The organism is Pseudomonas sputi (genome assembly GCF_021603585.1).
GTDB lineage: Bacteria > Pseudomonadota > Gammaproteobacteria > Pseudomonadales > Pseudomonadaceae > Aquipseudomonas > Aquipseudomonas sputi.
Genome location: NZ_BQHI01000003.1, coordinates 283434 through 395844 on the forward strand (window position 1 = coordinate 283434; position 112411 = coordinate 395844).

A 112411-nucleotide genomic window follows, 5' to 3' on the forward strand; every position below is an offset into this window, starting at 1 on the left:
CCCCGGCCTTGCTGGAAGCGGCGTTGGCCCTGGCCACGCACCGGGTGGTGGTCAAGCGCCCGCGCAAGGCGCCGTGCATCGAAGGACCGAAGCCTAGCCATGCGCTGGATGGCAAATCCAGCCGTTACGACATCTACCCGAAGAAAGCGCTCAAGGCCTGAGCCGTCGCATAAGAAAATCCCACGCATGGCGTGGGATTTTTGTTTTCAGGGTCGATAGGCCCGCATGAACAACTCGACCACTTCCTGCACATGACTTTCCGCCGCCTCGCCGGTCAGCGGCTCGCCGCAGCCATACAGCAGGCGGAAATTCCCCGCGCCCTTGATCAGGCAGAAAAAATGCTCGGCAGCGTTGCGCGGCTTGTCGATGTTCAGCGCGCCGTTCTCGTGGATCCGCGTCAGCAACCGTTCCATTCCCTGCACCATGCGCTGCGGGCCGGCCTCGAAGAAGATCAGTGACAGGTTGGGATCCTGACTGCCCAGCGCCATGATCAGGCGATGCAGATTCACCGATTCATCGCTGTTGATCAGGTGGTGAAAGCCTCGAGCAATGTTCAGCAACACATTTTCCACCGCGATGCCGTCCGGCAATTCAAAGAACAGCGGCGGCAATTGCTCCTCGCATTTGGCCACCACGGCGGCGGAGAACAGCGTCTCCTTGTCGTTGAAATGGCTGTAGACCGTCAGCTTCGACACCCCGGCCTCGGCGGCCACCGCGTCCATGCTGGTGTTGGCATAGCCATGACTCAGAAACAGGATTTTCGCCGCCTCGAGAATTGCCTGGCGCTTGGCCGGATCCTTCGGTCGACCCGGGCCGTTTGGAGTGGACAGATTGTTCGACATTCTTCGCTTTTAATACTGGACTGGTGAGTTTGCTATTAATAACATACCGGCCAGTATAATTATTCCAAGCCTCCTTAGCGAAAGGTCCTTCACCATGTTCCGCCATGCGTTGTCTTTTGCGGTGCCAGTCAGTCTGGCGTTTCTGTTGTCGGCGTGTGGCAAGGAAGAGGTGACACAAGTCAGCGTGCGACCGGCCATGGTGGTTCAGCCAGAGCCTTCGGCGCAGGCGATGGAAAGTTATCCGGGTGAGGTTCGCGCCCGCTACGAACCCGACCTGGCGTTCCGTATCGGCGGCAAAGTCAGCCGACGGCTGGTCGACGAAGGTCAGCGCGTGAAGGCCGATCAACCGCTCGCCGAACTCGATCCGCAGGATGTACGCCTGCAACTGGAAGCGACCCGGGCCCAGGTCGCGGCGGCCGAAGCCAACCTTAATCTGGTGCGCGCCGAGCGTGACCGTTACAAGACCCTGATGGAACGGCAGATGGTCAGCCGCTCGGCCTACGACAATGCCGAGAACCTCTACCGCTCCGGCGAAGCCCGCCTCAAACAGATCAAAGCCGAATTCAACGTCTCGACCAATCAGGCCAGTTACGCCGTGCTGCGCGCGCCTCAGGATGGCGTGGTGGCCAAGCGTTCGGTGGAAGTCGGGCAAGTGGTCGCCGCCGGGCAAACCGTGTTCACCCTCGCCACTGACGGCGAACGGGAAGTGCTGATCAGCCTGCCGGAGCAGAGTTTCGGCCGCTTCAAGGTCGGCCAGCCGGTGTCGGTGGAGTTGTGGACGCAACCGAACCAGCGCTTCGCCGGGCAGATCCGCGAGCTGTCGCCGGCCGCCGATCCGAAATCCCGTACCTTCGCCGCACGCATTTCATTCACCGCCGGCAAGGTCCCGGCAGAACTGGGCCAGAGCGCCCGGGTCTTCGTGCAGACCGCCGACGTCATCCCGCTGTCGGTGCCGCTCTCGGCACTGACGGCCGAAAACGGCGCGACCTACGTCTGGGTCGTCAGCGCCAACAACACCCTGAAAAAGACTCCGGTACGCGTCGGCCCGTTCGGTGAGAAAACCGTGCCGGTGCTCGAAGGCCTGAACGCCAGCGACTGGGTGGTCGCCGCCGGCGTGCATGTTCTGCTGGAAGGGCAACAGGTGCGTCCGGTGGATCGTTCCAACCGCGTGGTCAATCTGGCGGACAAGGAGTAATCCCCGATGGGTTTCAATCTTTCCGCCTGGGCGCTGCGCAATCGCCAGATCGTACTGTTCCTGATGCTTTTGCTGGCGATCGTCGGCGCCTTGTCCTACACCAAGCTCGGCCAGAGCGAAGATCCGCCGTTCACGTTCAAGGCCATGGTCATCCAGACCCGCTGGCCCGGTGCCACGGCGCAGGAAGTCTCGCGCCAGGTTACCGAGCGCATCGAAAAGAAACTGATGGAAACCGGCGAGTACGAGCGGATTGTCTCGTTCTCGCGCCCTGGTGAATCCCAGGTCACGTTCATTGCCCGCGACTCCATGCATTCGGTGGAGATTCCGGATCTCTGGTATCAGGTGCGCAAGAAGGTCGGTGACATTCGCCAGACCCTGCCGCCGGGGATTCAGGGTCCGTTTTTCAACGATGAGTTCGGCACCACCTTCGGCAATATCTATGCGCTGACCGGCGACGGTTTCGACTACGCGGTGCTCAAGGATTATGCCGACCGTGTCCAGATCCAGCTGCAGCGGGTCAAGGATGTGGGCAAGGTCGATCTGCTCGGTCTGCAGGACGAGAAGGTCTGGGTCGAACTGTCCAACGTCAAACTCGCCACCCTCGGTCTGCCTTTGGCTGCGGTGCAGCAGGCATTGGAAGAGCAGAACGCGGTATCCACCGCCGGCTTCTTCGAAACCGGCAGCGAGCGATTGCAGCTACGGGTCTCGGGGAATTTTCAGACAGTCGACGAGATCAAGAACTTCCCGATCCGGGTCGGTGATCGTACGTTCCGCATCTCCGATGTCGCCGACGTGCGGCGCGGTTTCAACGATCCTCCGGCACCGCGCATGCGCTTCATGGGCGAGGACGCCATTGGTCTGGCGGTGGCAATGAAGGACGGCGGCGACATTCTGGTGCTGGGCAAAGCCCTGGAAATCGAGTTCGCCCGCATCCAGAAAAACTTGCCGGCCGGCATGCAGTTGCGCAAGGTCTCCGACCAGCCCGCCGCCGTGAAAACCGGCGTGGGTGAATTCGTTCAGGTGCTGGTCGAAGCGTTGGCCATCGTGTTGCTGGTGAGCTTTTTCTCCCTCGGTGTACGTACCGGCATGGTAGTGGCGCTGGCCATTCCGCTGGTGCTGGCGATGACCTTCGCCTGCATGTATTACTTGGGCATCGGCCTGCACAAGATCTCCCTTGGCGCGCTGGTGCTGGCGCTGGGTTTGCTGGTGGACGACGCGATCATCGCCGTGGAAATGATGGCGATCAAAATGGAGCAGGGCTTCGACCGGATCAAGGCTGCCAGTTATGCCTGGACCAGCACGGCGTTCCCGATGCTCACCGGTACGCTGATCACCGCCGCTGGCTTCCTGCCGATTGCCACTGCGCAGTCCGGTACTGGCGAATACACCCGCTCGATCTTCCAGGTGGTGACCATTGCCTTGCTCGCATCGTGGGTGGCGGCCGTGGTGTTCGTGCCGTATCTGGGGGAAAAACTCCTGCCGGATCTGGCGAAAATTCACGCAGCCAAACACGGTACGGCTGACGGCCGGACCGATCCTTACGGAACGCCGTTCTACCAACGGGTGCGGCGTCTGGTGGAGTGGTGCGTGCGCCGGCGAAAAACCGTGATCGTGCTCACCGTGTTGCTGTTTGTGGCTTCGGTGGCGTTGTTCCGGTTCGTGCCGCAGCAGTTCTTCCCGGCGTCCGGGCGACTGGAATTGATGGTCGATCTGAAGCTTGCCGAGGGCGCCTCGCTGGCCAATACCACGGGCGAGGTCAAGCGCCTGGAAGCGATGCTCAAGGATCACGCCGGCATCGACAACTATGTCGCTTACGTCGGCACCGGTTCGCCGCGTTTCTACCTGCCGCTGGATCAACAACTGCCGGCGGCGAGCTTCGCCCAGTTCGTCGTCCTGGCGAAAACCATCGAGGAGCGCGAAGCGCTGCGTACGTGGCTGATCGACACCTTGAACGAGCAGTTCCCGGCCTTGCGCTCGCGGGTCACGCGCCTGGAAAACGGCCCGCCGGTCGGTTACCCGGTGCAGTTCCGCGTCACCGGCGAACACATCGAAGAAGTCCGCGCCCTGGCGCGCAAGGTCGCGGCCAAGGTGCGTGAGAATCCGCATGTGGTGAACGTGCATCTGGACTGGGAAGAGCCGAGCAAGGTCGTGTACCTGAACATCGATCAGGACCGCGCCCGGGCCTTGGGTGTGAGCACGGCGAGCCTGGCGAAATTCCTTCAGAGTTCGCTGACCGGCTCCAGTGTCAGCCAGTACCGCGAAGACAACGAACTGATCGAAATCCTCCTGCGTGGCACCGTGCACGAGCGCACCGAACTGTCGTTGCTGCCGAGCCTGGCGGTGCCGACCGACAACGGTCGCAGCGTCGCGCTGTCGCAGATCGCCACACTGGAATATGGCTTCGAGGAAGGCATTATCTGGCACCGCAATCGCCTGCCGAACGTCACCGTGCGGGCGGACATCTACGGCAAGGAGCAGCCGGCGACGCTGGTGAAGCAGATCATGCCGACGCTTGATCCGATCCGTGCCGAATTGCCGGACGGCTATCTGCTGGATGTCGGCGGCACGGTGGAGGATTCGGAGCGTGGGCAGAAGTCGGTGAACGCCGGGGTGCCGATGTTCATTGTCGTGGTGCTGACGTTGCTGATGGTGCAGCTGCGCAGTTTTTCGCGCACGGCGATGGTGTTTCTGACGGCGCCTTTGGGGTTGATCGGGGTGACGCTGTTTCTGTTGGTGTTCCGCCAGCCGTTCGGGTTTGTGGCGATGCTCGGGACGATCGCGCTGTCGGGGATGATCATGCGTAACTCGGTGATTCTGGTGGATCAGATCGAGCAGGACATCGCCGCCGGGCTCAAGCCGTGGCAGGCGATTATCGAGGCGACCGTGCGGCGGTTCCGGCCGATTGTGTTGACGGCTTTGGCGGCGGTGTTGGCGATGATTCCGCTTTCTCGCAGTGTGTTTTTTGGGCCGATGGCGGTGGCGATCATGGGGGGGTTGATTGTTGCGACTGCTCTGACGCTTTTGTTTTTGCCGGCGTTGTATGCGGCTTGGTTCAGGGTTCGCAAGGAGGCTTGAGGCTGGTTGAGCTTGGCGGCCTTTGGGCCGGCCATGCTCTGGGCGTTTTTTGTGAATATCCGTTGCTTCGGGTGCTGCGGCTGGCGGTTTCGCCCTTACGGCGAGTCCCTTTTTCAGACGCCAAAAAGGAACCAAAAGGCTTGGCCCCGGCGTTCGGCCCCTCGCTGGGGCTCGGGGTTCCTTCGTTCCGGGATTCATCCGGGGGCATCGCCTACGGTTTGCTTCGCTGCACCTCCTCTCGATGCATGCGGCTGCGCCGCACGGTCGCTGCGCTCCCACCCCCGGATAAATCCCTCCACTCAGCCTTCCGATGGGGCCGGCACGTCAAAAGCGTTACTCGAGCTAACGCTCATTGTGTTGAGTGGTGGAAAGTCAAAGCCAAAGCCAAAGCCAAAGCCAAAGCCAAAGCCAAAGCGGGAGTGGAGTGGGAGTAGTGCTGTATGTGTTTTAAAACCCGAGTTCACTTCGGTATTTCATGTCGGCGTAGCTCTCACAAACTCCTCGGTCAGTCCACTCTTCCCCCTGGGGGAGGGCTACAGTGGTTCTTGAACTGTTCAAAAAAGCTGCGGAACGCCTGAGTGCTCTCAAGCGTTTTAGGATTTGCGATTTCAAGCGCGATCTCAAGCCAGGCTTTGGCTCGGTTCGCTTCACAACACTGACTCCCATGAAAAAGCCCGCTGAACCCGTAAAGATCAGCGGGCTTTTCATTGCGCGAGGGAGTTAAAGCGTACCGAACACCTTCTTCGCCAGGCTCGTCGCCGCAGCGGCCGGGTTTTTGCGGATGGTTTCTTCCTGTTTGCCGATCATTTCGAACAGGCCGTTGAGCGCTTGTTCGGTCACGTAGCTTTCGATATTGGCGCTTTTCGCGTCCACCACGCCGAAGGTCGCGGCCTGGCCGGCGAAGGCGTTGTATTTCTGGGCTACGCCGACCTTGTCGGTTGCCTGTTTGACGATCGGCAGGAACTTGGTGCGGATCTGTTCGCGGCTGGATTTGTCCAGGTATCGGGTGGCGGAGTCGTTGCCGCCGCTGAGGATGCCTTTGGCGTCTTCCACGCTCATTTTCTTCACGGCGTCGACGAGGATCGGCTGGGCCTGGGTGACGGCGGTTTCTGCGGCCTTGTTCATGGCGGTTTCCAGCTCCTCGACCTGGGCGCCCATGCCGAAGGCTTTCATCTTGCCGGCGACTTTGCCGAGTTTGCCCGGCAGTTCGATCTTCACGTCCGGGTTGTTGCTAAAGCCGCCCGGGGTGCCGAGTTGCTTGACGGCCAGTTGCGCGCCCTGGGTCAGGGCATCCTTGAGGCCGCCGGTGGCGTCGCCTTGCGACAGGTCGTTGAGGGACAGCGCCAGTGCGTTGGCGCAGATCATCAGGCCTGCGCACAGGCCGGCGAAGCGAAGGGTAGGGCGGAGCATGGCGGCTTCCTTTTTTAAGAGAGCGTTAGCGGGCAGCGTCGACGCGGATCTTCAGTGGCTGCGGATCCTTGCCATCAAGCTGCACGGCATGGTTTTCGGTGGTGATGAACATCAGCTCGCCGTTGACTTCAATGCGTGCGCTGACCGAGTAGCGGTGGCCGGGTTTGACCTGGGCCGGATCGTAGCTCAAGTGGAACGGCAGCGGCACCTGGCCTTTGACCGGGCCTTTCTGTTCGTCGAGCACCAGGGCCGGAGCGTCGGCCAGCGAAACGTCCTGCAGGCTCACGCTCAAGGTCGCACTGGGCGGCAGGGCGATGCGTTGCAGGTAGAACACTTCGCCGTCGAGGCTGACCTTGCCGGCCGGTGAGGTCGACTGGCAGGCGCTGAGCAGCGTGGCGGCGGCCAGCAGGGAAAGTTTTTTCATCGGAGATCTCCGTATCGACGGCGCCAGAAGAAGCCTGGCGCCTGCAAACATTTAGTCGCTTTGCACAGGGGGGGCGACCTGATCGGCCGCATCCTCGCTGCGATGCAGCGCCACCTGACGGATCGACAAACGAATCTCCGCCGGCAACACCCGTTTGGCGGCGCCTTCGGCCAGTTCGCCGAGCAGTTCGTGATAGCTCAACTTGCCGGCTTCGTCGCGGCGCAGTACGTCGAGGTCGAGCAGGGTCTGGATGAAGTGGCGGAACAGGCTTTTGTCGAAGAATTCCGGCGCGTTCAGGCCATGCAGGATCGACAGGCGCTGGGCCATGACCGTGCACAGGTCCTCCAGTTCTTCTGCACTGATGCTGTTCTGGCCACTGTTGAGCAGCAGGGAAACCGTCATGTAGAAGCGTTGCAGGGTCTGGGCAATGCTCTTCGACAGCAGGGTCAGCAGCACGAAATGCCGCGAGCTCGGCGCCGGACGCAGGTACACGTCTTTCTCGAAACGCAGCAGGCCTTGCTCGACAAACGCTTCCAGCCATTGATCGATCACCGCATCCAGTTCGTCCAGCGTCCAGCGGATGAACAGCTCCGATTGCAGGTACGGATACAGCGCGCGGGAGTAGCGCAGGATCTGTTCGCGGCTCATGCGCGAGGTGCTCTGGAAGAAGCTCGCCAGCAGCGCCGGCAGGGCGAAGATGTGCAGCACGTTGTTGCGGTAGTAGGTCATGAGGACGGCGTTCTGCTCGTCCAGATACAAAATCTTGCCCAGCGCGTCGCTCTGCTCGGACAGCAGATCCATGTCCTTCACATGCTCGATCAGCGCCCGGCCATCGCCTTCCGGCAAGGTGGTGTGCGGCGAGTATGGAACCTTGCGCAGCAGCGCCAGATACAGATCCAGCACCCGCGCCATGGCCCGATCATCCAGCGCCAGACGGGTGGTCGACAGCAGCGCCAGCGCCACCAGGTTGACCGGATTGACCGCAGCGGCTTCGTTCAGATGCTGCGCGACTTTCTCTCCGAGACGATGGGTGGTTTCGTTGAGCCATGCCGGTTTGTACTGCGGGCCCAGTTCCTGCTGGCGCCAGTCCGGTTGTTCGCTGTCGAGGAACTCCGCCAGTTTGATCGGCTCGCCGAAGTTCACCGCCACCTGGCCGAAGCGCTGCTTGAGCGCGCCGATGACTTTGAAGATGTCGAAGATCGATTCTTTCTTCTTGCTCGCGCCACGCAGCTCGCCGAGGTAAGTACGGCCTTCCAGTACGCGCTCATAACCGATGTACACCGGCACGAACACGATCGGCATCCGCGACGAACGCAAGAAGCTGCGCATGGTGATTGCGAGCATCCCGGTTTTCGGCTGCAGCATGCGTCCGGTACGCGAGCGGCCACCTTCGACGAAGTATTCGACCGGAAAACCTTTGGTGAACAGGGTGTGCAGGTATTCGTTGAACACCGAGGTGTACAGCGGATTGCCCTTGAACGTGCGGCGCATGAAGAACGCACCGCCACGGCGCAGCAGGCTGCCGATCACCGGCATGTTCAGGTTGATCCCGGCGGCGATGTGCGGCGGCGTCAGGCCGTTGCGGAACAGCAGGTACGACAGCAGCAGATAGTCGATATGGCTGCGGTGGCACGGCACGTAGATCACTTCGTGACCCTGGGCGACCTTCTGCACGCCTTCGATGTGGTTGACCTTGATCCCGTCGTAGATCTTGTTCCAGAACCAGCTCAGCACCACTTCGAGAAAACGGATCGCGGTGTAGGTGTAGTCCGAGGCGATTTCGTTGCCGTAGCGCAGGGCCTGGGCCTTGGCTTTTTCCGGGGAAATGTTTTCGCGCTCGGCTTCGTCGAGGATCGCTTGCTTGACCAGCGGCTGGTTGAGCAGGCCTTTGACCAGGTTACGGCGGTGGGAAATGTCCGGACCGATCACCGCAGCCTTGAGGTTGCGAAAGTGCACCCGCAGGATCCGCTGGGCCATGCGCACGGTGCGCTCGTGCCCCTTGTTGTGCTCGATCAGTTCGCGAAAGTGGATCGGTGCGGAGAATTGCACGCGGGTCTTGCGCCCCAGAATCATGATGCTCAGCAGGCGACGCAGGCGCCCGGTGACGGCCCAGCTGTCGGCGAATAGCAATTTCCATGGGCTGTTCTCGCTGTCCGGCGACTGGCCCCAGAACACGCTGACCGGAATGATCTGTGCGTCTTCGGCAGCGTTCTGGCTCAGGGCACTGACCAGTCGGGTCAGGGTCGGCGGCGCACCGCGTTTGTCCTGGCGGCCGAGCCAGTCCGGGTCTGGCGTCAGGTAGAAGAACGCCGCCGGTTCGATCAGCGAACCCACGGACACCGGCAGCACCGGGCGCGGCAGACCGGCCTTGGTGCACTCGGTGTCGACCACCGCCAGATCGGTCAGCGATGGATTTTGCAGGACGTAGAACACCGGACGACTGCGGTCGAGGTTGAGGGTGAACGACGACTGGTTGATTGTCTCGGAGCGAACCCAGAGATATAACAGTCGGCGCAAGGTGCCAAACACAAGACGGCGGAACGGGGAACGGGTCATACGGCTTCTGCGTGAGTGGATAAACCGAGCGTTTGCTCGGGCGGTCGATAGTGTGCCGGATTCATGGAAAATCGGCAAAAAAGCGGCGAAGTAATCTCCTGTTGAGAGTTTTGCCGCCTGTCATATACTCGGCGATCTGTCGCCGGGGCCCTTTTATGGACGTCGGACGCAGGCTGACGTTCCTCAAAGGCTTTCCTGCGAAAAGCCTGTTCAATAATAAAAACGGAGTATGAACAGATGGCAACACGTGAAACCGGCAACGTGAAGTGGTTCAACGACGCCAAGGGCTACGGCTTCATTCAGCGCGAAGACGGGGTGGACGTGTTCGTGCACTACCGCGCGATCCGTGGCGAAGGCCACCGTTCGCTGACCGAGGGTCAGCAGGTTGAATACGCGGTGGTGGAAGGGCAGAAGGGGTTGCAGGCTGAAGACGTTGTAGGTCTGTAACAGAGCGGCCTACGGCCAGTCTGATCGTTCCCACGCTCTGCGTGGGAATGCCTCAATGGACGCTCTGCGTCCCGGGTTCACGCGGAGCATGGGAACGATCAGAGTCAGGCCGTTTTCCAGGTGATTTCTTCTTCACCATCAACGCTGATCCGAATCCAGCGATCCGCTGTTTCCTCACCTTCTTCCTCGACCCACGTCCCCGGTGCGCAGCGCACTTCGACGTTCAGCGCGGTAAAGGCGGCGCGGGCGCAGGCGATGTCGTCGTCCCATGGGGTCGCATCGCTTTCCAGGTACAGGCTGTTCCACTTGCCTACGGCTTTCGGCAGCCAGGTCACCGGGATGTTGCCGGCCTTGCACTTCCAGGTCTGGCCTTTCTGTACCCAGTCGCTGCACGGGCCGAGCGCGGCGCCCAGCCAGGCGGAAATGGCCTTGTGGTCGACGTCGGCGTCTTTCAGGTAAATCTCGATGTCCGGTTGGCGCATGGATATCCTCACTGCGGGTCTGAAAAATCCATTCGCGGATTTAGCCGGCCCCGGGCACTCGCCCGAGTCCAAAAGTTATTGAAGAACGAAATAATCGTAGCGCATCGAGACCGTGGTCACGAACGGCTCGGGCTGTTCGATCACCGCCGCGCGGCGCTCGGCACTGGCGCGCCAGCCGTGAGGTGTCATCGCCAGCAGGTTGGCGCGATCCTCGGGCTTGTCCAGCGTCAGCTTGAATTCCAGGGTTTCACTGTGCGCCAGTGCCATGCCTTCCGGCACCAGGGCCAGGTGTTTGTCGTCGGTGTACTCGCGCACTTCGTCGTACAGCCGTTCGCGCAGTTCCATCAGATGGCCGCTGGTCGGGCCGACTTTCATCAGGCCGCCGCCGACACTGAGCAGGCGCTTGGCTTCTTCCCAGTCCAAGGGACTGAAGACGCTGGCCAGAAACTGGCAGCTGCCGGAAGCCAGTGGCACGCGGGCCATGCTGGCGATCAACCAGGTCAGCGCCGGGTTGCGTTTGCAGGCGCGTTTGACCGCCTCCTTCGAGATGTCCAGTGCGTAGCCATCGGCATCGGGCAAGGCCTCGGCGATCTGCGCGGTGTAGTAACCCTCGCCACAACCGATATCGACCCAGCGCGCCGGCGCATAACCCGCCGCCAGTTCCGCCAGACGCTTGGCCACCGGCGCGTAATGCCCGGCGTTGAGGAAGTCGCGGCGGGCCTCGACCATCGCCTGGTTGTCGCCGGGGTCGCGGCTGTTCTTGTGCTGCACCGGCAGCAGGTTGAGGTAACCCTGGCGCGCACGGTCGAAGCGGTGGCCGGCAGGGCAGGCCACGCCGTTGTCCACCGCGTTCAGCGGTTCACTGCAGATCGGACACGCGAGCATCAGGCGAGCAACTTGATCAGGGTCTGGTAGTAGATCTCGGTCAGCACGTCGAGATCGGCCGCCAGTACGCGCTCGTTGACCTGGTGGATGGTCGCGTTGACCGGGCCCAGTTCAACAACCTGGGTGCCCATGGTCGCGATGAAACGACCGTCGGAGGTGCCGCCGCTGGTGGACGCCTTGGTCTCGCGGCCGGTGATGTCCTTGATGCTCGACGACACCGCGTCGAGCAGCGCGCCCGGCTCGGTAAGGAACGGCAGACCGGACAGCGCCCAGTCGATGTGCCAGTCCAGGTCATGCTTGTCGAGGATGTCGGCGACACGTTTCTGCAGGCCTTCAACGGTCGACTCGGTGGAAAAACGGAAGTTGAACACCGCCACCAGATCGCCCGGAATCACGTTGGTCGCGCCGGTGCCGGAGTTGACGTTGGAAATCTGGAAACTGGTCGGCGGGAAGAAATCGTTGCCGTGATCCCAATGCTCGGCGGCCAGCTCGGCCAGGGCCGGGGCGGCGAGGTGGATCGGGTTCTTCGCCAGGTGCGGATAGGCCACGTGGCCCTGCACACCGCGCACGGTCAGTTTGGCGCCGAGGGAGCCGCGACGCCCGTTCTTTACCACGTCGCCCACCAGTGCGGTGCTCGACGGTTCGCCGACGATGCACCAGTCCAGACGCTCGTTACGGGCGGCCAGACGCTCGACCACGGCCTTGGTGCCGTGATGCGCCGGGCCTTCTTCGTCGCTGGTGATCAGGAAGGCGACCTTGCCCTTGTGATCCGGGTAGTCGGTGACAAAACGCTCGGCCGCTACGGTCATCGAGGCCAGGCTGCCTTTCATGTCCGCCGCGCCACGGCCGCAGAGCATGCCGTGCTCGTCGATCACCGCGTTGAACGGGTCGATCTGCCAGGCGGTCACCGGGCCGGTCGGCACCACGTCGGTATGACCGGCGAAGCACAGCACCGGGCCGTCGCCTTTACCGTGAGTCGCCCAGAAGTTATCCACTTCTTCGATGCGCATCGGTTCCAGCTGGAAACCGGCATCGCCCAGGCGCTGCATCATCTGCTTCTGGCAATCGGCGTCGACCGGCGTCACGGACGGACGGCGGATCAGGTCGATGGCGAGTTGGAGGGTCGGCGAAAGGTCGGCGTGGGCCGTCATGGGAAACTCCGAAAGCTGGGGGCAAGGCGCGCAAAATGGCGGTTATCTTAAAGCAAAACGGCGACCATTGGCCGCCGTTTAGTGCTTCGTCGAGGAATTAGACGACGGGTGCCGGTTCAGGCGCCGCCGAAGGTTTTGGCAGCGACGACAGGAACGCCATGATCAGCGCCGCCACGTACGGCAGCGACTGCACCAGCAGCATGGCCACCCAGAAGCGCATGTCGTTGCTCGGAATGCCCTGCACCAGGAAGATCCCCAGCGCCGCGCCCCACAACAGCAGCATGATGAACAGCTCTTCCCGGGCCTCGGAAATCGCCACCCAGAAACCATGGTTGTCGGCGTTTTTCGGGGTGCGGAAGAACGGAATGCTGCTGGTGAAGAAGCCGTACAGCACCGCTTTGGCGATGGTATGCGACAACGCCAGACCGGCCAGTGCGGCGCAGAATGCATCTTTCAGGTTCACACCGACGGCGCGACGATAGAGGAAGATGATCTTGCCGACCTTGAACACGAACAGCGCCAGCGGCGGGATCGCGAAAATCAGCAGTGGCGGATCGACCCGTTGCGGCACGATGATCATCGCTGCCGACCACAGCAGTGCACCGACGGTGAAGAAGATGTTCATGCCGTCCGCCACCCACGGCAGCCAGCCCGCGAGGAAGTGGTAACGCTGGCCGCGCGTCAGCTCGGTGTCCTTGCCGCGCAGCAGGCTGCGGGTGTGACGCTTGATGATCTGGATCGCGCCGTAGGCCCAGCGGAAACGCTGCTTCTTGAAGTCGATGAAGGTATCCGGCATCAGACCCTTGCCGTAACTGTCGTGGTAATACGCCGCCGACAGGCCTTTCTCGAATACCCGCAGACCCAGTTCGGCGTCTTCACAGATGCACCAGTCGGCCCAGCCCAGTTCTTCCAGAACCGAGCGACGGGTCATGGTCATGGTGCCGTGCTGGATGATCGCGTCGCGGTCGTTGCGGGTGACCATGCCGATGTGGAAGAAGCCTTTGTATTCGGCGTAGCAGAGCTTCTTGAAGGTGCTTTCGTTCTGGTCGCGGTAATCCTGCGGCGACTGCACCACGGCGATTTTCGGGTCGGCGAAGTGCGGCACCATGTGCTTGAGCCAGTTCGGGTGCACGCAGTAGTCGGAGTCGATCACCGCGATCACTTCGGCGTCCTTGGCGGTGTGCGGGATCAGGTAGTTCAGCGCGCCACCCTTGAAACCGGCCAGGGGCGAGACGTGGAAGAACTTGAAGCGCGGGCCGAGGGTTTCGCAGTAGTCGCGCACCGGCTCCCAGACCGCCGGGTCCTTGGTGTTGTTGTCGATGATCAGGACTTCGAAATCCGGATAGTCGAGGTTGGCCAGGGCGTTGAGGGTCTGTTTGACCATTTCCGGCGGCTCGTTGTAGCAGGGTACGTGGATCGAGACTTTCGGGCGGTAGTCCGAATCGCCGACCACCGGCAGGAATTCACGGCGGCGTTTGTGGATCCACACCGCTTCGGCCAGTTCGTGGGCCTCGGTCAGCAATACGATGAACACCCCGAGCGCACCGAGCGCCAGCAGGAAACCCACCGTCAGGCTGAACCACGTGCTGTATTGCTGGCTGTAGTCGTAACCGATCCACACCAGCACCGAACCGCAGAGGAACGCGATAAAGGTCAGGAAGGTACGACCACGCTGACGCAGGGCCGAGCCGTCGATCATCAGCAGGGTCAGCGACAGCAGCGCCAACACCACCGAACCGATGGCCAGCACGCGCCACTGCGGGATCGCCACCACCGGGCCTTCGAAGTTGAATTTCTGTTGGCGCGCGGCGTTGAACACGCCCCAGTAGGCGCCGACCGAACCTTCGTCGCTGGCCTTCCACGGCTGGTCAAACGCTTCGATCACGAAGTAGTTGAAGCCCTGGCGGTTGAGTTTGTTGACCAGCGTGCGCAGGTAGATCGCCTGATCCGCCGGCGACGCATCGGCGCCACCGCGCATGCGGCCGTTGCTCGGCCAGCCCACTTCGGACAGCAGCAGCGGTTTTTTCGGGAACATCTTTTTCAGGTCGCGGGCGCGGTCGAAAACGAACTGCCCGGCCTTGTCCACCGGAATGAATTCCCAGTAAGGCAGCACGTGGGCGGCGATCAGGTCGACGTGCTTGGCCAGCTCCGGGTGCTCTTCCCAGACGTGCCACTGTTCGGAGGTGGTCACCGGCACTTTGACTGCCGCGCGGACGCGGTCGAGCAACACGCTGAGTTCCTGGGCAGTGATTTCCTTGCGGAAGATCGCTTCGTTACCGACCACTACGCGAACCACGCTGCGCGAGGTGTTGGCCAGTTCGATGGCGCGGGTGATTTCGCGCTCGTTGCGCTCCTGATCGGGGCTGATCCAGATCCCCAGCGTCACGCGCAGGCCGAATTCTTCCGCCAGTTTCGGGATGTCCTGCAGGGAGCCGTCGACCGAGTAGATACGGATGTTGTCCGTCAGCTTGCTCATGATCTCCAGGTCGCGGCGCATTTCATCGTCGGACGGATACTGATCTTTCTGCGGGAACTGTCCCTGCTGGAACGGTGAATAGGAGAAACCGGAGATCTGCTCCGGCCAGTTCGGCGCGGAGACGGGGCGGTTGATCAGTGCCCAGAAACCGGTGAACAGGGCGGCGATTGCCACAACCACCACCAGGTTGAGTCCAAATTTACGCGATGACATAGCTGTGTCGGGTTCCAAAGGCTGTGGAACGAAGGGTCGGCTGGTTGACGCCAAGAGGGCGCGCATCCTACACCGGCAGTTCGCCGAGTCCTACAAGAGACAGGGAAATGCCGGACGTTGGGCAATCCACTTTGACTTAAGTTCTTACACTTGTAGCGTGAAGCTTAAAACTTGTCGCTGCGTAGTCCTATAATGCGCGCCGGTTTTCAGGGTAATGGTCATGAGTACAGAAGATCCGCGGTTTGCAGGCATCGCCCGTTTATATGGCATCGAGGGCCTCGAGCGCCTGCGTGCAGCCCATGTGGCGATTGTCGGCGTTGGCGGCGTCGGTTCCTGGGCGGCGGAAGCCATGGCCCGTTGCGGGGTGGGCGAGATTTCGCTGTTCGACCTCGACGACGTCTGTGTCAGCAACGCCAACCGCCAGTTGCACGCGCTCGACAGCACCGTCGGCAAGCCCAAGGTCGAGGTGATGGCCGAGCGTCTGCGCGGGATCAACCCGGACTGCACGGTGCACGCCGTGGCGGATTTCGTCACCCGCGACACCATGGCCGAATACATCACGCCGAACATCGACTGCGTGATCGACTGCATCGACGCGGTCAACGCCAAGGCGGCGCTGATCGCCTGGTGCAAGCGCCGCAAAATCCAGATCATCACTACCGGCGGCGCCGGCGGGCAGATCGATCCGACGCTGATTCAGGTCTGCGACCTCAACCGCACCTTCAACGATCCACTGGCCTCGAAAGTGCGTTCGACCCTGCGCCGTGACTACGGTTTTTCGCGCACCGTGACCCGCCATTACAGCGTGCCGTGCGTGTTCTCCACCGAACAGCTGCGCTATCCGAAACCGGACGGCAGCATTTGCCTGCAGAAGAGTTTTGTCGGCGACGGCGTGAAGCTGGACTGCGCTGGCGGGTTCGGTGCGGTGATGATGGTGACGGCGACGTTCGGTATGGTCGCGGCGACCAAGGCTGTGGACAAAATCGTGGCGGGCGTGCGGCGACCGGCGGATCGGGTCAAGCCTCAGGCCTGAAGCCCAGGGCTGCGTGACTGATCGTTCCCACGCTCCGCGTGGGAACGATCAGTCAGGGGCGAGTTCACGCATCCGCTGCAACACAGCATTCAAGCCATTGCTGCGCGAAGGCGACAACTGCCGCGACAGTCCCAACTGATTGAACCAGTCCGGCAGATCCACCAGCCGCAACTCGTCGGCGGTCAAGCCATTGACCCGCAACAGCAGCAACGCCACCAATCCGCGAATCATCCGCGCATCGCTGCTCGCCGCGAACTGCCAGTGACCGTCGCGCAATTCGCCAATCAGCCACACCTGACTTTCACAGCCATGCACCCGATTGGCCTCGCACTTGTCTGCATCGCTCAACGGCGGCAGACGGTCACCAAATTGCATCAACAGCCGCGCCCGCTGTTCCCAACCAGCTGCGTTCTGAAACGTTTGCAGCGCGTCGGCGGCCTCGACCGGCAGGCTCATCGCAACAGCTCCAGCGCCTGATCCAGCGCTTCAAAGAAGCGTTCCAGATCTTCGGAATCGTTGTACAACGCCAGCGACACACGAATCGCCCCGGCCAATTCGAAACGCTTGAGCAGCGGCATCGCGCAGTGATGCCCGGCACGCACGGCAATGCCTTGTTCAGTCAGCAAATGCGCCAGATCGGCGTTGTGCACACCTTCGACGACAAAACTGGCCAGCGCCAGTTGCGGCTTGCCCAGCAGGCGAATGCCGTTGCGGGCGGCGAGGCCGCGTAACAGGTAAGCGTGCAGCGCAGCTTCGTGGGCGGACACCGCGTCCTGATCCAGACCGGCCAGATAGTCGAGGGTCGCACCGAGGCCGATCACACTGGCAATCGGTGGCGTTCCGGCTTCGAAACCCAGTGGCGCCGGACGGAAACGGGATTCGTGATAATTGGCTTCCAGCACCATTTCGCCACCGAACTGCCACGGCCGCAGTTGCTCGAGCGCTGCGTTGCGTCCGAACAGCACGCCAAGGCCATCGGGGCCGTACAGCTTGTGGCTGGAAAACACGTAAAAGTCGCAACCCAGCGCCTGCACATCGTGCCGGCCGTGGACCACGCCTTGGGCGCCGTCGACCACCGTCAGCGCGTTATGCGCCTTGGCCATCGCCAGCAGCGCCGGCAACGGTTGCCAGGCACCGAGCACGTTGGACAACTGGCTGACCGCCAGCAAGCGAGTGCGCGGGCCGATCAGGTGAACGGCAGCAGCGAGGTCGATCACGCCGTCATCGTCCAGCGGCAGGATTACCAGCTTCAGGTCGCGACGTTGCGCCAGCTGCTGCCACGGCAGCAGGTTGGCGTGATGCTCCAGGGCGCTGATGACAATTTCATCGCCCGGATGGAAAAGGTGTTCCAGGCCATAAGCCAGGAGATTCAGCGCGCTGGTGGCGCCGTGGGTGAAGATGATCTGCCCGCTGTCACCGGCATTCAGCCACTGGGCAACCTTCAGGCGACTGTCCTCGAACGCCTGTGTCGCGTGGGCGCCAGGCAGGTGCTGGGCACGGTGCACGTTGGCCGCGCCATTGGCGTAGTAATGCGCCAGCGCGTCGAGCAGGGCCTGGGGTTTTTGCGTGGTGGCGGCGTTGTCCAGGTAAGTCTGGTCTTGCCGTTGCAGGGCGGCGATCGCCGGAAAGTCGGCGCGCCAGGGGGAGGGAATCATCATCTGTTCAGCCCTGTGAACTTGGGCGGGTGTGCACCGAACCTTGTGGGAGCGGGCTTGCTCGCGCATGCGTCGTGTCAGTCGAAATAACGGGTGACTGACACACCGTATTCGCGAGCAAGCCCGCTCCCACAGGAGGTCACAGCGGCGCTTAGTTGTGCGCGTGCAGCGCTTCGTTCAGTTCGATCGCCGATTTGTGGGTCTTGCATTCCACGGCACCGGTTTCCGAATTGCGACGGAACAGCAGGTCGGTCTGACCGGCCAGTTCACGGGCCTTGACCACTTTGACCAGGTTATTGTGCTCGTCCAGCAGCGCGACTTTGGTGCCGGCGGTCACGTACAGGCCCGACTCGACGGTGTTGCGGTCGCCCAGCGGGATACCGATACCGGCGTTGGCGCCGATCAGGCAGCCTTCGCCGACCTTGATCACGATGTTGCCGCCGCCCGACAGGGTGCCCATGGTCGAGCAGCCGCCGCCCAGATCCGAACCCTTGCCGACGAACACGCCAGCGGAGACGCGGCCTTCGATCATGCCCGGGCCTTCGGTGCCGGCGTTGAAGTTGATGAAGCCTTCGTGCATCACGGTGGTGCCTTCGCCCACGTAGGCGCCCAGACGCAGACGCGCGGCGTCAGCGATACGCACGCCGGCCGGTACCACGTAGTCGGTCATTTTCGGGAACTTGTCCACCGAGAACACTTCCAGCAGCTCGCCGCGCAGACGGGCTTCGAGTTGCAGCTCGGCCAGTTCGCTCAGGTCGATCGCGCCCTGGCTGGTCCAGGCCACGTTTGGCAGCAGCGGGAAGATCCCGGCCAGGCTCACGCCGTGCGGCTTGACCAGACGATGGGACAGCAGGTGCAGCTTCAGGTAAGCCTCAGGGGTCGAGGTCAGTTGCGCGTCTTCGGCCAGCAGGGTGGCGACCAGCGGCTTGTGGCTTTCGGCCAGACGGGTCAGCAGCTTGCCTTGGACCGCGTCGATGCCTTTCACGGCTTCAGCCAGCTGCGCAGCCTGTGCGGTGGTGAAGGTGATGGCCTGGTTGCCTTCGGTGTAGCCGAGGATCGGTGCGACAGCGGCGACCAGTTCGGCCGAAGGGTTCAACAGCGGTTGGGCGTAGAACACTTCCAGCCACGCGCCTTGACGGTTCTGGGTGCCGACGCCGAAGGCAATACTGAACAGGGAGTTGGACATGTGAATACCTCTACAAAATGTGACGGGCTGCTTACTTGAGGGCGGCCGCGTAGATGTCTGGCTTGAAGCCAATCAGGGTTCGGTCACCGAGATCGAGCACCGGGCGCTTGATCATCGAGGGTTGAGCGAGCATCAGTTCGATGGCTTTCGACTGGTCGAGATCGGCTTTGCGTTCGTCGTCGAGTTTGCGAAAGGTCGTGCCTGCGCGGTTCAACACCGTTTGCCAGCCATGCTCGTCGCACCATTGGGTCAGGTGTTCACGGTCAATGCCGGCGGTCTTGTAATCGTGGAAGTCATAGCTGACAGCGTGTTCATCGAGCCAGGTGCGCGCCTTTTTCATGGTGTCGCAGGCTTTGATGCCGAAAAGGTGCAACGTTTTGCTTGAAACGGTCAAGGAATTGCCCCCTTTGCAGGTGCTGGAAAAAAATGGTGTCGGATTATGCCATGACCGGACGGTTTCGCGGCGCAGAGGTTGCTTTTGCTGTAGACGCCTGCGACATAGGTGCAACTGTCACGCACAGCCTAAGCGGCTAATATGGCAGTTCAATGCTGTCGATTGTCCGGGATTTCCGCTTTATGCAAACCGCTTATACCGTCCTGATCCTGCTGATGCTGGTCAGTGTTTCGCGCCTCGTGGGACGGGTGATTCCACTTCCACTGCCCCTGGTACAGATCGCTGCCGGTGCCTTGCTGGCCTGGCCGACCCTTGGCCTGCACGTGGCTCTTGATCCCGAACTGTTCCTGTTTCTGTTCCTGCCACCGCTGCTGTTTTCCGATGGCTGGCGCATGCCCAAGCGTGAGTTATGGCGTCTGCGCGGGCCGGTGTTGACGCTGGCGGTCGGCTTGGTGCTGTTTACCGTGGTCGGTGCCGGCTACTTCATTCATTGGCTGCTGCCGACGATTCCCTTGCCGGTGGCCTTTGCGCTGGCGGCGGTGCTGTCGCCGACCGATGCCGTGGCGGTCTCGGCCATTTCGCAGAACCGCTTGCCCACGCCGCTGATGCACATGTTGCAGGGCGAGGCGCTGATGAACGATGCCTCGGGTCTGGTGACATTCAAGTTCGCGCTGGTCGCGGCGGTCACCGGTGCGTTTTCCCTGGCCAATGCCAGCCTGACCTTCGTGCTGGTCGCGGTCGGCGGTCTGGCGGTCGGGGTGGCACTGAGCTGGTTGGTCGGCCGGTTGCGCGCCTGGATGATCGCCCGGGGCTGGGACGATCCGGCGACCCACGTGGTGTTCATGTTGCTGCTGCCGTTTGCCGCTTACGTGCTGGCCGAACGACTCGGCGCGTCGGGCATTCTTTCGGCGGTGGCGGCGGGGATGATGCAGAGCTGGCTCGATCTGCTGCCGCGCCAGACCAGCACCCGGTTGCTCAATCGCAGTGTCTGGTCGTTGCTGGAGTTCGCTTTCAACGGCCTGATTTTCCTGCTGCTGGGGCTGCAATTGCCGGACATCATCAAGGCGGTAGTCAGCCACGAGACGTCACTGTGGCCGACCCTGTTCTATCGCTGTCTTGATGTGGTCGCGATTTTCCTGGCGCTGGTGTTGTTGCGCTTCATCTGGGTGCAAAGCATCTGGCGTCTGTCGGTGCTGTTGCGTCGCTTGCGGGGCAAGGGGGATCTGACGCAGGTGCCGACCGCCCGGTCCTGCTGGCTGCTGACCGTGGGCGGGGTACGCGGGGCGGTCACATTGGCCGGTGTGATGTCGGTTCCGATGTTGATGGGCTCTGAGGCATTTCCCGAGCGCGATCTGCTGATCTTCATTGCTGCCGGGGTGATCCTGTTGTCGCTGGTGGCGGCGTGTATTGCACTGCCGTTGTTGTTGCGCGGCATCGAAAAAAGTCCGGACGACAAACGCCGTCAGGAAGTGCGCGACGCCTGGCGCAAGACGGCGGAAGCTGCGATCCATGCGCTGGAGATCGAAGAAGTCAGCCCGCAGGACGCCGCGCAAGCCGCGCTGGCGGCGGAGCTCAAGGCGCGGATCATGTCCGAGTATCGCCATCAGCTGGAGGTGTTCAACGACTCTGCCGAAGCCCAGGCGCTGGCGTTCCAGATGGATCTGCTGGAACGCCGACTTCGCCTCAAGGCGCTGCGCGCGCAACGCCTTGAGTTGTACAGCCTCAGTCGTCAGCACCAGATTGGTGATGACGTGCTGCGTGAAGTATTGGGCGAATTGGATCTGAGTGAGGCCAATCTCGGTCAGGTCAAGTAGTTGAGAAACGTGAGGCTTGTGTTCTATTTAGTCAAAGGCTGATTGTTGAGTTTTAATCTGCCGGGTAAATCTTGCGCATGAACGCGATATCTCCCTGGCTGATTGTGTTATTCAAGGGTTGGTGCCAGTCGCCGTCGGTGATGCTGTTGGAGATGTAGTAATGCATGACTGAATCTCGGTCGTAGGGTGTATATGTCTGGCCGGGAACGCGCTCGCGCTGAAATACCTGGGTGTCGACTTCAGTGCGTGAAAAACCAAGGGAAGAAAAGTAGAGATAGGTCTGTTCCCGGTTCCAGGGTATCTCGGCGTCCGGATGTTGATGCTCATGCAGCATGCCGAGGGCATGGCCAAACTCATGAATAACCGTGGTCTCATAATTGCTTGAGTCGAAATTTATTCCTAAGGTCATGGACGGGTTTTGGGGGTCGCCAGTAAGTGCGTCGGTACCGATCCTGGAACTGCCGGCGTCGTTCATCAAGGGCTGAAAGTCTACTCGAATGTCCCCGAGAAACTCGTCGGAACCGTAAATGTCTTCCTCATCCATTTCGAAGAAATCGAATTTTAAATTAACGTAGGGCAACCATTTGCTTGCGCCTTTTTTTACAGCTTCAAATGAATGCTCGTTAAAACGATAGACGAGTATTTTCAGTGTTTTACCTGTCTTCCAATATTTGGTGTGTGCACCAATGCTGCGCTTTCTTCGGTTTTGACTGCTGATGTCGTTGTCGGAGCGTTCGTTTATAGCGGCATTGTAGGAGGCTATGGGGTCAGTGTTGACGGGGATTTTACAAGGCTTTGCGATATTCATGATTAATGATTCATGGTTGTTGGAGAGCGGCCAAGTTATTTTATTTTTTTATTCTTTGTCCATTGGTTAGGGTTTTCAAGTTGTTGCGCTAGTTTGAAGGGGAGTGTGTTGTTGGGAGTTTGTAGGGGTGAGGTATTTGTTCGAGTTGTCTTGCCGTCAAGCTTGCGTAGAATCTGAATCCCCCGGGAGCATTAAACGCGGCTAGGGGGAACTCACGCCTCACACTCTGGATGTGGGTAGCGTTTAAGTTAGTGGAGGGTGTTGATGAGGTAGGGCTTCAGCTTGAGTGGTTGTGTTGCGTGATAAGAAAGTTTGCGAGGTGTTGCGCCTCGCAAACTGTTTTTGTTTGAGTTTTATTGTTTATTTCGGATAAAGAAGTCTCATAAGACGCTTGTCCTTCTTGCTGATCCGACGGTTGATCGGTACTTCCCAGTTGCCCACCGTCAATGTGTTTGCCACCGGGTGGTGCATGATCGATTTTCGGTCGTAGGAGGTGTAGATCGCGTCCGGCGTGTGGAAGGACGCGAACAGGTTCCTATCGACCTGCTCCTCGGTCAGCGGGTTCATTTCGCGATTTTTGTAGAACTCATATACCTTTGGCTTATCCCACGGAATATTGGCCCTTGGGTGCTGATGTTCGTGCATCGCACCGAGTGCGTGACCGAATTCGTGGATCACGATCACTTCAAAGTCTTCATGTTCCGGTTTGACGCCCAGGTTCATGGTGGGATGGTCGGGGTGGATCAACAGCGCATCGGTTCCCAGCATCGAGCTGTTGTCATTGTTTTTTGTCGCAATCCGGATGTCGCCCTTCAGATCATCGACAAATTCAAACTTCAGGTTGATGAACGGTAACCACTGACTGGCCGCAGCGATAATCCTGTTCTTGTGGTCGGTGTCGGGTGAGTCCATGAATGCAATTTTCAAGGTTCTACCGTTGGCCCATAGTTTTGAATAGTCAAAGACTGAGCGTTTGCGTCGGGTGCCGGTAGTATTACCGGCATTGGCGGGGTTTTCATTGATTGCCGCCATGTAAGCGGCTTGATCATCGGGCCATTGAATGAGTTGGCAATCCAGCAGGTCGTTCATGTTCACTTCTTCCTTGAAGTTAACGTTTTGAGTTTATTTGGGCGCAGCGATATACGCGGCTCAAGACTAACGTCCGACCGGCAGGCGAGTGGAGTAAATAGTTGGAGGATCTGTAACCCGATGTATGAAACGCCCGTGCCGGATTGCCCGGCCCGGGCGCTCAGGCCTTACTTGTGGCGCAGGACGAAATCGCGGATGCGTTCGGCCGCTTCCACACACTCTGCCAGCGGCGCGACCAGTGCCATGCGCACCCGACCGGCCCCGGGGTTGACCCCGTCGACATCACGGGACAGGTACGAACCCGGCACCACGGTCACATGCTCTTCGGCAAACAGGTCCCGGCAGAACGCTGCGTCGTCGCCTTGCACGTTCGGCCACAGGTAGAAGCTGCCATCCGGACGTTGTACATCCATCACCGGGCTCAGGATGGCCAGCACGGCATCGAACTTCTCGCGATATAGCGCACGGTTGGCGCGCACATGCACTTCATCATTCCACGCGGCAACGCTGGCCAGTTGGGTTTGGACCGGCATCGCGCAACCGTGATAGGTGCGGTACAGCAGGAAGCCCTTGAGGATGTCGGCATCGCCGGCAACGAAACCGGAACGCAGCCCCGGCAGGTTCGAGCGCTTGGACAGGCTGTGGAACACCACGCAGCGCTTGAAGTCCTTGCGGCCCAGTTCGGCGCAGGCGCTGAGCAGGCCCGGCGGCGGTGTCTGTTCGTCGAAGTACAGTTCGCTGTAGCACTCGTCGGCGGCGATCACGAAGTCGTATTCGTCGGCCAGGGCGATCAGCTTTTTCAGCACGTCGACCGGGATCAGCGCGCCGGTCGGGTTGCCCGGCGAGCACAGAAAGAGGATCTGGCAGCGCTTCCAGATATCAGGCGATACCGCGTCGAAGTCCGGGTTGAAGCCGTTCTCGTCCAGGCACGGCAGGTAGTGCGGCTTGGCTCCGGCGAGGAATGCCGCACCTTCGTAGATCTGATAGAACGGGTTCGGGCTGACCACCAGTGCGTCGTCGCCACGGTTGACCACGGTCTGGGTGAAGGCGAACAGCGCTTCACGGGTGCCGTTGACCGGCAGCACGTTACGCGCCGGGTCGATCCAGCCGCTCGGTACGCTGAAACGCCGCTCGCACCAGGCGGCGATGGCTTCGCGCAGGGCCGGGATGCCGAGGGTGGTCGGGTACACCGCCATCTGATCCAGATTGTTCGCCAGCGCCTCGGCGACAAAACTCGGCGAGCGATGCTTCGGTTCGCCGATGGACAGCGCGATCGGGCGCTTGTCCGGGTTTGGCGTGACGCTGCCGAGCAGGGCGCGGAGCTTTTCGAACGGGTAGGGCTGAAGCTGGGACAGAGCGTTGTTCATCGGTGCGGGATCTCGTGCAAAGCGGTTGAATCCGGGCGCGCAATCAAATGCTGATGCGCGACAGTTTGATATCGGGTTCCTGATTGACGCTCAACTGTTCGACGATGGCATCTTGCAAACGGCTGCACAGCAGCGGGTCGGACAGCGGTTGATTGTGGGCGTCGGTGATGAAGAACACGTCTTCCACCCGCTCGCCCAGGGTGGCGATCTTGGCGTTCTGCAGCGACAGGTCGAACTCGAGGAAAATCCCGCCGACTCGTGCCAGCAGGCCCGGACGATCGGGTGCCGTGAGTTCCAGCACCGTCACTGGGCGCTGTGCGTCGTTGTGGATCGTCACTTGCGGGGCGAACGCGAAATGCTTGAGCTGGCGCGGCACCCGACGCTGGATGATCGTCGGGTAGTCGGCCGGGTTGCGCAGCGCTTCGGTCAGGCCCTCGCGAATCTGCTTGACCCGGACCGGGTTGTCGCCGATCGAGTCGCCATCGGTGTCGAGCACGATGTAGGTGTCGAGGGTGAACTGGCTGCTGGACGTGATGACCCGGGCGTCGTGAATGTTCAGGTTGAGCTGGTCCATCGCGGCCACGGTCACGGCAAAGAAGTCGTGCTGGTCCGGTGCATAGATGAAGATCTGCGTGCCGCCCTCGAATTCGCGCTGGGTGGTTTCCTTGATCAGCACCAGCGGACCGCCGTCGGCCGGTTGCTGGAGAATGGCGTCGGTGTGCCAGGCCACGTCGCCGGCGGTGTGGCGCAGGAAGTAGTCGTCGCCCAGCTGCGCCCACAACTGCTCGACGTCGTCCGGGTCTGTGCCGCCGCGTACCAGGATGTCCAGCGCCGCACTCTGGGTCTGGCGGATCTGCTCTTCGCGATCCACCGGATTCTCCAGGCCACGGCGCAGGGCACGCTTGGTCTCGGTGTAGAGCTGGCGCAACAGGCTGGCGCGCCACGAGTTCCACAAGGTCGGGTTGGTCGCATTGATGTCGGCCACGGTCAGCACGTACAGGTAGTCGAGACGGGTTTCGTCGCCGACCGCCAGCGCGAAGTCATGGATGACCTGCGGGTCGGACAAATCCTTGCGCTGGGCGGTGGTCGACATCACCAGGTGGTTCTGCACCAGCCAGACGATCAGGCGACTGTCCCACACCGGCAGTTGATGGCGCTGGCAGAACGCCTCGGCATCCACCGCGCCGATTTCCGAGTGATCGCCATGCCGGCCCTTGCCGATGTCGTGGTACAGGCCCGCCATATAAATGAGTTCAGGCTTGGGCAGTTTCGCCATGAGCTTGGCGGCCAGCGGGAATTTCTCCGACACCTGGGTGTACTGCAATTTGCGCAGGTGCTTGATCAGGTTCAGCGTGTGCGCATCGACCGTATAGATGTGGAACAGGTCGTGCTGCATCTGCCCGACGATGAAGCCGAATTCCGGCAGATAGCGCCCGAGAATGCCGTAGCGGTTCATCCGCCGCAGGTTGCGGTGGATGCCGATCTTGCACTTGAACAGCTCGATGAACAGGCTGGTGTTGCGGATGTCGTTGCGGAAGTTGTCGTCGATCAGGTGACGATTTTCCCGCAGCAGACGAATGGTGTCGGCGCGTACGCCTTTGATTTCCGGCTGCTGGGCCATCAACACGAAGATCTCGAGCATGGCGAACGGCGTGCGGCGGAACACATTGTCGTTGCGCGCCTCGATGTAGCCGTCGTGCAGTTGGAAGCGCGAGTTGATCGGCTGTGGCGGCGCTTCGTCTTCCGGGGCGAGGATGACTTCCTCGAAATGCTGGATGATCAGGTCGCTGAGCTGGGCGATACTCATCACCACGCGGAAATACTGCTGCATGAAGTTTTCGACGGCCTGTTTGGCGTCGTCGCCTTCAAATCCCAGCAGCCCGGCGATGGTGCGCTGGTGATCGAACAGCAGGCGGTCCTCGGAGCGACCGGCGAGCATGTGCAGGGCGTAACGCACCTTCCAGAGGAATTCCTGGGAGGACGCCAGCAGAGCGTTTTCACTCTCGACCAGAAACCCTTCCCCGGCCAGGGCGCGCAGGTTCAGGGTGCCGTACTGACGACGGGCCACCCACAGAATCGTCTGGATATCCCGCAGTCCGCCGGGCGAGCCTTTGACGTTGGGTTCCAGGTTGTATTCGGTGTCGTTGTACTTGTGGTGGCGAGCCTTCTGCTCGGCGCGCTTGGCCAGGAAGAACTCCTTGCTCGGCCACATGTGCGCGGTGCTGGTGACGTCGAGCATGCGCTGGCGCAAGCGTTCGGGGCCGCAGATGGTGCGGCTTTCCATCAGGTTGGTGACCACCGTCAGGTCGGCACGGGCCTCTTCGGCGCACTCGTCGACCGAGCGAACGCTCTGACCGACTTCCAGGCCGATGTCCCACAGCAGCGTCAGAAAACGCTCGATGGAATCACGGAATATTTCGTGGTCGGCGCTGTCCAGCAGGATCAACAGGTCGATGTCGGAATAGGGGTGCAATTCGCCGCGACCGTAGCCGCCGACCGCGACCAGCGCGATGTCGGCGTCTTCGCTCCAGTCGAACTGTTCCCAGGCCTTTTGCAGGATGTTGTCGACGAACCAGGCCCGGTCTTCGATCAGTCGCCGGATATCACGACCGGCGCGAAAGCGCGCATCGAGCACTTCGCGGGCCTGGCGAATCGCCTTCTTGAACGCCGCGATGGGACTCGCTTTCAGGGCCAGTTCAGCCTGGAACTGGCCGCGGTCGAAGAGTTCGGGATCCACCTGCGGCATCGATTGGCTTTCCTTCTATAGGCTGGGAACGGTGTGGGGATCAGGCCGAGATGCGCGGGATCGTGTCGTCGCTGCGCAGGGTGAAAATCTCGTAGCCGGTCTCGGTGACAAGCAAAGTGTGTTCCCACTGTGCCGACAGCTTGCGATCCTTGGTGATCGCGGTCCAGCCGTCGCCCAGTACTTTGGTGTCGGCCTTGCCCTGGTTGATCATCGGCTCGATGGTGAAGGTCATGCCGGCCTTCAGTTCCATGCCGGTGCCGGCACGGCCGTAGTGCAGGATCTGCGGCTCTTCGTGGAAGACCTTGCCGATGCCGTGGCCGCAGAACTCGCGAACCACCGAGAAACCGTTCTTTTCCGCGTGCTTCTGGATGATTTCGCCGATGTCACCGAGGCGGCAGCCAGGTTTGACGATTTCGATCGCCTTGTACATGCATTCCTGGGTGACCTGCGACAGGCGCTCGGCCCAGACCGGCACGGTGCCGACGTGGAACATGCGGCTGGTGTCGCCGTGGTAGCCGTCCTTGATCACCGTAACGTCGATGTTCAGGGTGTCGCCGTTTTTCAACGGTTTGTCGTTCGGAATGCCGTGGCAGACCACGTGGTTGATCGAGGTGCAGATCGACTTCGGGTAGCCCTTGTAGTTGAGCGGGGCGGGGATGGCCTGTTGCACGTTGACAATGTAGTCGTGGCAGATCTGGTTCAGTTCATCGGTGGTCACGCCCGGCTTGACGTGCTCGGCAATCATTTCCAGCACATCGGCGGCCAGTTTGCCGGCGACACGCATGCCAGCGATGTCCTCGGGGGTTTTGAGGGTGACGGTCATACAGGCTCTCTCTGCGCTCGACGGCGCTTGCTGATACGAACAGGGGCGCGGCTGTTGATTTTGCGGCCCCGAAAAACGCGATTCTAACAGACCAAAGGCGCAAAACCGCGCCTGCGTGCATCGCTTCTCTCTATACAATGCGGTGCATCGTCCCGATTCCAAGGGGCTGGCGCGCATGTCCCTGAGGCGATTGCAGATTCCGGGTTCCGTTTGCGTCGTCCCTGTGGTATAAAATGCGCCGCTTTCCGGGGATAGCTCCGGGAGCATTAACCCACACACGTGTCGACACGATGGCCTGGGTGCCTTTGATCCTCGGATCAATGGTTGGTCATTGGGATACGTGGAGGCCCAACCCGACTTATCAAGGAACTATCATGTCCCAAGTCAACATGCGCGATATGCTGAAGGCCGGTGTGCACTTCGGTCACCAAACCCGTTACTGGAATCCGAAAATGGGCAAGTACATTTTCGGCGCGCGTAACAAGATTCACATCATCAACCTTGAAAAAACCCTGCCAATGTTCAACGAAGCTCTGACTTTCGTAGAGCGTCTGGCCCAGGGCAAAAACAAGATTCTGTTCGTCGGCACCAAGCGCTCCGCTGGCAAGATCGTTGCTGAAGAAGCAGCACGTTGCGGTTCGCCGTACGTCGATCACCGCTGGTTGGGCGGCATGCTAACCAACTTCAAGACCATCCGTGCTTCCATCAAGCGTCTGCGTGACCTTGAAGTACAAGCCGAAGACGGTACTTTCGCCAAGCTGACCAAGAAAGAAGCGCTGATGCGCACTCGTGATCTTGAGAAGCTGGATCGCTCCCTGGGCGGCATCAAGGACATGGGCGGTCTGCCAGACGCACTGTTCGTGATCGACGTTGACCACGAGCGCATCGCGATCACCGAAGCCAACAAGCTGGGCATCCCGGTCATCGGCGTTGTCGATACCAACAGTAGCCCGGAAGGCGTTGACTACATCATCCCAGGCAACGATGACGCAATCCGCGCTATCCAACTGTACATGGGCTCGATGGCTGACGCAGTGATCCGCGGTCGCAACAACGTTGCTGGCGGCACTGTAGAATTCGCAGCTGAAGAAACTCAGGCTGCAGCTGAGTAATTGACGCCCTGGCGTTGACTCAGTAAGCAAAAAGGGGGCTTGGCCCCCTTTTTGCCACCTCGAAAACCATTTGTCGGCAGCGCAGCTACAGCAGCTGTAACGTGCAGCGGCTACAAGGTGGTTCGGGAAGAATTGAACGCCCGTTCGATCGGGTGGAATGGTTGAAAACCTATCCAAGAGGAATTTGAAAATGGCAGCAATTACTGCAGCGTTGGTCAAAGAACTGCGCGAGCGTACCGGCGAAGGCATGATGGATTGCAAGAAAGCCCTGGAAAAGGCTGGCGGCGACATCGAAAAAGCCATTGATGACATGCGTGCTTCGGGCGCCATCAAGGCTGCCAAGAAAGCTGGCAACGTTGCCGCTGAAGGCGCTATCGCCATCAAGGACGACGGCAAGGCCGCCGTTCTGATCGAAGTCAACTCGCAGACCGACTTCCTGGCTCTGCAGGACGACTTCAAAAACTTCGTTGCTGCCAGCGTTGACAAAGCATTCGCTGACAAGCTGACCGACGCAGCTCCGCTGATCGCTTCTCAAGAAGCCGCTCGCGAAGCACTGGTTGCCAAAGTCGGCGAGAACGTCAACATCCGTCGCCTGGTGCGCGTAGAAGGCGACGTAGTCGGCACCTACCTGCACGGCAACAAGATCGGTGTTGCTGTTGTCCTGAAAGGCGGTGACGTCGAGCTGGCCAAAGACATCGCGATGCACGTTGCTGCAAGCAACCCTGAGTTCCTGCTGCCTTCGCAAGTCTCCGCGGAAGCGATCGAGCGTGAAAAGGCTGTGTTCCTGCAGCTGAACGAAGAAAAAATCAAAGGCAAGCCAGAAAACATTGTTGAGAACATGGTCAAGGGCCGTATCAGCAAGTTCCTGGCGGAAGCGAGCCTGGTTGAGCAGGCGTTCGTCAAGAACCCTGAAATCAAGGTTGGCGAGCTGGCCAAGAAAGGCGGCGCTGAAATCGTTTCCTTCACCTACTTCAAAGTAGGCGAAGGCATCGAGAAGCCGGTCGACAACTTCGCTGAAGAAGTTGCTGCCCAGCTGGCTGCCGCCAAGCAATAAGACGGTTTTTCAACTGTCGCCCTAAAGAGGCTGCCCGCTCACGCGCGCAGCCTCTTTTCAGATAGGGTTATCAATTTTTAATTGGTTTCCCCTTGGAACTGACTTACAAAGCCATGTTCCGATGGCGCTGAAGCAGCGCCAAGCTAGAGTGAACGCCAGCTGTAAACAGCTCGCAAAGAATTTTTAAAATACGCCGCAGGAGAGATTCGCAATGGCTCAGCAGGGCAGTGGTTATCAGGCTCGCTATAAACGCATTCTACTCAAGCTTAGCGGCGAGGCCCTGATGGGCTCGGAAGAGTTCGGGATCGATCCGAAAGTGCTGGATCGCATGGCGCTGGAAGTCGGCCAACTGGTCGGTATCGGCGTTCAGGTCGGCCTGGTGATCGGCGGTGGCAACCTGTTCCGCGGTGAGGCACTGAGCAAGGCCGGCATGGATCGGGTCACCGGCGACCACATGGGCATGCTGGCTACTGTGATGAACGCCCTGGCCATGCGCGACGCGCTGGAACGTGCCAATATCTCCGCCATCGTGATGTCGGCCATCTCCATGGTCGGTGTGACCGATCACTATGACCGTCGCAAGGCCATGCGCCACCTGAACTCCAAGGACGTGGTGATTTTCGCGGCCGGCACCGGCAATCCGTTCTTTACCACGGATTCGGCAGCCTGCCTGCGCGCCATTGAAATCGACGCCGATGTCGTGCTCAAGGCGACCAAGGTCGATGGTGTCTACACCGCTGACCCGTTCAAAGACCCGCATGCCGAGAAGTTCGATCATCTGACATACGATGAAGTACTGGATCGCAAGCTGGGTGTAATGGATCTGACGGCCATCTGCCTGTGCCGCGATCACAAGATGCCGCTGCGCGTATTTAACATGAACAAGCCGGGCGCCCTGCTGAACATCGTGCATGGTGGCGCTGAAGGCACTCTGATCGAGGAAGTCCAGCAATGATCAACGAAATCAAGAAAGATGCCAAAGAGCGCATGACGAAGTCCGTCGAGTCCCTGGCTCACAACTTCGGTCGTATCCGCACTGGTCAGGCGCACCCAAGCATCCTGGAAGGCGTAATGGTGCCTTACTACGGCGCAGACACCCCGATCAAACAAGTGGCCAACATCACCGTCAAGGACGCCCGTACCCTGCAAGTCGTTGCGTTCGAGCGCAACATGCTGGGTGCCGTCGACAAGGCCATCGGCAGTGCAGGTCTGAATCTGAACCCTACCAACCTGGGTGAACTGCTGCTGATCAGCATGCCAGCCCTGACCGAAGAAACCCGTCGTGGTTTCACCAAGCAGGCGCGTGACGTAGCAGAAGACGCCCGTGTTGCCGTGCGCAACATCCGTCGTGATGCCAACAGCTCGCTGAGGGATCTGGTCAAGGAAAAGGAAATCAGCGAAGACGAAGAACGTCGTGCCGCGGGCGAGATCGACGATCTGACCAAGAAGTTCGTGGCTGAAATCGACGCCAAGCTGGCTGAGAAAGAAAAAGACCTGATGGCCGTATAAGGGTCGAGCTTTAAATGGACAAGACCAAGCAGACTGCGCCGTCCACGGTGCCGCGCCATGTCGCGATCATCATGGATGGCAACAATCGCTGGGCGAAAAAACGCTTTATGCCGGGTGTCGCCGGGCATAAGGCGGGCGTGGACGCTGTGCGGGCGGTGATCGAGGTGTGCGCCGAGGCCAGGGTCGAAGTGCTGACCCTGTTCGCTTTTTCCAGTGAAAACTGGCAGCGCCCGGCCGATGAAGTCAGCGCCTTGATGGACCTGTTCTTCAAGGCATTGCGTCGCGAGGCCAAGCGCCTGAACGACAACAATATCAGTCTGCGCATCATTGGAGACCGTACGCGGTTTCATCCGGAACTTCAGGCTGCCATGCGTGAAGCGGAAGCGATGACCGCCGGTGCCAACCGATTCATCCTGCAAATCGCTGCCAACTACGGCGGTCAGTGGGATATTGCGCAAGCGGCGCAGCGTCTGGCGCGTGAGGTTCAGGCCGGTCATCTGCGGCCGGAAGACATCACCCCGGATCTGCTGCAGACCTGTCTGGTCACCGGTGATCTGCCGTTACCCGACTTGTGCATTCGCACCGGTGGCGAGCACCGCATCAGCAACTTCCTTTTGTGGCAGTTGGCTTATGCCGAGTTGTACTTCTCCGACCTGTTCTGGCCGGACTTCAAACACGAAGCCATGCGCAATGCGCTGGCCGATTTCGCTTTGCGCCAGCGTCGCTTCGGTAAAACGAGCGAGCAGGTCGAAGCTGGAGCCCGGGTTTAATGCTTAAACAACGCATCATCACTGCACTGATTCTGTTGCCGATCGCCTTGGGCGGTTTTTTCCTGCTCGAAGGTTCCGGTTTTGCCCTGTTCATCGGGCTGGTCGTGAGTCTGGGGGCCTGGGAGTGGGCGCGTCTGGCCGGCTTCACCGCGCAGGCATTCCGTGTCAGCTACGCGGCGGTGGTCGCGCTGATGCTGTTCGTCATGTACATCCTGCCGGGGCTGGCGCCATGGGTATTGGGTGCGTCGGTGATCTGGTGGGTGCTGGCGACCTGGCTGGTGCTGACGTACCCGCGCTCCAGCGAGCATTGGTCCAGCGCCGCCGCCAAGCTGGTGATCGGTCTGCTGATTCTGTTGCCGGCCTGGCAAGGGCTGGTGCTGATCAAGCAGTACCCGCTCGGTAACTGGCTCATCATGGCGGTGATGGTGCTGGTCTGGGGTGCTGACATCGGCGCGTATTTCTCCGGTCGTGCGTTCGGCAAGCGCAAACTGGCGCCGCAAGTCAGTCCCGGCAAAAGCTGGGAGGGCGTGTATGGCGGTCTGGCGTTAAGCCTGGTCATCACCACGTTGGTCGCGCTGTTCCGTGACTGGACGGTGGCGCAACTGTTCAAGGGCTTGATCGGTGCTGCGGTGATTGTCTTCATCTCGGTGGTGGGTGATCTGACCGAAAGCATGTTCAAGCGTCAGTCCGGCATCAAGGACAGCAGTAACCTCTTGCCCGGCCACGGTGGCGTGCTGGATCGCATCGACAGCCTGACAGCTGCGATCCCGGTCTTTGCGGTGTTGTTGTGGATGGCGGCATCGTGAGTCGCCCGCAGCAGATTACCGTCCTGGGCGCGACCGGTTCGATCGGTCTGAGCACTCTGGATGTCATCGCCCGGCATCCGGAGCGTTATCAGGCTTTCGCCCTGAGCGGTTTTACCCGTCTGAGCGAACTGTTTGCCCTGTGTGTCCGTCATCTTCCTAAATATGCAGTAGTGCCGGAGGCCGGCGCCGCTCGCAACCTGCAGGACGATTTACGAGCCGCGGGCCTGCCGACGCAGGTGCTGGTCGGTGAAGAAGGATTGTGTCAGGTCGCTGCGGCACCCGAGGTGGATGCCGTCATGGCCGCCATCGTCGGCGCTGCCGGCCTGCGCCCGACTCTCGCGGCAGTCGAGGCGGGCAAGAAGATTCTTCTGGCCAACAAGGAAGCGCTGGTCATGTCCGGCGCCTTGTTCATGCAGGCCGTGCGCAAGAGTGGTTCGGTCCTGTTGCCGATCGACAGTGAACACAACGCGATTTTCCAGTGCATGCCGCAGGACTTTGCTCGCGGGTTGAGCAACGTTGGAGTTCGTCGGATTTTGCTCACGGCCTCCGGTGGCCCGTTCCGACAGACGCCGATGGCCGAGCTGGCGCATGTTTCACCCGATCAGGCCTGCGCACACCCGAACTGGTCCATGGGGCGCAAGATTTCGGTGGATTCGGCCAGCATGATGAACAAGGGGCTCGAATTGATCGAGGCCTGCTGGTTGTTCGATGCCAAACCTTCGCAAGTCGAAGTGGTGATTCATCCGCAGAGTGTGATTCATTCGCTGGTCGATTATGTGGACGGGTCGGTGCTGGCGCAGTTGGGCAATCCCGACATGCGCACACCGATTGCCAATGCATTGGCCTGGCCCGAGCGCATTGACTCGGGCGTGGCGCCGCTGGATCTGTTCGCTGTGGCGCGCCTGGATTTCGAAGCGCCCGACGAAGAGCGTTTCCCGTGCCTGCGTCTGGCACGGCAGGCTGCCGAGGCGGGAAACAGTGCCCCGGCCATGCTCAACGCGGCGAATGAAGTGGCGGTTGCCGCGTTTCTCGACGGACGGGTTCGCTACCTGGAAATCGCGAGTATCATCGAGGAAGTCTTGAATCTCGAGCCTGTGGTGGCACTGGATGATCTCGATGCGGTGTTCGCCGCTGATGCAACCGCCCGGGCATTGGCCGGGCAGTGGTTGAGTCGTCAAGGCCGCTAGGTCTTGCAATACATGGCTTCACGCGGCACTGGACAGGATTGCGGAGAAAGTAGATGAGCGCGCTCTATATGATTGCCGGCACCCTGATCGCTTTGGGTGTGCTGGTCACCTTTCACGAATTCGGCCACTTCTGGGTCGCGCGTCGCTGTGGCGTCAAGGTTCTGCGTTTCTCCGTGGGCTTCGGCATGCCGCTGCTGCGCTGGCACGACAAGCAGGGTACCGAGTTCGTGGTGGCGGCCATTCCGTTGGGTGGCTACGTCAAGATGCTCGATGAGCGAGAAGGTGAAGTGCCGGCCGATCAGCTTCATCAGTCATTCAATCGCAAGTCCGTGCGTCAGCGCATCGCCATCGTCGCGGCGGGTCCTGTGGCCAACTTCCTGCTCGCGCTGGTGTTCTTCTGGGTGCTGGCCATGCTCGGCAGCGAGCAGATTCGCCCGGTGATCGGCTCGGTGGAGTCCGGCAGCATCGCCGCGACCGCAGGGCTGAGCGCCGGTCAGGAAATCGTCGCGATCGACGGTGAGCCGACCTCGGGTTGGGCAGCGGTCAATTTGCAGCTGGTGCGGCGTCTGGGGGAAAGTGGTTCCTTGCAGGTACTGGTGCGTGAGCAGGGCTCTACGGCTGACTCGCCTCGTGAGCTGGCGCTCGATAAATGGCTCAAGGGGGCTGACGAGCCGGATCCGATTCGCTCCCTCGGTATTCGCCCTTGGCGCCCGGCATTGCCGCCGGTGCTGGCCGAACTTGATCCGAAAGGCCCGGCCCAGACAGCCGGGCTGAAAACCGGTGATCGTCTGTTGACACTGGATGGCAAGGCGCTGGACGACTGGCAGCAGGTGGTGGACACCGTTCGTACGCGTCCTGATACCAAAATCGTGCTGCGCGTCGAGCGCGACGGTGTTCAAATCGACGTCCCTGTGACATTGGCTGCGCGTGGCGATAAAAAGTCGCCAAGCGGTTACCTGGGGGCAGGTGTCAAGGCTGTCGACTGGCCGCCGGAGATGATTCGCGAGGTCAGTTACGGGCCTTTGGCGGCTATTGGCGAGGGCGCCCGTCGTACCTGGACCATGAGCGTCCTGACGCTGGATTCACTGAAGAAAATGCTCTTCGGCGAGCTCTCGGTAAAAAACTTGAGTGGACCGATAACCATTGCTAAAGTGGCGGGCGCTTCTGCCCAGTCGGGCGTCGCTGATTTCCTGAATTTCCTTGCTTATCTGAGTATTAGCCTGGGGGTTCTGAATTTGCTGCCCATTCCTGTACTGGATGGGGGGCATTTGTTGTTTTATCTGATCGAGTGGGCGCGTGGTCGTCCCTTGTCGGATCGGGTGCAAGGTTGGGGGATACAGATCGGTATCAGCTTGGTGGTCGGAGTGATGTTGCTTGCTCTGGTCAACGATCTGGGTCGTCTGTAACGCTTCGCTGAATTGCGAATCTGCCGCATTTTGCGGCAGTTTGTTTATTGCCAGTTGGAATAAGAAAGGACTTCATGAAACGTCTGCTGCTAACTGCGGTTCTCACCGTATTGATGATCGCCGAAGTTCACGCCGAGTCCTTCACTATCTCTGATATTCGCGTCAATGGCCTCCAGCGGGTCTCCGCGGGTAGCGTCTTTGGTGCCTTGCCGTTGAACGTCGGCGAGCAGGCGGATGATCGTCGCCTGGTGGAATCCACTCGTGCGCTGTTCAAAACCGGTTTCTTTCAAGATATCCAGCTGGGCCGCGAAGGCAACGTTCTGGTGATCACTGTCGTCGAACGTCCCTCGGTCGCCAGCATCGAGATCGAAGGCAACAAGGCGATCTCCACCGAAGACCTGATGAAAGGCCTCAAGCAGTCCGGTCTGGCCGAAGGCGAGATCTTCCAGCGCGCGACCCTCGAAGGCGTGCGTAACGAGCTGCAACGTCAATACGTTGCACAAGGTCGTTACTCGGCGACTGTCGATACCGAAGTGGTCTCGCAGCCGCGCAACCGTGTCGGCCTTAAAGTGAAGATCAATGAAGGCACCGTCGCTGCCATTCAGCACATCAACGTGGTGGGCAACACGGTTTTCCCCGAGGAAGACCTGACCGACCTGTTCGAACTGAAGACCACCAACTGGCTGTCATTCTTCAAGAACGACGACAAGTACGCCCGTGAAAAGCTGTCCGGTGACCTGGAGCGTCTGCGTTCCTACTACCTCGACCGTGGCTATATCAACATGGATATCGCTTCGACCCAGGTGTCCATCACCCCGGACAAGAAGCACGTCTACATCACCGTCAACGTCAACGAAGGCGAGAAGTACACCGTTCGCGACGTCAAACTCAGCGGTGACCTGAAAGTCCCTGAAGACCAGGTCAAGTCGCTGTTGCTGGTGCAGAAAGGTCAGGTGTTCTCGCGCAAGCTGATGACCACCACTTCCGAACTGATCACCCGTCGTCTGGGTAACGAGGGGTACACCTTCGCCAACGTCAACGGCGTGCCACAACCGCACGACGAAGATCACACCGTCGATATCCTGTTTGCCGTCGATCCGGGCAAGCGTGCCTACGTCAACCGCATCAACTTCCGTGGCAACACCAAGTCCGAGGACGAAGTGCTGCGTCGTGAAATGCGTCAGATGGAAGGTGGCTGGGCTTCGACTTATCTGATCGACCAGTCCAAGACTCGTCTGGAGCGGCTGGGCTTCTTTAAAGAAGTCAACGTCGAGACCCCGGCTGTGCCTGGTGTCGATGACCAGGTTGACGTGAACTACAGCGTTGAAGAGCAGGCTTCCGGTTCGATCACCGCCAGCGTCGGTTTCGCCCAGAGTGCTGGTCTGATCCTCGGTGGTTCGATCACCCAGAACAACTTCCTCGGTACCGGTAACCGCGTCAGCGTCGGCCTGACCCGCAGCGAATACCAGAGCCGCTACAACTTCGGCTACGTTGACCCCTACTGGACCGCCGATGGCGTGAGCCTGGGTTACAACGCGTTCTACCGCACCACCGACTACAAAGACCTCGACGTCGACGTAGCGAGCTATGCGGTAGACAGCCTGGGTGCCGGCGTGAACGTGGGCTACCCGATCAGCGAGACTTCGCGTCTGACCTTCGGTCTGTCCGCTCAGCAGGATAAGATCAAGACCGGTCAGTACACCGTTGACGAGATTTTCGACTTCGTTAAGAAGGAAGGTGATAACTACCTGAACTTCAAGGCTTCGGCCGGCTGGTCCGAGTCGACCCTGAACAAAGGTGTATTGCCAACCCGTGGCCGTTCCCAGAGTCTGACGCTGGAAACCACCATTCCAGGCAGCGACCTGTCGTTCTACAAACTCGACTATCGTGGTCAGTTGTTCCAGCCGATCAGCGAAAACTACACGCTGCGTCTGCACACCGAGCTGGGTTATGGCGATGGTTATGGTTCGACCGACGGCTTGCCGTTCTATGAAAACTACTATGCTGGTGGTTTCAACTCGGTACGTGGCTTTAAAGACAGTACGCTGGGCCCGCGCAGTACCCCTAGCCGTGGCGTGGGTGTGACCGGTAACGCAGGTACGCTTGCCGACCCGGATCAGGATCCACTGCCGTTCGGTGGCAACGTTTTGATCCAGGGTGGTGTCGAGGTGTTGTTCCCGCTGCCATTCGTCAAGGATCAGCGTTCCCTGCGCACTTCGGTATTCTGGGATGTGGGTAACGTATTCGACTCCAAGTGCGAGAAGACCACCAACGCGACTGTCGGCTCGACTTCTGCCACCCAATGCAACGACATCAGTCTGAGCAACATGGCCAGCTCCGTCGGTGTCGGCGTGACCTGGGTCACCGCACTGGGCCCGCTGAGCTTTGCACTGGCGATGCCGATCAAGAAACCGGATGAAGCTGAAACTCAAGTGTTCCAATTCTCCCTGGGCCAGACGTTCTAAGCGTCTGACCCAAGACAACGACAATGGATTTTGTAGGAGTGCATCGTGCGTAAGTTGACTCAATTGGTTCTCCTGGCCTCCGTGCTGGTGGCAGGCCCGGCATTTGCCGACATGAAAATCGCCGTTCTGAACTATCAGATGGCCTTGCTGGAATCCGACGCGGCCAAGAAGTACGCCGTGGATGCCGAGAAGAAGTTCGGCCCACAGCTGACCAAGCTCAAGACCCTGGAAAGCAGCGCCAAGGGCATTCAGGATCGTCTGATGGCCGGTGGCGACAAGATGCAGCAAGGTGAGCGCGAGCGTCTGGAGCTTGAGTTCAAGCAAAAGGCGCGTGACTTCCAGTTCCAGTCCAAGGAGCTGAACGAAGCCAAGGCTGTTGCCGACCGCGAAATGCTCAAGCAACTGAAGCCGAAACTGGATAGCGCAGTGGAAGAAGTCATCAAGAAAGGTGGTTTTGACCTGGTGTTCGAGCGTGGCGCAGTGATCGATGTCAAACCTCAGTACGACATCACGCGCCAGGTCATCGAGCGCATGAATCAGCTGAAGTAACCCATGACCGTGACTATCAAGCTCGGCCAGTTGGCCGAGTTCCTCGGCGCCACCCTGAGTGGCGATCCCGAGAAGCAAATCACTGGGCTAGCCACCTTGCAGGAGGCTGGCCCAGCTCAGTTGAGCTTTCTGGCAAACCCTCAATACCGCAAATACCTGGCTGGCTCGCAAGCCGCAGCCCTGTTGCTCAAGGCTGCCGACGCGGAAGGTTATGCCGGTGATGCGTTGGTGGTGCCGGATCCTTACCTGGCTTACGCACGCATTTCCCATCTGTTCGATCCGAAGCCCAAGGCCACTGCCGGCGTTCATCCGACGGCCGTGATTGCCGAGGATGCCGTGGTCGATCCGAGCGCCAGTGTCGGTCCCTTCGTGGTGATCGAAGCCGGTGCGCGAATCGGCGCAGACGTGACGCTCGGTGCGCATTGCGTCATTGGTGCTCGCAGTGAAATCGGCGAGGGCGGCTGGCTGGCCCCGCGGGTCACGCTGTATCACGATGTACGGATCGGCAAGCGTGTGGTGATTCAGTCCGGTGCCGTGCTCGGCGGTGAAGGCTTCGGCTTTGCCAATGAGAAGGGCATCTGGCAGAAAATCGCCCAGATCGGCGGTGTGACCATCGGTGACGATGTGGAGATCGGCGTGAATACCGCCATCGACCGCGGTGCGCTGGCCGATACCGTGATTGGCAATGGCGTGAAGCTCGACAACCAGATTCAGATCGCCCATAACGTGCAGGTTGGTGATCACACCGCCATGGCGGCGTGCGTGGGGATTTCCGGCAGCACCAAAATCGGCAAGCACTGCATGCTCGCCGGAGGTGTTGGCCTGGTAGGGCACATCGATATTTGCGACAACGTATTCCTGACCGGGATGACCATGGTGACCCATTCGATTACCGAACCGGGTGCCTATTCTTCCGGCACAGCCATGCAACCGGCGGCCGAATGGCGCAAAAGCGCGGCCCGGATTCGTCAGCTCGATGACATCGCGCGACGTTTGAAACAGCTGGAAAAGCGGTTCGGGGAAGTGACCCCTGACGGCAATGCTTCATCTGAAGGCTGATACCATTTCCATATCAAGTGTGCACAGCCTCCGGACTGCCTCCTTGATTTGCTAGAGGAGTGCGCGTCAGTCGCGCTCCCAATCTTTACATAGGCTTCCCCCCGAAATGATGGACATCAACGAGATTCGCGAATACCTGCCTCACCGTTACCCGTTCCTGCTGGTGGACCGGGTAGTGGAGCTGGATACGGAAGGCAAGCGCATTCGCGCCTACAAGAATGTCAGCATCAACGAGCCGTTCTTCAACGGGCACTTCCCAGCGCACCCGATCATGCCGGGCGTGCTGATTATCGAAGCCATGGCTCAGGCTGCCGGGATCCTCGGTTTCAAGATGCTTGACGTGAAACCGGCTGACGGCACCCTTTATTACTTTGTCGGCTCCGACAAGCTGCGTTTCCGCCAGCCAGTGCTGCCGGGGGATCAGTTGATCCTCGAAGCCAAGTTCATCAGTTGCAAGCGTCAGATCTGGAAGTTCGAATGCCAGGCTTCGGTCGATGGCAAACCGGTCTGCTCGGCTGAAATCATCTGTGCGGAACGCAAGCTATGAGTTTGATTGACCCTCGCGCAATCATCGATCCATCGGCCGTCCTGGCTGATGGCGTCGAGGTCGGCCCGTGGTCGATCATCGGTGCAGGTGTGGAAGTCGGCGAGGGTACGGTCATCGGGCCACACGTGATCCTCAAAGGTCCGACCCGTATTGGCAAGCACAACCGCATCTACCAGTTTTCCTCGGTAGGCGAAGATACGCCGGACCTGAAGTACAAGGGCGAAGAAACCCGCCTGGTGATCGGTGACCACAACGTCATCCGCGAAGGCGTGACGATTCACCGTGGCACCGTTCAGGATCGTTCCGAAACGACCCTGGGTGATCACAACCTGATCATGGCCTATGCCCACATCGGGCATGACAGCGTCATCGGCAACCACTGCATTCTGGTCAACAACACCGCGCTGGCCGGCCATGTGCACGTTGATGACTGGGCAATCCTGTCCGGTTTCACCCTGGTGCATCAGTATTGCCACATTGGCGCCCACAGCTTTTCCGGCATGGGCACAGCGATCGGCAAGGACGTCCCGGCTTTCGTCACCGTATTCGGCAACCCGGCCGAAGCGCGAAGCATGAACTTCGAGGGCATGCGCCGTCGCGGTTTCAGCGAAGACGCCATTCACGCGCTGCGCCGTGCGTACAAAACGGTGTATCGCCAGGGACTGACCGTCGAACAGGCGCTGGCCGAACTGGCCGAGCCGTCTGCACAGTTCCCGGAAGTCGCGATGTTCCGTGACTCCATCCAGTCGTCGACCCGCGGCATTACCCGCTGACCATGGCCAATCTGCGTATTGCGCTGGTGGCGGGGGAGGCTTCCGGTGACATTCTGGGCGCAGGCCTGATGCGTGCCCTCAAGGCACAGCACCCTGCGGTGGAGTTCATTGGTGTCGGCGGCCCGCTGATGCAGGCCGAAGGCCTGACTTCCTATTTTCCGATGGAGCGTCTGTCGGTCATGGGCCTGGTGGAAGTCCTGGGGCGGTTGCGTGAACTGCTCAAGCGCCGCAAGGACCTGATCGCCACGCTTATCGCTGAAAAACCGGATGTGTTCATCGGCATCGATGCGCCGGATTTCAACCTCAATATCGAACTCAAGCTGCGTCAGGCCGGAATCAAGACCGTGCACTACGTCAGTCCCTCGGTGTGGGCATGGCGGCAGAAACGGGTACTGAAGATCCGCGAAGGCTGCGACCTGATGCTCACGCTGCTGCCGTTCGAAGCCAGATTCTACGAAGAGAAGGGCGTACCGGTGCGGTTCGTCGGTCATACGCTGGCCGATACCATTCCACTGGAGGCTGATCGCAACGCGGCGCGTGCCGAGCTCGGTCTGTCGGACGGGCCGCTGGTCGCGTTGATGCCCGGCAGCCGTGGCGGTGAAGTCAGTCGTCTGGGTGCGCTGTTCCTCGATACCGCCCAACGCTTGCGGGCCATGCGCCCGGGTGTGCGTTTCGTCATACCGTGCGCCAACCCCGAGCGTCGTGCCCAGCTCGGAGCGCTGCTGGCCGGCCGCGACCTGCCGGTTACGCTGCTCGATGGAAAATCCCACCTGGCCCTGGCGGCGTGCAATGCGGTTCTGATCGCGTCCGGCACGGCGACCCTGGAAGCGCTGCTGTACAAGCGCCCGATGGTCGTGGCCTATCGTCTTGCGCCGCTGACGTTCTGGATTCTCAAGCGCATGGTCAAGAGCCCGTACGTTTCCCTGCCCAACCTGCTGGCCCAGCGATTGCTGGTGCCGGAATTGTTGCAGGATGATGCGACGGTTGAGGCCCTTGCCCAGACCCTGTCGCCGTTGATCGACGGTGGCGAAGAGCAGACCCGGGGTTTTGACGAGATCCATCGCACCCTGCGCCTGGACGCTTCCAATCAGGCGGCTGACGCCGTTCTGAACCTGATCGGGCAAACACGATGAGCAAGACAAGCATGCAGATGGGCCTGGATTTCACCCTGGTCGCCGAAGTCGAAGAACTGGTGGCCGGTGTCGATGAAGTCGGTCGCGGCCCGTTGTGCGGTGCCGTCGTCACCGCGGCGGTGATCCTTGATCCGAACCGGCCGATCCTCGGTCTCAACGACTCGAAAAAACTCACCGAAGCCAAGCGTGAAAAACTCTACGACGAGATCTGCGAGAAGGCGCTCAGTTGGTGCATTGCCCGTGCCGAAGTCGAAGAAATCGACGAGCTGAACATCCTTCACGCCACCATGCTGGCGATGCAACGCGCGGTCGCTGGCCTGCACATCCAGCCGAAACTGGCGATGATCGACGGCAACCGCTGCCCGAAATTGCCGATGCGTTCCGAAGCCGTGGTGCAGGGTGACGGCAAGGTGCCGGCGATTGCGGCTGCGTCGATTCTGGCCAAGGTCAGCCGTGACCGCGAGATGGCGGCGTTCGAATTGATCTATCCGGGTTACGGCATCGGCGGCCATAAAGGCTATCCGACGCCCGTCCATCTGGAAGCGCTGGCGCGCCTCGGGCCGACGCCGATTCACCGGCGTTCGTTTGCCCCGGTGCGGCAGGCTTATGAAGCGCTGGAAGGCCTGACGCAGGTTTAGCGGCAAGGCTGATGTTTTGTTCGGGGCCCGGTACAATCCGGGCCTTGTTGTCTCTATGTAACTGGACAGGATCACTATGCCGGCTTCATTCGTTCATCTACGCCTGCACACTGAATACTCCCTGGTCGACGGGCTGGTGCGGATCAAGCCGCTGGTCAAGGCCCTGACCGGCATGGGCATGCCGGCCGTTGCGGTGACCGACCAGAACAACATGTGTTCGCTGGTCAAATTCTATAAAAACACCATGGGTGCCGGGATCAAGCCGATCTGCGGCGCCGACCTGTGGCTGTCGAACAAGGACCCGGATGGTCCGCTGAGCCGCATCAGCCTGCTGGTGATGAATGCCCAAGGCTATCGCAACCTGACCGAGCTGATTTCCCGTGGCTTCATCGACGGTCAGCGCAACGGCATGGTCATCATCGAGCGCGAGTGGGTCGCCGAGGCCAACGAAGGCCTGATCATGCTGTCCGCCGCCAAAGAAGGCGAGATCGGCATGGCCATGATCGGCGGCAACCCCGCCGAAGCCGAGGCGCTTGCCCGCGAATGGATGGCGGTGTTCCCGGATCGCTTCTATCTGGAAATCCAGCGCACCAACCGTCCGAACGACGAAGAACAATTGCACGGCGCCGTGGCCCTGGCCGACAAGCTCGGCGCGCCGCTGGTTGCCACCAATGATGTGCGCTTCATCAAGCAGGAAGACTTCGCCGCCCACGAAACCCGCGTCTGCATCGGTGAGGGCCGCGCCCTCGACGATCCGCGGCGTTCGAAGAACTACAGCGATCAGCAGTACCTGAAAAGCGCCGAGGAAATGGCCGAGCTGTTCAGTGACCTGCCGGATGCGATCGAGAACACCGTCGAGATCGCCAAGCGTTGCAACATCGACGTGAAACTGGGCAAGCACTTCCTGCCGGATTACCCGATTCCCGATGGCATGACCATCGACGAGTATTTCCGCAAGGTCTCCTTCGATGGCCTTGAAGAGCGCCTCAGCGTGCTGCTGCCCAAGGACACCACCGAAGACTACGAGGCCAAGCGTCAGGTCTACGTTGACCGGCTGAATTTCGAGCTGGATATCATCATCCAGATGGGGTTCCCCGGTTACTTCCTGATCGTGATGGACTTTATCCAGTGGGCCAAGAACAACGGCGTGCCGGTGGGCCCTGGCCGGGGGTCGGGTGCCGGATCGCTGGTGGCCTATGTACAGAAGATCACCGACCTCGACCCGCTGGAATATGACCTGCTGTTCGAACGTTTCCTCAACCCGGAACGGGTATCGATGCCCGACTTCGACGTCGACTTCTGCATGGATGGTCGCGACCGGGTGATCGACTACGTGGCCGAAAAGTACGGCCGCAACGCGGTGAGCCAGATCATCACCTTCGGTTCCATGGCGGCCAAGGCCGTGGTCCGCGACGTGGCGCGGGCCCAGGGCAAGTCGTTCGGCCTGGCCGATCGCCTGTCGAAGATGATTCCGTTCGAAGTCGGCATGACCCTGGAAAAAGCCTACGAGCAGGAAGAGATCCTGCGCGACTTCATCAAGGTCGATGAAGAAGCGGCGGAAATCTGGGAGATGGCGCGCAAGCTCGAAGGCGTGGTGCGCAACGTCGGCAAACACGCCGGTGGTGTGGTCATCGCACCGACCAAGCTGACCGACTTCTCGCCGATCTATTGCGACGAGGCCGGCGACGGTCTGGTGACCCAGTTCGACAAGGACGACGTCGAGGCGGCCGGTCTGGTGAAGTTCGACTTCCTCGGCCTGCGGACCCTGACGATCATCGACTGGGCGCTGAAAACCATCAACCGCGACCGCGCCAAGGTCAACGAGCCGCCGCTGGACATCGCGTTCATCCCGCTGGATGACAAGCCGACCTATCAGTTGCTGCAAAAAGCTGAAACCACCGCGGTGTTCCAGCTCGAATCCCGCGGCATGAAAGAGCTGATCAAAAAGCTCAAGCCCGACTGCCTCGAAGACTTGATCGCACTGGTGGCTCTGTTCCGTCCGGGCCCGCTGCAATCGGGCATGGTGGATGACTTCATCAACCGTAAGCACGGTCGCGCTGAACTGGCGTATCCGCACCCGGATTACCAGTACGAAGGTTTGCAGCCGGTACTGGCGCCGACGTACGGCATCATCCTGTATCAGGAACAGGTGATGCAGATCGCCCAGGTCATGGCCGGTTACACCCTCGGTGGTGCGGACATGCTGCGTCGGGCGATGGGCAAGAAGAAACCCGAGGAAATGGCCAAGCAGCGCGGCGGTTTCATTGAGGGTTGTGCGTCGAACAATATCGACGCGGATCTGGCCGGTAACATTTTCGACCTGGTAGAGAAATTCGCCGGCTACGGCTTCAACAAATCCCACTCCGCCGCCTACGGCCTGGTCTCGTACCAGACCGCCTGGCTGAAAGCCCACTACCCGGCGCCGTTCATGGCCGCGGTACTGTCGGCGGATATGCACAACACCGACAAGGTCGTGACCTTGATCGAAGAAGTGCGCACGATGAAGCTGCGCCTCGACGCGCCGGACGTGAACACCTCGGAGTTCAAGTTCACGGTGAACGACGAAGGCCGCATCGTGTATGGCCTGGGCGCGATCAAGGGCGTCGGTGAAGGCCCGGTGGAAGCGATCACCGAGGCCCGTCAGGCCGGTCCGTTCAAGGACCTGTTCGACTTCTGCGCCCGGGTCGACCTCAAACGCATCAACAAGCGCACGCTGGACGGACTGATCCGCAGCGGCGCGCTGGATCGCCTCGGCCCGTATTTCCATGACGAGCAAAAGGCTTACCAGGCCAACATCGACCGCAACCGCGCCGTGCTGCTGGCGGCGATGGAAGAGGCGATCAAGTCGGCCGAGCAGACCGCACGCACTCGTGACAGCGGTCACGCCGACCTGTTCGGCGGGCTGTTCGTCGAAGAAGACGCGGATGTTTACGCGGTCCACCGCAAGGCGAAAGAGCTGACCCTCAAGGAGCGGCTCAAAGGTGAAAAAGACACCTTGGGCCTGTACCTGACCGGCCACCCGATCGACGAATACGAAGGCGAAATCCGCCGTTTCGCCCGTCAGCGCATCATCGACCTGAAACCGGCCCGGGACACCCAGACCGTGGCGGGGATGATCATCGCCCTGCGGGTGATGAAGAACAAAAAGGGCGACAAGATGGGCTTCATCACCCTCGACGACCGCTCCGGGCGGATCGAGGCGTCGCTGTTCGCCGATGCGTTCCACTCCGCGCAGTCGCTGCTGCAGACCGACGCAATGGTGGTGGTCGAAGGCGAGGTCAGCAACGACGACTTCTCCGGCGGCCTGCGCCTGCGGGTCAAGCGGGTGATGAGCATGGAAGATGCGCGTACCAACCTGGCCGAGAGCCTGCGCCTGAAATTGCAGACCCAGGACCTGAAAGGCGATCAGCTACGCTGGTTGGGTGAATTACTCAAGCGTCATCGCGGTGCGTGCCCGATCACCATGGAATACACCAGTCCCGATGCGAAGACCTTGCTGCAGTTTGGCGAGACCTGGCGGATCGACCCGGCGGATGCCTTGATTCAAGCCCTGCGTGACCAGTTCGGGCGAGACAACGTCTTCCTCCAATACCGTTGACCGGCAGGTGCCATCAAAGCGCCTGCCCACAACCTGAATTTTTAATCTCGACCTCAGCGCGCCTCTCCCTTAAGGTAGGGCGCGAATAGACAACCGGCCGGCCCAAGCTCATTTGGGACACGACCCAAGACGGACGCCTATGAACCCGAATTTTCTAGATTTCGAACAGCCGATCGCCGACCTGCAAGCCAAGATCGAAGAGTTGCGCTTGGTCGGTAATGACAATTCGCTGAATATCGGCGATGAGATTTCCCGCCTGCAGGACAAGAGCAAGACGCTGACCGAAGACATCTTCGGCAAGCTGACCAGCTGGCAGATCGCACGTCTGGCGCGTCACCCGAAACGTCCTTACACCCTGGACTACATCGACCACATCTTCACCGAGTTCGACGAACTGCACGGTGACCGTCACTTCTCCGACGACGCGGCCATTGTGGGCGGCGTGGCACGTCTGGAAGACCAGCCAGTGATGGTGATCGGCCACCAGAAGGGCCGTGAAGTGCGTGAAAAGGTACGCCGCAACTTCGGCATGCCGCGTCCGGAAGGCTACCGCAAGGCTTGCCGCCTGATGGAAATGGCCGAGCGTTTCAAGATGCCGATCCTGACCTTCATCGACACCCCGGGTGCCTACCCTGGCATCGACGCCGAAGAGCGCAACCAGAGCGAAGCGATTGCCTGGAACCTGCGCGTCATGGCCCGCCTGAAAACCCCGATCATCGCCACTGTGATTGGTGAAGGCGGTTCCGGCGGTGCACTGGCGATCGGCGTGTGCGACCAGCTGAACATGCTGCAGTACTCGACCTACGCGGTGATCTCGCCGGAAGGCTGCGCTTCGATTCTGTGGAAAACCGCAGAGAAGGCGCCGGATGCTGCTGAGGCCATGGGCATCACCGCCGAGCGTCTGAAAGGCCTGGGCATCGTCGACAAGGTGATCAGCGAGCCCCTGGGCGGCGCCCACCGTGATCCGGCCGCTGCTGCTGCATCGATCCGCGCCGAGCTGAGTTCGCAACTGGCGATGCTGAAGAAGTTCGACAACGAAGCGCTGCTCAAGCGTCGTTACGATCGTCTGATGAGCTACGGTCTCTGATCGAACGCCGATTTGGCTGACAATGCAAAACACTGTGGGAGCGGGCTTGCCCGCGAATGCGATGTAACATTCAACAATTGTGTTGGCTGTTTCACCGCTTTCGCGAGCAAGCCCGCTCCCACATTTGGTTTGTGAAAAGGTAGAAAAATGGGTCAGCCCTCGATTGATTTGCCTTCCAGGCTTCTGCGCAATCTCAAGCCCTGGCTCAGCGCTTCCCATTGGCGCGTCGCCTTCTCCGGTGGCCTCGATTCCACCGTCCTGCTGCACATTCTGGCCAATCTCGCCAAAACCGAATCCCTTCCTGCGCTAAGCGCCATCCATGTTCATCACGGCCTTCAGGCTGTGGCCGACGCATGGCCGGCGCATTGCCAGGCGGTTTGCGATGAACTGTCGGTGCCGCTGCAAGTGGTGCGTGTGCAGGTGCAGCCGGGGGCGAGTCTGGAGCGGGCGGCGCGGGATGCGCGCTATGCGGCGTTCACTGCGGCGACCCAGGCCAAGGATGTGCTGCTGACCGGGCAGCACCGCGATGATCAGGCCGAAACACTGTTGTTCCGTCTGCTGCGTGGCGCCGGCGTGCGTGGGCTGTCCGGAATGCCGGTCACGCGAGCGCTGGGGCAGGGCAGTCTGGTTAGGCCGTTGCTCGACATCACACGCGCAGAGCTGGAAGCCTATGCTCGGGAACATGGCCTGCATTGGGTCGAGGATCCGTCGAATCAGGATTGGCAGTTCTCGCGCAATTACCTGCGCCATCAGGTCATGCCACTGCTGACCGGGCGCTGGCCGCAGGCACACGCCAGCATGGCCCGCAGCGCGGCGCATTTGCGCGAGGCGCAGGGGTTGCTTGATGAGCTGGCGAAGATTGATCTGGCGCAAGCGAGCATGCCTGGCGAGTTCGAATGGCCGGGATTGCCATCACTGGAGTTTGCAGCTATCGCGGGGTTATCCGATGCCCGTCAGCGAAATGCACTCAGCCACTGGCTTGAGCCGCTGACCCGACTGCCGGATACCGACCATTGGTCGGGTTGGGCGGACCTGCGGGACGCCGGCAACGATGCCTCGCCGATCTGGCGTCTGGCGGATGGCGCGTTGCACCGAAGCGCCGGTCGCTTGTGGTGGCTCAGCGGACAATGGCTTCGCACGCCGGTGGTCAGCGGCGACTGGCACGAGCCGTCGCTGGCGCTACGCTTGCCCGATAACGGACGTGTCATGTTCAGCGGTCAGACTCCCGCCGGTCCGCTGCAAATCCGCTATCGGCGGGGCGGCGAGGTGATGTATCTGGCGGAGCGCGGCCATCGTGATCTCAAGCGCCTGCTCAATGAGCGCGCGGTGCCGGGCTTCGTGCGTGGCAGATTGCCGCTGCTGTTTCGCGGTGAGGAATTGCTCGCCGTGGCGAACCTGCCGGGGCTCGATGGCAATGCGCTGCAAGGCTGGCGATTGCATTGGCAGCCTTCGGACGAAGATCAAGGTTTGAGATGAAGGGGGCATTCCGGTAGACTACGCTCCCTTCTTGATACAACTTCTGTGGATTCGCCTGAATTGCAGGAGTTGCCGATTACCAAGCAGTCTTTGCTGGGCGATTCCAAAAAATGTGTAGCGAGCAACGTACCGGTGTTTTCACTTCCGGTCTGTCCCAACGCGGCGGTTTTTTTGAAAGGTGCACTGTGATTAATGCAGGTGATCGGGGGCTTCGGCCTTCCTTCGCTTTCCCCGGCGGCTCGGACCGCTTTAACGCAGACTTCTAGGGTTTTTCATGACGCGCTACATATTCGTCACGGGCGGTGTTGTTTCTTCTTTGGGGAAAGGCATTGCATCGGCTTCATTGGCGGCCATCCTGGAGGCGCGGGGGCTTAAGGTCACCATGCTGAAGCTGGATCCGTACATCAACGTCGACCCGGGCACCATGAGCCCGTTCCAGCACGGTGAAGTGTTCGTCACCCACGACGGCGCCGAGACCGACCTGGACCTGGGCCACTACGAGCGGTTCATCCGCACGACCATGACCCAGAACAACAACTTCACCACCGGCCGTGTCTACGAGCACGTGCTGCGCAAAGAGCGCCGTGGTGACTACCTGGGTGCAACCATCCAGGTGATTCCGCACATCACCGACGAAATCAAGCGTCGCATCATCAAGGGCGCCGGCGATGCCGACGTGGCCCTGGTGGAAATCGGCGGTACCGTTGGCGACATCGAATCGCAACCGTTCCTCGAAGCCATCCGCCAGTTACGTGTGGAAGTCGGTTCCAAGCGCGCGATGCTGATGCACCTGACCCTGGTTCCGTACATCGCCACCGCTGGCGAAACCAAGACCAAGCCGACCCAGCACTCCGTGAAGGAACTGCGTTCGATCGGCCTGCAGCCAGACGTGCTGATCTGCCGCTCCGACCATCCGGTGGATGTGTCGTCGCGTCGCAAGATTGCGCTGTTCACCAACGTTGAAGAGCGTGCGGTGATCTCCCTGGAAGACGTCGACACCATCTACAAGATTCCGGCCGTGCTGCACGCCCAGGGTCTGGACGATTTCGTCGTCGAGCGTTTCGGCCTGCAATGCAATGGCGCCGACCTGTCCGAGTGGGAAAAGGTCGTCGATGCCAAGCTCAATCCAGAGCACGAAGTCACCATCGCGATGGTCGGCAAGTACATGGAGCTGCTGGACGCCTACAAGTCGCTGATCGAAGCGATGAGTCATGCCGGCATCACCAACCGTACCAAGGTCAACCTGCGCTACATCGATTCCGAAGACATCGAGAACCAGGGCACTGCGCTGCTGGAAGGCGTCGATGCGATCCTCGTACCGGGCGGCTTCGGTCTGCGTGGCGTTGAAGGCAAGATCACTGCCGTTCAATACGCTCGCGAAAACAAGGTTCCGTACCTGGGTATCTGCCTGGGCATGCAAGTGGCGGTCATCGAGTTCGCCCGTAACGTGCTGGGCTGGAAAGACGCCAACTCCACCGAGTTCGATCGTGCCAGCGGCCATCCGGTTGTCGGTCTGATCACCGAGTGGGAAGACGCCACCGGTGCCGTTGAAGTGCGTACCGAAGCGTCCGATCTGGGCGGCACCATGCGCCTCGGCGCTCAGGAATGCCTGCTCGAAGCCGGCTCCAAGGTGCACGACTGCTACGGCAAGGATGTGATTGTCGAGCGTCACCGTCACCGTTACGAAGTGAACAACAACCTGCTGCCGCAAATCATTGAAGCCGGCCTGAAGATTTCCGGTCGTTCTTCCGATGCCGCGCTGGTTGAAGTGGTCGAAGCTCCGGATCATCCATGGTTCGTCGCTTGCCAGTTCCACCCTGAGTTCACCTCGACGCCACGCGATGGCCATCCGCTGTTCAGCGGCTTTGTCAAAGCGGCATTGGCTCAACACCAGAAGAAGGCGTAACCCCGATGGCACAGAAGATCATCCGCGTCGGCGACATCGAGATTGCCAACGACAAACCCATGGTGCTGTTCGGCGGCATGAACGTGCTGGAAAGCCGTGACATGGCCATGCAGGTTTGCGAAGAGTACGTGAAGGTCACCGAAAAACTCGGCATCCCTTATGTGTTCAAGGCCAGCTTCGACAAGGCCAACCGTTCTTCTGTGACCTCCTATCGCGGTCCTGGCCTGGAAGAGGGTATGCGCATCTTTCAGGACATCAAACAAGCCTTCGGCGTGCCGATCATCACCGACGTCCACGAGCCTGACCAGGCCGCGGTCGTCGCCGAGGTCTGCGACATCATCCAGCTGCCGGCCTTCCTGTCGCGCCAGACCGATCTGGTCGTCGCGATGGCCAAGACCAACGCGGTGATCAACATCAAGAAAGCCCAGTTCCTCGCGCCTCAGGAAATGAAACACATCCTGAACAAGTGCGTGGAAGCGGGTAACGATCAGTTGATCCTTTGCGAGCGTGGTTCGAGCTTCGGCTACAACAACCTCGTGGTCGACATGCTCGGCTTCGGCATCATGAAGCAGTTCGAGTATCCGGTGTTCTTCGACGTCACCCATTCGCTGCAAATGCCGGGCGGTCGCTCCGACTCCGCCGGCGGTCGCCGCGCCCAGGTCACCGACCTGGCCAAGGCTGGCATGAGCCAGTCGCTGGCGGGCCTGTTCCTCGAAGCGCACCCGGATCCGGACAACGCCAAATGCGACGGCCCTTGCGCCTTGCGTCTGGACAAACTGGAGCCGTTCCTGGCCCAGCTCAAAGCCCTGGACGAACTGGTGAAGAGTTTTCCGACGGTAGAAACCGCGTAAACCTCAATTCTCCGGTAAAGTACCGCACGATTTGTCGCTCATGCCCTCGGGTATGAGCGTTGTCGTCTGCAAGCTGCCCGCTGCACACCACTTGCCGACGGTAAAAAGATTTCCTCTAGCTGCGTCGTTTTCGTCAACTTTGGAGTGTTTACAACAATGGCAAAAATCGTCGACATCAAAGGTCGTGAAGTTCTCGACTCCCGTGGCAACCCCACCGTGGAAGCGGACGTGCTTCTCGACAACGGCATCATCGGCAGCGCCTGCGCGCCGTCCGGTGCATCCACTGGCTCGCGTGAAGCGCTCGAGCTGCGTGATGGCGACAAGAGCCGTTACCTGGGCAAGGGCGTGCTCAAGGCGGTAGCCAACATCAACGGTCCGATCCGCGATCTGCTGCTGGGCACCGACCCAAGCGACCAGAAAGCCCTGGACCACGCGATGATCAAGCTGGACGGAACCGAAAACAAAGCGACCCTGGGCGCCAACGCCATCCTCGCCGTGTCCCTGGCTGCGGCCAAGGCGGCTGCACAGGATCAGGACCTCCCGCTGTACGCTCACATTGCCAACCTGAACGGCACGCCGGGTGTGTACTCGATGCCGGTTCCGATGATGAACATCATCAACGGTGGCGAACACGCCGACAACAACGTCGACATCCAGGAATTCATGGTTCAGCCGGTGGGCGCCAAGTCTTTCTCGGAAGGCCTGCGCATGGGCACCGAGATTTTCCATCACCTCAAAGCCGTGCTGAAGGCCCGTGGCCTGAGCACTGCCGTCGGTGACGAAGGCGGTTTCGCGCCGAACCTGGCTTCCAACGAAGACGCACTGAAAGTGATCTCCGAAGCAGTCGCCAACGCTGGTTACAAGCTGGGCACCGACGTGACCCTGGCTCTGGACTGCGCGGCCAGCGAATTCTTCGAAGACGGCAAGTACAACCTGTCCGGCGAAGGCCAGGTGTTCACCGCTGAAGGTTTCGCCGACTACCTCAAAGGGCTGACCGAGCGTTACCCGATCATCTCGATCGAAGACGGTCTGGACGAGTCCGACTGGGCTGGCTGGAAGATCCTCACCGACAAGATCGGCGAGAAGACCCAACTGGTCGGCGACGACCTGTTCGTGACCAACACCAAGATCCTGAAAGAAGGCATCGACAAGAAGATCGCCAACTCGATCCTGATCAAGTTCAACCAGATCGGCACCCTGACCGAAACCCTGGAAGCCATCCAGATGGCCAAGGCTGCCGGTTACACCGCCGTGATCTCGCACCGTTCGGGCGAAACCGAAGATTCGACCATTGCCGACCTGGCCGTGGGGACTTCGGCTGGCCAGATCAAGACCGGTTCGCTGTGCCGTTCCGACCGCGTTTCCAAGTACAACCAACTGCTGCGTATCGAAGAGCAGTTGAATGGCAAGGCCAAGTACAACGGTCGCAGCGAGTTTCGCGGCTGAGCAGTAAATGATAGAAAGACACCGGATTGTGTCGGAAAAGTCGTGACAGCGATGGATTTGCCACTAATCTGATGCCTTATATGCACAAGCCTGGATATTCCAGGCTTCGTGCTATCAGATGCTTCAAAGTTTTGGCGTGGCTGTCTTTTTTCACTGGATACCTGATATTCGATGCGCAGTCCTTACTGGTTGTTTCTCGTTTTGCTCTTGCTGCTGGCCGGTCTGCAGTACCGCCTGTGGTTGGGCAATGGCAGTCTGGCGCAAGTTGCCGAACTGAATCAGCAGATTGCTGATCAGCACGCCGAGAACGAAGCCCTGCTGGAGCGCAACCGGGTGATGGATGCTGAAGTCAGCGAGTTGAAGAAAGGCATGGAGACCGTCGAAGAGCGGGCTCGTCACGAACTGGGCATGGTCAAGGACGGCGAAACCCTTTACCAGTTGGCCCAATGATCGATTCCCTGCCGGCCTTCTGGGCCGTGATTCCTGCCGCGGGCGTTGGCGCCCGTATGGCCGCGGACCGTCCCAAGCAATACCTGCAACTGGGCGGGCGCACAATTCTTGAGCACAGCCTCGGCTGTTTCCTCGATCACCCGAGCCTCAAGGGGCTGGTGATCAGTCTCGCCGTCGATGATCCTTATTGGCCGAACCTGGCCAGCGCCAGCGATCCGCGAATTCAACGGGTTGACGGTGGCGCCGAACGTTCCGGTTCGGTGCTCAACGCCTTGCTGCATTTGCATGCGCAAGGCGCCGACGACGAGGACTGGGTGCTGGTGCACGATGCGGCACGGCCCAATCTCAGCCGTGACGATCTCGACAAACTGCTCGCAGAACTTGCGAACGACCCGGTCGGTGGTTTGCTGGCTGTGCCGGCGAAGGACACCCTGAAACGGGTCGACAAGCACGGTCGAGTAGTGGAAACCGTGGATCGCAGCGTGATCTGGCAGGCCTACACGCCGCAGATGTTCCGCCTCGGTGCCTTGCACCGGGCACTGGCGGACAGTCTGGTGGCCGATGCCGTGATCACCGATGAAGCCTCGGCAATGGAGTGGGCCGGGTCGGCGCCGCGTCTGATCGAAGGCCGCGCGGATAACCTGAAAGTCACCCGCCCGGAAGACCTTGAATGGCTGCGTCAGCGCTGGACCAACCGTCGTTAAATCCGATACTCCGGCCGTTCGGCCAAGCCTTCCTTGAGAAAATCCACCAGTTTGCGCACCTTCGGCGATAAGTGCCGTTGCTGCGGATACAACGCCCACACCGCTGTATTCGGCGGTTGATGCGCCTCCAGTAAAGAGATCAACGCGCCGCTGTGCAGATGCTCCAGCACGTAATAGTCCGGCAACTGACACAGCCCGACGCCTTGCAGTGCAGCATCCAGCACCGCTTGCCCACTGTTGCAGCGCCAGTTTCCCTGTACTCGCTGAGAAAATTCCCGCCCGTTTTGCTCAAGCTGCCAGATGTCCGAGCTGCCGATCAGGCAATTGTGCCGTCCCAGTTCGGACAAACTGTGTGGGCGACCGTACCGTTCGAGGTAGGAAGGCGACGCACACAGGTACATGCGCCGCGGTGCCAGGCGGGTCGCCATCAACCGGGAATCCTGAAGCCGACCAAGACGGATCGCCAGGTCCAGACCTTCGTGCACCAGATCGAGTTGCCGGTTGGTCAGCTCGATATCGATGCGCAGTTGCGGGTAGTGCCCCATGAACCGCGTCACCAGCGGCACAATGAAACGCTCGCCATACGCCACGGCACAGGTCATGCGCAGCATGCCTTTGGGTTCGCTGGTCAGGTCGCCGACTGCGCGCAGTGCTTCTTCGCGTCCGTCCTGCAGACGCTGGCAATGTTGCAAAAACGTCTGCCCGGCTTCGGTCAGCGTGACGCGCCGGGTGCTGCGATACAGCAGACGCGTCTGCAAGCGCTCCTCCAGCCGTACGATTTGTCGACTGATGTGCGAGGAAGAAACGCCCAGGCGTTCCGCCGCGGCGGTGAATTGGCTGCATTCGGCAACGGCGACGAATTCGTCGATGCCTTCCCAGCGGTTTTCGGACATGGGGATTATCCCTGTATGGCAATAATGTTTTGCTTTTGTCCGGATTATTCATCAAGCGGTGCTGGACTACACTGTTTGTCTGGTTTTTTATTCAATGGATTCACTGGAGAGTCAGCATGATCAAGTCGCGCGCCGCCGTTGCCTTCGAGGCCAAGAAGCCGCTGGAAATCGTAGAAGTCGATGTCGCCATGCCCAAGGCCGGTGAAGTGTTGCTGCGCGTGGTGGCTTCCGGGGTTTGTCACACTGACGCTTACACCCTGTCTGGCGCTGACCCGGAAGGTATCTTTCCGTCGATCCTCGGCCACGAAGGTGGTGCCATCGTCGAAGCCATCGGCGAAGGCGTGACCTCGGTGGCTGTCGGCGACCACGTGATCCCGCTGTACACCCCGGAATGCGGCCAGTGCAAATTCTGTAAGTCGGGCAAGACCAACCTGTGTCAGGCCATTCGTGCCACCCAGGGCAAGGGCCTGATGCCGGACGGCACTTCGCGCTTTTCCTACAAGGGCCAAACGATTTTCCACTACATGGGTACCTCGACGTTCTCCGAGTACACCGTGCTGCCGGAAATCTCCGTGGCCAGGATCTCCAAGGACGCACCGCTGGAAAAGGTCTGCCTGCTCGGTTGCGGCGTGACCACCGGTATCGGCGCTGTGATCAACACCGCCAAGGTCAAACCGGGTGACACCGTGGCCATCTTCGGTCTCGGCGGCATCGGTCTGTCGGCCGTGATTGGCGCGGTGAAGGCCAAGGCCTCGCGCATCATCGCCATCGACATCAACCCGGCCAAGTTCGAAATCGCCAAGCAACTGGGTGCCACCGACTGCGTGAACCCGAAAGATTTCGATCGTCCGATCCAGGAAGTGATCGTCGACATGACCGATGGCGGCGTCGACTTCTCCTTCGAATGTATCGGCAACGTGCAACTGATGCGCGCAGCCCTCGAGTGCTGCCATAAAGGCTGGGGCGAGTCGGTGATCATCGGCGTCGCCGGAGCCGGCCAGGAAATCGCCACCCGTCCATTCCAGCTGGTGACCGGTCGCGTCTGGCGCGGTTCGGCGTTCGGTGGCGTGCGTGGCCGTACCGAGTTGCCAAGCTATGTCGACATGGCTCAATCCGGCGAAATCCCGCTGGATACCTTCATCACCCACACCATGGGGCTGGAAGACATCAACAAGGCCTTCGACCTGATGCACGAAGGCAAGAGCATCCGTACTGTCATTCATTTCTGATCAATCGCGATGCCACGGCTGCCGATGTGCAGCCGTGATTGCGTAGGAGTCCTACATGAGTCTGGAAAACATCTCCTGTCAGAAAAGTTTCGGTGGTTGGCACAAGCGCTATCGCCATCGTTCCGAAGTGCTGGGTTGCGACATGGTGTTCGCCGTGTACCTGCCGCCGCAGGCAGAGCAGGGCGGCAAGTTGCCGGTGCTGTACTGGCTGTCGGGTCTGACCTGCACGGACGAGAACTTCATGCAGAAGGCCGGTGCCATGCGCATGGCGGCTGAACTGGGGCTGATTATCGTGGCCCCGGACACCAGTCCGCGTGGCCCGGATGTACCGGGTGATCCCGACGGGGCCTGGGATTTCGGTCTCGGTGCCGGGTTTTATCTGAATGCCACGCAGGAACCCTGGTCGCGGCACTATCGGATGCATGACTACGTCGTGCAGGAATTGCCTTCACTGGTTGAAGCGCATTTCCCGGCGTCGGACAAGCGCAGCATCAGCGGCCATTCCATGGGCGGTCACGGTGCGCTGGTCTGCGCGTTGCGCAATCCGGGGCGTTATCAGTCGGTGTCAGCGTTCTCGCCGATCAATAATCCGATTGATTGTCCGTGGGGCCAGAAAGCCTTCAGCCGCTATCTGGGCGAAGACCGATCGAAATGGCGCGAGTGGGATGCCTGTGCATTGCTCGCCGAGGCGAAAGAGAAACTGCCATTGTTGGTCGATCAGGGTGATCGCGACGATTTCCTCGCCACCCAACTCAAACCGGAAGCGCTGCAACAAACGGCAAAACAAGCGGGTCATCCACTGACGTTGCGCCTGCAGCCGGGCTACGATCACAGCTATTTCTTCATCGCGAGCTTCATTGACGACCACTTGCAGCATCACGCGCGCGCTCTGCACGAGTAATGCAGGTAGAATCACGCCCTGACAAAAATCGGGGCGTTTTTTTATGCGTATTGGCCACGGCTATGATGTGCACCGTTTCGCTGAAGGCGATTTCATTACTCTGGGCGGCGTACGAATCGCACACGGCTTCGGGCTGCTCGCTCACTCCGACGGTGACGTCCTGCTGCACGCCTTGAGCGATGCCTTGCTCGGCGCGGCTGCGCTGGGTGACATTGGCAAACACTTCCCGGACACCGACCCGCAATTCAAGGGCGCCGACAGCCGAGTGCTGTTGCGTCATGTGGTCAGCCTGATCCACGCCAAAGGCTGGAAAGTCGGCAACGTCGACAACACCATCGTTGCCCAGGCACCGAAGATGGCCCCTCATATCGAATCGATGCGTGCGCTGATTGCCGCGGATCTTCAGGTTGAACTGGACCAAGTGAACGTGAAAGCCACCACCACCGAGAAGCTCGGCTTCGTCGGTCGCGAAGAAGGCATCGCCGTGCATTCCGTTGCCTTGTTGCTGCGCGCATGAACGAACTGCAACTGCTCGGCCCACGGGCCTATGGCGACGCCCTCGGCACTGCGGTACTGAAAGCCATCGCCGAAGACTTTCAGGTCGATGAAGTGCTCGACATTCCGTTCAGCGGAGACGGCGAACACCTGTGGATCTGGGTGGAAAAACGCGGGCTGAACACCGAAGAGGCCGCACGCCGTATCGCCAAGGCGGCCGGTGTGCCGCTACGTACGGTGAGTTACGCCGGGCTCAAGGATCGTCAGGCGCTGACCCGCCAGTGGTTCAGCGTGCAACTGCCGGGCAAGGCCGATCCGGATCTGTCGGCGGCGGAAAACGATACGCTGAAAATCCTCAAGACCACCCGCCACAAGCGCAAGCTGCAACGCGGTGCGCATTCGGCCAACGGTTTCACGCTGCGCCTGACCCAGTTCAATGGCGACAAGGCCGCCATCGACGAGCGTCTGCAACTGATCACCAAACAAGGCATCCCGAATTACTTCGGCGCCCAGCGTTTCGGCCATGACGGTGGCAACGTTGTCGATGCCCGCTCCTGGGCCGCGCGCAAGGCACTGCCGGAGCAACGCAATGTGCGTTCGCGACTGCTGTCGACCGCGCGCAGTGTTCTGTTCAATCAGGTGCTGGCAGCGCGAGTGGCCGATGGTACCTGGCAGCGTGCTCTGGTCGGCGATCTGCTGGCGTTCACCGACAGCCGCAGCTTTTTCCCGGCCGGTGAAGCCGAGTGCAGCGATCCGCGTCTGGCGATTCTTGACCTGCACCCGACCGGTCCGCAGTGGGGCGAAGGTGACTCGCCGGCGGCCGGGCTTGTCCATGATCTGGAGCAGGGGATCGCCGCACGCGAGGCGGATCTGCGCGATTGGTTGATTAATGCCGGTATGAGCCACGAACGTCGCATCCTGCGACTGCCCATTGGCGGGTTGACGTGGCATTATCCCGAGCCTGACATTCTGCAACTGGAATTCGTCCTCCCGGCCGGATGCTTCGCGACCGTATTGGTGCGCGAGCTCGTTGATCTGGTGCCGGTGGGGCAGACGGACAGCCCATGCGTATTCTGATTTCTAACGACGATGGGGTGACAGCGCCCGGTCTTGCCGCGCTTTATGCTGCGTTGGCGGATTACACCGAGTGCGTGGTGATCGCCCCGGAACAGGACAAGAGCGGTGCCAGCAGTTCGCTGACACTCGATCGTCCGTTGCACCCGCAATACCTGGCCAACGGCTTTATCAGCCTCAATGGCACACCGACCGATTGCGTCCATCTGGGGCTCAACGGTTTGCTCGAACGTGAGCCGGACATGGTGGTTTCAGGGATCAACCTCGGCGCCAACCTGGGTGATGACGTGCTGTATTCCGGGACGGTGGCAGCCGCCCTCGAGGGCCGCTTTCTCGAGCGCCCGTCATTTGCCTTCTCGCTGGTTTCGCGGCAGGTCGACAACTTGCCCACGGCTGCCTACTTTGCGCGCAAACTGGTCGAGGCCCACGCCGGGCTTGATCTGCCACCACGCACGGTGTTGAACGTGAACATACCCAATCTGCCGATCGATCACATTCGCGGCATTCAACTGACCCGTCTCGGCCATCGCGCCCGCGCGGCGGCACCGATGAAAGTCGTGGACCCGCGCGGCAAGGCCGGTTACTGGATCGCGGCGGCAGGCGACGCGGAAGACGGCGGGCCGGGCACCGATTTCCACGCGGTGATGCAGGGTTACGTATCCATCACTCCGTTGCAGCTCGATCGCACCTTCAATGATGCCTTCAGAAGTCTCGACGGCTGGCTGGAGGAGCTCAATTAATGGCTCGTGAACAAGACGACAGGCTGCGCAGCGGCATCGGGATGACGTCCCAGCGAACCCGTGAGCGGCTGATCCAGCGTCTGTATGAAGAGGGTGTTTCCAACGCCAGCGTGCTGGAAGTGATCCGCCGCACCCCGCGGCACCTGTTCGTTGATGAAGCGCTGGCGCACCGTGCCTATGAAGACACCGCGCTGCCGATCGGCAACAACCAGACCATATCGCAGCCTTATATGGTGGCGCGCATGAGCGAGCTGCTGCTGGAAGCCGGGCCGCTGGACAAGGTGCTGGAGATCGGCACCGGTTCCGGTTACCAGACGGCGGTACTGTCGCAACTGGTCGAGCGGGTGTTCTCGGTGGAGCGCATCAAGGTGCTGCAGGATCGGGCCAAGGAACGCCTGGTCGAGCTCAACCTGCGCAACGTGGTGTTTCGCTGGGGCGATGGCTGGGAAGGCTGGCCGGCGCTGGCTCCGTACAACGGCATTATCGTCACCGCGGTGGCCACCGATGTGCCTCAGGCTTTGCTCGATCAACTGGCACCGGGCGGGCGGATGGTGATCCCGGTGGGTTCGGGCGAAGTACAGCAATTGATGTTGATCGTGCGCGAAGAAAACGGCTTCTCTCGACACGTTCTGGGCGCGGTGCGTTTCGTGCCATTGCTCAACGGTCCGCTGGCCTGAGCATTTGTTCAGGCCGCTGAATTCCTGTTCAACGCGCCTGTCTTACAGCGGCAGCGAGTGTTTAAACAGGAAGGATCGTCTACAAGCAAACGTGTGCGCCAGGCGATAGCGCTTCTATAAAGGTAAAGCCGGTTGCGCCCGTTATACTTGCGAAGTTTCATGCCGAAACCGGCATTCCACATTTTTCAGCCACCACAAAGGGAGCGGCGGGTGAGTCTCACAGTCATTGCGCAGCGTATGGGTAACACGAGCTTTCAGCGCCTGGTGACTGGCCTTGTCTTGAGCACCTTGCTGGTCGGTTGCTCCAGCACAAAATCGAGCAACGTTCGGGTCGTTGATCGCAACAGTACGGTGGCCCAGCGTCCTACAGTGACGACCGGACAGTATGTAGTCCGTCCGGGCGACACTCTGTTCTCCATCGCTTTTCGCTACGGCTGGGACTACAAAGCCCTCGCCGCCCGGAACAATATTCCTACGCCATACACGATACATCCGGGTCAGGCGATTCGCTTCGACGGGCGCACCGGTTCAACGTCGACTGCGGTTGTCAGCAACTCCGGCTCTTCAGCGTCTTCGTCCAGTAAAACCACGGTTATCCGGCGCCAGGCAAATGGCACGACAACCACTACAACCACGCGATCCGGCGCGGCTTCCACGACGGTTGTACCGTCCGTCGCCAACAAGCAAACACCCGCTCCACTGCCTTCACCGGGCCCAGCCCCGACCGGCTGGGGATGGCCATCTAATGGCATTCTGATTGGTAAATTCTCTTCAAACGGTAGTTTGAATAAAGGAATTGATATCGCCGGAGATTTGGGACAGCCTGTTTTAGCTGCGTCTGATGGGACAGTGGTATACGCCGGGAGTGGCTTAAGGGGCTACGGCGAATTGGTCATCATCAAACACAGCGAAACCTACGTCAGTGCTTACGGACACAACCGTCGGCTGTTGGTACGGGAGGGGCAGCAGGTCAAGGTCGGACAGACAATTGCCGAAATGGGGTCAACGGGTACAGACCGGGTGAAACTGCATTTTGAGATTCGCCGACAAGGTAAACCTGTAGATCCGCTGCAGTTCCTGCCCAGACGTTGATTTGCAGACCAGCCTGTTCCGTCACGTAGAGGGGACAGGCTCCAGCGCTGCCAAGGATAAAGGCGTCGCTTGAGCTTGGGGTCGAACTCACCAAAGGACTATAACAATGGCTCTCAGTAAAGAAGTGCCGGAGTTTGACATCGACGATGAGGTTCTCCTGATGGAGACCGGCATCGATTCGGATTCGATGTCGAATGATGAAGGGGCTGCTCCACCTTCCGTTCGTGCCAAATCCAAACACTCCGCTTCACTTAAACAACACAAGTACATCGATTACACTCGGGCACTCGATGCCACGCAGCTGTACCTCAACGAAATCGGCTTTTCCCCTCTGCTCTCCCCGGAAGAAGAAGTTCATTTTGCGCGCTTGTCGCAAAGTGGCGATCCTGCCGGGCGCAAGCGCATGATCGAAAGTAACCTGCGGCTGGTCGTCAAGATCGCCCGGCGTTACGTCAATCGGGGGCTGTCGCTGCTGGATCTGATCGAAGAGGGCAACCTCGGACTGATCCGCGCGGTGGAAAAGTTCGATCCCGAGCGCGGCTTCCGCTTCTCGACCTATGCGACCTGGTGGATTCGTCAGACCATCGAACGCGCAATCATGAATCAGACTCGGACCATCCGGTTGCCGATTCATGTGGTCAAGGAGCTCAACGTGTACCTGCGGGCTGCACGTGAGCTGACGCAAAAGCTCGACCACGAACCTTCACCCGAAGAAATCGCCAACCTGCTGGAAAAACCGGTGGGTGAGGTCAAGCGCATGCTGGGCCTGAACGAGCGGGTTTCTTCGGTCGACGTCTCGCTGGGTCCGGATTCGGATAAAACCCTGCTGGACACCCTGACGGATGACCGTCCGACCGATCCGTGTGAACTGCTGCAGGATGATGATCTGTCGCAGAGCATCGATCAATGGCTCTCGGAACTGACCGACAAGCAACGCGAAGTGGTGGTGCGCCGTTTCGGCCTGCGCGGCCACGAGAGCAGCACGCTGGAAGATGTAGGCCTGGAGATCGGCCTGACTCGGGAACGGGTGAGACAGATCCAGGTGGAAGGCCTCAAGCGCCTTCGGGAAATACTCGAGAAGAACGGCCTGTCGAGCGAGTCGCTGTTTCAATAAGCCACCCGCATGACCGCCAGGCAGTAAGCCCCGACTCGTTCGGGGCTTTTTGTTGGGGTATCGAAAGCGGCAGATGTTCCCGCCTTGTAGGTTTGCGCTGTAAGCCTTTGCTGACTGTATCGTAAGTGTTCGTTATTTTTACACTGCCGCTGAAGGCGATTGCGCTCATCGTCTTCTTTTAAGTAATTGATCTATATGGCTATTTTTTAATGTTATGAGCTTGTGACAAAGGGCGCGTTCGCCGGAGACCAGTTGCCCCCGCCGGGGAAATCTCTAGTATCCGGGTTGTGTCGACGGATAGACACGCCCTTCAAGGAAGAGGGGAATGGACATCGCAGGACGCGATTCATCAGGACGATGAAAAGGAACACAGGGAATAGGGAAAAAATGTGGGCGGGTCAAACCGCCCCTTTTTTTGCCTGAAAAAAGGCAAAACCCGGAAAAGCAAAAAGGCCCGCGAGGGGCCTTTCTTCCAAACGCGGGACAAATCAGCGTTCGAGGTCTTTGATCTTGCCTTTGACGCCATCCCACTCTTCGGCATCCGGCAGCGATTCTTTCTTCTCGGTGATGTTCGGCCAGATTTCGGCCAGCTCGACGTTCAGCTGAATGAATTCCTGCATTTCTTCCGGAACTTCGTCCTCGGAGAAAATGGCCACGGCCGGGCATTCCGGCTCGCACAGAGCGCAGTCGATGCACTCGTCCGGGTGAATTACCAGGAAGTTCGGGCCTTCGTAAAAGCAGTCCACCGGACAGACTTCTACGCAGTCGGTGTACTTGCACTTGATGCAGTTGTCGGTGACGACGAAGGTCATTTCTAATTTTCTCCTCAGGCGGCGGCAGCGTTGCCCCTTCACGGTTGGGGTCGCCAGGTTCGGGAGCGATGTCTGCCAGCCAGGCTATTAGCCAGCAGCATCCCGAACCGCGCGAGATTCTAACAGCTTGAAGCCGTTTGCGTTATATCCGGTTCGTCGGTGCTTATATCCGGTTCTTCAGTGCATAGAGCATTTCAAGCGCACGACGCGGTGTGACGTCATCCAGATCCAGCTTGGCCAATTCATCCAGCACCGGATGCGGCAGGCTGGCAAACATGTCGCTTTGCTGCGGCGGCGCCGGTTTGCCTTTGACGGCCGGTTTCGGCGCTTCGTGCGGCAGCACGGTATCTTCCAGGCGGCTCAAGTGCTCGCGAGCTCGCACAATCACCTCGCTTGGTACACCGGCCAGCTGTGCCACAGCAAGGCCATAACTCTGGCTCGCCGGCCCCGGCAACACATGGTGCAGGAACACGATGCGCTCATTGTGCTCGGTCGCATTGAGATGCACGTTGGCCACCAGCGGTTCGGCTTCCGGCAGCACGGTCAGTTCGAAATAGTGCGTCGCAAACAGAGTATAGGCCCGCAGTTGTGCCAGACGCTCAGCCGCCGCCCAGGCCAGGGACAGGCCGTCGAAGGTGCTGGTGCCGCGCCCGACTTCGTCCATCAGCACCAGGCTGCGCTCGGTGGCGTTGTGCAGAATGTTCGCGGTCTCGCTCATTTCCACCATGAAGGTCGAACGCCCGCCGGCGAGGTCATCGCTGGAACCGATCCGGGTGAAGATCCGGTCCACCAGCGACAGTTCGCAACTGGCGGCCGGCACGAAGCTGCCGATGTGTGCCAGCAGCACGATCAGTGCAGTCTGGCGCATATAGGTGGATTTACCGCCCATGTTCGGGCCGGTAATCACCAGCATGCGGGTGTTGTCGTCCAGACTCAGGTCGTTGGCCACGAACGGCGTGGTCAATACTTGCTCGACCACCGGGTGACGGCCCTGGGTGATACGCATGCACGGTTCGCTGACGAAAGTCGGGCAGTTCAGGTCGAGGTTCAGCGCACGCTCGGCGAGGTTGCTCAGCACGTCCAGTTCGGCGAGAGCCGAAGCGGTGTCCTGCAATGGTGGCAACTGGCTGATCAGATCTTCCAGCAACGCCTCGTAGAGCATCTTCTCGCGGGCCAGGGCGCGGCTCTTGGCCGACAACGCCTTGTCTTCGAACTCTTTCAGCTCCGGGGTGATGAAGCGTTCGGCACCCTTGAGGGTCTGACGGCGGATGTAGTCTGCGGGCGCCGATTCAGCCTGCTTGCTCGGCAGCTCGATGAAGTAACCATGGATACGGTTGTAGCCGACTTTCAGGTTGGCGAGGCCGGTACGGGCCTTTTCCCGGGCTTCCAGATCGATCAGGAATTGGCCGGCGTTCTCGCTCAGCGATTGCAGCTCGTCGAGTTCGCTGTCGTAACCGGTTTTCAGCACGCCGCCGTCACGGATCACCGCCGGCGGGTTGTCGATGATGGCTTTTTCCAGCAGCGCCGCCAGTTCCGGATAAGTGCTGGTGGTGGTCGCCAGGCGTTGCAGGTGCGGCGCCTCAAGATCGGTCATCGCCGCTTGCAGTTCAGGCAGTGCGCCGAGGGCGTCACGCAGACGGGCAAGGTCGCGAGGGCGGGCATTGCGCAGACCGATCCGCGCCAGAATCCGCTCAATGTCGCCGATTTCCTTGAGCTGCGGTTGCAGGTTTTCAAAGCGATAGCGGTCGAGCAGGCAAGTGATCGAGCTCTGGCGCGCCAGCAGCACGGTCAGGTCGCGCAGTGGGCGATTGAGCCAACGGGTCAGCAAGCGGCTGCCCATGGCGGTCTGGCAACGGTCGACTACCGATTGCAGGGTGTTGTCGCGGCCGCCGGCCAGGTTGGTGTCGAGTTCGAGGTTGCGGCGGCTCGCGCCGTCCAGCACCACGGTGTCGTCCAGCCGTTCATGGCGCAGGCTGCGCAGATGGGGTAGGGCGGTGCGCTGGGTTTCCTTGGCATAGGCCAGCAGGCAACCGGCGGCGCCGATCGCCAGGGTCAGGGTTTCGCAACCGAAGCCTTTCAGGTCCTGGGTGGAAAACTGCTGGCAGAGACTTTTCAGCGCCGAGTCGCGTTCGAAATCCCACGGCGCGCGGCGACGAACGCCACGGCGTTTTTCCGCCGGCAGATCCTTCGGCCAGTCATCCGGGATCAGCAATTCGACCGGGTTGACCCGCTCCAGCTCCGCCAGCAGGTTTTCCCAGCCCTTGATCTCCAGCACGGTGAAGTTGCCGCTGGTGATGTCCAGCACGGCGAGGCCGAACAGGCGCTCGTCGCCCAGCACCGCCGCGATCAGGTTGTCGCGACGCTCATCGAGCAACGCCTCGTCGCTGACCGTACCGGGGGTGATGATCCGCACCACCTGGCGCTCCACCGGACCTTTGCTGGTGGCCGGATCACCGACCTGCTCACAGATCACCACCGACTCGCCGAGCTTGACCAGCTTCGCCAGGTAGCCTTCCGCCGCGTGGTACGGAATCCCGCACATCGGAATCGCCTGCCCCGCCGACTGCCCGCGCGCGGTCAGGGTGATGTCCAGCAACTTGGCCGCCTTCTTCGCGTCTTCGTAGAAGATCTCGTAGAAGTCGCCCATGCGGTAGAACATCAGCTGGTCCGGGTGCTGATTTTTCAGGCGCCAGTACTGCTGCATCATCGGAGTGTGGGAGGACAGGTCGGAGACGGCTTTATTCATCGGATTGTCAGGCAACTCGTTCAAAGGTGTGGGGCAAAAGCGCGGCAGTGGCCGGGCTTTTCCGCGATGGGCGCAAGGTTACCATGGGCGCTCTGTGGTCCGCAGGCATCGCGGCCGGGTGACACCTATCTGGCGCAAAAACGTCGACTATGGACGATTTATGCAAATCAGCATTTGTCTTCGCGAAAAACTTCAAGCACTATGCGCGTTATGCAAAAACGCAACGTATCTACCGTCTTAAGAGCACTGCTCGACCAGCACGGGATCTCCCCCACGGAGCTCCACCGTCGCACCGGCGTGCCTCAATCCACGCTCTCGCGGATTCTCAGCGGGAAGATCGTCGATCCTTCGGATAAACACATCTCGAAGATCGCCGAGTACTTTGCCGTGAGCACCGATCAGTTGCGCGGGCGCGCGGATGTTGCGCCGGGCGCCAACGCCGGACGCGACGAGTTGCATTCCGAACTCAAGGACATAAGCCTGTGGGACGACGATACCCCCGTCGATGACGACGAGGTGTCGGTGCCCTTTCTTCGCGAGGTTGAATTGGCTGCTGGATCAGGAAGATTCGTCATCGAAGAGAGCGAGCGCTCGAGCCTGCGCTTCGGCAAGCGCAGTCTGCGCCATAACGGTGTGCAGTTCGATCAGGCCAAATGCGTGACAGTACGGGGCAACAGCATGTTGCCGGTGCTGCGCGACGGCGCCACGGTCGGCGTCAATGCCGGCAAATGCGGGATCGGCGACATCATTGATGGCGACCTTTATGCGATCAACCACAACGGTCAATTGCGGGTGAAACAGCTCTATCGCCTGCCTACCGGTATCCGTCTGCGCAGCTTCAACCGCGATGAGCATCCGGACGAGGACTACAGCTTCCAGGATATGCAGGAAGAGCAGATCGTCATCCTCGGTCACGTCTTCTGGTGGGGCATGTACGCCCGCTAAGCCAATCCTTTCAGACAAAACCCGCTTCGGCGGGTTTTTTTTCGCCTCTGGAAAACCGGCCAGCCCTTGAACGGCGGGGCTCCCATGCATCTGCGCAAATTTAATGCATAAATAAATGCATTTACGCATTGACTGTATATGCATCCATGCATATTCTTGCCACCAAGCCGCTCGACAAAGCGGCTGGCAACAACAGCTCTTTAGTTCCACAAGAACAGGCAGCGATGAACCGGCCTCAACGGTTCAGAGGGTTGGCAACTGACCCGGGTGTGCAGCGTAAAGCACCAGAAGCAGTTATCCGGCGGGCAGGGACCGCGGTCGGAAAAACAATATGAATGGACTCGTACCGCGCCAGTAGCGCCGAAAAGTCAGCTTCCTTCACATACACAGGATTGAAGGAAGGCGAAGGAGCGCATTACTGAAAAGCCCGGCGAGTTGCCGGGCTTTTTGGAATGCCTGCCTCAAGAGAAAACGATTGAACCCCACACACACCACTCATCCATCACACCAGGAGGCGTGACATGACAAACGAGCAACAAGCGTTGGCGGACATGCCGATCTGGCTGGTCATTCTGCTCGCCCTGGTGGGCGGCGTATCCGGCGAAATGTGGCGCGCTGACAAGGAGGGCGCCCGCGGCTGGGCGTTGATCCGACGTCTGGCGTTGCGCTCAGGGGCCTGCGTCATCTGCGGAGTGTCGGCGATCATGCTGTTGTATGCCGCCGGTATGTCCATCTGGGCCGCGTGCGCGATCGGTTGCCTGACGGCCATGGCCGGTGCCGACGTGGCCATCGGTCTTTATGAACGCTGGGCCGCCAAGCGCATCGGCGTCTGCGAGATGCCGCCCCGCGACTCACAGTAAATCTTTCACTTGCCTGCCTCGCTGCATCTTGTGCGGCGGGACTTCGCGTGGACATCAGAAAAGGAGGTCAAGCATGCCCACACCGATCGAGCAGCCCTCACAGCTGTTCACGGCACTGGCCACAGCCTTGCGCAACAACGCCGACCTGAACGTGCAGGTCGGCAATCACGATGAGTTCACAGCCCCCGGCGACAAGGCCTGGGTGCTGATCGACATCGAGCGAAATGCACCGGGAGAGCGCGCCGCCAACGGGCGCATTGCCCATGTGCTGACGCTGTCGCTGCAAGTCATTCCGGCGCTGTCCGCCACGGCGTTTGCTGCCTGCGACCTGATCGCCGCCTTGAAGAATCTGGTCACCGACAACCGCTGGGGCTTGCCCGGCGATCAATGCGATCTGCCGATGAACATCGATGGAATGCCGTCATTGCTCATCCGCGCCGATCAGCCGAACAAAGCCTGGACGTTGTCTTTCAACCAGACCCTCTATCTGGGGCCGACCTTGCTGGACGACCCGCTCGGCACGCCGAAATTCGCCCGCACCTGGGAAGTCAGCGACATCGACGACCCCGACCAATACACCACGCTGGAGGCCTGACCGATGTTCGACGCATTACTGCGTATGCAACTGGGCCCGATCATCGAGCGCCTGGCGGAAATGGAAGCGGAGATTGAAGACCTGCACCGTCGCGCCGAGAGTTATTGCCGCATAGGAATCTGTCAGGAGGTCGATGCGGCGAGCAACACCTGCCGGGTCAGCCACGGTGGATTGCTCACCCCGGCCATCAAGTTCTTCAACCCGAGCGCCGGCGCGCAGAGCGAGTCGCGGATCCCGACGGTGGGTGAGCAGTGTCTGCTGTTCAACTACGGCAGCGGTGAAAGCGGCGCCCAGAGCGTGGCGTTGTTCGGCCTGAACAGTGACCGTTTTCCACCGGCCTCCACCGTACCAACGCTGACGCGTCGTGTTCATCAGGACGGCAGCGAAAGCGGCTACGACGACGCCACGCACACCCTGCACTGGCAAAACGGTCCGGCAGCCTTCAGCGGCTCTCGCGAATCGCTTGAACTGAGCATCGGCCCGGCACGGCTGGCGATGACACCGCAAGCGATCAACCTGCAACTGGGCGCCGTCGGCCTGACCATCGACGCCTCGGGCGTGCACTTCAGCGGCCCGCTGGTGGATCACCAGGGTCGCGTCATCAGCCCCTGAATCAAGAGCTTCCCATGATCGGAATCGATAGAGACAGCGGGGCCACGGTCGACGACTGGCTGCAGTTTGTGCAGCGCGCGACCCGGGCCCTGACCACGCCGCTGGGCACCCGGCAAAAAAGGCCCCTTTATGGTTCGTTGATCCCCACATTGCTGGGGCAAAACCTGGGCGACGACATCCTGTTGCTCGCCCAGAGCCACGCAGCCCAGGCGTTCTACAACCCGCAAAACGGCATCAGCGATTTCCAGCCCGGCGTGATCGTGGCGAGCCGAAAGGGCGCCGGGTTGCTGCTGAGATTTGCCGGCACCTGGAAAAACCGCCAACAGACTTTCGAGGTCGTGACATGAGCATGTTGATCCCCGGCCAGAATCAGTTGGCCGAACCCTCCTTGATCAAGGTCGATGCCTTCGAGGATTTGCTCGCCGAGTTCAAGGCCTTCGTGGTCGAGTACGTCGGCGCCCGCTCGCCGCAGAGCGCGGAAAAACTCAAGACCAGCCTGGACAACGAAAGCGAACTGCTGACCCTGGCCCTCGAGGCTTTCTGCGTTCGCCTGCAAACCCACGAACGCAAATACAACGCCCGGATCAAGCAGATGCTGGCGTGGTGGGCCACCGGCAGCAATCTAGATGCGCGGCTGGCGGACATGGGGCTGGAGCGACAGTTGCTCGATCCGGGCGATCCGGCGGCATTCCCGCCGGTGCCGGCGATTTACGAGAGCGACGATGACGCCCGGCTGCGTTATTACCTGGCGCCCCATGCGCCGGCGGCGGGCTCGCGGATGCAGTATCGCCGCGAAGTTTTCACCCTTGGCGAGCGGCCGACGGTGAAAGTCGAATCCACCGATGCCGGTGTGGTGAACGTCACTTACACCTTCGACCCGGACGGCCTCGCCGCGCAGGTCAAGGACGGTAACGGCCGCCGCACCGCGCCGGGTGAAGTGCAAGTCACCGTGCTTGCCCGAGAGGGCGACGGTACGCCATCCGTGACGTTGCTCGACGGCGTGCGCCGACACTTTGCCCGGCCCGATGTCTGTCCGGAAACGGACAAGGTCACGGTGCAGGCTGCCGAGATTCAGCGCTACAAGATCCGCGTCGTGGCCATGATCAATTCCGGCCCGGATTCGGGCCTGACCAAGGTCGCTGCACAGCAACACTTGCAGGCCTACGCCGACAGCTGCCATCGCCTGGAAGGCCGGGTCGACCCGAGCTGGATCGACTACACGCTGCACAGCGCCGGCGCCGTGCAATTGCAGATTCTTGAACCGCTGGAGCCTGTCGTGTGCTCGGCGTTTCAAGCGCCGTACTGCACGGCGGTCGAGGTCGAGGTGCAGACGCTATGACCGATCAGACACCGCGTCCGACCCTGCTGCCGGCCAACAGCTCGGCGCTGGAACGGGCACTCGATATCGGCTTCGGCGCATTGCTTGATCGCGTTGCTCCGCCGTTTCCCGAATTGATGAACCCGGCCTCAACCCCCGTCGCCTTCCTGCCGTATCTCGCAGCGGATCGTGGCGTTGCCGAATGGAGCACCGACGCACCGGAAGCGGAAAAGCGCCTGACCGTCGAACTGGCCTGGCCCACCGCGCGCCAGGCCGGCACTCGCAAGGCGCTGGAAAACGCCGCCAAGGGCTTGCAGCTCAGGCCGGAAATCCGCGCCTGGTACGAACAGACACCGCCCGGCGAGCCTTACAGCTTTTCCGTGCGGGCCTTCAGCGAACAACCCTACAGCGAAGAAATCGACGCCCGTCTCGACCGACGCCTGGCGGATGCCAAGAGCGAGCGGGACGTGCTGTCGGTGTCGGTCGGCCTCAGCGCCTTCGGCAATCACGTCATTGGCGCCGCGACTTTCTGCGGTGAGCTGACCACGGTTTATCCGGTGTTCATCGAAGGGCTCGAAACCTCGGGAGAGGCGTTCATGGGCGCAGGCATGTACACCGTCGAAACATCCACTATTTATCCTCAGGGGGCCTGAATGGCTGACTATTACACCCTGCTCACCAACGCAGGGATTGCCTACGAAACGGCGTGCAAGGCTGCGGGCTTGCCGATCAAGCTGACGCAGATTTCCGTCGGCGACGGAGGCGGCGCGGTCTACAACCCGGCCGCGACGGCTACCGCGCTGAAACGCGAAGTCTGGCGCGGTCCGCTCAACGCACTGTTCCAGGACGAGAAAAACCCGAGCTGGCTGCTCGCCGAAGTCACCATCCCGCCGGACGTCGGCGGCTGGTACGTGCGTGAAGCCGGGCTGTGGACCGACACCGGCATTCTCTACGCCATCGTCAAATACCCGGAGTCGTTCAAACCGGTACTGGCCACTTCGGGCTCCGGCAAAGAGTTCTACATCCGCTCGATTTTCGAGACCAGTAATGCTTCGCTGGTGACGCTGCTGATCGACGACACCGTAGTCAAGGCCACTCGCGCCTGGGTCATGAGCTACCTCGCCGAAGAACTCGGCAAACTGGATGGCAAACAGTCGGTTCGCGTCGCCGCCACCGCCAATGTGGTGTTGAACGGTGCGCAGCAGATCGATGGCGTGGCGGTGATTGCGGGTGACCGCGTGCTGCTGCCGAATCAGACCCTGGCGAAAGACAACGGTCTGTGGATCGTCGCCAACGGCGACTGGATCCGGGCCAACGATGCCAACGTCAGCGCCAAGGTCACCCCGGGCCTGACGGTGATGGTGGAAGAGGGCACGCTCAACGGCGATTCGCTGTGGCACCTGACCACCAACGCGCCGATCACCCTCGGCACCACTGCGCTGACGTTCAAGATGCTGGCAGGTCGTACCGGGATTGCCGCCGGGACTTACAAGAGTCTGAGCGTCGACGAATACGGCCGCGCGACGGCCGGCTCGAATCCCGACACGCTGGCCGGTTTTGGCATCAAGGATTCGTACACCAAGGCTGAAGTCGAGGCGCTGATTGCCAAGGCCTCGGCGCTGCCGGTGGGCTCGATTGTCGCGTTCCCTGTCGATACGCCGCCGCCGGGTTTCCTGGAGCTGGACAACAGCGTCAAGAGCAGCGCGACTTACCCGGACTTGAGCGCCTATCTGGGTGGCAAGTTCAACAAGGGGGATGAGGGCGTCGGGAATTTCCGCTTGCCTGAGGCGCGTGGGGAGTTCTTGCGGGGTTGGGATCATGGGCGTGGCATCGATGGCGGTCGGGCAATCGGCAGTTCTCAGACTGACACGCTGCAGAACATCTACGGCACCTTTGATGGCTATCTCGATATCACCACCGTAAGTGGCGCGTTCACAATGGGCAACATGAGCCGGTCCTCATCGCCGCTCAACCAGAAAGACGCTTACCACAGTGTGATCCTTGATGCTTCAAAGGTGGCTCGTACTTCCACGGAAACCCGCCCCCGCAACATCGCCGTCATGTGGTGCATCAAGGCCTGGAACGCTCCGGTCAATCAGGGGCAGATAGACGTTGCCGCACTGACCGCCGAGCTGGAAAAAATGAAATCGGCGGTACCGGTGGGCGCCTTGATGCCGTTCCCGTCTGGTGTCGTGCCTCCTGGCTATCTGGAAGCGGACGGCAGTCTGTTTCAGGATGCGCTCTATCCGCACCTTGCCGCTTACCTGAACAAGAAGTTCAACATTGCTGGTGACGACGCGAGCTATACGCGGCTACCGGATACGCGTGGTGAGTTCCTGCGTGGTTGGGATCATGGGCGTAGTGTTGATGCTGGCCGAACGATTGGTAGCTGGCAAAAGGCATCTGAACACGTATTTGATATCGGCACATCGATATCGACGGTATCGGACAGGAACGCTTCGTCGTCGCCTGACACAGCTTTGTTGGACATGGGATACGACGCCGTTAACGTTGCGGACTATCCGGGCGCCCAGTACACCGTGTCGGTTATCAATGCCAGCTCGACAGTTGTTAACAGCGATCAATTAGCCTTTGGCGGCACACGTCCGCGCAACTTGGCGGTGATGTGGTGCATCAAGGCCTGGAACACACCGGTTAACCAGGGAACGATTGATATCGCCTCGCTTGAGCAGCGAGTGATTAAAAACGAGTTTGGTCGCCTTCTGAATATTCAGAAGTTTACGGCTAACGGGACCTACGTTCCGTCGCCCGGGATGAAAAAGGTTCGGATTCGGATCGTGGGAGGCGGAGCAGGATCTGGCGGTGCATCTGCTACGGCATCTGGCCAAGTCTCTGCGTCCGGTGGTGGCGCGGCTGGCAGCTATGCGGAGGCGCTACTGACGGCGGAGGAAATTGGCGCGAGTCAGTCGGTCATCGTAGGTCTTGCAGGGATCGCTGGATTGGCTTCAGGCACAACTGGAACCAGTGGCGGCACAGGCGGCGCCACCTCGGTGGGGGCACTGTTGTCTGCCCCGGGCGGTCTGGGGTCAATCTTTTCTATTGCTGTATCAACGGTAGGTTATGCCTTGTACGTGGGCGGCTATCCGGGGGCGCCATCCTCTGGAGGCAATTTACTCAACATGCCTGGTGCGCCTGGATATCCCGGTATATCCGTCAATGGGTCGACTCTGGCTGGTCATGGCGGTAGCGGACCACTTGGTGCAGGGGGAAGTGGGTACGGTATCGGCGCTTCGATTCAGAACGGTACGGGATACGGGGGCGGTGGTGGTGGTGTGGCCAACGGCCCATCTATGGCAGCGCGCAACGGCGCACCGGGCGCTGGCGGTGTTGTGATTTTCGAGGAATACGCCTGATGAAAAAATACGCCCTTCTTTACATGGGTAAGGCCGTTCAGTTGTTCGAAACCGACGGCGACATAAAGACGATGTTTCACCCGGATATGAATTGGATCGAATGCCCCGGCGAGGTCGAAGAGGGTTGGCTGTACGACGGCGAGCGTTTTGCGCCAGAAGGCGTTCCGGTGGTCTCGCTGGATGAACTCAAGGCCGCTGTGGCGGCTGAGCGCTTCGCTCGGGAGGGCGTCGGCATTGTCGTCGGCAGCCTGCAAATCGAGACAACCCGCGACAGCCAGGCGCTGATCGCAAGCATGGGGCTCTCAGCCATTTTCGATCCTGAATACCGCTGCAATTTCAAAACAACGAAAGGATTCGTCGAGATTGGAGCTGCGCAAATCATCGATATTGCGAAGGCAGTACGGGCGCACGTCCAGGCTTGCTTTGACCGGGAGCTGACGTTGTTACGCGCAATCGAGACAGGCGAGTACCACGACGAAATGCTTACCGAGGGTTGGCCGGACTCATCGTCTGCCGATACCGCAGATCTCAAATAAACGCCCCGCATCCCGGGGCGTTTTCTTTCCCCCAAAAAACACTCAACACCCACCAAGCCCCCTCCCAACGAGGGGCTTTCCCGTTTATGGAGAAACGAAAAATGGCAACCCGCCAAACCTACACCGTGCTCGTTCCATTCCCCACCGGCGGTGGGCACTGGTCGAGCGTCGGCCAGGAACTCGATCTGCTCGACGTCGAGGCCAGTGCCCTGCACAGCGCCGGTCGACTGGAGCTGAAAACATCTACCAACAAGGCCGTGAAGGCCGCTGCCAAGAAGGCTGACTGACTATGGCTGAGGTTCTGAACTTCGAGCACAACGGCATTACCGTCAATGCCACCGAATCCCCCGAGGCCATGGGTGGCCTTGGCGACAACGTCATCGGTCTGGTCGGCACCGCGCCGAAAGCCGATCCGCTGATTCCGCGCAACGCACCGTTTCGCATCAACAGCTTCACCACCCACGCGCTGCTCGATCCGACCGGATCGGAAGAGGGCACCCTGTACCACGCGGTTTACCAGATCCTCAAAGTGGTCAAGGTGCCGGTGTACGTAGTGATCGTCGAAGCGGGCGCGACCCCGGCCGATACCGTCAACGCGGTGATCGGCGGTGTTGAACCGGCCACCGGCCGCAAGCTCGGTCTGGCGGCACTGGGGAGCGTCCCGGAAGACCTGACCATCATCGGCGCGCCAGGCTTCACTGGCACCAAGGCGGTGGCCAGCGAGTTCGCCGCGTTCGGCAAGCGCATCAAGGCCCGTGTGGTGCTGGACGGCAAGGACGCTTCGGTCGCCGATCAGGTGTTGTACAGCCAGGAACTGGGCGGCGCTGACCTCGGTTTCGACCGTTGCCTGGTGGTGCACAACATGCCCGCCGTGTACTCGAAAGCAGCGAAGAAAAACGTCTTCCTCGCGCCCTCCAGTCTGGCGATTGCCGCGCTGGCCAAGGTCAAGCAATGGGAAAGCCCGGGCAACCAGGTGACCTACGCCGAAGACGTGTCGCGGGTCGTCGAGTACAACATCCTCGACACCTCCACCGAAGGCGATCTGCTCAACCGCTACGGCGTCAGCTACTACGCCCGCACCATCCTTGGCGGCTTCTCGCTGCTGGGCAACCGCTCGATCACCGGCAAGTTCATCAGCTACGTCGGTCTGGAAGACGCCATCAGCCGCAAGCTGGTGAAGGCCGGCCAGAAAGCCATGGCCAAGAACCTGACCAAGTCGTTCATGGATCAGGAAGTCAAACGCATCAACGACTGGCTGCAAACCCTGGTCGCCGACGAAACCATTCCCGGCGGCAGCGTGTACCTGCACCCGGAACTCAACAGCGTCGAGAAGTACAAGAACGGTACCTGGTATGTGGTCATCGACTACGGCCGCTACGCGCCGAACGAACACATGGTTTATCAACTCAACGCCCGCGATGAAATCATCGAGCAGTTCCTGGAGGACGTTCTCTAATGTTTACCAACCGCGTAAGACAGGCCATCGCGGCCACCCTGCAAGGCCTGCCGTTGTCGGCGACCGTGGAGGAATTCACTCCGCCGAAGATCGACTTCGACATGGAAAGCATGACAGGCGGGCGCTTCATCGTTGAGGAAATGGCCAAGAGCGCCAAGCCGCTGAATGCCACGCTCAAGCTGCAAGGCACTGGCGCTGAAGTGCTGCTGGCGATGGGCGTGAAACTGGGCGACGACATTCTGCTGAACGTGCGTGAAGCCGGTCAGGATCAGGACGGCAACCCCTGGTTCACCTATCACACCATTGGCGGCAAGCTCAAAACCATGAGTGAAGAAGCAATCAAAATGGGTAGCAAAGCCCTGACGACTCTTGAGTTCTCCTGCCGCACCTACAACCGCCTGGAAAACGGCGTGCCGGTGATCGACATCGACGTGCGCACCCAGAAGTTCGTGCTCAACGGCGTCGACATCCTCGGTGATGCCCGTCGTGCGGTGCTGATGCCGTAAGCCTCGGCTAAAGGCAATCACAAAACCCTGTGGGAGCGGCGGTGCGACTTGCCCGCTCCCACAAGGGACTGCAACACCCCTCAAGAATCACCAAGGAATTCATACATGTCGTGGATGCCACCCAAGCATGACCTGCTGTCGCCGATCACCGGTGACGACGGCTCGCAGATTGAATCGATCCAGCTCAAGCCGCTGTTCTACGCCGCCCAGAAAGAAGCGCTGGAACGCGCCGGCGATGACGAAGACGACCAGTTCTTCGAGCTGGCGCTGCTGGCCACCGGCCTGTCGGTCAAGGAGCTCGACCAGCTCAAGCGTCCGGATTACGTGACCATCGCGCAGTACGTGCACGAGTTCTCGACCCGTCCGTCTTCGTACTTTCTCGATCAGGTCGAAGACGCGGAAAAATCCGACGATCCCGATCAGGTGCAACTGCTGCAACCGCTCGCCGTCACCGGCCGTACCGTGACCTCGCTGAGCCTGGAAATGCCGGCACTGCGGGCCACCAAAGTGATGAAGAAACTGAAAACGGCCAAGGAACGCGCCGAGTTCATCACCGCCCATTGCACCGGCCTGATGATCCCCGATCTGGCCCTGATGACCGTGCCGGACTGGACGCAATTGCAGGTGCGCATCGACGATTTTTTAAACCAGCCGGCGGCCTTCTTTCAGAACGCGACATCGAAGTAATCCTCGATATCGTGCCGCTCATTTACCCGGTAAGTGAGGCGGAGATTCTGGAGTGGGACGCCGAAAAGGCGTTGCGCCGCTACGACATAGCGATCACTCGCCTTGGCGTGAAACAGGAGTAGAGCGGCATGGCAGAGAGCAAGATTTCGCTCATGAATGCCGGCGACAGCGCCGGCGCAGGGTTTGGCAGTATCACTCTGAGCACGGCTGCGCTCGCAGGTGCTGGGCAAACCGCGTTGGATCAGACCAGCGACCTGCGCCAGGCACTGCTGACGGCCAGCGGAAAAATCGTGCTGCTGACTTCGGCAATCGATGCATTGAGCGTGACCCTGTCCGCCTTGCGTGGGTTGCCACAGGCTGCGAGTGCCGGAGCGAAGAGTGAGTCATCCGGCGGGCATAAAACACCGGAAAAATCCTCCGGGGGCGCTGAGCCTCCCGAGACGCGCAAGGCCGCGATGACCATGGATTCGGCGGCGGCCACTCTTGCGAGTGTGGCGCAGCTTTCCCGCGATGACGGGAAAGACATGGCCCTCACTAGCCTGAAAATGGCCAGTGCCACGCTGGTGGCCGCCGGAGGCACTACCGGGGTTGAGCTGGTCAGGATTGAAACCCTGGCAGCCAAGGCGGGAGTCGGCAGCGAAGCGGTAAACGCCGAGGGCAAGAAACGCGAATTGCTCACTTTTGCCAGCGATGCGGCCATTACTGCATCGGCATTCAAAGTTACCGGGCTGGAAGCCGGTGAAATGTTGAAGGTCTGGCGCACTTCGATGAAGCTCTCGCGCGATCAAGCCCTTGATCTGGCGGATGCGGCCAATCATCTCGGCAAAATGCCCGGAGATGTCCAGGCGGCTGATATTGGTTCTGTTCTGCAGCAATCGGGCGAGGCGGCAATCAGCGCAGGCTTGCAGCCTGAGCAGGCCGCGGCATTGACGGCAGCGCTGCTGAACAGCGGCGCGAAAAAAGACGATGCCGGCAATGCGTTGAAGAACATTTCCGATGCACTGGGCAAGGGCGATCAAGCCTCCATGGCCGAGAAAGGTGCCTGGAAGCAACTGGGCCTGGATCCCAAGGCAGTGGCCGAAGCCATGCGTGATCCTGACAAACAGAATGCCCAAGGCGCTGTTCTGTCGGTGCTTGCGGCCTTGAATACCAGACCGGTGGAGCAGCGCTCGACATTGGCCCGGACATTGTTCGCGGTCAGTGGAGACACCGCGTTGTCGCTGTCTCAGGACCTCGGCAAGGTGAACGAAGCCTTTTACCTGGTCAGCGACAAAAGCCGATACGCGACATCGAAGCTGGGTGATAAAAGCTCGGTAAGAGAGTCCGCACAGGCACTTGCCAATACTCAGCAGGGGCAGTGGAACATCAGGAATGCCCGTGAGGAACGTTTGGCGGTCGCCAAAGGCAATGCACTGGCGCCCGATATCGAAACGCCCGGTGAGAGCCATTCGATAGACAGGCTGAGCGATCTGGCCGAAACCTACCCGAAAACCACGGGTGCAGTTCTGACGGCGACGGCCTGGATCAAACCGGTGTTCGACGCCGTGACCGATGCGGTGGTCGGTGAGCTGAAAGACCGGGGAGGCAAATGGATCGTTGATAAAGCTGCCAGTTCCCTTCCCGGTCGTTCAAAGCTCGGCTTGTCTGCAGCAACCTCTGCGACGGCCGTGGCTGAAACTCAGGGCTTGGCTCTGGCCGGTCGCAGTGCCAGTGCTGGCAACGGTCTGAAAATACTCGAACAGACTGCAAGGGTTGCTACACCGCGGCTGGAGCCTGTGCTTGCATCGGTGCAGCCGGCCTCGCGCTGGATGCCTTGGCAGGCGAAGGCGGCGATTGGTGCTTCGGCTGTCGCCGCAGGTATTGCCAGCGGTGACAAACAGCAGATCGCGCAAGGTCTCGGTGCCGCTGGTGGCGCCTGGGCCGGTGCGGTCGCCGGTAGCTCGATCGGCGCCTCCATCGGCAGTGTGGGACTGGCGCCGGGCATGGCACTTGGCGGTCTGATTGGTGGACTGGTCGGGGGATGGCTGGGCGCTGAGGGAGGAGGCTTTTTAGGTGAGAGGCTCATGTCCAGCGCGCCGGACAAACTCGCCCCGCCGGCCGAAGTCGCTAAAGACCTGGCGGGTGCACAGACGCAGAACCAGCAGGTTTCCTTCTCTCCGACGATCCAGGTCACCTGTCCTGCGCCCGACACGGCCCAGCAAATTCATTCGATTATCGAGCAACAGCTGTCCGGCCAGTTTCACGGACCTTTCATGTCGCTGCTGACCACCAACCCCTTGGGCACACGCCGCGATGCAGCCCTGACTGACGGAGCCGGTACATGAAACAACAAATGGCACTGGGCAGTTTCATCTTCGGTCTGTCCCGGAATTTTGCGTACAGCACGCTGGCGCGGAAGTCCGATGGCGGCTGGACGGAACTGCCGATCCTGACCAGCAAACCCAAATCCCATCAGAGCGGACAGAAGCCAGAAACCCTGACCATCTCCGGCACCTCGATGTACGCCGTGGCGATGGAGCGGCTCGATGAGCTGCGTGCGTTGCAAGCACTACGGGTGCCACTGCCGTTGATTGACGGCATCGGTCGCAACTGGGGTTTGTGGCGGATCAACAGCATCGACGAAAACCAGAGCGAGGTCATCGATGACGGCACCGCGATGGTGATCAAGTGGGTCATCGGATTGTCGGAGTTCAACAATGCGTAAGGTACGGAGCATGGCCGGTGACTCGGTGAATCTGTTGCTGTACCGCGAAACCGGTCGCAGCGATGACAGCGCCGAAGAAGCCCTGTGGACACTCAACCCGACCCTGGCCGAGCACGGCCCGATCCTGCCGGCAGGTGTCTGGGTGACGCTGCCGGAGCTCGACAGCAGACCGGCCGCAATCAAACCGGTTCTGGCCTGGGATTAAGGAGGCTGCATGGCACAGGGATTTACGCCGGCGATTGAAATCTACGGCGCCCACAAGGACCTGCTGAACCAGCGCCTGATCAGTTGGGAACACATCGATGCCGCTGGCATGGAGTCCGATCAACTGACGCTGGTGCTCGACCTGGAAGGCCTTGAAGGCTTGCCGACCCTGGGCGGAACCATCGGCTTGCGGGTCGGCTATCTGGAGACCGGGCTGGTCGAAAAGGGCCAGTTCAAAGTGACCCGACTGACACCCACGCTGTTCCCGCTGCGCCTGACGCTGGTCGCGACTGCCGCGCCTTTCAGCGGCAAGGACGACACCGGATTCAAGGAACGGCGCACGGCCAGTCATGGCCCTACAACCCTTGGCGGACTGTTTCGCGAGCTGGTCTCGAGACACGGATTCTCGCCGCGCGTGGATGCCGAACTGGCGCTGATCCGGATCGCCCATGTCGACCAGTCGAACGAAACCGACATGAGCTTCATCACACGCCTGGCGAAAAAGTACGACGCGGTGGCCAAGCCGTTCAACGACCTCTATGTATTGGCGAAACCGGCGCAACTGAAAAACCTGTCGGGCCAGGTGATACCGGACGTCAGGCTGTCGGTGACCCACAACAATCGGCCGGGTGATCACGCCTTCATCAGCGCCACGCTGGAAGAGACGGCCCGCACCCAGAACCAGGGTTGCAAAACCTCCTTTTGGGACAGTGCGCTCGGCAAGCTGCAGGAGGTGATCACCGGGTCCGAACCCTACAAGGTCATTCGCCAGAAACTGGCCAGCGAAGAAGAAGCCAAAGCCATCGGCGAGGCCGAAGTGCGCAAGATGCTGCGCGAGAAATACAAGCTGAAGGTCACCTGTCCGGGCGATCCGCTGCTGGCAGCCGAAGGTCTGCTGGTACTCGACGATACCTGGCCGGACTTCATGCGCGGTCGCTGGTCGATTGAAAAGGTCACGGCCAGCGGCAAGCGCGAGGAAAGCTATCGCTGCCTGATCGAAGCGACCGGCCGCGATCCCGAGGCAAAAGCCAAGGACTGATCCCCCGGTCTCATCGCCACACCTCGCTGTGGTCATTCATAAAACCTGGAACGCTCCCCATGAAGGTCTCCCCGATCCTCACGCAGCTGCGTGCGCAATGCCCAAGCCTTGCCGGCCATATCGCGACAGGTGTTGACCTGGCGCTACTGCAAGGCGACCCGAATCTGCCGATGCCCTCGGCCCATGTTTCACCGCTGGCCGACCTGGCCAGCACCAGCACCGCCCAGAACGCCGCCAGCCAACCGATCCGCGACCGCTTCGAAATCATCCTGGCACTCGATGCCACGGACGCCACAAAAGCGCTGGATCTGTTGCACGACCTGCGCGCCGAACTGTGGCGGGCGCTGGTGGGGTTCAAACCCGATTCCAACTACAGCGCCATCGTTTACGACGGCGGCGAAACGGTCTCGATCACCAGCAGCCGCGCGTTCTATCGGCTGCGCTTTTTTGCCGAGTTCCAGCTGGGCCGCAATCTGCCAAGTCAGCCTGCGGAGAGTTGGCACGAGCGCGAACTGGACGGTTTGTCGTCCTTTACCGGGGCCACCGTGCGGGTCGATGCGATCGACCCGGCCGACCCCAACCTGAAACGCCCGGGCCCTGACGGGCGCGTGGAACTGACTTTCTCTGGAGACGTAACCCCATGAGCAACCGCATCACCGTAGTGCCGGCCCCTGGCCGTGCCGTGCCGGACCCGGAAGCCGGCGACCTGCTGCCACTGGAAGGCCGTGAAGTGCTGGACAGCGCCTGGTGGCGCCGGCGTCTGACCGACGGCGATATCACCCTCAAAACCGCAACAGCCAAACAAAAGGGAGCCAAATAATGGCGATCGGATTCAGCAACATCCCTGCGGACATTCGTGTACCGCTGTTCTATGCCGAAATGGACAACTCGGCCGCCAATAGCGCGTCCTCGTCCATGCGCCGCCTGATCGTGGCGCAGGTCAACGACAACATCGCCCCGAGCGAAGTCGGCAAACTGGTGCTGGTTTCCAGCGTGGCACTGGCCAAGAGCATTGGCGGCCAGGGTTCGATGCTCGCCTCGATGTACGAGACCTTCCGCAAGGCCGACCCGATCGGTGAGATCTGGTGCCTGCCGCTGCACAACGCCACCGGCGCCATCGCCAAAGGCGTGCTGACCCTGACCGGCACCGCGACTCAGGCCGGCGTGCTCAACCTGTATGTCGGCGGCGTTCGCGTCCAGGCCACTGTGGTCAACGGTGCCACTGCTGCTCAAGCGGCGACGGCTCTGGCTCAGAAAATCAACGCCACCGCCGATCTGCCGGTGAGCGCTGCGGCCGCCGAAGGCGTGGTCACGCTGAACGCCAAATGGACTGGCGAGAGCGGCAACGACATCAGCCTGCAATTCAATCGCCTGGGCAAGAGCAACGGCGAAGAAACCCCGGCCGGCCTGACCACCGCCATCACCGCCATGACCGGCGGCGTCGGTGTGCCTGATCAGGTAGAAGCGGTTGCCGCACTGGGTGACGAGCCGTTCGAATTCATCGCGCTGCCATGGTCTGATCTGGCCACCCTCAACACCTGGCAAGCGGTGATGGACGACAGCACCGGTCGCTGGTCGTGGGCCAAGCAACTGTTCGGTCACGTCTACAGCGCCAAGCGCGGCACCGTCGGCACGCTGGTGGCGGCCGGTCAGGCACGCAACGACCAGCACATGACCATTCAGGCACTGGAACCGGGCGTTCCACAACCGGTGTGGGTACAAGCTGCGGCACTGGCTGCGCGCACTGCGGTGTTCATCTCCGCCGACGCCAGCCGTCCGACCCAGAGCGGCAGCCTGCCGGGTGTCGATCCGGCTCCGGCCAGCGAGCGTTTCACCCTGACCGAGCGTCAGTCGCTGCTCAACTACGGCATCGCCACCGCGTACTACGAAGGCGGTTACGTGCGCATCCAGCGCTCGATCACCACCTACCAGAAGAACGCTTACGGCCAGGCTGACAACTCGTACCTGGACAGCGAAACCATGCACCAGTCGGCGTTCATCGTGCGTCGTCTGCAAAGCGTGATCACCAGCAAGTACGGTCGCCACAAACTGGCTTCCGACGGCACCCGTTTCGGCGCCGGCCAGCCGATCGTCACCCCGGCGACCATTCGCGGTGAGCTGATCGCCCAGTACGCCAAGCTCGAACTCGAAGGCCACGTGGAGAACGCCGAGCTGTTCGCCGAGCACCTGATCGTCGAGCGCGACGTGCAGGACCCGAGCCGCGTGAACGTGCTGTTCCCGCCGGATTACATCAACGGTCTGCGCGTGTTCGCACTGCTCAACCAGTTCCGCCTGCAGTACGACGACGCGGCCTGATCGCCCGTTTGAATCTATGAATCCAGCCCACTTCGCGTGGGCTTTTTATTTGAAGGGAGTAACACCATGGGTCAACTGATTGCAGGCACCTGCTACGTCAAGGTCGACGGTGCACAACTGACTATCAATGGCGGCTGCGAAGCCCCGTTGATGGCCGTCAAACGCGAAACCGTCGTGCCGGGTTTCTACAAGGAAACCGACATCGCGCCGTCGTTCAAAGTGACCGCGCTGCACACCGCTGACTTTCCGCTGAAGAAGCTGATCGAAGGCACCGACATCACCGTCACCTGCGAATTCAGCAACGGCAAAGTCTATGTGCTGGCCGGTGCCTACCTGGTCGAAGAGCCAGTTTCCAAGGGCGATGACGCCACCATCGAACTGAAATTCGAAGGCATCAAGGGGACCTGGCAATGAGCGGCGCCGTGAAGCTTCAGGTTGCGATCGAAGCTCACGGCGAGCCCCTGACCGAACTCGTCCTGCGCCGTCCGACGGTGCAGGAAGTGCGAGCGATCAAGGCGCTGCCGTACAAGATCGACAAGAGCGAAGAGGTCAGCCTCGACATGGACGTGGCGGCCAAATACATCGCCGTGTGCGCCGGCATTCCGCCGTCGTCGGTCAACCAGCTGGATCTGGCTGACCTCAACGCGCTGAGCTGGGCCGTTGCGAGTTTTTTCATGAGTGCGGCGTCGGAGCCATCACCGACCTGATTTCGGTCGCCTATGACCTGGCCTGGTTCTGGAAGGTTGACCCCGAACAGATGATGGCCAGGCCACTGGATGTGCTTCGCGAATCGCTGGAGCACGCGCAACGGATCAATGCGATGCAGCAGGTGCAGTGATGGCAGAAGAAACCAAAGCTAAAGCGTCGGTGCTGCTGACCGGCATCGACGAACTGTCACCCAAACTCGGCGCCCTGCGAGTGAAGGTCGATGACTTCAAGAAAAACCTCGAACAGACCGGCCTCGGTAAACTGGACATCAGCGGTCTGTTCAAGGGCGGCAGCGTGATTACGCCGTTCGTGGACGGGATCAAATCGGCTGCGGCGTTTCAGGGCAAGTTGACCGACGTCAGCGAGACGGCGAAAACCGTCGACCTGCCGGACACGCCCAGGGCCGCGGCGCAGAACATGAACGTGTTCAGCGCATCAATGGAAAAGGTTTCCGCGGCGGTGGATGCTGCACTCGTACCTGCCGTGGGTGCGCTGGTGGTCGGGCTGGAGCCGATGCTGACCCAGGTCGGCAGCCTGCTGGCCGACAACCCGAAACTGGTCGAAGGCCTGGCGGCCGGGGCGATTGCCTTCTCCGCCATGCAAACCGCCGTCACCGGTATGACCCAGGTGATGGACGTCATGAGCATGGTGCTCAAGACCAATCCGATCATGTTGATTGCCATGGGCATTGCGGTGGCGGCCGGTCTGATCGTGGCCAACTGGACACCGATTTCCGCGTTCTTCACAGGATTGTGGGAGGGCGTGAAAAACGCCGGGGCCAGTGCAATGGCGACGTTGCGCTCGGTGCTCGACTGGCGGCCGCTGGAGGCACTGGCGGCGCTGTGGGAACCGGTCACGGGTTTCTTCTCGGGCATCTGGGACAAGGTCAAGGCCGTGACCGCGCCGGTGATCGACTTTTTCAAGTCGGTTTTCTCGTGGTCGCCCGCCGGCATGATCCTGGACAACTGGGGGCCGTTGACCGGTCTGTTTTCGGCGATCTGGGAACTGCTCAAGGCCTTGAGTGTGCCGGTGATGGCGTTCCTCAAAGGTCTGTTCGACTGGACGCCACTGGGCATGATCATCAGCAACTGGGGCGCGATCACCGGTTTCTTCGCCTCGATCTGGGCAGCGTTGCAACCGGCGGCGCAAGCCATCAAGGACTTCTTCGGCACCCTGTTCGACTATTCCCCGCTGGGGATGATCATCAACAACTGGGGCGCCATCGTGACGTTCTTCGAACCGATCTGGGCCACGCTGCAAGCCTCGGCACAGCAGGTCAAAAGCTTCTTCCAGAGCCTGTTCGAATGGTCGCCGCTGGAGCAGATCGCGCAGTACTGGCAGCCGATCAGCGAAGTGTTTTCGGCGCTGTGGGGCGTGGTGCAGGCATTGGCCGCGCCGGTGCTGGAGTTCTTGCACAACATGTTCGAATGGACCCCGTTGGGGCAGATCATCAAGAACTGGGGACCGATCACCGAATGGTTCGGCGAGCTGTGGCAAAAGCTGCAAACCGTCATCGCACCGATCAAGGAACTGTTCGACGGTGGCTTCGCCGGGCTGATCGCCAAGGTCACCGGCAAGGTTGAAACCCTGACCGAAGCCCAACGCCAGACCAATGCCGAAGGCAAGGGCGAACTGGCGCCGGCCTTCTTCGGTGCCGGTGTGAAACCCGAGGGCGGCAGTGCGTTGCAGGGCGGTTCGTTGCCGCAATCCTCCGGCGCCCTGATCCAGCAAAGCGCCGCCAACAACCGCACGCAACTCGAAGGCGGCCTGACGGTGCGCTTCGAAAACGCGCCGGCGGGGCTACGCACCGATCAACCGCAAACCAATCAACCGGGGCTGGCGCTCAGTTCGCGCATCGGCTATCGCTCGCTGTCCATGGGAGGTTCCAATGAACTGGCGTGACCGTTTGTTGCCGGCATCCTTTCGCGGTGTCGGTTTCTGGATCGACCAGGCGAAAACCCCGGTCGGTCGCAAGGGGCAGTTGCACGAGTATCCGCAACGCGACCTGCCGTTTTTCGAGGACCTTGGTCAGCAGGCCAAGACCCACGATCTGACGGCGTTCATCATCGGTGCCGATTGCCTGGCGCAGCGCGACAAGCTGCTCCAGGCCCTGGAGCAGGGCAGCGGTGAACTGGTGCATCCGTGGCTGGGCCGCTTGCAGGTCAAGGTCGGCGAGTGCGACATGACCCATACCCGCCAGGACGGCGGGATGGTGACGTTCACCCTGAAGTTCTACCCCGACCGGCCGCTGCCGTTTCCGACGGCGACGGTCAGCACGCAGAAAGTGCTGCTGGCCAAGGCCGACGGTTTGCTCGGCTCGGCGGTGGCGCGCTTCGAACAGGCGATGACCCTGATCAAGGCGGCGCGGATCGGCATCGCCAATCTGCGCAACAGCCTCACCGGCGTGTACGACGTGATCAAGGAACAGCTCAAACCGCTGATCGCGCAGTACAAGCAAATCACCGAGCTGGTCAGGGCCGTGAAGGAACTGCCCAAGGAAGTGGCAGCGGAGTTCAAGGGCTTGCTCGGCGATATCAAAGAGCTGAAGGCGTTCGCGAAGGAGGGCTACCGTGGCGTGATTGCCGACGTGTCCCAACAACTCGAAGCCATCCGCAAGGCCGATGCACCGAAAATCACCACCGGCAAGGACACCACGGCTGCGGCGCAGGCTCTGGCCAATCTGGTGCAGGACACGCTGATCGTCAAAGTGGCGCAATGGGTGGCTTCGATGCCAGTGGCGTCGAAACCGGTGAAATTGAACTCGACACCTTCGCTGGATCAGCAATCGAAGCAGCCGGTCAGTCGTCAGGAAGTGCCGGTCACGGATGATCTGCAAACGCTGCAAAAAGCGTTGAACGAAGTGCTGCAAATGGCTCAGGACAAGGCCGATCCCGCGCACTACCAGGCCATCGCCGATGTGAAGGAAGCGCTGATCGCGCACCTCAAGGCTGTGGCTTCGTCCGGTGTGCGGCTGGTCAGCAAAACCTTCCAGGAAACCTTTCCGGCGGTGGTCGTGGCTTACAAGCAGTTTGGCGATGCCACCCGTGTGACCGAGGTCATTCAGCGCAACGGGCTGTCTCATCCGGGGTATTCACCCAACGAAGTGAAAGTCTCCGGGGAGTGAGCCATGAACGAGACTGACAACCGCGTCACGCTGACCGTCAACAACATGGAATACGGCGGCTGGAAAAGCGTGCAGATCACCGCGGACCTGGAGCGTCAGTTCCGCACCTTCAAACTCGATATCACCTGGCAATGGCCGGGGCAGACCGTGGATCAGCGGATCAAGGCCGGCGACCCGTGCGAGGTGCGGATCGGCAAGGATCTGGTGCTCACCGGTTATGTGTTCAAGGCCCCGATCAGCTATGACGGGCGGCAGATCAGCCTGAGCATCGAAGGCAGTTCCAGGACCCAGGATCTGGTCGATTGTGCGGCGCGAAACATCCCCGGCCAATGGCAGGAACAGTCGCTGTTGAACATCGTCCAGGCCCTGGCCGGGGAGTACTCGCAGTTTGTGGTCAACGAGATTCCCGAGACTGCACGCTTGAGCAAACACACCATCGTCCCGGGTGAAACGGTGTTTCAGTCGATCGACCGTTTGCTCTCGCTGTACCGGGTGTTTTCCACCGATGACGCTGAAGGCCGGCTGGTGCTGGCCAAACCGGGCAGCGGCGGCCGCGCCAGCGATGCGCTGGAGCTGGGCAAGAACATTCTCTCGGCCAATGCGCCGATGGATTACAGCCAGGTGTTCTCCGAATACAAGGTGATCGGCCAGCAAAAGGGCAACGACAAGAAGAGCGGGGCGGCAGCCAGCGAAGTGGAATCGACGGCGACCGACCTGAGCTTCAAACGCCGGCGCACCACGATCATCAATGAAGGCTCGCAACTGACGTTCGAACTGGCCCAGCAACGGGCCCAGTGGGAAAGCGCCACGCGCATGGGCCGGGCGCTGACCACCACGTATCAGGTGCAGGGCTGGCGTCAGTCCAACGGCGATCTGTGGCGTCACAACACGTTGGTGCGGGTCAAGGATCCGGTGCTCGGCTTCGATGAAGACATGCTGATTTCCAAGGTGACGTACTCGCTGTCGGCGCAAGGCTCGGTGACCACCCTGCAAGTGGCGCCGCCGCATACCTTCGACGCCAACCCATTGCCGGCGAAAAAAACCTGAGCCCGACACCGCCCTTCAAGGAAACCCTATGAGCCTACTGACACGCCTGCTGGCGCGCGGCACTGTCGTGCTCGCCAGTTCGGCCTCCAAGCTGCAATCGCTGCAAATGCGCCTCACCGCCGGTGAAGTGAACGACGACATGGAGCACTTCGAACCCTACGGCTTCACCAGCCACCCGCTGGCCGGTGCCGAAGGCGTCGTCACGTTTCTCGGCGGCGACCGTTCCCATGCCATCGCCCTGGTGGTCGCCGACCGCCGTTACCGCCTGCAATCGCTGGCGGCCGGCGAGGTGGCGATCTACACCGACGAGGGCGACAAAATCCACTTCAAGCGCGGCCGGATCATCGACATCGAAACCGCCACGCTCAACATTCGCGCCAGCACCGCGGTGAACTTCGACACGCCGGTGATCAACCAGACCGGCAAGATCGTCTCCACCGGCGATCAGCTGGCCGGTGGCATCAGTCAGATCAAGCACGTGCACGTTGGCGTGCAGGCCGGCAATGCTCAGACCGGCGTGCCGGCGGGAGGTCAGTGATGCTGTTCAGTCAGAACCTCCACGCTGCGCTCACCCGTGCGGTGTTGATCAGCCTGTTCACCTGGCGCCGAGCGGCCGACGACGATGCCCTCGACGACGAGGAGCGTTTCGGTTGGTGGGGTGACACCTTTCCGACCGTGGCCGACGACCGCATCGGCTCGCGATTGTGGCTGTTGCGCCGGGTCAAGCTGACCCGCCAGACCCAGATGGACGCCGAGTTCTATGCCCGCGAAGCCTTGCAATGGCTGATCGACGACGGCCACTGCAGCGCCATCGACATCATCAGCGAACGCCTCGACGCCCAGCGCCTGAACCTGCGCACGGTCCTGACCCTGGCCGACGGCGAACGCCTGGACATCAACCCCGAAAACAGTTGGCAGGTGATCTATGCCGTTTGAAACCCCTTCGCTGCCGGTGCTGATCAAGCGCACCCAAAGCGACCTGGCCGGCGATTCGCTGCGCCAGTCCGATGCGCAAGTGCTGGCCCGCACACTCGGCGGCGCCGCTTACGGTCTGTACGGCTACCTCGACTGGATTGCCGAGCAGATCCTGCCCGACACCGCCGATGAATCGACCCTGGAACGCATCGCCGCACTGCGCCTGAACCAGCCGCGCAAACCGGCGCAGGTCGCCACCGGCACGGTCAGCTTCAACGCCACGGCGGGTGCGGTGCTCGATGCCGATACGTTGCTGCAATCGAGTGACGGTCGCACCTTCAAAGTCACCGCCACCCGCACCACCGTCAATGGCGTCAACAGCACCAGCATCGCCGCGCTGGAGGCCGGCAGCCTGGGTAATGCCGAGGCCGGGCTGGCGCTGACGCCGGTGCAGCCGATCGCCGGCGTGGTCGGCAACAGTTTTGTGGTGCTGGCGCCGGGACTCAACGGTGGCGTGGCGCGGGAAAGCCTGGAGTCGCTGCGCTCGCGGGTGATCCGTTCCTATCGCGTCATCCCCCACGGCGGTTCGGCCAGCGACTATGAAACCTGGGCGCTGGAAGTGCCGGGCGTGACGCGGGCCTGGTGCCGTGGCGGCTTCCTCGGGCCGGGCACCGTCGGCGTGTACATCATGCGCGACGACGACCCGCAACCGGTGCCGAATGCCGCTCAACTGGCCGAAGTGCAGGCCTACATCGAGCCGTTGCGCCCGGTGACCGCCGAAGTGCATGTACGCCCGCCTGTACAGAAACCGGTGACCTATCAGCTGAAGCTGACCCCCGACACCACCGCCGTGCGCGCCGCCGTCGAAACCCAGCTGCGCGACTTGCACAATCGTGAAGCCGATCTGGGCGAGGATCTGTTGATCAGCCATATCCGCGAAGCGATCAGCAGCGCGGCGGGCGAGACCGATCACGTCCTGTCAGCCCCGGTGGCGAATGTGCCCGCGGGTGACAGCGAACTGCTCACCTTCGGGGGTTGCGTATGGCTTCCATAAGAACCGCCGCGCAATACCAGGCGCAACTGCGCGCTTTGTTGCCTTCGGGACCTGCGTGGGATCCGGAGCGCGTGCCGGAACTCGAGGAAGTGCTGCAAGGCGTCGCCGTCGAACTGGCGCGCCTCGACGCCCGCGCCGCCGACCTGCTCAACGAAATGGACCCGGCCGGCGTCAGCGAACTGGTGCCGGACTGGGAACAGGTGATGAATCTGCCCGACCCGTGCCTCGGCGCCACGCCGCTGTTCGACGACCGTCGACTCGCTGTGCGCCGGCGCTTGCTCGCAGTTGGCAGCCAGGCCGTCGGCTACTACCTGGACATCGCCAAAAGCCAGGGTTACCCCAACGCCACCATCACCGAACTCGAAGCCCCGCGCATGGGCCGCTCGCGTTTCGGCGCGGCGCACTGGGGCACCTGGGAAGCGCAGTTCATGTGGACGCTCAACACCGGTGGGCGGCTGTTGCTCGGCCGGCGGTATGGCGCGAGCTACTGGGGCGAGCGCTTTGGCGTGAATCCGGGCTCGGCGCTCGAATGCCTGATTCATCGGGCGGCGCCGGCGCATACCAAGGTGCATATCAACTATGACTAGGAAGGAGTGACGGGATGGATTATCCGAAAAGCATGCCCAGCTCCGGGCTGGTGGATGGACGGTTTGCCGATGAAAACCCGCTGACTGGAACCCCGGGTTCGTTGATTCCCGCGACCTGGGGTAACGGTGTAACGGAAGAGCTGCTGAACGTGATCCGTGCGGCGGGGATGGTCCCCTCCGAAAGTGAGTCGGATCAGTTGCTCAAGGCACTGAAGAATGTTTTGGCTGAGGACGCGATGCCCTTCGCCGCATTGGCATTTCCAACAGTGGCCACCGCTGACGGGCGCATTTCGGTCAGCGCTGCGAGCGCTTTCGCTGGCGGTACCGTGTCGGTGCCGGGCGGTGTGCTGGTCTGCTTCGGCGAAGAAGTTGCCGCCGGCATGACGGCCCGCTCGCGTACGTTGTTGACCACCGCATGGACCTCCCCCGGTCTGGAGATCAACAGCACCTATTTTCTGCGGATGCAGGTCCGTAACGGGGCACTGGTCTGTTACATGCAAAAAGGTCTCGACACCGATGTGATCCCGGCAGGGATGAAGGCGGGAACCGGGAGCAGTGGCGGTGGTTTCGACTCCACCTGCATCGACATGCTGGTCGCCAGAGTGGTGACCGCAGGTGCCGGGACTTTACCCAAGCTCACGCTGCTGGCGAACAAGGCCCGACTGGAGGCGATCGGTGTCTGGTCCGGTGCCAATGGCAATTACTCGGTTCCATTGAACTGGGCGCGCAGACCTCGTACGTACATGGCCGGGATCAGCGATTTTGATGACAACGTCAAAACCGACTATGGCGTGATCAGTGAGGAAATCGGGGTCAACTTCGGGGGTGTCCAGATCATGCCCGAAGGGGGCTTCACTGACCGTTACACAGCGCGTGTGGCGATTACAGCGTGGTCACAGAACCTGAGCTCTGCAGGTCGGATCAACGCTCGCGTCAGATGGGAGGTATGAGGATGAAGGCCATTATCGAAAATGGAGTGGTGACGGCTCTGATGACGGGGGATGTCGACTGCGGCGTTCCGGTGCCGGTCGGCCTCTCGGTCGCCACAGGCTGGCTGTTCGACGACGAGCGCTTCAGCCCGCCGCCGCAGGTCGATGTTTCGCCGGATGCGCAAATCGAGGCAGAGCGTCAATGGCGCATGGGTGAACTCACGGCCACTGACTGGCTGGTGACCCGTCATCGCGACGAACTGGACGTCGGGGCGCAACCGACCCTGAGCAACAAACAGTTCTCGAAATTGCAGGCCTGGCGTCAGGCGCTGCGCAACTGGCCGGCCTCCAGCGACTCGCCGGATAACCCGTCGCGCCCCGCACCGCCGAAGTGGCTGGCACGGTTGCCCCTTCGGGCACAGTGAACAAGCGCTCGCACCTCTGGCCCGACGCCCGCCCTGTGCGGGCACTTTTCATCGGTGCGCCAGCTGACCGCCGATCGCTGGAGCCACAGCAAATACCTACAGGAATTGAACAGTGGACTATCCAAAGAGTGTCCCCAGCGCCGGACTGGTGAATGGGAAATTTGTTGATGAAAACCCGCTGACCGGGACGCCGGGATCGCTGATCCCGGCCGACTGGGGCAACGGTGTCACGCAAGAAATACTCAACGTCATCAAGGCCGGGGATCTGACCCCGGACGAAAAGAAATACGATCAACTGCTGCAAGCGATTCAGAGCGTTTCGGCCAAGGGCTGGAGTCTGGATTCAGCATTGCCGGTCGGCTCATTGCCGTTGCCGACCGTCGCGACGCCTGACGGGCGCCTGCCGATCACGTCAACGGCGGTGTTGACCAGCGGCGGACGTGTGTCGATTCCCGCGGGCGTGTTTGTGAGCATTGGCCAGGAGGTGGTTGCGGGGCAACTTGGCAGGTCTCGCACGTTCACCACCCAGGCCTGGAGCAGTGCGGATCTGTTGCCGACCACAGGCTACTTCCTGAGGGCGCAGGTCATTGGCGGGGAACTGACGTTCTACATGCAGCGCGGAACCATCTATGACCCGGCACCTGAAGGATTGAAGGGCACCGTCAACAGTGCAGCAGGGGGTGGTTTTCAATCCACGCCGCTGGATATGTGCCTGGCATGGGTAGTGACCGCAGGACCTGGATCGGTTCCGATCGTGAGACCGATGTACAACCGCAAACATTTGACGTGGAGCCAGACGGTCAACGGCAATGGTGTGGTCTATCTGCCGCTCGATCCCCACGCCCGGGCGGCGCGGCTGGTGGTGGGCAACCCGACACCGCATCCGACTGGCATTACCGGTGTGTCCTTTGCACCGGGCGGTTGGCTTGGCGGTAACTACTGTTACCTGAATCCGACCGTGGGGACTTCGGGCAATTGGGATGGTTGGTCTACTGCCGGTGCGACGGCGTGCATCTTCACCAGCAACGTGCTCAACGACACAACGGTATCGACCCTGACCGCCAGCTTCGACCACAACCAATTACGCTCTCTCTGGCAGGTCTATCAGGCCGAGCACACGTTGGGCGCCAGTAATGCTTCCAGCGATGAACTGCTGTTCAGCATGGGCCTGAAAAACCTGTCTCCCGGCGACTATTCCAACGGGGTCGCCATCAATTTCAGCTCGGCGGTCAACGTCAATTTTTCATGGGAGTTGATCCGATGAATATCATTCAGGAACTGCATCAATTCGAAGAAGGATTGCGTCCGCTTCAGCCGTCCGCCGCCCATGTCTGGGACGGCAAAGCCTGGGTGCCGGACAGCGTGCGGGCTGGGCAACTGGATCAGCAGGAAGCCGAACGGCTTTGCGTGCGGGTCGATGCAGCCGCCGACAGCGCCCGTGCGGTGCTGGCCGGCGATCCGCTCAAGGCGCTGGAGTACGCTCAGGCGGCTGTCGACGCGCAGTCCTTTCAGGACGCGGGCTACCCGAGAAACGATGTGCCTCTGTCCGTCGCAGCCTGGGTCGCAAGAGGGCGCAGTGCCAGGCAGTCCGCCGAGCAGATTCTGGACAAGGCCGCCCAGCTCAGCGACAGCCTGCTGAGCCTGCGCACCTTGCGCCTGAAGGCCAAGACCCGGATCCGCGCGTTCGCGAGCAAGAACCAGATGGATCAGGCCCGCACTGCTGCCGATGAGGCGTTAGAGGCCATTCGTGAACTGACCGCCACCCCGGCCTCGTAAGCGCAATCGCATCACCCAAGCCCACTTCATTGTGGGCTTTTTATTTTCCGCAACAGAAACGTAGGTGCTGTCGCAAAAGCTTGCGCGCTGCTGCGTTTCATTTGTCATAACAGAGGAACGAACACCCATGGACTATCCAAAAAGCGTCCCCAGCGTCGGCCTGGTCGATGGCCGGTTCGTCGATGAAAACCCGGTGGCGGGAACGCCCGGGTCGTTGATACCGGCGGTGTGGGGCAACAGCGTGACCCAGGAAATCCTGAACGTGATCACGGGGGCCGGCATGACGGCTGCAGAGGCGGATACCGGTCAGTTGTTCAAGGCGATTCAATCGATCATCGGTGCAGCCAGTCCGATGCGTTCGGTGGTGACGCGGCTTGCCGCTTCGAAGGCTCTGAGCGATCAGGAGCTGGGCTTGGTATTGATCGATGGCAGCCCAGGTGCCACGACGATCACCTTGCCCGGCGCCAATGTCGGACTGGGTGTGCGCGACGTGATTGTTCGTCGTGTCGACAACAGCGGCAATCGAATGGTGGTGCAGGCATCCGGAACCGACCGGATCCGCTTTCACACGCATTTGTCTGCGAGTGGTTACCCGTTTCTGGTGCTGATGGGCGGCGGTGACTGGTGGCATTTGCGCAGTGATGGGGCGGGGAACTGGTGGCCGGTCGGTCGCTTCGACAACACACCACTGGGACGGCCGTTTTTTGAAACCACCATGGTTCTCAGCCCCGGAGGCTACGGCGCGCTGAACGGCACGCTGATGAATCGTGCCGAATGGCCGTGGCTGTGGGATCACGCTCAGCGCTCCGGAATGCTCAATACCGAAGCCACCCGCGTGGGCAACGAGGGCAACTGGACACCGGGTGACGGTGCCCTGACGTTTCGAGGCCCTGAGTTGCGTGGTGAATTCCTGCGCGTGCTGGACGAAGGTCGCAACGTCGACTCGGGCCGAATCATGGGTACCAATCAGGCGGGTACAGTGCATTCGTATGCCATGGGCGCGCAGGGTGCCGGAGCCATCGGCTCGCGCTGGTCTGACAGCCTGGCTGCGGTCGGCGCGCAGACTCACGAAACGAAGACCTATTCCACACCTTCCAACGGTGGGCCGATCTACCCCGCCGGCACCATTTATCAGACGGATACGGCCAACACGCTTCTGTATTCCTACTCGTCCCGTCCCCGCAACGTTGCCTATCCCGGCCGCATGAAAGTCATCTGAGGTTTTTCCATGTTCAATTATCTGATCGATGACGCTGGCGCTTTGGTTGGGCCAGTGGAGTTTTTCGTGACGCCCGGCATCGGCGTTCAATTGCCTGCCAATGCCGTTCAACTGGCTTACGAGTTGCCGGCGCCAGAGCAGGGACGCACGTGGGCGATGGCCAACGGTGTTCCTCGCGAACTGATCGATCTGCGTGGCATCGTCTACCGCAAGGACAACGGCGCCCAGCAGACCTGGAGTGAATTGGGTGCGCTGACGGATGAGTTCACCGCCGAACCTTGCCCTGACGAGTTTCATGTCTGGCAGGACAACGCATGGGTGCTCAATGAGCAACGACAGCTGACAGATCTCGCCACCAAGGCTCTCAATCAGCGCGACGCGCTTCTGCGCGACGCCGTCCTGCGCATCGCCCCCCTGCAATACGCCGAGGACATCGGTGATGCCAGCCACGAAGAGCAACTGCAATTGCTCGAGTGGAAGCTCTACAGCGTCGAGCTGAACCGCATCGAAAAACAGGCCGGCTTTCCTGAGGAAATCACCTGGCCCGTTGTACCCGGTACAACGTTGAACATCTGATTTCCAAGCAAGGAGAAATGTAATGGACTATCCAAACAGTATCCCCAGTGCCGGTCTGGTCAATGGCCGGTTTGTCGATGAGGACCTGATTACAGGCAAACCGGGATCGTTGATCCCGGCGAGTTGGGGCAATGGTGTTACGCAGGAACTGTTGAAGGTCATCCAGAGCGCCGGGCTCACACCGTCCGAGTCCGCCAACGATCAGTTGCTGACCGCATTACGTGGCAACAAGTTGTTCGTGACCCCACCGCAGTTCGACAGCGATCAGTCGGTTGCCACCACCGAGTTCGTGACCCGCAGCGGACTGCAGTATTCGGGGTTTGCTTCGTATGCAGCAAGTGTTGCGCTGTCCGCAGCCAATGTCGGTGGAGTCGCCAGCTTTTCCAGTGCGACAGCGATTTCCACGACGTTGCCGGCCACGAGCAACATTGCCCACGGCAGCACCCTTCAGGTGATCAATGCCGGCACCGGCGTGTTGACCATTGAAACGGTCGGCAGCGATGTTATCAAGGCCGCCAATGGCGCTGGCGGGCCCATCGGGCTCGGGCTTGGCGATTCCGCCGAGTTCATCAAACTCGACAATCAATGGCGGTTGATTGGCGGAACAATGAGTAACCGGTACTCGTCTCTATTGAGCGGAGTCAGCGGCAGTAGCGGTTACCAGCGGCATGCGTCTGGCAATATCGATCAATGGGGCATGGCCGTTTCGGATGCGAACGGCGATATCAAAGTTGTGTTCCCTATTTCCTTTCCCAACGCTTTTAGCTCGATCGTGGCAATTCATTCGGGCGGAGATGGGGCAATGGTCATTCTCACTGGCTCTCCAGCCCCGAGCAAACAGGGTTGCACTCTTAAAATCCGTAGTTACAACGGGGGAGTTGCGTCTAACTGGACTGTCCTCTATCACGCAAAGGGCTATTGAATGAATCCGTTCAACATTCTGTTCAGCGCCAGCACTCGGGGCGTTTATGTACCGGGTATCAACTTTTCGGACATCCCCGAAGACGTCATCGAAATTCCCCAGGCCTACTGGGAGTCGCTGCTGCAACAACTGACGGTCTCTGCAAAAGTGATCGGCGTCCGTGCGGACAACGGTTATCCGGTGTTGGTCGATCCACCGCCGCTTTCCGCCGAAGTGGCAGCTGACGCAGAGCGCCGCTGGCGCACGGCACAACTGGCCGCCACCGACGGCTTGGTGGCTCGTGATCGCGATGAACTGGAAGATGGAGGTGGCACGACTCTGACCACCGAACAATACGCCGAACTGCAAACCTATCGGCGTGAGTTGCGCGCCTGGCCGCAGGCTTCGTTTTTCCCGTTCAGCGAGTATCGTCCAGTGGCGCCACGCTGGTTGGCAACTGCACTGTGAGCCCGCTTTAATTCACGAGGGTGCTGTCGCGGAAAACTCCGGAAAGAAATGGCTGGCAGGTCTTGGCCTCCAGTCATGATTCAATCGCAGCACATCCAGGGAGGATCACGCATTATGCAAATAACCGAAAAAAACTTAATCGACATCATGCCCAACGCCCGCTCCCAAGCGGGCGTTTTTGTTTCTGCACTCAACACAGCCATGGCGCGCCATCGCATCGACACGCCTAAACGCATTGCCGCGTTTCTCGCCCAGATCGGGCACGAATCGGGACAATTGCAGTACGTGCGTGAACTGGGCAACAACCAATACCTGAGCAAGTACGACACCGGTACGCTGGCCTTGCGATTGGGCAACACGCCCGAGGCCGATGGCGACGGGCAGAAGTATCGCGGGCGCGGGCTGATCCAGATCACCGGGCGCAGCAATTATCGCCAGTGCAGCCTCGGGCTGTTTGGCGATGAGCGCCTGCTGGCGTTGCCGGAGTTGCTGGAACAACCGCAATGGGCGGCCGAATCCGCCGCATGGTTCTGGGAACAGAACGGCCTGAATGATCTCGCTGACCGTGATGAGTTCAACAGCATCACCCGACGGATCAACGGCGGGTTGAACGGCTTGCAGGATCGCCTGGAACTCTGGGGGCGGGCGAGGGCGGTGCTATGCCTGCCTTCGGTCTGAGCCTCTGGCGGCTGATCGGCCTCTTGCTGTTGGCCGCAGGTTCGGCGGCGCTGGCCTGGCAGTTCCAGGACTGGCGCTACGGTCGTCAACTGGCCGAGCAGGCGCAGCTGCACGCCGAATCCCTCAATCAACTGACCCTGACGGCCGCCACCGCGCAACAGGCCGAGCAGGACAAGCGCCAGGCCCTGGAGCAACGGCTCGCGGCCAGCGAACAAACCCATTATCGAGCACTGAACGATGCCCAACGTGATCAGGATCGCTTGCGCGATCGTCTTGCCACTGCTGATCTGCGCCTGTCAGTCCTCATCGACGCAGGCGACGTTGCCCAAGGCTGCGGTGTGCCCGCCGCCTCCGGCGCCGGCGGCGTGGATCATGCAGCCGTACGCGCCCGACTTGACCCGGCGCATGCTCGACGAATTGTCGCCATCACCGGCGAAGGCGACCGCGGACTGATTGCCTTGCAAGCCTGTCAGGCCTATATCAGAGCGCTGGCGCCCGAACATTTTGAATGAGTCTGTGTATTGAAAGCGCAACCGGCTCGTGTACGGTGGTACCCATTCCATCCGATCCGGAGCGCGCCGTGAAAGAAATCACTCAACTGGCGGCCGAACTTGGCCGACGTCTGCAATTGCTCAATGCCCACGTCACCACCGCCGAGTCCTGTACCGGTGGCGGGATTGCCGAGGCGATCACGCGCATTCCGGGGAGTTCGGCGTGGTTCGAAGCGGGTTACGTGACGTACTCCAATCGCCAGAAAACCCAGCAGCTGAATGTGCCGACGGAGCTGTTCGGCACCGTTGGGGCGGTCAGTCGCGAGGTGGTCGAGGCCATGGTGCGCGGCGCCCAGGAGAAAAGCCTGGCGCGCTTCGCCGTGGCGGTCAGCGGTGTGGCCGGGCCGGACGGCGGTTCGCCGAACAAACCGGTGGGCACCGTATGGCTGGCCTGGGGCGTAGGCGACGCGGTTTCCAGTGAGGTTCAGCATTTCGCCGGTAACCGCGACGACGTCCGCCGACAAACGGTGAAGGCCGCGCTAGAGGGCTTGCTGCGACTAGCGGCACGAGAAATCGAAAATCAGGGGTAGGCGATCCGTGAACGCTGTGGAATAATACTGGCTACTTATACAGGTGTTGGCCGTCAGGCCTTATTGATTACGTGAGGACTTTAATGGACGACAACAAGAAGAAAGCCTTGGCTGCGGCCCTGGGTCAGATCGAACGTCAATTCGGCAAGGGTGCCGTAATGCGTATGGGCGATCAGGACCGTCAGGCGATCCCGGCCATTTCCACCGGCTCTCTGGGTCTGGACATCGCACTCGGCATCGGCGGCCTGCCAAAAGGCCGTATCGTTGAAATCTATGGTCCTGAATCTTCTGGTAAAACCACGCTGACGCTGTCCGTGATCGCCCAGGCTCAAAAAGCCGGCGCGACCTGCGCCTTCGTCGACGCGGAACACGCCCTCGACCCTGAGTACGCCGGCAAACTGGGCGTCAACGTCGACGACCTGCTGGTTTCCCAGCCGGACACCGGCGAACAGGCCCTGGAAATCACCGACATGCTGGTGCGCTCCAACGCCGTTGACGTGATCATCGTCGACTCCGTGGCCGCCCTGGTGCCGAAGGCTGAAATCGAAGGCGAAATGGGTGACATGCACGTGGGCCTGCAAGCCCGCCTGATGTCCCAGGCGCTGCGTAAGATCACCGGTAACATCAAGAACGCCAACTGCCTGGTCATCTTCATCAACCAGATCCGCATGAAGATCGGCGTGATGTTCGGTAGCCCTGAAACCACCACCGGTGGTAACGCGCTGAAGTTCTACGCCTCGGTTCGTCTCGACATCCGCCGTACCGGCGCGGTGAAGGAAGGCGACGAAGTGGTCGGTAGCGAAACCCGTGTCAAGGTCGTGAAAAACAAGGTCGCTTCGCCGTTCCGTCAGGCCGAGTTCCAGATTCTCTACGGCAAGGGCATCTACCTGAACGGCGAGATGATCGACTTGGGCGTGCTGCACGGTTTCGTCGAGAAGTCCGGCGCCTGGTATGCCTACGAAGGCACCAAGATCGGTCAGGGCAAGGCCAACTCGGCCAAGTTCCTGGCGGACAACCCGGAAGTGGCGGCCAAGCTCGAGAAGCAACTGCGTGACAAACTGCTGTCGCCAGCCGTGATTGCGGACTCCAAGGCTTCTGCGGTCAAAGAGACCGAAGACGACCTGGCTGACGCTGATATCTGATTGCACCGATGACAACCGCCGTACTCGATACCCTCGTCGCGGTGCGGCGAACCGCCATGGACCTGCTCGCACGCCGCGAGCATGGTCGAGTCGAGCTGACGCGCAAATTGCGTCAGCGTGGCGCTCCTCCCGAGATGATCGAAACAGCCCTCGACCGATTGACGGAAGAAGGGCTGCTTTCCGAAGCCCGTTATCTTGAAAGCTTTGTTTCCTATCGCGCCCGCTCCGGTTACGGCCCACTGCGGATTCGCGAAGAACTGAGCCAACGCGGTTTGCAACGCGCCGATATCGAACTCGCCTTGCGCGAGAGTGGAATCAACTGGCAGGAGCAGCTAACAGATACGTGGCAACGAAAGTTCTCCGGACAGCTTCCCGGCGATGCCAAGGAACGCGCCAGACAAGGTCGATTCCTGGCCTACCGGGGATTCTCGATGGAGATGATCAACCGCTTGTTCAGCGGCAGAGGGATGGACGATTAATTTGCTCAGTTTCAATTAAAAAAACGGCCCGCTATTTCGATAGCGGGCCGTTTTTTTTGGCCTTCACGTTACCTTCAACGGTTCGCGGGTGCGTTGCGCAGTCTGGGGTTTTGAGTGGGCCCAGTTTTCCGGCTGGTTGATGTAGTCCACCAGTTCCCGCAGACGCCCGTGGTTTCGGGCATTGAACGCGAATGCCAAGCGAGTGAGGTGGCTGAATTGAGCCTCGTCGTGCTCTTCGCCGCTGTAGGCGTGTTGATGGAACTGGTCGCTCAGGCACAGATCGGCAAACGCTTCCTGCATATGGTCGAGGGCGTGATCGCTCAGTTTATGGTTCATGCGTATGACAAACTGGCGCTTGAGCCAGCGACTGGAGTGGAAGTTGCCGTAGAACTGATTGATCTGCTCCACCGCCTCTTCAACGTTGTAGACCAGGCGCACCAGCTTCAGGTCGGTCGGCAGTATGTAGCGATTTTCCTCCAGTTGCTGGCGGATGAAGTCCAGCGCGCCTTGCCAGAACGTCCCGCCCGGTGCGTCCAGCAGAACCACCGGCACCAACGGACTTTTGCCGGTCTGGATCAGCGTGAGCACTTCCAGTGCTTCGTCCAGGGTGCCAAACCCGCCGGGGCACAACACCAGCGCATCGGCTTCCTTGACGAAGAACAGCTTGCGGGTGAAGAAGAAATGGAACGGCAGCAGGTTATTGGTGCCGTCCACGGTGGGATTGGCATGTTGTTCGAAGGGCAGGGTGATGTTGAACCCCAGGCTGTGATCGCGGCCGGCACCTTCATGGGCGGCGGCCATGATTCCGCCGCCGGCACCGGTGATGACCATCATGTTCGAGCGGGCCAGCGAGGCCCCGAGTTCCCGAGCCATGGCGTAAAGGGGATGTTCGACCGGTGTGCGGGCCGAACCGAACACCGTGACCTTGCGTCGTCCCTTGAACTGTTCAAGTGTACGAAAGGCCTCTTCCAGTTCTCGCAGGGCTTGCAGGGTGATCTTGGCGTTCCAGCGGTTGTGGTCTTCCTGGGCCATGCGCAGCACGGTCAGGATCATGTCGCGGTAGATGGGGGAATTCGGGCTGTCGGGTGACACCAGGTTGAGTTGTTCTTCGACCTTGCTGATGAGGTCGTGGCCGCTTTCCTGAAAATGACGGCTGAGCAGGTCATTCGGTTGGTAAGGCATGCAACTTCTCCTTCTGCACAGAGCTTTCGGCCCTGACGTGCGGCGTCAGTGCCGCGCTGCAAGAAAACAAACAGCCGGCAGCTCCTTTCCTGCCGTTGGAAAATGAACGGGAATACCTTGAATCTAGACCCTCAAAGCATTTTTCGCTCATTGAGCATTGCGCCGCAAAGTCTTTGCTGGCAACTGTTTATTGTCGGTTTGCGAAGTGTTTTCACCGCTCGTCCGATGCGGCGTCGAGGGCTGAATGCTCTGATTTACTAAGTTAAAGGCGCCGTACGACAACTTTGCGTCAACGACCGTACGCAAGGTGCACGCTATTCAAGGATTTGCGGGTGGCAAGGAGGCAGGACACATGACCAGAGTCATTCTGGAACTCGATACGCAGCTGTATCGATTGTTGAAAGCATCAGCCGAGGCCAATCATGTGAGTCTCGAAGAGGAGTGCTGCCGACGCTTGGCGGGAGGGGAGCGCCGCTCGCGTTACTTGCAGGCCTTGCTGGCCGAACTGCGCGCCGAGGATGAACAGCGGCGCGCCACGTCACGATGATTACTTCTTCTTCGCTGGAGCCGCTTTCGGGCAATCCGACTCCTGGTAGCTGGCGGAGCCGATCGCCTTGTTGCTTTTCACTTCGGTGAAGTCGTAGCGCATGATCGCCCCCTTGGCCATCAGCTTGCGGTACGACGGGTTGTTGCAGACCGAGGCGCCCAGCTGGAAATACACGGCTTTGGGATCGGCGCGCATTTTGTCGGCGTGGCTTTTTTGCACGCTCAGGTGGTTGACCAGCGTGGTGCCTTCGACGGTGTAGCCCTGATCAAGAATGTCTTCGTTGATCGCCCGTGGCGTGCCGACGCTGCTCTGTGCGGCGACATTGCGCAGCTCTCGGTTCAGATTCTGCTCACTCAGGGATGCAGCCTGAGCGCTGAAGGACGAAGCCAGCAGAATGGCAGCGGTGGGAACGATAAGGCGCAGCATGAAACTCTCCTGGTTCAGTGACTGGTGGTTCGACCAGCCACGTGACTGTGCGTTCAGTGGCGGCGAATTATAGGGGAGCCGGTCGGGAGGGTACAGGCTTGTGCCCGTCGCTCTGGTAAACTGCCGCACCTTATTGCCCTGCCGAGTGTCGTTCGTGTCGAGTTTCCCTGTCTGCCGGTGCCGCCTGCGATGAATCATGCCCCCAACGCCGTGGCCCGCCTGCGCGATCAGCGCGAGGACGAAGGCATCAAACCGATCCAGGCCCGTGGTTTTCGCTCCCCACGTTGCCGCGATTGCCGGGTGATCATCAGCCATTGCCTGTGCGCCTGGCGACCAACAGTCGATGCGCGCTCGGGCGTTTGCCTGATCATGACCGGCAAGGAAGTGTTCAAGCCCAGCAATACCGGCTGGTTGATCGCCGACATCGTGCGCGACAACCATGCCTTCATCTGGTCGCGGACCGAGCCTGACGAGCAACTGCTGGCGCTGCTGAACGACCCGCAATGGCAGCCCTATCTGGTGTTCCCCGGCGAGTACGTCGAACCTTCGCGGGTGACCCACACCGTGGATATTGATAGCCGCAAGCGTCCGCTGTTCATCCTGCTGGACGCGACCTGGACCGAAGCCCGGAAGATTTTCCGCAAGAGTCCGTATTTCGACCGTTTGCCGATCCTGAGCCTGTTGCCCGACAAACTCTCGCGCTATCGCCTGCGCCGTTCGACCCGCAGCGAGCACCTGTGCACCGCCGAAGTGGCGGCGCTGTGTCTGGAACTGGCCGGCGACTCGGACGCGGCGTCGGCGCTGGATGCCTATTTCGATGTGTTCAGCCAGCATTACCTGGGGGCCAAGCAGCAACTGGACGTCAACGTGTCGACGCCGGCTCATGCCGAATTGCTGCCCTATATCCGAAACGCGACGCCAGTATCGGCCTGATCCTGGCCCATACTGCTAAAGCAGTGGCCGTGCGGCTTGACCACCCCGGCCGGGCTGGTCATGCTTGGCGCCGATTGGGGTGCGGCCAAGGTTTGAAACGCCGTTTTTGTTTGTGATTGGCGTTGAACGTGCCCCTGTGGATGCCGCTGCCGGGCGGTATCTGGATTTGCTTTGGCAAGGCCCATGCGCGGGCCTGCCATCAAAAACAGGATCATTTGAAAAATGGCCACATACGACATCCTGATTGCCGATGACCACCCTCTTTTTCGTAGCGCTCTGCATCAAGCGGTGACGATGGGCCTTGGCCCGGATGTACGCATGGTAGAGGTGGCGAGCATCGCCGAACTGGAAGCCCGCCTGACCGAAAAGGCTGACTGGGATCTGGTGCTGCTGGACCTGAACATGCCGGGTGCTTTCGGGTTTTCCGGGCTGGTGATGCTGCGCGGCCAATACCCGCAGATTCCGGTGGTGATGGTTTCGGCCCAGGAAGAAGCCTCGGTGATGGTCAAGTCCCGGGAGTTCGGCGCCAGTGGTTTCATTCCCAAGTCCAGCGACCTGAGCGTGATTCAGGAAGCAGTGCGCAAAGTGCTGGATGGCGACGTGTTCTGGCCGCCTCAGGCGTTCGAAGCGGTCAGCGTCTCGGATGAAGCCAAGGCCGCCAGCGATGGCCTCGCCAGCCTGACTCCACAGCAGTTCCGGGTGTTGACCATGGTCTGCGAAGGTTTGCTGAACAAGCAGATCGCCTACGAGCTGAGTGTGTCCGAAGCGACCATCAAGGCCCACGTCACGGCGATTTTTCGCAAGCTGAACGTGCGGACCCGGACCCAGGCAGCTTTACTGCTGCAACAACTTGAGTCAATTCCGAGCCAGTAAGCACTGGCGTCTTCACGCTTTTTTGACTTTCGTTGATCTAGCTTCCCCACTTCCTTTCGGTCGGTTATCTACTCTATGTCACCTTTCAAGGGCCAGACGGGCCTGAAACGCATCCTCAACGCTTCCGGTTACTCGTTGGACGGTCTGCGCGCCGCCTTCACCGGCGAAGCAGCGTTCCGCCAACTGGTGCTGCTCAACGTGGTGCTGATTCCGCTGACGTTTTTCCTCAATGTCAGCCGGGTCGAGCAGGCGCTGTTGATCGCTGTATGCCTGCTGGCGCTGATCGTCGAGCTGTTGAATTCGGCGGTGGAGGCGGCCATCGACCGCATCTCGCTGGAATTGCACCCGCTGTCCAAAAACGCCAAGGACATGGGCAGTGCCGCACAATTCGTGGCACTGAGCATGATCGCCCTGGTGTGGGCGGTGATTCTGCTTTAAGCGATGCTTGGCAGAACGATCTCGTCGCTGCGCTGGACCCCGGCGGTGAAGGCGCGGCACAGATCGAGAAATTCACGCATGGCCGAGGTCTGGTACTTCTGTTTGTGCCAGATGAAATAGAACTGCCGCGCCAGATCCAGATCCGGCGTCTCCACCGGCACCAGGCTGCCGCGACGGAAGGCGTCACGCAACGCCAGACGCGAAATACAGCCGATCCCCAGACCTGATTCCACCGCGCGCTTGATCGCTTCGGTGTGTTCCAGCTCGAGCCGGATGTTCAGCGCGCTGCGGTGATGACGCATCGCTTGATCGAAGGTCAGGCGCGTCCCCGAACCCTGTTCCCGCAAAATCCACGCTTCATGGGTCAGTTCCTCCATGGTCGCGCTGCCGCGCTTGGCCAAGGGATGCTGCGGGGCACAGAACACCACCAGTTCATCCTCGACCCAGCTCTGCACTTCGATGTCCGGGTGGCTGCAATCGCCTTCGATTAGACCCAGATCAATTTCGTAATGCGCCACTTGTTGCACGATATTGGCAGTGTTCTGCACATGCAGCTTCACTTGGCTTTCCGGGTGGCGCTGCATGAAACCGCCGATCAGCAGCGTGGCCAGGTAATTGCCGATGGTCAGGGTTGCGCCCACCGACAGCGAACCGAAACCGGATTTGCCGTTGAGCAAGTCTTCGATTTCCTTGGCCTGATCGAGCATGGCCACCGCTTGCGGCAACAATTGTTTGCCGAGGGCGTTGAGGCTCAGGCGTTTGCCGGCGCGATCGAACAGCTGGCAACTGGACTGGCGCTCCAGTTCGGTGATGGAAGTGCTGGCGGCCGATTGGGACAGGTTGAGCAGACCCGCAGCACGGGACACGCTTTCCTGCTGGGCGACGGCGACAAAGACCTGCAGTTGACGGAGAGTAAATCGCATATCGATATAACCGATAACCCTTATCTTAATAATCCAGTTAACAGATATTGTCGGCGCTATTAGAATGCGATGCAATTGCGCACCGTCGGCATTCTTCAACACGAGCCGGGCAGGCGCAGATCAATCTCCAGGAGTCCCACGTACATGAGCAACATGAACCACGAGCGTGTCCTCAGTGTTCATCACTGGAACGACACTCTGTTCAGCTTCAAGTGCACCCGCGATCCGGGCCTGCGCTTCGAGAACGGTCAGTTCGTGATGATCGGCCTGCAACAGCCAAACGGCCGCCCGCTTATGCGCGCTTACTCGATCGCCAGCCCGAACTGGGAAGAGCATCTCGAGTTCTTCAGCATCAAGGTGCCGGACGGTCCGCTGACCTCCCAGCTGCAGCACCTGAAGGAAGGCGACGAGATCATCATCTCGAAAAAACCGACCGGTACCCTGGTGCTGGACGACCTGAACCCGGGCAAGCATCTGTACCTGCTGAGCACCGGCACCGGTCTGGCGCCGTTCATGAGCGTGATCCAGGACCCGGAAACCTACGAGCGCTTCGAGAAAGTGATCCTGGTTCACGGTGTCCGTTACGTCAACGAAGTCGCCTACCGCGAATTCATCACCGAGCACCTGCCGCAGAACGAGTTCTTCGGCGAAGCGCTGCGTGACAAGTTGATCTACTACCCGACCGTGACCCGCGAACCGTTCGAGAATCAGGGCCGTCTGACCGACCTGATGCGCAGCGGCAAGCTGTTCAGCGACATCGGCCTGCCTCCGATCAACCCGCAGGACGACCGCGCGATGATCTGCGGCAGCCCGAGCATGCTTGACGAGACCAGCGAAGTGCTCGACAGCTTCGGCCTGAAGATCTCGGCGCGGATGCGCGAGCCGGGTGATTACCTGATCGAGCGTGCATTCGTCGAGAAGTAAGCTGTTTATAGGTGACGCAGAGCGTCACTGGATGCATTCCCACGCAGAGCGTGGGAACGATCAGCCCGCGTTGCCTGAGAAGGCAGCGCGGGCTTTTTCGTTTTCGCGATTCAGTCAGCGGCGGGAATCACTTCCAGGACGCGGATCTGTTCGGGCGTCGGGTAGTGCCAGCGCACGTCCAGATCCCAGAACTGCGCGCCGTATTCGCGCTCTGGCGCGGGCGTCTGATAGGCCGGGCGCGGATCCTGGGCCAGGCACTGCTCGATCAGCTCGATCAGCGGCTCGGCCAGGCGCTGAGCATGCGTGAGCGCCTGTTGCAGCGCAGTGTCCGTCCACTGCACGTCGATCAGGTGCGGCGCGGCACTGGCGATGCTGTTGGAGGCGTCAGTGATGATGTCGGCGTAGGGCACGTAGGGTTTGATGTCGAGAATCGGCGTGCCATCCAGCAGGTCGATACCGGAGATGAACAGGCGATTGGCCTCGACCTTGTCCAGCTTCACCACCGACTGGCCGATGCCGTTCGGCCGATGGGTGGCGCGAGTGGCGAACACGCCCATGGACTTGTTGCCACCGAGGCGCGGAGGGCGAACTTTGAGGCGCGGCTTGTCTTCCAGCGCCTGATGGAACAGGAACAGCAGCCAGACATGACTGACCTGCTCAAGCCCCTGAACCGCGTCGCCCTGATCGAACGGCGCCACCAGCTCCAGCACGCCACGGGCGGCGGGGGCCAGTTGCGGCTGGCGCGGAATGGCGAACTTCTCCTTGAAGCAGGAACGGACGAAGCCGATGGGGGAGACGCGGTAAGTCATGGTTTGCATTCGAAGCGGAACAGGGCGGGCATGATAACCCGTCCGGCCGCGTCGCCGACCTAAAGACTGAACCCGCCATCCAGCGGAATGATATTCCCGGTCATGTAAGCCCCGGCAGTACTCGCCAGGCTGATCGCCAGCGCCGCCATCTCTTCCTCGCGGCCCCAGCGTTTCATCGGGATCAGCGCGGTGTCTTCGGCCAGCGCCTGCTGATCACTGCCGATGTGCTGGGTCATTTTGCTCGGGAAACGTCCAGGCGCGATGACGTTGACGTTGATGTGCTGGCTCACCAGTTCCCGGGCGAGAATCCGCGACAGTTGATGCAGGGCAGCCTTGCTCGGTCCATAGGCATAGGCCTGTTCGCCGAAGGACGAGATCCCCGCCACCGAACCGATGTTGATGATCCGCGCCGGATTGGCCGCCGATCCGGACTTGCGCAACAGTGGCAGAAACTGCTGGATGCAACTGAACACCGAGGTCACGTTGAGCTGCATGACCTTCTCCCAGCCCTTGACCGGGTAGCTCTCCAGCGGCGCGCCCCAGGTGGTGCCGGCGTTGTTCACCAGAATGTCCAGATGGGTGATCTGTTCGCCCATTCGTGCAGCCAGCTCTTTCACGCCTTCTTCGGTCGCCAGGTTCGCCGCCACGCCCAGACAAGTGCCCAGAGCACTGAGTTCTTCAGCGGTTTGATGACAGGCTTCAGCGTCCCGGGAGCAGACGTACACGCGGGCGCCGGCCTCGACAAAGGCCTTGGCGATCATTTTGCCGATACCACGGGTGCCGCCGGTCACCAGGGCGGTGCGGCCTTGCAGGGAGAAATACGGGTGCATGGCGAATCCTGAGGGCTAGGGTTCAGTACACCCTAGTCGCCGGCCGCGAAAAGCGGAGCCACTATTTTTCGAAGGAATGGAGGGGCATGCATGAACACGGCGACCGAAGTCGCCGTGTTCAAGTGGATCAACCGCGAACGCGCAGGGTCAGGCCCTTGAGGAAATTGCGCAGCAACTGATCGCCGCACGGGCGGTAGTTGGTGTGGCCGACCTTGCGAAACAGCGCGCTCAGTTCAGGCTTGGAGACCGGGAAGTCGGCAGCCTTGAGGATCGCGTGCATGTCGTCCTCCTTCAGTTCGAAGGCCACGCGCAGCTTTTTCAGGATGATGTTGTTGGTCACCGGCACTTCGATCGGCAGCGGCGGACGGCTTTCGTCCTTGCCGCGCTTGAAGATCACCAGACCGTCGAGGAAGTGAGCGATGACTTCGTCCGGGCAGCGCACGAAGCCTTCTTCGTCTTCTTCTTTCTTGTCGAGGTACGTCACCACATCCGCCAGCGTGACGTCCAGGCCACCGAGTTTGATGATCTCGACCACTTTCTTGTCGCTGATGTCGAGCATGTAGCGAACGCTGCGCAGAACGTCGTTGTGAACCATGTGTGCAATCCTGATTTTTTCGCTGTGGGCACCGAGCGGGCGCGGCGCCGGAAATATTGGGTGGCTTGCGAGCCTTAGAATTTCTCTTTGCCGGACAGGTAGCGCCATTGGCCGACCGGCACCTTGCCGATGGACACACCACCGATGCGGATGCGGCGAATGCCGATGACCTTCAGGCCGACCGCTTCGCAGAACTGGGCGATGATCCCCGGCTGCGGGTTCTTCATGGCGAAGCGCAGGCGGTTTTCGTTCTGCCAGCTGGCTTTGACCGGCGGCAGCTCCTTGCCCTTGTGAGTGAGGCCGTGCTGCAGGCGGTTAAGGCCGTGGGCAACCATGTCGCCTTCGACTTCGACCACGTATTCCTGCTCGATCTTGGCCGCATCGGCGGTGAGCTTGCGCAGCACCTTCCAGTCCTGGGTGAACACCAGCAGGCCGCTGGCCTTGGGTTGCAGGTCGGCGCTGGCGGTCAGGCGCAGAAAGTGCCCGCGCAGCGGACGCTTGCCGTAGCGGTGCTCTTCGCTGAGGGTGTCGGCGTTCAGCGACTGCATGGCGCTGTCGACATCCATGCCCGCCGGCACGTTCAGCAAGAGGGTCACCGGCTCCGGCGCGGTGGCCTTGGCGTCCTTGTCGAGCTCGACCTTCTGGTCGCCGACCTTGAACTGCGGCTCGTCGATGACTTCGCCGTCCACGGTGACCCAGCCGCCCTCGATGAACAGCTCGGCCTCCCGGCGGGAGCAACCGACCAGCTCGATGAGGCGTTTGGAGAGGCGAATCGGGTCAGTCATGACAGGGGCCGTAACAAAAAAGGGGTGGGCATTGTACCTGCCTGGGGCCGGTTAAGCCCGATTGCATTTGCGCCGTGTGGCTTTTAGCCGCGTACCGCGCGCTGCTCCGGTTGTTTCAGACGCATGTGCAGCAACGGATACGGCTGGCCCATACCATCGACTTCCGAGCGGCCGATCACCTCAAACCCTTGCTTGAAGTAAAACCCCAGTGCCTGCGGGTTCTGTTCGTTGACGTCCAGTTCGTCGGCGTTCAGGTGTTCCATCGCGTACTTCAGCAGTTTCTTGCCAAGGCCCTGGCCGCGATGGGCCGGGTCGATGAACAGCATTTCGATCTTGCCCGCCGCGACCCCGGCAAACCCGGTGATGCGCTGATGGCTGTCCCGGGTGCAGATCAGCATCACTGCATCGAGGTAGCGGGTCAGCACCAGATTCTTCAACAGCTCGATGTAGGATTCCGGCAAAAAATCATGAGTCGCACGGACCGAGGCCTCCCAGACCCGGGTCAGTTCCTGATAATCGCTGAGTTTCGGCGTGTGGATGACCGAGTGGTGACGCATGCCCGATAGCCTCTTTGTCATGGATGAGGGAGTCCTTCCCACCACAAACTCTAGCCGTAAAAAAGCCCCGCATCTCGTAAAAGAGAGCGGGGCTTTCTGTATTTTTTGCGCTTAGATCTGTTCGGCCCAGAGGTCGTATTCGTCGGCGTCGGTCACCTTGCACCAGACCTTGTCGCCCGGCTTGAGGTTGCTGCCGTTGTCGATGAACACGTTGCCGTCGATTTCCGGGGCATCGAAGAAGCAGCGGCCGACTGCGCCTTGCTCGTCGACTTCGTCCACCAGCACTTCGATTTCGCGGCCGATGCGCATTTGCAGGCGGGCCGAGCTGATGGCCTGCTGGTGCGCCATGAAGCGTTCCCAGCGATCCTGCTTGACGTCGTCCGGAACGATGTCGAGGTTCAGGTCATTGGCCGGTGCGCCTTCGACCGGCGAGTACTGGAAGCAGCCGACGCGGTCGAGCTGGGCTTCGGTCAGCCAGTCCAGCAGGTACTGGAAGTCTTCTTCGGTTTCGCCGGGGAAGCCGACGATGAAGGTCGAACGGATGATCAGGTCCGGGCAGATCTCGCGCCAGTTCTTGATCCGCGCCAGGGTCTTGTCTTCGAACGCCGGGCGTTTCATCGCCTTCAGGACTTTCGGGCTGGCGTGCTGGAACGGGATGTCCAGGTACGGCAGGATCTTGCCGGCAGCCATCAGCGGGATCAGTTCGTCGACGTGCGGGTACGGGTAAACGTAGTGCAGACGCACCCAGACGCCGAGGGTGCTCAGCGCTTCGCACAGTTCGGTCATGCGGGTTTTCACCGGCGCGCCGTTCCAGAAACCGGTGCGGTACTTGACGTCAACGCCGTAGGCGCTGGTGTCCTGGGAGATCACCAGCAGTTCTTTGACGCCGGACTTGACCAGGCGCTGGGCTTCGTCGAGCACGTCGCCGACCGGGCGGCTGACCAGTTTGCCGCGCATCGACGGGATGATGCAGAAGCTGCAGCTGTGGTTGCAGCCTTCGGAAATCTTCAGGTACGCGTAGTGGCGCGGGGTCAGCTTGATGCCTTGCGGCGGCACCAGGTCGATCAGCGGGTTGTGGTCCTGTTTCGGTGGCACGACTTCGTGCACCGCGTTGACCACTTGCTCGTACTGCTGCGGACCGGTGACGGCCAGCACGCTCGGGTGCACGTCACGGATATTGCCTTCTTCCACGCCCATGCAGCCGGTCACGATGACCTTGCCGTTTTCCTTGATCGCTTCGCCGATGACTTCCAGCGATTCGGCCTTGGCCGAGTCGATGAAGCCACAGGTGTTGACCACGACCACGTCGGCGTCCTGATAGGTGGACACCACGTCATAGCCTTCCATGCGCAGCTGGGTCAGGATGCGCTCGGAGTCGACCAGTGCTTTCGGGCAACCCAGAGAAACGAAGCCAACCTTTGGATTGGCCGGCGCAGGAGTGGTGGACATGTCTAACCTCGGTGTTTTGTGACGTCGCTTTCCTGATGCGAAAAGCCGACGGACGGGCGCTTAGGCTGCGCCTCTGATCAAAAAGTGCGCAATTCTAGCGGCGAGCAGCGCACTTGACCAGCTTTATGCAGGGAAATACGACGAGTGCTGCGCTATGCTTCGCGCCGTTGAGCTTTACCAATTTTTTACAGTCAACAAAACGACTGTAACAACAGGTAAAACAGCGCATGCTGCATCAAAAAGCTTAGTGCTTCGTTCAAAGAAGCCGGTCTGGGAATCAGGAGTGTTGGATGGGTCAGGCAAGTAGTCACGCGGCGGGCGCCGAAGGTTCGGCCACCAAGCCGCTGAGCATGCTGGTCGCGGCGGTCGGGGTAGTTTACGGCGACATCGGCACGAGCCCGTTGTACACCCTCAAAGAAGTGTTTTCCGGCGGTTACGGCGTACCGGTGAACCACGACGGGGTGCTGGGCATTCTGTCGCTGATTTTCTGGTCGCTGATCTGGGTCGTT

115 protein-coding genes (2 of these 115 only partly in view) are annotated in these 112411 nt (G+C 60.6%); 86 read left to right on the forward strand and 29 right to left on the reverse strand.

Going from position 1 to position 112411, the window contains the following annotated elements; translation table 11 throughout:
• On the forward strand, positions 1-161 hold the end of the coding sequence (locus L6D81_RS06190; protein WP_236178311.1) for a class I SAM-dependent methyltransferase. The gene continues 622 nt to the left of window position 1, outside the view; only the last 161 of its 783 coding nucleotides appear in the window; the start codon falls outside the window, past its left edge; its stop codon occupies positions 159-161.
• 45 nt (positions 162-206) lie between these two features.
• Here L6D81_RS06190 and L6D81_RS06195 read toward each other — a convergent pair whose 3' ends face one another.
• The gene (locus tag L6D81_RS06195; RefSeq protein WP_236178312.1) at positions 207-842 is read right to left on the reverse strand and encodes a TetR/AcrR family transcriptional regulator; all 636 of its coding nucleotides are present in this window, start codon (positions 840-842) and stop codon (positions 207-209) included.
• 94 nt (positions 843-936) lie between these two features.
• Between L6D81_RS06195 and L6D81_RS06200 the strand changes: the two genes are divergently transcribed.
• The 3 genes from L6D81_RS06200 (at position 937) to L6D81_RS06210 (ending at position 5836) form a co-directional block, all read left to right on the forward strand.
• Positions 937-2037 (forward strand): efflux RND transporter periplasmic adaptor subunit, encoded by a 1101-nt coding sequence (locus L6D81_RS06200; RefSeq protein WP_236178313.1) that lies wholly within the window; start codon positions 937-939, stop codon positions 2035-2037.
• A 6-nt stretch (positions 2038-2043) separates the two neighbouring features.
• The gene (locus L6D81_RS06205; RefSeq protein WP_236178314.1) at positions 2044-5112 is read left to right on the forward strand and encodes an efflux RND transporter permease subunit; all 3069 of its coding nucleotides are present in this window, start codon (positions 2044-2046) and stop codon (positions 5110-5112) included.
• Between the two features lie 538 nt (positions 5113-5650).
• The gene (locus L6D81_RS06210) at positions 5651-5836 is read left to right on the forward strand and encodes a hypothetical protein (RefSeq protein WP_236178315.1); all 186 of its coding nucleotides are present in this window, start codon (positions 5651-5653) and stop codon (positions 5834-5836) included.
• Here L6D81_RS06210 and L6D81_RS06215 read toward each other — a convergent pair.
• Genes L6D81_RS06215 through plsB form a run of 3 tightly spaced genes read right to left on the reverse strand, consistent with a single transcriptional unit; the run spans position 5833 to position 9502 of the window.
• A complete protein-coding gene (locus L6D81_RS06215; RefSeq protein WP_236178316.1) occupies positions 5833-6522 on the reverse strand; it encodes a DUF4197 domain-containing protein in 690 nt (229 codons plus the stop codon). The genes L6D81_RS06210 and L6D81_RS06215 overlap by 4 nt on opposite strands.
• 25 nt (positions 6523-6547) lie before the next feature.
• Positions 6548-6946 (reverse strand): YbaY family lipoprotein, encoded by a 399-nt coding sequence (locus L6D81_RS06220; protein ID WP_236178317.1) that lies wholly within the window; start codon positions 6944-6946, stop codon positions 6548-6550.
• 51 nt (positions 6947-6997) lie between these two features.
• Positions 6998-9502: a glycerol-3-phosphate 1-O-acyltransferase PlsB gene (plsB, locus tag L6D81_RS06225; RefSeq protein ID WP_236178318.1), complete on the reverse strand. Its 2505-nt coding sequence runs from the start codon at positions 9500-9502 to the stop codon at positions 6998-7000.
• A gap of 237 nt (positions 9503-9739) precedes the next feature.
• Here plsB and L6D81_RS06230 point away from each other — a divergent pair, with 237 nt between their 5' ends.
• Entirely contained in the window at positions 9740-9949 is a 210-nt protein-coding gene (locus L6D81_RS06230) for a cold shock domain-containing protein (RefSeq protein ID WP_007954750.1), read from the forward strand.
• A 104-nt stretch (positions 9950-10053) separates the two neighbouring features.
• Here the strand turns inward: L6D81_RS06230 and L6D81_RS06235 are convergent, their stop codons facing one another.
• The 4 genes from L6D81_RS06235 to L6D81_RS06250 all read right to left on the reverse strand — a co-directional run bounded on the left by L6D81_RS06235 (position 10054) and on the right by L6D81_RS06250 (position 15156).
• A complete protein-coding gene (locus L6D81_RS06235) occupies positions 10054-10431 on the reverse strand; it encodes a hypothetical protein (protein ID WP_236178319.1) in 378 nt (125 codons plus the stop codon).
• Between the two features lie 75 nt (positions 10432-10506).
• The gene (locus L6D81_RS06240) at positions 10507-11316 is read right to left on the reverse strand and encodes a putative RNA methyltransferase (protein ID WP_236178320.1); all 810 of its coding nucleotides are present in this window, start codon (positions 11314-11316) and stop codon (positions 10507-10509) included.
• On the reverse strand, positions 11316-12467 hold the full coding sequence (gene dapE / locus L6D81_RS06245; RefSeq protein ID WP_236178321.1) for a succinyl-diaminopimelate desuccinylase: 1152 nt from the start codon (positions 12465-12467) through the stop codon (positions 11316-11318). Before dapE ends, L6D81_RS06240 begins: the two co-directional genes overlap by 1 nt.
• A gap of 97 nt (positions 12468-12564) precedes the next feature.
• Positions 12565-15156 (reverse strand): glycosyltransferase, encoded by a 2592-nt coding sequence (locus L6D81_RS06250; RefSeq protein ID WP_236178322.1) that lies wholly within the window; start codon positions 15154-15156, stop codon positions 12565-12567.
• 214 nt (positions 15157-15370) lie between these two features.
• On the opposite strand from L6D81_RS06250, the gene tcdA reads away from it, so the two are divergent.
• Positions 15371-16189: a tRNA cyclic N6-threonylcarbamoyladenosine(37) synthase TcdA gene (gene tcdA, locus L6D81_RS06255; protein WP_039762445.1), complete on the forward strand. Its 819-nt coding sequence runs from the start codon at positions 15371-15373 to the stop codon at positions 16187-16189.
• Positions 16190-16237: 48 nt separating this feature from the next.
• Here tcdA and L6D81_RS06260 read toward each other — a convergent pair whose 3' ends face one another.
• From L6D81_RS06260 to L6D81_RS06275, 4 genes are all read right to left on the reverse strand, one after another.
• The gene (locus L6D81_RS06260; RefSeq protein ID WP_236178323.1) at positions 16238-16645 is read right to left on the reverse strand and encodes a SufE family protein; all 408 of its coding nucleotides are present in this window, start codon (positions 16643-16645) and stop codon (positions 16238-16240) included.
• Positions 16642-17847, reverse strand: coding sequence for an aminotransferase class V-fold PLP-dependent enzyme (locus L6D81_RS06265; RefSeq protein ID WP_236178324.1), 1206 nt, complete (start codon positions 17845-17847; stop codon positions 16642-16644). The genes L6D81_RS06260 and L6D81_RS06265 overlap by 4 nt, the downstream gene beginning before the upstream one ends.
• A 148-nt stretch (positions 17848-17995) precedes the next feature.
• Positions 17996-19030 carry a 2,3,4,5-tetrahydropyridine-2,6-dicarboxylate N-succinyltransferase gene (dapD, locus tag L6D81_RS06270; RefSeq protein ID WP_007954762.1) on the reverse strand — a complete coding sequence of 345 codons (1035 nt, stop codon included), beginning with the start codon at positions 19028-19030 and terminating at the stop codon, positions 17996-17998.
• A 31-nt stretch (positions 19031-19061) separates the two neighbouring features.
• On the reverse strand, positions 19062-19424 hold the full coding sequence (locus L6D81_RS06275; protein WP_003222107.1) for an ArsC family reductase: 363 nt from the start codon (positions 19422-19424) through the stop codon (positions 19062-19064).
• Positions 19425-19606: 182 nt separating this feature from the next.
• Between L6D81_RS06275 and L6D81_RS06280 the strand changes: the two genes are divergently transcribed.
• On the forward strand, positions 19607-21238 hold the full coding sequence (locus L6D81_RS06280) for a Na+/H+ antiporter (protein ID WP_236178325.1): 1632 nt from the start codon (positions 19607-19609) through the stop codon (positions 21236-21238).
• Between the two features lie 52 nt (positions 21239-21290).
• Here L6D81_RS06280 and L6D81_RS06285 read toward each other — a convergent pair whose 3' ends face one another.
• The 5 genes from L6D81_RS06285 to map form a co-directional block, all read right to left on the reverse strand.
• Entirely contained in the window at positions 21291-22046 is a 756-nt protein-coding gene (locus L6D81_RS06285; protein ID WP_236178326.1) for a M12 family metallopeptidase, read from the reverse strand.
• Positions 22047-22406: 360 nt separating this feature from the next.
• Positions 22407-23135 (reverse strand): M12 family metallopeptidase, encoded by a 729-nt coding sequence (locus L6D81_RS06290; RefSeq protein WP_236178327.1) that lies wholly within the window; start codon positions 23133-23135, stop codon positions 22407-22409.
• A 167-nt stretch (positions 23136-23302) separates the two neighbouring features.
• Positions 23303-24502: a succinyldiaminopimelate transaminase gene (dapC, locus tag L6D81_RS06295; RefSeq protein ID WP_236178328.1), complete on the reverse strand. Its 1200-nt coding sequence runs from the start codon at positions 24500-24502 to the stop codon at positions 23303-23305.
• 43 nt (positions 24503-24545) lie between these two features.
• Positions 24546-27248: a [protein-PII] uridylyltransferase gene (locus tag L6D81_RS06300; RefSeq protein ID WP_236178329.1), complete on the reverse strand. Its 2703-nt coding sequence runs from the start codon at positions 27246-27248 to the stop codon at positions 24546-24548.
• Positions 27249-27288: 40 nt separating this feature from the next.
• Positions 27289-28071 (reverse strand): type I methionyl aminopeptidase, encoded by a 783-nt coding sequence (map, locus tag L6D81_RS06305; protein ID WP_236178330.1) that lies wholly within the window; start codon positions 28069-28071, stop codon positions 27289-27291.
• Between the two features lie 374 nt (positions 28072-28445).
• Here map and rpsB point away from each other — a divergent pair, with 374 nt between their 5' ends.
• From rpsB to ispD, 23 genes are all read left to right on the forward strand, one after another.
• Positions 28446-29183, forward strand: coding sequence for a 30S ribosomal protein S2 (gene rpsB / locus L6D81_RS06310; RefSeq protein ID WP_008052780.1), 738 nt, complete (start codon positions 28446-28448; stop codon positions 29181-29183).
• 190 nt (positions 29184-29373) lie between these two features.
• A complete protein-coding gene (gene tsf, locus L6D81_RS06315; protein WP_236178331.1) occupies positions 29374-30237 on the forward strand; it encodes a translation elongation factor Ts in 864 nt (287 codons plus the stop codon).
• Positions 30238-30448: 211 nt separating this feature from the next.
• The gene (gene pyrH, locus L6D81_RS06320; RefSeq protein WP_011332683.1) at positions 30449-31192 is read left to right on the forward strand and encodes a UMP kinase; all 744 of its coding nucleotides are present in this window, start codon (positions 30449-30451) and stop codon (positions 31190-31192) included.
• On the forward strand, positions 31189-31746 hold the full coding sequence (gene frr / locus L6D81_RS06325; protein WP_236178332.1) for a ribosome recycling factor: 558 nt from the start codon (positions 31189-31191) through the stop codon (positions 31744-31746). The genes pyrH and frr overlap by 4 nt, the downstream gene beginning before the upstream one ends.
• Before the next feature lie 14 nt (positions 31747-31760).
• Complete coding sequence (gene uppS / locus L6D81_RS06330) at positions 31761-32516, forward strand: polyprenyl diphosphate synthase (RefSeq protein WP_236178333.1); 756 nt, start codon at positions 31761-31763, stop codon at positions 32514-32516.
• Positions 32516-33322, forward strand: a complete 807-nt coding sequence (locus L6D81_RS06335; RefSeq protein WP_236178334.1) for a phosphatidate cytidylyltransferase — start codon at positions 32516-32518, stop codon at positions 33320-33322. The genes uppS and L6D81_RS06335 overlap by 1 nt, the downstream gene beginning before the upstream one ends.
• A complete protein-coding gene (gene ispC / locus L6D81_RS06340) occupies positions 33319-34509 on the forward strand; it encodes a 1-deoxy-D-xylulose-5-phosphate reductoisomerase (protein WP_236178335.1) in 1191 nt (396 codons plus the stop codon). Before L6D81_RS06335 ends, ispC begins: the two co-directional genes overlap by 4 nt.
• Positions 34510-34562: 53 nt before the next feature.
• Positions 34563-35915 carry a sigma E protease regulator RseP gene (gene rseP, locus L6D81_RS06345; protein WP_236178336.1) on the forward strand — a complete coding sequence of 451 codons (1353 nt, stop codon included), beginning with the start codon at positions 34563-34565 and terminating at the stop codon, positions 35913-35915.
• Between the two features lie 74 nt (positions 35916-35989).
• Complete coding sequence (gene bamA, locus L6D81_RS06350) at positions 35990-38380, forward strand: outer membrane protein assembly factor BamA (protein ID WP_236178337.1); 2391 nt, start codon at positions 35990-35992, stop codon at positions 38378-38380.
• A 45-nt stretch (positions 38381-38425) separates the two neighbouring features.
• A complete protein-coding gene (locus L6D81_RS06355; protein ID WP_003222140.1) occupies positions 38426-38929 on the forward strand; it encodes an OmpH/Skp family outer membrane protein in 504 nt (167 codons plus the stop codon).
• A gap of 3 nt (positions 38930-38932) precedes the next feature.
• Positions 38933-39988 carry a UDP-3-O-(3-hydroxymyristoyl)glucosamine N-acyltransferase gene (gene lpxD, locus L6D81_RS06360; protein ID WP_236178338.1) on the forward strand — a complete coding sequence of 352 codons (1056 nt, stop codon included), beginning with the start codon at positions 38933-38935 and terminating at the stop codon, positions 39986-39988.
• A gap of 106 nt (positions 39989-40094) precedes the next feature.
• Entirely contained in the window at positions 40095-40535 is a 441-nt protein-coding gene (fabZ, locus tag L6D81_RS06365) for a 3-hydroxyacyl-ACP dehydratase FabZ (protein WP_003222142.1), read from the forward strand.
• The gene (gene lpxA / locus L6D81_RS06370; RefSeq protein ID WP_221398809.1) at positions 40532-41308 is read left to right on the forward strand and encodes an acyl-ACP--UDP-N-acetylglucosamine O-acyltransferase; all 777 of its coding nucleotides are present in this window, start codon (positions 40532-40534) and stop codon (positions 41306-41308) included. Before fabZ ends, lpxA begins: the two co-directional genes overlap by 4 nt.
• Positions 41309-41310: 2 nt before the next feature.
• Positions 41311-42441, forward strand: a complete 1131-nt coding sequence (gene lpxB, locus L6D81_RS06375) for a lipid-A-disaccharide synthase (RefSeq protein ID WP_236178339.1) — start codon at positions 41311-41313, stop codon at positions 42439-42441.
• Positions 42442-42452: 11 nt separating this feature from the next.
• Positions 42453-43079 carry a ribonuclease HII gene (gene rnhB, locus L6D81_RS06380; protein WP_236178421.1) on the forward strand — a complete coding sequence of 209 codons (627 nt, stop codon included), beginning with the start codon at positions 42453-42455 and terminating at the stop codon, positions 43077-43079.
• A gap of 76 nt (positions 43080-43155) precedes the next feature.
• A complete protein-coding gene (gene dnaE / locus L6D81_RS06385) occupies positions 43156-46677 on the forward strand; it encodes a DNA polymerase III subunit alpha (protein ID WP_236178340.1) in 3522 nt (1173 codons plus the stop codon).
• 139 nt (positions 46678-46816) lie between these two features.
• On the forward strand, positions 46817-47764 hold the full coding sequence (locus tag L6D81_RS06390; protein WP_064379018.1) for an acetyl-CoA carboxylase carboxyltransferase subunit alpha: 948 nt from the start codon (positions 46817-46819) through the stop codon (positions 47762-47764).
• 147 nt (positions 47765-47911) lie between these two features.
• Positions 47912-49240 carry a tRNA lysidine(34) synthetase TilS gene (tilS, locus tag L6D81_RS06395; RefSeq protein ID WP_236178341.1) on the forward strand — a complete coding sequence of 443 codons (1329 nt, stop codon included), beginning with the start codon at positions 47912-47914 and terminating at the stop codon, positions 49238-49240.
• Between the two features lie 274 nt (positions 49241-49514).
• On the forward strand, positions 49515-51146 hold the full coding sequence (locus L6D81_RS06400; protein ID WP_011332696.1) for a CTP synthase: 1632 nt from the start codon (positions 49515-49517) through the stop codon (positions 51144-51146).
• A 5-nt stretch (positions 51147-51151) separates the two neighbouring features.
• Entirely contained in the window at positions 51152-51997 is an 846-nt protein-coding gene (kdsA, locus tag L6D81_RS06405; RefSeq protein WP_007954807.1) for a 3-deoxy-8-phosphooctulonate synthase, read from the forward strand.
• Positions 51998-52153: 156 nt separating this feature from the next.
• Positions 52154-53443 (forward strand): phosphopyruvate hydratase, encoded by a 1290-nt coding sequence (gene eno / locus L6D81_RS06410; RefSeq protein ID WP_007954808.1) that lies wholly within the window; start codon positions 52154-52156, stop codon positions 53441-53443.
• A gap of 171 nt (positions 53444-53614) precedes the next feature.
• On the forward strand, positions 53615-53893 hold the full coding sequence (gene ftsB, locus L6D81_RS06415) for a cell division protein FtsB (protein ID WP_236178342.1): 279 nt from the start codon (positions 53615-53617) through the stop codon (positions 53891-53893).
• Positions 53890-54597 carry a 2-C-methyl-D-erythritol 4-phosphate cytidylyltransferase gene (gene ispD, locus L6D81_RS06420; RefSeq protein ID WP_236178343.1) on the forward strand — a complete coding sequence of 236 codons (708 nt, stop codon included), beginning with the start codon at positions 53890-53892 and terminating at the stop codon, positions 54595-54597. Before ftsB ends, ispD begins: the two co-directional genes overlap by 4 nt.
• Here the strand turns inward: ispD and L6D81_RS06425 are convergent.
• A complete protein-coding gene (locus L6D81_RS06425) occupies positions 54594-55490 on the reverse strand; it encodes a LysR substrate-binding domain-containing protein (RefSeq protein ID WP_236178344.1) in 897 nt (298 codons plus the stop codon). The two genes, ispD and L6D81_RS06425, sit on opposite strands and share 4 nt — an antisense overlap.
• 116 nt (positions 55491-55606) lie before the next feature.
• Here L6D81_RS06425 and L6D81_RS06430 point away from each other — a divergent pair, with 116 nt between their 5' ends.
• From L6D81_RS06430 to rpoS, 8 genes are all read left to right on the forward strand, one after another.
• Positions 55607-56719 (forward strand): S-(hydroxymethyl)glutathione dehydrogenase/class III alcohol dehydrogenase, encoded by a 1113-nt coding sequence (locus L6D81_RS06430; RefSeq protein ID WP_064379022.1) that lies wholly within the window; start codon positions 55607-55609, stop codon positions 56717-56719.
• Positions 56720-56774: 55 nt separating this feature from the next.
• Complete coding sequence (fghA, locus tag L6D81_RS06435; RefSeq protein ID WP_236178345.1) at positions 56775-57620, forward strand: S-formylglutathione hydrolase; 846 nt, start codon at positions 56775-56777, stop codon at positions 57618-57620.
• A gap of 43 nt (positions 57621-57663) precedes the next feature.
• Positions 57664-58137, forward strand: a complete 474-nt coding sequence (ispF, locus tag L6D81_RS06440) for a 2-C-methyl-D-erythritol 2,4-cyclodiphosphate synthase (protein WP_007954821.1) — start codon at positions 57664-57666, stop codon at positions 58135-58137.
• Positions 58134-59192 (forward strand): tRNA pseudouridine(13) synthase TruD, encoded by a 1059-nt coding sequence (gene truD, locus L6D81_RS06445; RefSeq protein WP_236178346.1) that lies wholly within the window; start codon positions 58134-58136, stop codon positions 59190-59192. Before ispF ends, truD begins: the two co-directional genes overlap by 4 nt.
• Positions 59180-59929 carry a 5'/3'-nucleotidase SurE gene (gene surE / locus L6D81_RS06450; protein ID WP_236178347.1) on the forward strand — a complete coding sequence of 250 codons (750 nt, stop codon included), beginning with the start codon at positions 59180-59182 and terminating at the stop codon, positions 59927-59929. Before truD ends, surE begins: the two co-directional genes overlap by 13 nt.
• Positions 59930-59970: 41 nt before the next feature.
• Positions 59971-60606 (forward strand): protein-L-isoaspartate(D-aspartate) O-methyltransferase, encoded by a 636-nt coding sequence (locus L6D81_RS06455; RefSeq protein ID WP_170844894.1) that lies wholly within the window; start codon positions 59971-59973, stop codon positions 60604-60606.
• A 210-nt stretch (positions 60607-60816) separates the two neighbouring features.
• A complete protein-coding gene (locus tag L6D81_RS06460) occupies positions 60817-61698 on the forward strand; it encodes a peptidoglycan DD-metalloendopeptidase family protein (protein ID WP_236178348.1) in 882 nt (293 codons plus the stop codon).
• A 106-nt stretch (positions 61699-61804) separates the two neighbouring features.
• Positions 61805-62812, forward strand: a complete 1008-nt coding sequence (rpoS, locus tag L6D81_RS06465; RefSeq protein ID WP_007954831.1) for an RNA polymerase sigma factor RpoS — start codon at positions 61805-61807, stop codon at positions 62810-62812.
• 488 nt (positions 62813-63300) lie between these two features.
• On the opposite strand, the gene fdxA is transcribed toward rpoS, so the two are convergent.
• Together fdxA and mutS are read right to left on the reverse strand one after the other, a co-directional pair.
• Entirely contained in the window at positions 63301-63624 is a 324-nt protein-coding gene (fdxA, locus tag L6D81_RS06470) for a ferredoxin FdxA (protein WP_007908827.1), read from the reverse strand.
• Positions 63625-63787: 163 nt separating this feature from the next.
• Positions 63788-66370, reverse strand: coding sequence for a DNA mismatch repair protein MutS (gene mutS, locus L6D81_RS06475; RefSeq protein WP_236178349.1), 2583 nt, complete (start codon positions 66368-66370; stop codon positions 63788-63790).
• Positions 66371-66580: 210 nt separating this feature from the next.
• On the opposite strand from mutS, the gene L6D81_RS06480 reads away from it, so the two are divergent.
• The 42 genes from L6D81_RS06480 (at position 66581) to recX (ending at position 100631) form a co-directional block, all read left to right on the forward strand.
• Positions 66581-67315, forward strand: coding sequence for a LexA family transcriptional regulator (locus L6D81_RS06480; RefSeq protein WP_236178350.1), 735 nt, complete (start codon positions 66581-66583; stop codon positions 67313-67315).
• Positions 67316-67836: 521 nt separating this feature from the next.
• Entirely contained in the window at positions 67837-68175 is a 339-nt protein-coding gene (locus L6D81_RS06485; RefSeq protein ID WP_236178351.1) for a phage holin family protein, read from the forward strand.
• 73 nt (positions 68176-68248) lie between these two features.
• Positions 68249-68770, forward strand: coding sequence for a hypothetical protein (locus tag L6D81_RS06490; protein WP_236178352.1), 522 nt, complete (start codon positions 68249-68251; stop codon positions 68768-68770).
• 3 nt (positions 68771-68773) lie between these two features.
• Positions 68774-69382 carry a phage baseplate assembly protein V gene (locus L6D81_RS06495; RefSeq protein WP_236178353.1) on the forward strand — a complete coding sequence of 203 codons (609 nt, stop codon included), beginning with the start codon at positions 68774-68776 and terminating at the stop codon, positions 69380-69382.
• Positions 69383-69396: 14 nt separating this feature from the next.
• Positions 69397-69729, forward strand: a complete 333-nt coding sequence (locus tag L6D81_RS06500) for a phage baseplate protein (RefSeq protein ID WP_236178354.1) — start codon at positions 69397-69399, stop codon at positions 69727-69729.
• Positions 69726-70721 (forward strand): baseplate J/gp47 family protein, encoded by a 996-nt coding sequence (locus L6D81_RS06505; RefSeq protein ID WP_236178355.1) that lies wholly within the window; start codon positions 69726-69728, stop codon positions 70719-70721. Before L6D81_RS06500 ends, L6D81_RS06505 begins: the two co-directional genes overlap by 4 nt.
• Positions 70718-71353: a phage tail protein I gene (locus L6D81_RS06510; RefSeq protein ID WP_236178356.1), complete on the forward strand. Its 636-nt coding sequence runs from the start codon at positions 70718-70720 to the stop codon at positions 71351-71353. The genes L6D81_RS06505 and L6D81_RS06510 overlap by 4 nt, the downstream gene beginning before the upstream one ends.
• Positions 71354-74074 carry a phage tail-collar fiber domain-containing protein gene (locus tag L6D81_RS06515; RefSeq protein WP_236178357.1) on the forward strand — a complete coding sequence of 907 codons (2721 nt, stop codon included), beginning with the start codon at positions 71354-71356 and terminating at the stop codon, positions 74072-74074. It begins immediately after the preceding gene.
• On the forward strand, positions 74074-74610 hold the full coding sequence (locus tag L6D81_RS06520) for a DUF4376 domain-containing protein (protein ID WP_082934365.1): 537 nt from the start codon (positions 74074-74076) through the stop codon (positions 74608-74610). The genes L6D81_RS06515 and L6D81_RS06520 overlap by 1 nt, the downstream gene beginning before the upstream one ends.
• Before the next feature lie 101 nt (positions 74611-74711).
• Complete coding sequence (locus L6D81_RS06525; RefSeq protein WP_236178358.1) at positions 74712-74897, forward strand: hypothetical protein; 186 nt, start codon at positions 74712-74714, stop codon at positions 74895-74897.
• A gap of 2 nt (positions 74898-74899) precedes the next feature.
• Complete coding sequence (locus L6D81_RS06530; protein ID WP_236178359.1) at positions 74900-76066, forward strand: phage tail sheath protein; 1167 nt, start codon at positions 74900-74902, stop codon at positions 76064-76066.
• Entirely contained in the window at positions 76066-76572 is a 507-nt protein-coding gene (locus L6D81_RS06535) for a phage major tail tube protein (RefSeq protein ID WP_236178360.1), read from the forward strand. Before L6D81_RS06530 ends, L6D81_RS06535 begins: the two co-directional genes overlap by 1 nt.
• Before the next feature lie 105 nt (positions 76573-76677).
• Entirely contained in the window at positions 76678-77259 is a 582-nt protein-coding gene (locus tag L6D81_RS06540; protein ID WP_236178361.1) for a phage tail assembly protein, read from the forward strand.
• A 128-nt stretch (positions 77260-77387) separates the two neighbouring features.
• Entirely contained in the window at positions 77388-79583 is a 2196-nt protein-coding gene (locus L6D81_RS06545) for a phage tail tape measure protein (RefSeq protein WP_236178362.1), read from the forward strand.
• On the forward strand, positions 79580-79963 hold the full coding sequence (locus tag L6D81_RS06550) for a phage tail protein (protein WP_236178363.1): 384 nt from the start codon (positions 79580-79582) through the stop codon (positions 79961-79963). The genes L6D81_RS06545 and L6D81_RS06550 overlap by 4 nt, the downstream gene beginning before the upstream one ends.
• A complete protein-coding gene (locus L6D81_RS06555; RefSeq protein ID WP_236178364.1) occupies positions 79956-80168 on the forward strand; it encodes a tail protein X in 213 nt (70 codons plus the stop codon). Before L6D81_RS06550 ends, L6D81_RS06555 begins: the two co-directional genes overlap by 8 nt.
• A gap of 9 nt (positions 80169-80177) precedes the next feature.
• Complete coding sequence (locus L6D81_RS06560; RefSeq protein ID WP_236178365.1) at positions 80178-81206, forward strand: phage late control D family protein; 1029 nt, start codon at positions 80178-80180, stop codon at positions 81204-81206.
• Positions 81207-81265: 59 nt separating this feature from the next.
• On the forward strand, positions 81266-81850 hold the full coding sequence (locus tag L6D81_RS06565; protein WP_236178366.1) for a phage tail terminator protein: 585 nt from the start codon (positions 81266-81268) through the stop codon (positions 81848-81850).
• Positions 81847-82026, forward strand: a complete 180-nt coding sequence (locus tag L6D81_RS06570) for a DUF2635 domain-containing protein (protein WP_236178367.1) — start codon at positions 81847-81849, stop codon at positions 82024-82026. The genes L6D81_RS06565 and L6D81_RS06570 overlap by 4 nt, the downstream gene beginning before the upstream one ends.
• Positions 82026-83522 (forward strand): phage tail sheath subtilisin-like domain-containing protein, encoded by a 1497-nt coding sequence (locus tag L6D81_RS06575; RefSeq protein WP_197868720.1) that lies wholly within the window; start codon positions 82026-82028, stop codon positions 83520-83522. The genes L6D81_RS06570 and L6D81_RS06575 overlap by 1 nt, the downstream gene beginning before the upstream one ends.
• Before the next feature lie 66 nt (positions 83523-83588).
• Positions 83589-83936: a phage tail tube protein gene (locus tag L6D81_RS06580; RefSeq protein ID WP_007908779.1), complete on the forward strand. Its 348-nt coding sequence runs from the start codon at positions 83589-83591 to the stop codon at positions 83934-83936.
• Positions 83933-84229 (forward strand): phage tail assembly protein, encoded by a 297-nt coding sequence (locus L6D81_RS06585; RefSeq protein WP_003222226.1) that lies wholly within the window; start codon positions 83933-83935, stop codon positions 84227-84229. The genes L6D81_RS06580 and L6D81_RS06585 overlap by 4 nt, the downstream gene beginning before the upstream one ends.
• A gap of 130 nt (positions 84230-84359) precedes the next feature.
• Positions 84360-86132: a phage tail tape measure protein gene (locus L6D81_RS06590; RefSeq protein WP_236178368.1), complete on the forward strand. Its 1773-nt coding sequence runs from the start codon at positions 84360-84362 to the stop codon at positions 86130-86132.
• Positions 86119-87354, forward strand: a complete 1236-nt coding sequence (locus L6D81_RS06595) for a DNA circularization protein (RefSeq protein ID WP_236178369.1) — start codon at positions 86119-86121, stop codon at positions 87352-87354. Before L6D81_RS06590 ends, L6D81_RS06595 begins: the two co-directional genes overlap by 14 nt.
• 3 nt (positions 87355-87357) lie before the next feature.
• Positions 87358-88401, forward strand: a complete 1044-nt coding sequence (locus L6D81_RS06600; RefSeq protein WP_236178370.1) for a phage baseplate assembly protein — start codon at positions 87358-87360, stop codon at positions 88399-88401.
• A gap of 28 nt (positions 88402-88429) precedes the next feature.
• Positions 88430-88939: a phage baseplate assembly protein V gene (locus L6D81_RS06605; protein WP_236178371.1), complete on the forward strand. Its 510-nt coding sequence runs from the start codon at positions 88430-88432 to the stop codon at positions 88937-88939.
• Positions 88939-89337 carry a phage GP46 family protein gene (locus L6D81_RS06610; RefSeq protein WP_236178372.1) on the forward strand — a complete coding sequence of 133 codons (399 nt, stop codon included), beginning with the start codon at positions 88939-88941 and terminating at the stop codon, positions 89335-89337. The genes L6D81_RS06605 and L6D81_RS06610 overlap by 1 nt, the downstream gene beginning before the upstream one ends.
• Positions 89327-90370: a baseplate J/gp47 family protein gene (locus L6D81_RS06615; RefSeq protein WP_236178373.1), complete on the forward strand. Its 1044-nt coding sequence runs from the start codon at positions 89327-89329 to the stop codon at positions 90368-90370. Before L6D81_RS06610 ends, L6D81_RS06615 begins: the two co-directional genes overlap by 11 nt.
• Positions 90358-90957 carry a YmfQ family protein gene (locus L6D81_RS06620; protein ID WP_236178374.1) on the forward strand — a complete coding sequence of 200 codons (600 nt, stop codon included), beginning with the start codon at positions 90358-90360 and terminating at the stop codon, positions 90955-90957. Before L6D81_RS06615 ends, L6D81_RS06620 begins: the two co-directional genes overlap by 13 nt.
• A 14-nt stretch (positions 90958-90971) precedes the next feature.
• Positions 90972-91907, forward strand: a complete 936-nt coding sequence (locus L6D81_RS06625; RefSeq protein WP_236178375.1) for a P1/P2 acidic ribosomal protein — start codon at positions 90972-90974, stop codon at positions 91905-91907.
• 2 nt (positions 91908-91909) lie between these two features.
• Positions 91910-92311, forward strand: coding sequence for a hypothetical protein (locus tag L6D81_RS06630; RefSeq protein WP_236178376.1), 402 nt, complete (start codon positions 91910-91912; stop codon positions 92309-92311).
• Between the two features lie 112 nt (positions 92312-92423).
• Positions 92424-93575 (forward strand): phage tail protein, encoded by a 1152-nt coding sequence (locus L6D81_RS06635; protein WP_236178377.1) that lies wholly within the window; start codon positions 92424-92426, stop codon positions 93573-93575.
• Complete coding sequence (locus L6D81_RS06640; RefSeq protein WP_236178378.1) at positions 93572-94087, forward strand: phage tail protein; 516 nt, start codon at positions 93572-93574, stop codon at positions 94085-94087. Before L6D81_RS06635 ends, L6D81_RS06640 begins: the two co-directional genes overlap by 4 nt.
• A 127-nt stretch (positions 94088-94214) precedes the next feature.
• Positions 94215-95306, forward strand: a complete 1092-nt coding sequence (locus L6D81_RS06645) for a phage tail protein (RefSeq protein WP_236178379.1) — start codon at positions 94215-94217, stop codon at positions 95304-95306.
• 9 nt (positions 95307-95315) lie between these two features.
• Positions 95316-95882, forward strand: a complete 567-nt coding sequence (locus L6D81_RS06650; protein ID WP_236178380.1) for a tail fiber assembly protein — start codon at positions 95316-95318, stop codon at positions 95880-95882.
• A gap of 22 nt (positions 95883-95904) precedes the next feature.
• Entirely contained in the window at positions 95905-96804 is a 900-nt protein-coding gene (locus L6D81_RS06655; RefSeq protein ID WP_236178381.1) for a gp53-like domain-containing protein, read from the forward strand.
• Positions 96805-97251: a phage tail assembly chaperone gene (locus L6D81_RS06660; protein WP_236178382.1), complete on the forward strand. Its 447-nt coding sequence runs from the start codon at positions 96805-96807 to the stop codon at positions 97249-97251.
• 114 nt (positions 97252-97365) lie between these two features.
• Positions 97366-97929, forward strand: a complete 564-nt coding sequence (locus L6D81_RS06665; RefSeq protein WP_236178383.1) for a glycoside hydrolase family 19 protein — start codon at positions 97366-97368, stop codon at positions 97927-97929.
• Positions 97911-98441: a lysis system i-spanin subunit Rz gene (locus L6D81_RS06670; protein WP_236178384.1), complete on the forward strand. Its 531-nt coding sequence runs from the start codon at positions 97911-97913 to the stop codon at positions 98439-98441. Before L6D81_RS06665 ends, L6D81_RS06670 begins: the two co-directional genes overlap by 19 nt.
• Positions 98442-98509: 68 nt before the next feature.
• Positions 98510-99010 carry a CinA family protein gene (locus tag L6D81_RS06675; RefSeq protein WP_236178385.1) on the forward strand — a complete coding sequence of 167 codons (501 nt, stop codon included), beginning with the start codon at positions 98510-98512 and terminating at the stop codon, positions 99008-99010.
• Positions 99011-99093: 83 nt separating this feature from the next.
• Positions 99094-100152: a recombinase RecA gene (gene recA, locus L6D81_RS06680; RefSeq protein WP_003222269.1), complete on the forward strand. Its 1059-nt coding sequence runs from the start codon at positions 99094-99096 to the stop codon at positions 100150-100152.
• Positions 100153-100160: 8 nt separating this feature from the next.
• Positions 100161-100631, forward strand: a complete 471-nt coding sequence (gene recX, locus L6D81_RS06685; RefSeq protein WP_039771298.1) for a recombination regulator RecX — start codon at positions 100161-100163, stop codon at positions 100629-100631.
• 63 nt (positions 100632-100694) lie between these two features.
• Here the strand turns inward: recX and L6D81_RS06690 are convergent, their stop codons facing one another.
• The gene (locus tag L6D81_RS06690; protein WP_236178386.1) at positions 100695-101813 is read right to left on the reverse strand and encodes an LOG family protein; all 1119 of its coding nucleotides are present in this window, start codon (positions 101811-101813) and stop codon (positions 100695-100697) included.
• A gap of 352 nt (positions 101814-102165) precedes the next feature.
• Between L6D81_RS06690 and L6D81_RS06695 the strand changes: the two genes are divergently transcribed.
• Positions 102166-102360, forward strand: a complete 195-nt coding sequence (locus L6D81_RS06695) for a hypothetical protein (protein ID WP_236178387.1) — start codon at positions 102166-102168, stop codon at positions 102358-102360.
• Here the strand turns inward: L6D81_RS06695 and L6D81_RS06700 are convergent, their stop codons facing one another.
• On the reverse strand, positions 102361-102786 hold the full coding sequence (locus L6D81_RS06700; protein WP_064593873.1) for a PA3611 family quorum-sensing-regulated virulence factor: 426 nt from the start codon (positions 102784-102786) through the stop codon (positions 102361-102363). It lies immediately after the preceding gene.
• 189 nt (positions 102787-102975) lie between these two features.
• Here L6D81_RS06700 and L6D81_RS06705 point away from each other — a divergent pair, with 189 nt between their 5' ends.
• The 3 genes from L6D81_RS06705 to L6D81_RS06715 all read left to right on the forward strand — a co-directional run bounded on the left by L6D81_RS06705 (position 102976) and on the right by L6D81_RS06715 (position 105030).
• On the forward strand, positions 102976-103719 hold the full coding sequence (locus tag L6D81_RS06705; protein ID WP_236178388.1) for a tRNA-uridine aminocarboxypropyltransferase: 744 nt from the start codon (positions 102976-102978) through the stop codon (positions 103717-103719).
• 222 nt (positions 103720-103941) lie between these two features.
• On the forward strand, positions 103942-104592 hold the full coding sequence (gene erdR, locus L6D81_RS06710; protein WP_085647827.1) for a response regulator transcription factor ErdR: 651 nt from the start codon (positions 103942-103944) through the stop codon (positions 104590-104592).
• Between the two features lie 75 nt (positions 104593-104667).
• Complete coding sequence (locus tag L6D81_RS06715) at positions 104668-105030, forward strand: diacylglycerol kinase (protein ID WP_003222276.1); 363 nt, start codon at positions 104668-104670, stop codon at positions 105028-105030.
• Here L6D81_RS06715 and L6D81_RS06720 read toward each other — a convergent pair.
• A complete protein-coding gene (locus tag L6D81_RS06720; RefSeq protein ID WP_007954941.1) occupies positions 105027-105953 on the reverse strand; it encodes a LysR family transcriptional regulator in 927 nt (308 codons plus the stop codon). The genes L6D81_RS06715 and L6D81_RS06720 overlap by 4 nt on opposite strands.
• A gap of 144 nt (positions 105954-106097) precedes the next feature.
• On the opposite strand from L6D81_RS06720, the gene fpr reads away from it, so the two are divergent.
• Positions 106098-106877, forward strand: a complete 780-nt coding sequence (gene fpr / locus L6D81_RS06725; RefSeq protein WP_003222277.1) for a ferredoxin-NADP reductase — start codon at positions 106098-106100, stop codon at positions 106875-106877.
• 110 nt (positions 106878-106987) lie between these two features.
• Here fpr and tsaA read toward each other — a convergent pair whose 3' ends face one another.
• From tsaA to rimO, 6 genes are all read right to left on the reverse strand, one after another.
• Positions 106988-107686: a tRNA (N6-threonylcarbamoyladenosine(37)-N6)-methyltransferase TrmO gene (gene tsaA, locus L6D81_RS06730; protein WP_236178389.1), complete on the reverse strand. Its 699-nt coding sequence runs from the start codon at positions 107684-107686 to the stop codon at positions 106988-106990.
• Between the two features lie 59 nt (positions 107687-107745).
• Complete coding sequence (locus L6D81_RS06735; RefSeq protein WP_236178390.1) at positions 107746-108516, reverse strand: SDR family oxidoreductase; 771 nt, start codon at positions 108514-108516, stop codon at positions 107746-107748.
• Positions 108517-108643: 127 nt separating this feature from the next.
• On the reverse strand, positions 108644-109111 hold the full coding sequence (locus tag L6D81_RS06740) for a YehS family protein (protein WP_064379066.1): 468 nt from the start codon (positions 109109-109111) through the stop codon (positions 108644-108646).
• A gap of 74 nt (positions 109112-109185) precedes the next feature.
• A complete protein-coding gene (locus L6D81_RS06745; protein WP_236178391.1) occupies positions 109186-109896 on the reverse strand; it encodes an rRNA pseudouridine synthase in 711 nt (236 codons plus the stop codon).
• Positions 109897-109979: 83 nt separating this feature from the next.
• Positions 109980-110453, reverse strand: a complete 474-nt coding sequence (locus L6D81_RS06750) for a GNAT family N-acetyltransferase (RefSeq protein WP_041475157.1) — start codon at positions 110451-110453, stop codon at positions 109980-109982.
• A gap of 111 nt (positions 110454-110564) precedes the next feature.
• The gene (rimO, locus tag L6D81_RS06755) at positions 110565-111902 is read right to left on the reverse strand and encodes a 30S ribosomal protein S12 methylthiotransferase RimO (protein WP_236178392.1); all 1338 of its coding nucleotides are present in this window, start codon (positions 111900-111902) and stop codon (positions 110565-110567) included.
• 350 nt (positions 111903-112252) lie between these two features.
• Between rimO and L6D81_RS06760 the strand changes: the two genes are divergently transcribed.
• Positions 112253-112411, forward strand: the beginning of a protein-coding gene (locus L6D81_RS06760; protein ID WP_373874292.1) for a potassium transporter Kup. Its footprint extends 1683 nt past the window's final position; the window shows 159 of its 1842 coding nt (coding positions 1-159); it begins with the start codon at positions 112253-112255; its stop codon lies off the right edge, out of view.

Coding starts and splice junctions, on each gene's coding strand:
- rseP (WP_236178336.1), top strand. CDS start 34,563: ATGAGCGCGCTCTATATGATTGCCGGCACCCTGATCGCTTTGGGTGTG.
- uppS (WP_236178333.1), top strand. CDS start 31,761: ATGGACAAGACCAAGCAGACTGCGCCGTCCACGGTGCCGCGCCATGTC.
- L6D81_RS06650 (WP_236178380.1), top strand. CDS start 95,316: ATGTTCAATTATCTGATCGATGACGCTGGCGCTTTGGTTGGGCCAGTG.
- dapD (WP_007954762.1), bottom strand. CDS start 19,030: ATGTCCAACTCCCTGTTCAGTATTGCCTTCGGCGTCGGCACCCAGAAC.
- L6D81_RS06625 (WP_236178375.1), top strand. CDS start 90,972: ATGGATTATCCGAAAAGCATGCCCAGCTCCGGGCTGGTGGATGGACGG.
- L6D81_RS06580 (WP_007908779.1), top strand. CDS start 83,589: ATGGGTCAACTGATTGCAGGCACCTGCTACGTCAAGGTCGACGGTGCA.
- ftsB (WP_236178342.1), top strand. CDS start 53,615: ATGCGCAGTCCTTACTGGTTGTTTCTCGTTTTGCTCTTGCTGCTGGCC.
- L6D81_RS06745 (WP_236178391.1), bottom strand. CDS start 109,896: ATGACTGACCCGATTCGCCTCTCCAAACGCCTCATCGAGCTGGTCGGT.
- L6D81_RS06200 (WP_236178313.1), top strand. CDS start 937: ATGTTCCGCCATGCGTTGTCTTTTGCGGTGCCAGTCAGTCTGGCGTTT.
- L6D81_RS06605 (WP_236178371.1), top strand. CDS start 88,430: ATGAGCCTACTGACACGCCTGCTGGCGCGCGGCACTGTCGTGCTCGCC.
- dnaE (WP_236178340.1), top strand. CDS start 43,156: ATGCCGGCTTCATTCGTTCATCTACGCCTGCACACTGAATACTCCCTG.
- L6D81_RS06290 (WP_236178327.1), bottom strand. CDS start 23,135: ATGAACGACCTGCTGGATTGCCAACTCATTCAATGGCCCGATGATCAA.
- L6D81_RS06280 (WP_236178325.1), top strand. CDS start 19,607: ATGCAAACCGCTTATACCGTCCTGATCCTGCTGATGCTGGTCAGTGTT.
- L6D81_RS06515 (WP_236178357.1), top strand. CDS start 71,354: ATGGCTGACTATTACACCCTGCTCACCAACGCAGGGATTGCCTACGAA.
- recX (WP_039771298.1), top strand. CDS start 100,161: ATGACAACCGCCGTACTCGATACCCTCGTCGCGGTGCGGCGAACCGCC.
- truD (WP_236178346.1), top strand. CDS start 58,134: ATGAACGAACTGCAACTGCTCGGCCCACGGGCCTATGGCGACGCCCTC.
- L6D81_RS06715 (WP_003222276.1), top strand. CDS start 104,668: ATGTCACCTTTCAAGGGCCAGACGGGCCTGAAACGCATCCTCAACGCT.
- plsB (WP_236178318.1), bottom strand. CDS start 9,502: ATGACCCGTTCCCCGTTCCGCCGTCTTGTGTTTGGCACCTTGCGCCGA.
- tcdA (WP_039762445.1), top strand. CDS start 15,371: ATGGTCATGAGTACAGAAGATCCGCGGTTTGCAGGCATCGCCCGTTTA.
- L6D81_RS06600 (WP_236178370.1), top strand. CDS start 87,358: ATGAACGAGACTGACAACCGCGTCACGCTGACCGTCAACAACATGGAA.
- L6D81_RS06550 (WP_236178363.1), top strand. CDS start 79,580: ATGAAACAACAAATGGCACTGGGCAGTTTCATCTTCGGTCTGTCCCGG.
- L6D81_RS06335 (WP_236178334.1), top strand. CDS start 32,516: ATGCTTAAACAACGCATCATCACTGCACTGATTCTGTTGCCGATCGCC.
- L6D81_RS06565 (WP_236178366.1), top strand. CDS start 81,266: ATGAAGGTCTCCCCGATCCTCACGCAGCTGCGTGCGCAATGCCCAAGC.
- L6D81_RS06205 (WP_236178314.1), top strand. CDS start 2,044: ATGGGTTTCAATCTTTCCGCCTGGGCGCTGCGCAATCGCCAGATCGTA.
- L6D81_RS06535 (WP_236178360.1), top strand. CDS start 76,066: ATGTTTACCAACCGCGTAAGACAGGCCATCGCGGCCACCCTGCAAGGC.
- L6D81_RS06505 (WP_236178355.1), top strand. CDS start 69,726: ATGAGCATGTTGATCCCCGGCCAGAATCAGTTGGCCGAACCCTCCTTG.
- pyrH (WP_011332683.1), top strand. CDS start 30,449: ATGGCTCAGCAGGGCAGTGGTTATCAGGCTCGCTATAAACGCATTCTA.
- L6D81_RS06485 (WP_236178351.1), top strand. CDS start 67,837: ATGACAAACGAGCAACAAGCGTTGGCGGACATGCCGATCTGGCTGGTC.
- lpxB (WP_236178339.1), top strand. CDS start 41,311: ATGGCCAATCTGCGTATTGCGCTGGTGGCGGGGGAGGCTTCCGGTGAC.
- L6D81_RS06260 (WP_236178323.1), bottom strand. CDS start 16,645: ATGAGCCTGCCGGTCGAGGCCGCCGACGCGCTGCAAACGTTTCAGAAC.
- L6D81_RS06455 (WP_170844894.1), top strand. CDS start 59,971: ATGACGTCCCAGCGAACCCGTGAGCGGCTGATCCAGCGTCTGTATGAA.
- L6D81_RS06390 (WP_064379018.1), top strand. CDS start 46,817: ATGAACCCGAATTTTCTAGATTTCGAACAGCCGATCGCCGACCTGCAA.
- fpr (WP_003222277.1), top strand. CDS start 106,098: ATGAGCAACATGAACCACGAGCGTGTCCTCAGTGTTCATCACTGGAAC.
- L6D81_RS06645 (WP_236178379.1), top strand. CDS start 94,215: ATGGACTATCCAAAAAGCGTCCCCAGCGTCGGCCTGGTCGATGGCCGG.
- L6D81_RS06740 (WP_064379066.1), bottom strand. CDS start 109,111: ATGGTTCACAACGACGTTCTGCGCAGCGTTCGCTACATGCTCGACATC.
- L6D81_RS06265 (WP_236178324.1), bottom strand. CDS start 17,847: ATGATGATTCCCTCCCCCTGGCGCGCCGACTTTCCGGCGATCGCCGCC.
- erdR (WP_085647827.1), top strand. CDS start 103,942: ATGGCCACATACGACATCCTGATTGCCGATGACCACCCTCTTTTTCGT.
- L6D81_RS06220 (WP_236178317.1), bottom strand. CDS start 6,946: ATGAAAAAACTTTCCCTGCTGGCCGCCGCCACGCTGCTCAGCGCCTGC.
- eno (WP_007954808.1), top strand. CDS start 52,154: ATGGCAAAAATCGTCGACATCAAAGGTCGTGAAGTTCTCGACTCCCGT.
- L6D81_RS06525 (WP_236178358.1), top strand. CDS start 74,712: ATGGCAACCCGCCAAACCTACACCGTGCTCGTTCCATTCCCCACCGGC.
- L6D81_RS06540 (WP_236178361.1), top strand. CDS start 76,678: ATGTCGTGGATGCCACCCAAGCATGACCTGCTGTCGCCGATCACCGGT.
- fdxA (WP_007908827.1), bottom strand. CDS start 63,624: ATGACCTTCGTCGTCACCGACAACTGCATCAAGTGCAAGTACACCGAC.
- fghA (WP_236178345.1), top strand. CDS start 56,775: ATGAGTCTGGAAAACATCTCCTGTCAGAAAAGTTTCGGTGGTTGGCAC.
- L6D81_RS06735 (WP_236178390.1), bottom strand. CDS start 108,516: ATGCACCCGTATTTCTCCCTGCAAGGCCGCACCGCCCTGGTGACCGGC.
- L6D81_RS06195 (WP_236178312.1), bottom strand. CDS start 842: ATGTCGAACAATCTGTCCACTCCAAACGGCCCGGGTCGACCGAAGGAT.
- L6D81_RS06215 (WP_236178316.1), bottom strand. CDS start 6,522: ATGCTCCGCCCTACCCTTCGCTTCGCCGGCCTGTGCGCAGGCCTGATG.
- lpxD (WP_236178338.1), top strand. CDS start 38,933: ATGACCGTGACTATCAAGCTCGGCCAGTTGGCCGAGTTCCTCGGCGCC.
- L6D81_RS06705 (WP_236178388.1), top strand. CDS start 102,976: ATGAATCATGCCCCCAACGCCGTGGCCCGCCTGCGCGATCAGCGCGAG.
- recA (WP_003222269.1), top strand. CDS start 99,094: ATGGACGACAACAAGAAGAAAGCCTTGGCTGCGGCCCTGGGTCAGATC.
- L6D81_RS06750 (WP_041475157.1), bottom strand. CDS start 110,453: ATGCGTCACCACTCGGTCATCCACACGCCGAAACTCAGCGATTATCAG.
- L6D81_RS06575 (WP_197868720.1), top strand. CDS start 82,026: ATGGCGATCGGATTCAGCAACATCCCTGCGGACATTCGTGTACCGCTG.
- tsaA (WP_236178389.1), bottom strand. CDS start 107,686: ATGACTTACCGCGTCTCCCCCATCGGCTTCGTCCGTTCCTGCTTCAAG.
- L6D81_RS06640 (WP_236178378.1), top strand. CDS start 93,572: ATGAATATCATTCAGGAACTGCATCAATTCGAAGAAGGATTGCGTCCG.
- L6D81_RS06545 (WP_236178362.1), top strand. CDS start 77,388: ATGGCAGAGAGCAAGATTTCGCTCATGAATGCCGGCGACAGCGCCGGC.
- L6D81_RS06400 (WP_011332696.1), top strand. CDS start 49,515: ATGACGCGCTACATATTCGTCACGGGCGGTGTTGTTTCTTCTTTGGGG.
- L6D81_RS06560 (WP_236178365.1), top strand. CDS start 80,178: ATGGCACAGGGATTTACGCCGGCGATTGAAATCTACGGCGCCCACAAG.
- rpsB (WP_008052780.1), top strand. CDS start 28,446: ATGTCCCAAGTCAACATGCGCGATATGCTGAAGGCCGGTGTGCACTTC.
- L6D81_RS06570 (WP_236178367.1), top strand. CDS start 81,847: ATGAGCAACCGCATCACCGTAGTGCCGGCCCCTGGCCGTGCCGTGCCG.
- L6D81_RS06700 (WP_064593873.1), bottom strand. CDS start 102,786: ATGCTGCGCCTTATCGTTCCCACCGCTGCCATTCTGCTGGCTTCGTCC.
- L6D81_RS06620 (WP_236178374.1), top strand. CDS start 90,358: ATGGCTTCCATAAGAACCGCCGCGCAATACCAGGCGCAACTGCGCGCT.
- L6D81_RS06595 (WP_236178369.1), top strand. CDS start 86,119: ATGAACTGGCGTGACCGTTTGTTGCCGGCATCCTTTCGCGGTGTCGGT.
- bamA (WP_236178337.1), top strand. CDS start 35,990: ATGAAACGTCTGCTGCTAACTGCGGTTCTCACCGTATTGATGATCGCC.
- tilS (WP_236178341.1), top strand. CDS start 47,912: ATGGGTCAGCCCTCGATTGATTTGCCTTCCAGGCTTCTGCGCAATCTC.
- L6D81_RS06235 (WP_236178319.1), bottom strand. CDS start 10,431: ATGCGCCAACCGGACATCGAGATTTACCTGAAAGACGCCGACGTCGAC.
- L6D81_RS06510 (WP_236178356.1), top strand. CDS start 70,718: ATGACCGATCAGACACCGCGTCCGACCCTGCTGCCGGCCAACAGCTCG.
- rimO (WP_236178392.1), bottom strand. CDS start 111,902: ATGTCCACCACTCCTGCGCCGGCCAATCCAAAGGTTGGCTTCGTTTCT.
- L6D81_RS06615 (WP_236178373.1), top strand. CDS start 89,327: ATGCCGTTTGAAACCCCTTCGCTGCCGGTGCTGATCAAGCGCACCCAA.
- L6D81_RS06240 (WP_236178320.1), bottom strand. CDS start 11,316: ATGCTCGCGTGTCCGATCTGCAGTGAACCGCTGAACGCGGTGGACAAC.
- ispD (WP_236178343.1), top strand. CDS start 53,890: ATGATCGATTCCCTGCCGGCCTTCTGGGCCGTGATTCCTGCCGCGGGC.
- mutS (WP_236178349.1), bottom strand. CDS start 66,370: ATGAATAAAGCCGTCTCCGACCTGTCCTCCCACACTCCGATGATGCAG.
- L6D81_RS06655 (WP_236178381.1), top strand. CDS start 95,905: ATGGACTATCCAAACAGTATCCCCAGTGCCGGTCTGGTCAATGGCCGG.
- L6D81_RS06520 (WP_082934365.1), top strand. CDS start 74,074: ATGAAAAAATACGCCCTTCTTTACATGGGTAAGGCCGTTCAGTTGTTC.
- L6D81_RS06670 (WP_236178384.1), top strand. CDS start 97,911: ATGCCTGCCTTCGGTCTGAGCCTCTGGCGGCTGATCGGCCTCTTGCTG.
- L6D81_RS06555 (WP_236178364.1), top strand. CDS start 79,956: ATGCGTAAGGTACGGAGCATGGCCGGTGACTCGGTGAATCTGTTGCTG.
- L6D81_RS06695 (WP_236178387.1), top strand. CDS start 102,166: ATGACCAGAGTCATTCTGGAACTCGATACGCAGCTGTATCGATTGTTG.
- fabZ (WP_003222142.1), top strand. CDS start 40,095: ATGATGGACATCAACGAGATTCGCGAATACCTGCCTCACCGTTACCCG.
- L6D81_RS06630 (WP_236178376.1), top strand. CDS start 91,910: ATGAAGGCCATTATCGAAAATGGAGTGGTGACGGCTCTGATGACGGGG.
- L6D81_RS06665 (WP_236178383.1), top strand. CDS start 97,366: ATGCAAATAACCGAAAAAAACTTAATCGACATCATGCCCAACGCCCGC.
- lpxA (WP_221398809.1), top strand. CDS start 40,532: ATGAGTTTGATTGACCCTCGCGCAATCATCGATCCATCGGCCGTCCTG.
- tsf (WP_236178331.1), top strand. CDS start 29,374: ATGGCAGCAATTACTGCAGCGTTGGTCAAAGAACTGCGCGAGCGTACC.
- L6D81_RS06590 (WP_236178368.1), top strand. CDS start 84,360: ATGGCAGAAGAAACCAAAGCTAAAGCGTCGGTGCTGCTGACCGGCATC.
- dapC (WP_236178328.1), bottom strand. CDS start 24,502: ATGAACAACGCTCTGTCCCAGCTTCAGCCCTACCCGTTCGAAAAGCTC.
- frr (WP_236178332.1), top strand. CDS start 31,189: ATGATCAACGAAATCAAGAAAGATGCCAAAGAGCGCATGACGAAGTCC.
- L6D81_RS06585 (WP_003222226.1), top strand. CDS start 83,933: ATGAGCGGCGCCGTGAAGCTTCAGGTTGCGATCGAAGCTCACGGCGAG.
- L6D81_RS06430 (WP_064379022.1), top strand. CDS start 55,607: ATGATCAAGTCGCGCGCCGCCGTTGCCTTCGAGGCCAAGAAGCCGCTG.
- map (WP_236178330.1), bottom strand. CDS start 28,071: ATGACCGTCACCCTCAAAACCCCCGAGGACATCGCTGGCATGCGTGTC.
- L6D81_RS06610 (WP_236178372.1), top strand. CDS start 88,939: ATGCTGTTCAGTCAGAACCTCCACGCTGCGCTCACCCGTGCGGTGTTG.
- L6D81_RS06500 (WP_236178354.1), top strand. CDS start 69,397: ATGATCGGAATCGATAGAGACAGCGGGGCCACGGTCGACGACTGGCTG.
- L6D81_RS06495 (WP_236178353.1), top strand. CDS start 68,774: ATGTTCGACGCATTACTGCGTATGCAACTGGGCCCGATCATCGAGCGC.
- L6D81_RS06300 (WP_236178329.1), bottom strand. CDS start 27,248: ATGCCGCAGGTGGATCCCGAACTCTTCGACCGCGGCCAGTTCCAGGCT.
- L6D81_RS06690 (WP_236178386.1), bottom strand. CDS start 101,813: ATGCCTTACCAACCGAATGACCTGCTCAGCCGTCATTTTCAGGAAAGC.
- dapE (WP_236178321.1), bottom strand. CDS start 12,467: ATGACGGCCCACGCCGACCTTTCGCCGACCCTCCAACTCGCCATCGAC.
- rpoS (WP_007954831.1), top strand. CDS start 61,805: ATGGCTCTCAGTAAAGAAGTGCCGGAGTTTGACATCGACGATGAGGTT.
- L6D81_RS06480 (WP_236178350.1), top strand. CDS start 66,581: ATGCAAAAACGCAACGTATCTACCGTCTTAAGAGCACTGCTCGACCAG.
- L6D81_RS06530 (WP_236178359.1), top strand. CDS start 74,900: ATGGCTGAGGTTCTGAACTTCGAGCACAACGGCATTACCGTCAATGCC.
- L6D81_RS06660 (WP_236178382.1), top strand. CDS start 96,805: ATGAATCCGTTCAACATTCTGTTCAGCGCCAGCACTCGGGGCGTTTAT.
- rnhB (WP_236178421.1), top strand. CDS start 42,453: ATGCAGATGGGCCTGGATTTCACCCTGGTCGCCGAAGTCGAAGAACTG.
- surE (WP_236178347.1), top strand. CDS start 59,180: ATGCGTATTCTGATTTCTAACGACGATGGGGTGACAGCGCCCGGTCTT.
- kdsA (WP_007954807.1), top strand. CDS start 51,152: ATGGCACAGAAGATCATCCGCGTCGGCGACATCGAGATTGCCAACGAC.
- L6D81_RS06425 (WP_236178344.1), bottom strand. CDS start 55,490: ATGTCCGAAAACCGCTGGGAAGGCATCGACGAATTCGTCGCCGTTGCC.
- L6D81_RS06720 (WP_007954941.1), bottom strand. CDS start 105,953: ATGCGATTTACTCTCCGTCAACTGCAGGTCTTTGTCGCCGTCGCCCAG.
- L6D81_RS06490 (WP_236178352.1), top strand. CDS start 68,249: ATGCCCACACCGATCGAGCAGCCCTCACAGCTGTTCACGGCACTGGCC.
- L6D81_RS06230 (WP_007954750.1), top strand. CDS start 9,740: ATGGCAACACGTGAAACCGGCAACGTGAAGTGGTTCAACGACGCCAAG.
- L6D81_RS06285 (WP_236178326.1), bottom strand. CDS start 22,046: ATGAATATCGCAAAGCCTTGTAAAATCCCCGTCAACACTGACCCCATA.
- ispF (WP_007954821.1), top strand. CDS start 57,664: ATGCGTATTGGCCACGGCTATGATGTGCACCGTTTCGCTGAAGGCGAT.
- L6D81_RS06250 (WP_236178322.1), bottom strand. CDS start 15,156: ATGTCATCGCGTAAATTTGGACTCAACCTGGTGGTGGTTGTGGCAATC.